The 114545-nt window shown below is 58.2% G+C and carries 106 protein-coding genes and 1 tRNA gene (2 of these 107 cut by a window edge); 61 read left to right on the top strand and 46 right to left on the bottom strand.

The features are described from left to right. Positions 1–265: the 3' end of an NAD(P)(+) transhydrogenase (Re/Si-specific) subunit beta gene (locus IG617_RS20665; protein WP_192111092.1), read on the top strand. Its footprint begins 1169 nt before the window's first position; only the last 265 of its 1434 coding nucleotides appear in the window; its start codon lies beyond the left edge, outside the window; its stop codon occupies positions 263–265. Positions 266–431: 166 nt separating this feature from the next. Here IG617_RS20665 and IG617_RS20660 read toward each other — a convergent pair whose 3' ends face one another. Genes IG617_RS20660 through IG617_RS20650 form a run of 3 tightly spaced genes read right to left on the bottom strand, consistent with a single transcriptional unit; the run spans position 432 to position 4173 of the window. Continuing rightward, positions 432–2120, bottom strand: a complete 1689-nt coding sequence (locus IG617_RS20660) for an ABC transporter permease (RefSeq protein WP_338110048.1) — start codon at positions 2118–2120, stop codon at positions 432–434. A gap of 14 nt (positions 2121–2134) precedes the next feature. Beyond that, positions 2135–3070 (bottom strand): ABC transporter substrate-binding protein, encoded by a 936-nt coding sequence (locus tag IG617_RS20655; RefSeq protein ID WP_254170640.1) that lies wholly within the window; start codon positions 3068–3070, stop codon positions 2135–2137. 11 nt (positions 3071–3081) lie between these two features. Then, positions 3082–4173 carry an ABC transporter ATP-binding protein gene (locus IG617_RS20650; RefSeq protein WP_192111089.1) on the bottom strand — a complete coding sequence of 364 codons (1092 nt, stop codon included), beginning with the start codon at positions 4171–4173 and terminating at the stop codon, positions 3082–3084. A gap of 231 nt (positions 4174–4404) precedes the next feature. Between IG617_RS20650 and IG617_RS20645 the strand changes: the two genes are divergently transcribed. Further along, entirely contained in the window at positions 4405–5190 is a 786-nt protein-coding gene (locus IG617_RS20645; protein ID WP_192111088.1) for a metallophosphoesterase, read from the top strand. 168 nt (positions 5191–5358) lie between these two features. On the opposite strand, the gene IG617_RS20640 is transcribed toward IG617_RS20645, so the two are convergent. The 5 genes from IG617_RS20640 to IG617_RS20620 form a co-directional block, all read right to left on the bottom strand. Continuing rightward, positions 5359–6036 carry a glutathione S-transferase family protein gene (locus IG617_RS20640; RefSeq protein ID WP_192111087.1) on the bottom strand — a complete coding sequence of 226 codons (678 nt, stop codon included), beginning with the start codon at positions 6034–6036 and terminating at the stop codon, positions 5359–5361. A gap of 27 nt (positions 6037–6063) precedes the next feature. Continuing rightward, a complete protein-coding gene (gene yghU / locus IG617_RS20635) occupies positions 6064–6927 on the bottom strand; it encodes a glutathione-dependent disulfide-bond oxidoreductase (RefSeq protein ID WP_192111086.1) in 864 nt (287 codons plus the stop codon). A gap of 114 nt (positions 6928–7041) precedes the next feature. Next, positions 7042–7644 carry a TetR/AcrR family transcriptional regulator gene (locus IG617_RS20630; protein ID WP_192111085.1) on the bottom strand — a complete coding sequence of 201 codons (603 nt, stop codon included), beginning with the start codon at positions 7642–7644 and terminating at the stop codon, positions 7042–7044. 63 nt (positions 7645–7707) lie between these two features. Then, positions 7708–8361: a DsbA family oxidoreductase gene (locus tag IG617_RS20625; protein WP_192111084.1), complete on the bottom strand. Its 654-nt coding sequence runs from the start codon at positions 8359–8361 to the stop codon at positions 7708–7710. A gap of 63 nt (positions 8362–8424) precedes the next feature. Beyond that, a complete protein-coding gene (locus IG617_RS20620; protein ID WP_192111083.1) occupies positions 8425–8979 on the bottom strand; it encodes a carboxymuconolactone decarboxylase family protein in 555 nt (184 codons plus the stop codon). A 443-nt stretch (positions 8980–9422) separates the two neighbouring features. Between IG617_RS20620 and IG617_RS20615 the strand changes: the two genes are divergently transcribed. Together IG617_RS20615 and IG617_RS20610 are read left to right on the top strand one after the other, a co-directional pair. Then, a complete protein-coding gene (locus tag IG617_RS20615) occupies positions 9423–10418 on the top strand; it encodes an ABC transporter substrate-binding protein (RefSeq protein ID WP_192111082.1) in 996 nt (331 codons plus the stop codon). 175 nt (positions 10419–10593) lie between these two features. Continuing rightward, on the top strand, positions 10594–12855 hold the full coding sequence (locus IG617_RS20610) for a putative bifunctional diguanylate cyclase/phosphodiesterase (RefSeq protein ID WP_192111081.1): 2262 nt from the start codon (positions 10594–10596) through the stop codon (positions 12853–12855). Positions 12856–12896: 41 nt separating this feature from the next. Here the strand turns inward: IG617_RS20610 and IG617_RS20605 are convergent, their stop codons facing one another. From IG617_RS20605 to IG617_RS20590, 4 genes are all read right to left on the bottom strand, one after another. Beyond that, positions 12897–13181 (bottom strand): hypothetical protein, encoded by a 285-nt coding sequence (locus IG617_RS20605; RefSeq protein ID WP_192111080.1) that lies wholly within the window; start codon positions 13179–13181, stop codon positions 12897–12899. 118 nt (positions 13182–13299) lie between these two features. Continuing rightward, positions 13300–14958 (bottom strand): CRTAC1 family protein, encoded by a 1659-nt coding sequence (locus IG617_RS20600; protein ID WP_192111079.1) that lies wholly within the window; start codon positions 14956–14958, stop codon positions 13300–13302. After that, positions 14955–16412: a di-heme oxidoredictase family protein gene (locus IG617_RS20595; protein ID WP_254170639.1), complete on the bottom strand. Its 1458-nt coding sequence runs from the start codon at positions 16410–16412 to the stop codon at positions 14955–14957. Before IG617_RS20595 ends, IG617_RS20600 begins: the two co-directional genes overlap by 4 nt. Next, complete coding sequence (locus IG617_RS20590) at positions 16409–17674, bottom strand: ROK family transcriptional regulator (RefSeq protein ID WP_192111078.1); 1266 nt, start codon at positions 17672–17674, stop codon at positions 16409–16411. Before IG617_RS20590 ends, IG617_RS20595 begins: the two co-directional genes overlap by 4 nt. 257 nt (positions 17675–17931) lie before the next feature. Here IG617_RS20590 and xylF point away from each other — a divergent pair, with 257 nt between their 5' ends. From xylF to IG617_RS20550, 8 genes are all read left to right on the top strand, one after another. Further along, positions 17932–18963, top strand: a complete 1032-nt coding sequence (gene xylF / locus IG617_RS20585) for a D-xylose ABC transporter substrate-binding protein (RefSeq protein WP_192111077.1) — start codon at positions 17932–17934, stop codon at positions 18961–18963. Between the two features lie 148 nt (positions 18964–19111). Continuing rightward, positions 19112–20407 (top strand): sugar ABC transporter permease, encoded by a 1296-nt coding sequence (locus tag IG617_RS20580; protein ID WP_192111076.1) that lies wholly within the window; start codon positions 19112–19114, stop codon positions 20405–20407. Positions 20408–20411: 4 nt separating this feature from the next. Next, the gene (locus tag IG617_RS20575) at positions 20412–21200 is read left to right on the top strand and encodes an ATP-binding cassette domain-containing protein (RefSeq protein ID WP_209008638.1); all 789 of its coding nucleotides are present in this window, start codon (positions 20412–20414) and stop codon (positions 21198–21200) included. A 141-nt stretch (positions 21201–21341) separates the two neighbouring features. After that, complete coding sequence (xylB, locus tag IG617_RS20570; RefSeq protein WP_192111075.1) at positions 21342–22793, top strand: xylulokinase; 1452 nt, start codon at positions 21342–21344, stop codon at positions 22791–22793. Between the two features lie 11 nt (positions 22794–22804). Beyond that, positions 22805–24115, top strand: coding sequence for a xylose isomerase (gene xylA / locus IG617_RS20565; RefSeq protein WP_192111074.1), 1311 nt, complete (start codon positions 22805–22807; stop codon positions 24113–24115). A 124-nt stretch (positions 24116–24239) separates the two neighbouring features. After that, positions 24240–24977 (top strand): trehalose-phosphatase, encoded by a 738-nt coding sequence (gene otsB, locus IG617_RS20560; protein WP_192111073.1) that lies wholly within the window; start codon positions 24240–24242, stop codon positions 24975–24977. A gap of 3 nt (positions 24978–24980) precedes the next feature. Next, complete coding sequence (locus IG617_RS20555) at positions 24981–26789, top strand: glycoside hydrolase family 15 protein (protein WP_192111072.1); 1809 nt, start codon at positions 24981–24983, stop codon at positions 26787–26789. A 64-nt stretch (positions 26790–26853) separates the two neighbouring features. Next, positions 26854–28230, top strand: a complete 1377-nt coding sequence (locus tag IG617_RS20550) for an alpha,alpha-trehalose-phosphate synthase (UDP-forming) (protein ID WP_192111071.1) — start codon at positions 26854–26856, stop codon at positions 28228–28230. Here IG617_RS20550 and IG617_RS20545 read toward each other — a convergent pair. Together IG617_RS20545 and IG617_RS20540 are read right to left on the bottom strand one after the other, a co-directional pair. Continuing rightward, the gene (locus IG617_RS20545) at positions 28227–28358 is read right to left on the bottom strand and encodes a DUF2256 domain-containing protein (protein WP_209008664.1); all 132 of its coding nucleotides are present in this window, start codon (positions 28356–28358) and stop codon (positions 28227–28229) included. The two genes, IG617_RS20550 and IG617_RS20545, sit on opposite strands and share 4 nt — an antisense overlap. A 61-nt stretch (positions 28359–28419) precedes the next feature. After that, positions 28420–28929, bottom strand: a complete 510-nt coding sequence (locus IG617_RS20540) for an MmcB family DNA repair protein (RefSeq protein ID WP_192111069.1) — start codon at positions 28927–28929, stop codon at positions 28420–28422. Between the two features lie 244 nt (positions 28930–29173). Between IG617_RS20540 and IG617_RS20535 the strand changes: the two genes are divergently transcribed. Then, positions 29174–29659 carry a hypothetical protein gene (locus IG617_RS20535; protein WP_209008637.1) on the top strand — a complete coding sequence of 162 codons (486 nt, stop codon included), beginning with the start codon at positions 29174–29176 and terminating at the stop codon, positions 29657–29659. 7 nt (positions 29660–29666) lie between these two features. On the opposite strand, the gene IG617_RS20530 is transcribed toward IG617_RS20535, so the two are convergent. From IG617_RS20530 to IG617_RS20505, 6 genes are all read right to left on the bottom strand, one after another. Further along, a complete protein-coding gene (locus tag IG617_RS20530; RefSeq protein WP_192111068.1) occupies positions 29667–30731 on the bottom strand; it encodes a hypothetical protein in 1065 nt (354 codons plus the stop codon). 53 nt (positions 30732–30784) lie between these two features. Next, entirely contained in the window at positions 30785–32569 is a 1785-nt protein-coding gene (locus IG617_RS20525; protein WP_192111067.1) for a SulP family inorganic anion transporter, read from the bottom strand. Between the two features lie 82 nt (positions 32570–32651). Continuing rightward, on the bottom strand, positions 32652–34328 hold the full coding sequence (locus IG617_RS20520; RefSeq protein ID WP_192111066.1) for a bifunctional protein tyrosine phosphatase family protein/NAD(P)/FAD-dependent oxidoreductase: 1677 nt from the start codon (positions 34326–34328) through the stop codon (positions 32652–32654). Between the two features lie 35 nt (positions 34329–34363). After that, a complete protein-coding gene (locus IG617_RS20515) occupies positions 34364–35257 on the bottom strand; it encodes an MBL fold metallo-hydrolase (protein WP_192111065.1) in 894 nt (297 codons plus the stop codon). Positions 35258–35366: 109 nt separating this feature from the next. Next, a complete protein-coding gene (locus IG617_RS20510) occupies positions 35367–35816 on the bottom strand; it encodes a DUF6691 family protein (protein ID WP_192111064.1) in 450 nt (149 codons plus the stop codon). 5 nt (positions 35817–35821) lie between these two features. Next, on the bottom strand, positions 35822–36250 hold the full coding sequence (locus IG617_RS20505; protein ID WP_192111063.1) for a YeeE/YedE family protein: 429 nt from the start codon (positions 36248–36250) through the stop codon (positions 35822–35824). A 206-nt stretch (positions 36251–36456) separates the two neighbouring features. On the opposite strand from IG617_RS20505, the gene IG617_RS20500 reads away from it, so the two are divergent. Beyond that, positions 36457–37548: a DUF1176 domain-containing protein gene (locus tag IG617_RS20500; RefSeq protein WP_192111062.1), complete on the top strand. Its 1092-nt coding sequence runs from the start codon at positions 36457–36459 to the stop codon at positions 37546–37548. Here IG617_RS20500 and IG617_RS20495 read toward each other — a convergent pair. Next, on the bottom strand, positions 37505–39562 hold the full coding sequence (locus tag IG617_RS20495; protein ID WP_192111061.1) for a bifunctional DedA family/phosphatase PAP2 family protein: 2058 nt from the start codon (positions 39560–39562) through the stop codon (positions 37505–37507). The genes IG617_RS20500 and IG617_RS20495 overlap by 44 nt on opposite strands. Positions 39563–39868: 306 nt before the next feature. On the opposite strand from IG617_RS20495, the gene pap reads away from it, so the two are divergent. Next, positions 39869–41335, top strand: a complete 1467-nt coding sequence (gene pap, locus IG617_RS20490; protein WP_192111060.1) for a polyphosphate:AMP phosphotransferase — start codon at positions 39869–39871, stop codon at positions 41333–41335. Here the strand turns inward: pap and IG617_RS20485 are convergent. After that, a complete protein-coding gene (locus IG617_RS20485; RefSeq protein ID WP_192111059.1) occupies positions 41332–42510 on the bottom strand; it encodes a pyridoxal-phosphate-dependent aminotransferase family protein in 1179 nt (392 codons plus the stop codon). The genes pap and IG617_RS20485 overlap by 4 nt on opposite strands. A 172-nt stretch (positions 42511–42682) precedes the next feature. Further along, positions 42683–43711, bottom strand: coding sequence for an L-glyceraldehyde 3-phosphate reductase (mgrA, locus tag IG617_RS20480; RefSeq protein WP_192111058.1), 1029 nt, complete (start codon positions 43709–43711; stop codon positions 42683–42685). Positions 43712–44049: 338 nt separating this feature from the next. Here mgrA and IG617_RS20475 point away from each other — a divergent pair, with 338 nt between their 5' ends. Beyond that, positions 44050–44970, top strand: coding sequence for an N-formylglutamate amidohydrolase (locus tag IG617_RS20475; RefSeq protein WP_192111057.1), 921 nt, complete (start codon positions 44050–44052; stop codon positions 44968–44970). 19 nt (positions 44971–44989) lie between these two features. Here the strand turns inward: IG617_RS20475 and IG617_RS20470 are convergent, their stop codons facing one another. Together IG617_RS20470 and IG617_RS20465 are read right to left on the bottom strand one after the other, a co-directional pair. Continuing rightward, positions 44990–46171, bottom strand: coding sequence for an NAD(P)/FAD-dependent oxidoreductase (locus tag IG617_RS20470; RefSeq protein WP_192111056.1), 1182 nt, complete (start codon positions 46169–46171; stop codon positions 44990–44992). Positions 46172–46227: 56 nt separating this feature from the next. Further along, the gene (locus IG617_RS20465; RefSeq protein ID WP_192111055.1) at positions 46228–47445 is read right to left on the bottom strand and encodes an acyl-CoA dehydrogenase; all 1218 of its coding nucleotides are present in this window, start codon (positions 47443–47445) and stop codon (positions 46228–46230) included. A 186-nt stretch (positions 47446–47631) separates the two neighbouring features. Here IG617_RS20465 and gcvA point away from each other — a divergent pair, with 186 nt between their 5' ends. The 3 genes from gcvA to IG617_RS20450 all read left to right on the top strand — a co-directional run bounded on the left by gcvA (position 47632) and on the right by IG617_RS20450 (position 50685). After that, entirely contained in the window at positions 47632–48555 is a 924-nt protein-coding gene (gene gcvA, locus IG617_RS20460) for a transcriptional regulator GcvA (protein ID WP_192111054.1), read from the top strand. A 37-nt stretch (positions 48556–48592) separates the two neighbouring features. After that, positions 48593–49507 (top strand): lipid kinase YegS, encoded by a 915-nt coding sequence (gene yegS / locus IG617_RS20455; RefSeq protein WP_192111053.1) that lies wholly within the window; start codon positions 48593–48595, stop codon positions 49505–49507. 95 nt (positions 49508–49602) lie between these two features. Then, a complete protein-coding gene (locus IG617_RS20450) occupies positions 49603–50685 on the top strand; it encodes a glycosyltransferase family 61 protein (RefSeq protein WP_192111052.1) in 1083 nt (360 codons plus the stop codon). A gap of 9 nt (positions 50686–50694) precedes the next feature. Here IG617_RS20450 and IG617_RS20445 read toward each other — a convergent pair whose 3' ends face one another. The 6 genes from IG617_RS20445 to lhpI form a co-directional block, all read right to left on the bottom strand. After that, entirely contained in the window at positions 50695–51432 is a 738-nt protein-coding gene (locus IG617_RS20445; RefSeq protein ID WP_192111051.1) for a glycosyltransferase family 32 protein, read from the bottom strand. A 29-nt stretch (positions 51433–51461) separates the two neighbouring features. Further along, a complete protein-coding gene (locus IG617_RS20440) occupies positions 51462–52400 on the bottom strand; it encodes a glycosyltransferase family 2 protein (protein ID WP_192111050.1) in 939 nt (312 codons plus the stop codon). An 86-nt stretch (positions 52401–52486) separates the two neighbouring features. Next, the gene (locus IG617_RS20435; RefSeq protein WP_192111049.1) at positions 52487–53560 is read right to left on the bottom strand and encodes a glycosyltransferase family 4 protein; all 1074 of its coding nucleotides are present in this window, start codon (positions 53558–53560) and stop codon (positions 52487–52489) included. Positions 53561–53657: 97 nt separating this feature from the next. After that, positions 53658–53843: a hypothetical protein gene (locus IG617_RS20430; protein ID WP_192111048.1), complete on the bottom strand. Its 186-nt coding sequence runs from the start codon at positions 53841–53843 to the stop codon at positions 53658–53660. A 73-nt stretch (positions 53844–53916) separates the two neighbouring features. Continuing rightward, positions 53917–54378 carry a methyltransferase family protein gene (locus tag IG617_RS20425; RefSeq protein WP_192111047.1) on the bottom strand — a complete coding sequence of 154 codons (462 nt, stop codon included), beginning with the start codon at positions 54376–54378 and terminating at the stop codon, positions 53917–53919. A 161-nt stretch (positions 54379–54539) separates the two neighbouring features. Then, the gene (gene lhpI / locus IG617_RS20420; protein ID WP_192111046.1) at positions 54540–56240 is read right to left on the bottom strand and encodes a cis-3-hydroxy-L-proline dehydratase; all 1701 of its coding nucleotides are present in this window, start codon (positions 56238–56240) and stop codon (positions 54540–54542) included. A 198-nt stretch (positions 56241–56438) separates the two neighbouring features. Here lhpI and IG617_RS20415 point away from each other — a divergent pair, with 198 nt between their 5' ends. From IG617_RS20415 to IG617_RS20395, 5 genes are read left to right on the top strand one after another with little or no spacing between them, the layout of a single operon-like run. Next, a complete protein-coding gene (locus IG617_RS20415) occupies positions 56439–57251 on the top strand; it encodes a transporter substrate-binding domain-containing protein (RefSeq protein ID WP_202981247.1) in 813 nt (270 codons plus the stop codon). Positions 57252–57310: 59 nt separating this feature from the next. Further along, entirely contained in the window at positions 57311–57973 is a 663-nt protein-coding gene (locus IG617_RS20410) for an ABC transporter permease subunit (RefSeq protein ID WP_192111045.1), read from the top strand. 10 nt (positions 57974–57983) lie between these two features. Continuing rightward, positions 57984–58646 (top strand): amino acid ABC transporter permease, encoded by a 663-nt coding sequence (locus IG617_RS20405; protein ID WP_192111044.1) that lies wholly within the window; start codon positions 57984–57986, stop codon positions 58644–58646. Further along, the gene (locus IG617_RS20400; RefSeq protein WP_192111043.1) at positions 58643–59365 is read left to right on the top strand and encodes an amino acid ABC transporter ATP-binding protein; all 723 of its coding nucleotides are present in this window, start codon (positions 58643–58645) and stop codon (positions 59363–59365) included. The genes IG617_RS20405 and IG617_RS20400 overlap by 4 nt, the downstream gene beginning before the upstream one ends. Positions 59366–59374: 9 nt before the next feature. After that, positions 59375–60406: a trans-3-hydroxy-L-proline dehydratase gene (locus tag IG617_RS20395; protein ID WP_192111042.1), complete on the top strand. Its 1032-nt coding sequence runs from the start codon at positions 59375–59377 to the stop codon at positions 60404–60406. 43 nt (positions 60407–60449) lie between these two features. On the opposite strand, the gene IG617_RS20390 is transcribed toward IG617_RS20395, so the two are convergent. Further along, on the bottom strand, positions 60450–61211 hold the full coding sequence (locus tag IG617_RS20390) for a GntR family transcriptional regulator (protein ID WP_209008636.1): 762 nt from the start codon (positions 61209–61211) through the stop codon (positions 60450–60452). 81 nt (positions 61212–61292) lie between these two features. On the opposite strand from IG617_RS20390, the gene IG617_RS20385 reads away from it, so the two are divergent. Then, the gene (locus IG617_RS20385) at positions 61293–62309 is read left to right on the top strand and encodes an Ldh family oxidoreductase (RefSeq protein ID WP_192111041.1); all 1017 of its coding nucleotides are present in this window, start codon (positions 61293–61295) and stop codon (positions 62307–62309) included. Between the two features lie 206 nt (positions 62310–62515). Here IG617_RS20385 and IG617_RS20380 read toward each other — a convergent pair whose 3' ends face one another. The 3 genes from IG617_RS20380 to IG617_RS20370 form a co-directional block, all read right to left on the bottom strand. Continuing rightward, the gene (locus IG617_RS20380; RefSeq protein ID WP_192111040.1) at positions 62516–63472 is read right to left on the bottom strand and encodes a dihydrodipicolinate synthase family protein; all 957 of its coding nucleotides are present in this window, start codon (positions 63470–63472) and stop codon (positions 62516–62518) included. A gap of 442 nt (positions 63473–63914) precedes the next feature. Further along, positions 63915–63991 (bottom strand) — tRNA-Arg (locus IG617_RS20375). Positions 63992–64528: 537 nt separating this feature from the next. Next, on the bottom strand, positions 64529–64957 hold the full coding sequence (locus IG617_RS20370) for a septal ring lytic transglycosylase RlpA family protein (RefSeq protein WP_254170638.1): 429 nt from the start codon (positions 64955–64957) through the stop codon (positions 64529–64531). Between the two features lie 576 nt (positions 64958–65533). On the opposite strand from IG617_RS20370, the gene IG617_RS20365 reads away from it, so the two are divergent. Further along, positions 65534–66976: an EAL domain-containing protein gene (locus tag IG617_RS20365; RefSeq protein ID WP_192111039.1), complete on the top strand. Its 1443-nt coding sequence runs from the start codon at positions 65534–65536 to the stop codon at positions 66974–66976. Between the two features lie 76 nt (positions 66977–67052). Here the strand turns inward: IG617_RS20365 and gyrB are convergent, their stop codons facing one another. The 8 genes from gyrB to mutM all read right to left on the bottom strand — a co-directional run bounded on the left by gyrB (position 67053) and on the right by mutM (position 77069). Beyond that, a complete protein-coding gene (gene gyrB / locus IG617_RS20360) occupies positions 67053–69506 on the bottom strand; it encodes a DNA topoisomerase (ATP-hydrolyzing) subunit B (RefSeq protein WP_192111038.1) in 2454 nt (817 codons plus the stop codon). Between the two features lie 144 nt (positions 69507–69650). Further along, positions 69651–70787, bottom strand: a complete 1137-nt coding sequence (recF, locus tag IG617_RS20355) for a DNA replication/repair protein RecF (protein ID WP_192111037.1) — start codon at positions 70785–70787, stop codon at positions 69651–69653. Between the two features lie 33 nt (positions 70788–70820). Beyond that, entirely contained in the window at positions 70821–71939 is a 1119-nt protein-coding gene (gene dnaN, locus IG617_RS20350) for a DNA polymerase III subunit beta (RefSeq protein ID WP_192111036.1), read from the bottom strand. 166 nt (positions 71940–72105) lie between these two features. Further along, entirely contained in the window at positions 72106–73587 is a 1482-nt protein-coding gene (gene dnaA, locus IG617_RS20345) for a chromosomal replication initiator protein DnaA (RefSeq protein ID WP_192111035.1), read from the bottom strand. 143 nt (positions 73588–73730) lie between these two features. Next, positions 73731–74171, bottom strand: coding sequence for a rhodanese-like domain-containing protein (locus IG617_RS20340; RefSeq protein ID WP_289035710.1), 441 nt, complete (start codon positions 74169–74171; stop codon positions 73731–73733). 646 nt (positions 74172–74817) lie between these two features. Beyond that, positions 74818–75084 (bottom strand): 30S ribosomal protein S20, encoded by a 267-nt coding sequence (gene rpsT, locus IG617_RS20335; RefSeq protein ID WP_192111034.1) that lies wholly within the window; start codon positions 75082–75084, stop codon positions 74818–74820. Positions 75085–75278: 194 nt separating this feature from the next. After that, positions 75279–76052, bottom strand: coding sequence for an enoyl-CoA hydratase (locus IG617_RS20330; RefSeq protein WP_192111033.1), 774 nt, complete (start codon positions 76050–76052; stop codon positions 75279–75281). Positions 76053–76175: 123 nt separating this feature from the next. After that, entirely contained in the window at positions 76176–77069 is an 894-nt protein-coding gene (mutM, locus tag IG617_RS20325; RefSeq protein ID WP_192111032.1) for a bifunctional DNA-formamidopyrimidine glycosylase/DNA-(apurinic or apyrimidinic site) lyase, read from the bottom strand. 270 nt (positions 77070–77339) lie between these two features. Here mutM and ubiE point away from each other — a divergent pair, with 270 nt between their 5' ends. Genes ubiE through IG617_RS21745 form a run of 3 tightly spaced genes read left to right on the top strand, consistent with a single transcriptional unit; the run spans position 77340 to position 80165 of the window. Then, entirely contained in the window at positions 77340–78089 is a 750-nt protein-coding gene (gene ubiE, locus IG617_RS20320) for a bifunctional demethylmenaquinone methyltransferase/2-methoxy-6-polyprenyl-1,4-benzoquinol methylase UbiE (RefSeq protein ID WP_209008661.1), read from the top strand. A gap of 3 nt (positions 78090–78092) precedes the next feature. Beyond that, a complete protein-coding gene (gene ubiB / locus IG617_RS20315) occupies positions 78093–79676 on the top strand; it encodes a 2-polyprenylphenol 6-hydroxylase (RefSeq protein ID WP_192111030.1) in 1584 nt (527 codons plus the stop codon). A gap of 36 nt (positions 79677–79712) precedes the next feature. Beyond that, entirely contained in the window at positions 79713–80165 is a 453-nt protein-coding gene (locus IG617_RS21745) for a hypothetical protein (protein WP_254170637.1), read from the top strand. Here the strand turns inward: IG617_RS21745 and IG617_RS20305 are convergent. Beyond that, positions 80159–80782, bottom strand: coding sequence for an alpha-ketoglutarate-dependent dioxygenase AlkB family protein (locus tag IG617_RS20305; protein WP_192111029.1), 624 nt, complete (start codon positions 80780–80782; stop codon positions 80159–80161). The genes IG617_RS21745 and IG617_RS20305 overlap by 7 nt on opposite strands. A gap of 248 nt (positions 80783–81030) precedes the next feature. Between IG617_RS20305 and dnaK the strand changes: the two genes are divergently transcribed. From dnaK to trmB, 22 genes are all read left to right on the top strand, one after another. Next, positions 81031–82956: a molecular chaperone DnaK gene (dnaK, locus tag IG617_RS20300; protein WP_192111028.1), complete on the top strand. Its 1926-nt coding sequence runs from the start codon at positions 81031–81033 to the stop codon at positions 82954–82956. 230 nt (positions 82957–83186) lie between these two features. Beyond that, positions 83187–84320, top strand: a complete 1134-nt coding sequence (gene dnaJ / locus IG617_RS20295; protein ID WP_192111027.1) for a molecular chaperone DnaJ — start codon at positions 83187–83189, stop codon at positions 84318–84320. Positions 84321–84392: 72 nt separating this feature from the next. Further along, a complete protein-coding gene (locus IG617_RS20290) occupies positions 84393–85043 on the top strand; it encodes a class I SAM-dependent methyltransferase (RefSeq protein ID WP_192111026.1) in 651 nt (216 codons plus the stop codon). 93 nt (positions 85044–85136) lie between these two features. Beyond that, entirely contained in the window at positions 85137–85565 is a 429-nt protein-coding gene (locus IG617_RS20285; protein WP_192111025.1) for a PACE efflux transporter, read from the top strand. 42 nt (positions 85566–85607) lie between these two features. Continuing rightward, complete coding sequence (locus tag IG617_RS20280; RefSeq protein ID WP_192111024.1) at positions 85608–86198, top strand: NADPH-dependent FMN reductase; 591 nt, start codon at positions 85608–85610, stop codon at positions 86196–86198. A 118-nt stretch (positions 86199–86316) separates the two neighbouring features. Further along, on the top strand, positions 86317–86877 hold the full coding sequence (gene hslV, locus IG617_RS20275) for an ATP-dependent protease subunit HslV (protein WP_192111023.1): 561 nt from the start codon (positions 86317–86319) through the stop codon (positions 86875–86877). Then, positions 86874–87992: a hypothetical protein gene (locus IG617_RS20270; RefSeq protein WP_192111022.1), complete on the top strand. Its 1119-nt coding sequence runs from the start codon at positions 86874–86876 to the stop codon at positions 87990–87992. The genes hslV and IG617_RS20270 overlap by 4 nt, the downstream gene beginning before the upstream one ends. Before the next feature lie 22 nt (positions 87993–88014). Continuing rightward, positions 88015–89319, top strand: coding sequence for an ATP-dependent protease ATPase subunit HslU (gene hslU / locus IG617_RS20265; RefSeq protein WP_192111021.1), 1305 nt, complete (start codon positions 88015–88017; stop codon positions 89317–89319). Between the two features lie 107 nt (positions 89320–89426). Then, a complete protein-coding gene (locus IG617_RS20260) occupies positions 89427–89921 on the top strand; it encodes a universal stress protein (protein WP_192111020.1) in 495 nt (164 codons plus the stop codon). Between the two features lie 171 nt (positions 89922–90092). Beyond that, positions 90093–90650: a NifU family protein gene (locus tag IG617_RS20255; RefSeq protein ID WP_192111019.1), complete on the top strand. Its 558-nt coding sequence runs from the start codon at positions 90093–90095 to the stop codon at positions 90648–90650. A 154-nt stretch (positions 90651–90804) separates the two neighbouring features. Continuing rightward, the gene (gene tsaB / locus IG617_RS20250; protein WP_192111018.1) at positions 90805–91488 is read left to right on the top strand and encodes a tRNA (adenosine(37)-N6)-threonylcarbamoyltransferase complex dimerization subunit type 1 TsaB; all 684 of its coding nucleotides are present in this window, start codon (positions 90805–90807) and stop codon (positions 91486–91488) included. Further along, on the top strand, positions 91485–91973 hold the full coding sequence (locus tag IG617_RS20245) for a GNAT family N-acetyltransferase (RefSeq protein ID WP_192111017.1): 489 nt from the start codon (positions 91485–91487) through the stop codon (positions 91971–91973). The genes tsaB and IG617_RS20245 overlap by 4 nt, the downstream gene beginning before the upstream one ends. Before the next feature lie 43 nt (positions 91974–92016). After that, on the top strand, positions 92017–92472 hold the full coding sequence (locus IG617_RS20240; RefSeq protein WP_192111134.1) for a Fur family transcriptional regulator: 456 nt from the start codon (positions 92017–92019) through the stop codon (positions 92470–92472). Then, complete coding sequence (olsA, locus tag IG617_RS20235) at positions 92459–93319, top strand: lyso-ornithine lipid O-acyltransferase (RefSeq protein ID WP_192111016.1); 861 nt, start codon at positions 92459–92461, stop codon at positions 93317–93319. Before IG617_RS20240 ends, olsA begins: the two co-directional genes overlap by 14 nt. A gap of 137 nt (positions 93320–93456) precedes the next feature. Then, the gene (gene miaB, locus IG617_RS20230) at positions 93457–94926 is read left to right on the top strand and encodes a tRNA (N6-isopentenyl adenosine(37)-C2)-methylthiotransferase MiaB (protein ID WP_192111015.1); all 1470 of its coding nucleotides are present in this window, start codon (positions 93457–93459) and stop codon (positions 94924–94926) included. Positions 94927–94981: 55 nt separating this feature from the next. Then, a complete protein-coding gene (locus IG617_RS20225; protein ID WP_153771209.1) occupies positions 94982–96022 on the top strand; it encodes a PhoH family protein in 1041 nt (346 codons plus the stop codon). Positions 96023–96024: 2 nt separating this feature from the next. Continuing rightward, a complete protein-coding gene (gene ybeY, locus IG617_RS20220) occupies positions 96025–96561 on the top strand; it encodes an rRNA maturation RNase YbeY (RefSeq protein ID WP_192111014.1) in 537 nt (178 codons plus the stop codon). A gap of 33 nt (positions 96562–96594) precedes the next feature. Next, on the top strand, positions 96595–97737 hold the full coding sequence (locus tag IG617_RS20215) for a transporter associated domain-containing protein (RefSeq protein ID WP_209008634.1): 1143 nt from the start codon (positions 96595–96597) through the stop codon (positions 97735–97737). A gap of 86 nt (positions 97738–97823) precedes the next feature. Beyond that, positions 97824–99434, top strand: coding sequence for an apolipoprotein N-acyltransferase (gene lnt, locus IG617_RS20210; RefSeq protein WP_209008633.1), 1611 nt, complete (start codon positions 97824–97826; stop codon positions 99432–99434). Between the two features lie 189 nt (positions 99435–99623). Further along, complete coding sequence (locus IG617_RS20205; protein ID WP_153770334.1) at positions 99624–100031, top strand: helix-turn-helix domain-containing protein; 408 nt, start codon at positions 99624–99626, stop codon at positions 100029–100031. A gap of 110 nt (positions 100032–100141) precedes the next feature. Next, positions 100142–101314, top strand: coding sequence for a methionine adenosyltransferase (gene metK / locus IG617_RS20200; RefSeq protein WP_153770335.1), 1173 nt, complete (start codon positions 100142–100144; stop codon positions 101312–101314). A gap of 70 nt (positions 101315–101384) precedes the next feature. After that, entirely contained in the window at positions 101385–102071 is a 687-nt protein-coding gene (gene trmB, locus IG617_RS20195) for a tRNA (guanine(46)-N(7))-methyltransferase TrmB (RefSeq protein WP_192111013.1), read from the top strand. 49 nt (positions 102072–102120) lie between these two features. Here trmB and IG617_RS20190 read toward each other — a convergent pair whose 3' ends face one another. Continuing rightward, entirely contained in the window at positions 102121–102492 is a 372-nt protein-coding gene (locus IG617_RS20190; protein WP_192111012.1) for a helix-turn-helix domain-containing protein, read from the bottom strand. Between the two features lie 286 nt (positions 102493–102778). Here IG617_RS20190 and rimP point away from each other — a divergent pair, with 286 nt between their 5' ends. The 10 genes from rimP (at position 102779) to IG617_RS20140 (ending at position 114469) form a co-directional block, all read left to right on the top strand. Continuing rightward, complete coding sequence (rimP, locus tag IG617_RS20185) at positions 102779–103369, top strand: ribosome maturation factor RimP (RefSeq protein ID WP_192111011.1); 591 nt, start codon at positions 102779–102781, stop codon at positions 103367–103369. A 74-nt stretch (positions 103370–103443) separates the two neighbouring features. Then, positions 103444–105093 (top strand): transcription termination factor NusA, encoded by a 1650-nt coding sequence (gene nusA / locus IG617_RS20180; RefSeq protein ID WP_192111010.1) that lies wholly within the window; start codon positions 103444–103446, stop codon positions 105091–105093. A 36-nt stretch (positions 105094–105129) separates the two neighbouring features. Continuing rightward, positions 105130–105783, top strand: coding sequence for an RNA-binding protein (locus IG617_RS20175; RefSeq protein ID WP_192111009.1), 654 nt, complete (start codon positions 105130–105132; stop codon positions 105781–105783). 7 nt (positions 105784–105790) lie between these two features. Next, complete coding sequence (gene infB / locus IG617_RS20170) at positions 105791–108460, top strand: translation initiation factor IF-2 (protein WP_192111008.1); 2670 nt, start codon at positions 105791–105793, stop codon at positions 108458–108460. A gap of 104 nt (positions 108461–108564) precedes the next feature. Then, positions 108565–108987, top strand: a complete 423-nt coding sequence (gene rbfA / locus IG617_RS20165; protein ID WP_153770342.1) for a 30S ribosome-binding factor RbfA — start codon at positions 108565–108567, stop codon at positions 108985–108987. Between the two features lie 84 nt (positions 108988–109071). After that, positions 109072–110019, top strand: a complete 948-nt coding sequence (gene truB / locus IG617_RS20160) for a tRNA pseudouridine(55) synthase TruB (protein ID WP_192111007.1) — start codon at positions 109072–109074, stop codon at positions 110017–110019. Positions 110020–110226: 207 nt separating this feature from the next. Next, on the top strand, positions 110227–110496 hold the full coding sequence (gene rpsO / locus IG617_RS20155; protein ID WP_153770344.1) for a 30S ribosomal protein S15: 270 nt from the start codon (positions 110227–110229) through the stop codon (positions 110494–110496). A 239-nt stretch (positions 110497–110735) separates the two neighbouring features. Continuing rightward, the gene (gene pnp / locus IG617_RS20150) at positions 110736–112862 is read left to right on the top strand and encodes a polyribonucleotide nucleotidyltransferase (protein WP_153770345.1); all 2127 of its coding nucleotides are present in this window, start codon (positions 110736–110738) and stop codon (positions 112860–112862) included. A 145-nt stretch (positions 112863–113007) separates the two neighbouring features. Further along, complete coding sequence (dapB, locus tag IG617_RS20145) at positions 113008–113820, top strand: 4-hydroxy-tetrahydrodipicolinate reductase (protein ID WP_192111006.1); 813 nt, start codon at positions 113008–113010, stop codon at positions 113818–113820. Between the two features lie 28 nt (positions 113821–113848). After that, positions 113849–114469 carry a 2,3-bisphosphoglycerate-dependent phosphoglycerate mutase gene (locus IG617_RS20140; protein WP_153770347.1) on the top strand — a complete coding sequence of 207 codons (621 nt, stop codon included), beginning with the start codon at positions 113849–113851 and terminating at the stop codon, positions 114467–114469. Between the two features lie 73 nt (positions 114470–114542). Here the strand turns inward: IG617_RS20140 and IG617_RS20135 are convergent, their stop codons facing one another. Next, positions 114543–114545, bottom strand: partial view of an adenosine kinase gene (locus IG617_RS20135; RefSeq protein ID WP_192111005.1) — the end only. 999 nt of this gene lie beyond the right edge of the window; only the last 3 of its 1002 coding nucleotides appear in the window; its start codon lies beyond the right edge, outside the window — the gene reads right to left on this strand; it ends in the stop codon at positions 114543–114545.

The raw sequence follows: 114545 nt of genomic DNA, 5'->3' as shown, positions 1-114545 counted from the left end.
TGAGGACTTTGCCTCGACAGATGTTGTGATCGTCATCGGTTCCAACGACATCGTCAATCCGGCAGCCCAGGAAGATCCGAACTCGCCAATCGCGGGGATGCCGGTTCTGGAGGTCTGGAAGGCAAAGCAGGTCTTCGTGTCAAAGCGCGGCCAGGGCACCGGCTATTCGGGCATCGAAAATCCGCTGTTCTACAAGGAAAATACCCGCATGTACTACGGCGATGCAAAAGCCAGCCTGGACAAGTTGTTGGCCCTGTTTAGCTGACTGGGTCCCATGCCCTGACTTAGAAGTGTGTCGCCAAGGCCCCGCAAGGCCTTGGCGATTTTCTTTTTTGGCAGCAGCTATCCGAGTCCAGTCGAGGCCGGCACCTTTGCCGGGAAACTCGGCATCGAAAGATTATCTCTCTTGGATGCAGCAAGGAGCGGGCATCTTACCTCAGCCCCGCAACCGTTCCCTTCGATGCCCATCTCAGGAGGGAGATCAGGGCCAGGGGGATAAGCGTTGTGATCAGGACCGCGCAGAAGGCCATCGCCATGCCAAGCCCTGCAGATCCCTGATCGAATTGCTGCCAGATAAAGACCGCTATGGTCTGGAATCCGACCGGCGCGACAAGAAGCGAGGCAACCAGTTCCCGCGAGGCGACCGCAAACACAAGGATCATGGCGGTAACCATGCTGGGCAGAATGAGCGGAAAGACGATCCTGACAAAGGCCTTCAGAGGTCCGGAGCCGCAGACCCGCGCTGAAGCCTCCAGATTGTCTCCGAGCTGATGCAAGGACGCCGTGGCATAGCGAACCGGCTGCGGCAAGAGAATGCAGATATAGGCCAGCAGCAGGATGAACGGCGTATTATAGGGCGTTATCGGCAACCAGGGCTGGTTCCAGGCCAGAATGATACCAACAGCCACAACAACGCCCGGCAGTGAATTGGGCGTGATGGACAGGGCATCAAGCACAATCCGGAAGCGCCCGCGCCCCTTCACGACCGAATAGGCCGTGATCGCTCCGAGCAGTCCAGCCAGAAGCGCTGTTGTCGTGCCCAGAACCAACGAGTTGCCGAGTGCCACCAAACCTTCGCTGCCGGCTCCCAGAAGCTCGCTGAAATGGTCAAGCCCGAGATTGGAGGGCTTAAGGCCGCCGGATATCGTGCGGGACAACGCGGTCGCGAGAATGGCGAGGATCGGCAGGCCCGTTGCGAGGAACGCGACAAACGCGAACAGCAGGGAAACCGGCAAGGTCCAAACGCCGAGCTCCTTCTTGTCGAATGCCTGTGGCTTGCCGCCGACGATACGGTAATCGCGCCGTGTAAGCAGCCATCTCTGTAGCATGAAGGCGACAAGCGCCATGCTGACCAGAACGAGAGACAGGGTTGCTGAGCCAGGCAGGTCGATCGGCCATTCGGAAATGCGGTTCTCGATGCCGGTGACCAGCACTTCAAAGCCGATGCGCCGGCCCAGTGCGGCAGGCGTTCCATATTCCTCGATGGACATCGCAAAGACGAGCAAGAGGCTTGCGGCAAGGCCTGGCATGGAAAGAGGAAGGGTGATGCGCCAGAACGAGCGCCATTGCCCGGCGCCGAACACTCGCCCGACATCGGAATACCGTGCGCCAATGGTTTCAAACGTGCGTGAAAGAACGAAATAGACCACGGAGAAGGTGTTGAGGCCCATGATCAGCATGATCCCGGTCACCGAAAAAAGCAGCGGGGCCAGGTGAATGCCGGTCAACTGTTCCAGATAACCGCGTGGCTGCAGCGTCATGATCCACCCGAGCGCTGCGATATAGGGCGGTATCATGAAAGGGATAAGCAACAAAGCATCCCAAATCAGGGCACCTGGCACCCGAAACAGCGCTCTCAGGGCGGCGAGTGGCACAGCGAGGATAGCGGCGCAGACCATCGTTCCAACCCCGAGCAACAAGGTGTTGCCGGCAAGTCCGAAAAGGTCCGGATCGATAAGAGTCTTGAAAAACACCGAAAAGGGAGCGGCAAATGAGCCGCTCCCGAATTCAGGAAAAATCGCCTGAACGACGATAAACAGGCAGGGGATCGCGACGACAAGCAGCAAGCCGATGATGGCAATCCACTTGAGAGTGGCGCTGCCTTCAGCGCCTGTCGCCACGGCCCCTCTGGCCATTAGTTGAAGATTGCCTTGAAGCCGGCCAGAACGTCGTCACGTGCAGGCGCGCCTTCGTTGGACAGAAGCTTCAGATCACCGATCAGCGGACGATCCACCTTGATGTCCGTGCGCGACGGCATCAGGTTGACCTTTGCAACGGCCTGCTGGCCTTCTTCGGACAGAACGTAGTCGATGAACTTTTTCGCATCGTCCTGGTTCTGGGAAGACTTGAGGATCATGATCGGGCGTGGAGCCACGACAGTGCCGCTTTCCGGGAAAATGGCTTCGATGGTCTCGCCCTTGGCAGCTGCGCCCATGGTGATGTAGTCGACCCCAGCAAAGACAGCAGCCTTGGCGCCCTGCAGGACAGGGTTCAGAGCAGCTTTGTTGGCGCCGGCGACAATAGCGCCATTGTCCTTGAGGCCCTGCAGAACGTCGGTCATGTCATTGGCGATGAAGGCCTCAACCAGCGTGTAGGTGCCGCCGGAAGCTGCCGGATCCGGAAGGGTTACAAGGTCCTTGTACTCAGGCTTTGCAAGGTCGGACCAGTCAGCCGGCTTAGGCGTGCCCGATTCAGTGTTCCAAGCGATGATGAGACCGGCGACGCCCTGCGCAACAGCGCCTTCCATCTTCAGGAAGTCAGGCACTGTCTCTGCATTCGGGCTTTCATAGGCAAGCAGCAGATCCTTGGCTGCAAAATCGGTTGCCGTGCCCCAGGAAGCAGACACCACAACGTCAGCAACAGGGTTGGACGCTTCAGCTTCCAGGCGCGCCATGACCTTGCCGGTGGTGGCCTGGAACACGTTGGCCTTGATGCCGGTTTTCTCGGTGAAGCCAGCAGCCAGGTTCTTGATCAGGGCGCCGGGGCCAGCCGAATAGACGGTCACATCCGCATGAGCGGCTGTGGAGGCCAGAAGGCCGAGGGCAAGAGCGGCGAAAGAAAGGCGTTTCATAACAGTCTCCATTAAGTCGGTTGGTCGGAAATCGGGAACCAACGCAAGTCTTCGGGTGAAAAGGAAAGGTCGAGCATGTCGCCCGCTTTGACGGGGCTTGAGCTTGAAAGGCGGATCAGATGGGGTGTGCCGGTGACGCGCAGGGTGAGGGCCTGACCGGTGCTGCGGGTCTGCGCCCGCACGACTGTTGTCTTCAGCGTCGAGGGACCTGATGCACCGAGCCGCAGCGCCTTTTCAGGAAGCAGAACCTGCGCTTGCGCCCCCTCGAAGGCGCCCTCAGGCAGGACCAGACCAGTTCCCTCTATGGTCCAGCCGTCAGCCACCCGAGCGACTGGCATCAGGCAACCAAGGCGGAGAAAATCGGCGACCGCTGAAGTTGCGGGATGATTGACCAGGTCATGAGGTGAAGCGGTCTGCTCGATCCTGCCACCGCGCATCACGGCGACATGGTCGGACAGCGTCAGCGCTTCAGAATGATCATGAGTCACATAAACTGCGCTGAGGTTGAGCTCGGCGACCAGGTCCGCGATCTCTTCAACCATGGTTTCGCGCAATTCACGGTCGAGATTGGACAAAGGCTCATCAAACAGAACCAGCGGCGGTTCTGCGACAATCGCCCGCGCAATCGCCACGCGCTGCTGTTGACCGCCGGACAGGTCCGAGGGGCGGCGCTCCGCCATTGCGCCCAGACCGACCCGGTCCAGAGCCTTCGCGACCCGTTCCTTGCATTCGGCCGCGCCGACACGTTTCATTTGAAGTGGGAAGGCGACATTCCTGGCCACCGACATATGGGGCCACAAGGCGTAGTCCTGAAACACCATGCCAAGGCCGCGCTTTTCCGGAGGCAGTGCAATGCCGGCCTCTGGGACGGCCACCTTGCCGCCGGCAATCTCGATCTCTCCCGCATCGGGCAGAAGCAATCCGGAGATGAGGCGCAACAATGTGGTCTTGCCGCAGCCGGAGGGGCCGAGCAGTCCGAGCACTTGTCCGGGAGCCAGATCCACGCTGATGTCATTCAGCACGTTTTCAGCGCCGTAGCTCATGGAAACAGAGCGGATTGCCAAGGCATGACTTTGGGCAGGCGCTGAAGGGCTGGAAATCATAAAAAACGTGGCCTGAAAGGAGCTTATAAATAACCAAGCGATCTCTAAGGCAGCAATATAACAGTATTGTAACAGTCGCATGTCTTTCGGAGCCGGCCCTCCAGAGCGTCGGCCTCGCACTTGAATGGACCTTGATCGAGCGTTTGAGAAAAACCTTGCCGTGCGATGGCAAAGCAGCCTTTAAAGAAGCGCCCGTTGCCGTTCTTCAAAGCCAAGCCTGCCGGAAAGCCCATGACCTCAGCCGCCGCACAGCATTTCGATGATCGCGATGCCAGGAGCGCAAGACGAAAGCGTTTGGAGAGGCAGCTTCCAAACGCGGACATCTATGCCATCGGTGATGTTCACGGCTGCTCCGGACTTCAGAAGAAGATGGAGCAGCTGATCCTGGCGGAGAGCAGCGATGAGCCCCGCAACAAGCTGATCCTTTATCTTGGTGATCTGGTGGATCGCGGGCCGGACAGCAAAGCTGTGATCGACCATTGCCTGTCACCTCTGCCAGAGGGTTGCGAGCGGCTTAGCCTTTGCGGCAATCATGACCAGCTGTTTTTCGAGTTCCTCCTCGCGCCAAGTCTGAGCGCAGATTGGCTGGACTTCGGTGGACGAGAAACGCTCATGTCTTATGGCGTTGATCTCGATCAACTACTAGGCGGGCAAGCGAGCGACGAGGAGCTCGCGCGGGTGCTGACCGAGGCCATCCCGAGAGCGCATTTTCTGTTTCTTCAAGCACTGCCTGTCGCCCTGACCGTGCCGGAGGCCCATTTTGTCCATGCGGGCATGCGGATCGGCGTGTCCATGGAAGAGCAGGACGACCATGATCTGATGTGTATCCGTGAGGAGTTCTTGGTGGATAGGCCAGCATCTGACCGCTTGGTCGTTCATGGCCATAGCCCGGCGCCGACCCCTCGTGTGGGTCCGGCGCGCATCGGGATCGACACCAAGGCGGTGGGCGGCGGTCCGCTGACAGCGCTTCACCTGCGTGGAGAGATGACCCGCTTCCTGTCCGTCTCCTCTGGCTAGGCGCGGATCTTGAGGCGACATGCCTCGATTCATACGCCAAAGTCAGCGTATCAGGCTATAGAAATGAAAACCCGCCAGCTTAAAAGCTGGCGGGTTTCTGCTTAGGGGCTGCGTCCTTGGCAAGCGAGCCAAGATGCAAGCTGAAACCGCGCAAGTCTCAGTGTTGATTTAGGCTGCGGCGTAGTTACTCGGGAAGAGCGCCCGTGCGGCTTCCTCGTCGCGTTCAGTCTTGAACGCGATGTCCTTGGCAACGGTCCGTGCCCGCGCCGCGGCTGGCAGTGCATCGATGGATTTGAACCAGCGCTCCACGTCCGGATAAGCGGCAAGTCCACCTTCGCCCAGGGTGACCATGGCCTTGTCGACCCAACCCCAGGCGGCCATGTCGACAATTGTCAGGCTGTCGCCGACGATGAAGTCGCGGCCCTTAAGGCGCTCGTTCAGGACCGAATAGTGGCGCTCGGTTTCGCGCAGATAGCGGTTCTGGGCATAGGGCAGCTGTTCGGGCGCTGCGTGGCGAAAGTGAACCGACTGGCCGGAATAAGGGCCAAGGCCTGATGCGATGAACATCAGCCAGGACAGGAGGTCACCGCGATCGGAAGCTTCACCGAGGTACTTGCCTGTTTTTTCCGCGAGATAGAGCAGAATGGCGTTGGAATCGAAGACAAGGGTGCCGTCATCGTCGATCGCCGGAAGTTTGCCGTTCGGGTTCACCTTCCGAAATTCAGGCGCGTGCTGCTCGCCCTTGAGCGTGTCGACCGGGACAATTTCGAACGGCAGGCCTGCTTCTTCCAGGAAGAGCGCGACCTTGGACGAGTTGGGAGTCGGGTGGTAGTAGAATTTCAACATGATTGGATCCGTTTTTCCGAGGTTGGTTTAGGCGCCCAGCTTGTCTTCGGTGCGAAGATCGAAGTCAGAGGCGTCATGACGTTCGTGAAGTTGATCTGAAAGCGGGCCCCAGGTCCGGTTGACCTTTCGGCCGCGCTGGACGGCTGGACGTTCCAAAATCTCGTGTGTCCAGCGCTGCAGGTTCTTGTAGCTTTCGACTTGGAGGAATTCGCCGGCCTCATAGGCCTGACCGAGCGCAAGAGTGCCGTACCAGGGCCAGGTTGCCATGTCGGCGATGCTGTATTCGTCACCGCCAAGGAAGGTGTTTTCGGCCAGGTGCCGGTCCAGCACATCCATCTGCCGCTTGACCTCCATGGTGAAGCGATCGATGGGATATTCGAATTTCGCGGGGGCGTAGTGATAGAAATGCCCGAAACCACCACCGAGGTAGGGGGCCGATCCCTGGAGCCAGAACAGCCAGTTCATGGCTTCTGTGCGCGCCGCTTTGTCTTCAGGTAGAAAGCGGCCGAACTTGTCGGCGAGGTAGAGCAGGATCGCACCTGATTCAAACACGCGGCTGCCTGTCTCGGTATCGAAGAGCGCGGGGATCTTCGAGTTCGGATTGACGTCGACAAAGCCGCTCGAAAACTGATCGCCTTCGCCGATCTTGATCAGGTGCGCGTCATACTCGGCGCCTGCCTCGCCCAGAGCGAGCAGCTCTTCAAGCAGGATGGTCACCTTCTGGCCGTTGGGCGTTCCAAGAGAATAAAGCTGCAAGGGGTGCTTGCCGCGGGGCAGTTCCTTCTCGTGGGACGCACCTGCAATCGGGCGATTGATCTTGGACCACTCGCCGCCATTGGCCGCGTCCCAGGTCCAGACCTTTGGTGGCACGTAGGTATTCGCTTCAGACATGTCGCTGATCTTTCTCGTGTCAGGGTGAACCGGAAAGGTCCGGTCAGCCGATAGGGTGATGCTTCAGGGAGAGAGGCCGCGCTGGAAAAAGGTCAGTGCGGCAAGTGAGGTCGGTCAGGTTTGTTTTTTCCGCAGGGTCTCGAGGTCATGAGCGATGTCTTCGCTCAAGGCTGTGATCTGCGATTGGGGTGCTCCCATATGGAGCTCAAAGCGAAGCGCTGTGACATTGGCCTGATACCGCTGGGCAAGACGCTCCTCATCAAGGTCTGAAGGAATTTCACCAGCCGCCTTTGCGCGAGCGAATACGGAGGCAAATTCCTTGCGCATCTCTGCCATGTAAGTGCGAGACGCCTCGGCAATGGCCGGCTCGGTTGAGCGGGTATCGACCATCGTTTTCATAAGCATGCAGGCCTGCCGAGCCGCATGATCAGGCGAAAGTCTCGCATAGGAACGGATATGCTCGATCAAGCCGGTCAGTGGTGTCGCTGCCTGCTCGATCTGCTCGCGAAACTTCTGACGTGCGGTCTCGAAGTAACGCTCCAAGGTCAGAAGGTAGAGCGCTTCCTTGCTGGAAAAAGCAGCATAGATGCTGCCCGGCTTCATGTTGAGCGTCGTTTCAAGGTCCTTGAGGGAAGTCGCATGATAGCCCTTGCCCCAAAACAGGGACATTGCCGCATCCAATGCGGCATCACGATTGTAGGGGGCTGCGCGTTTCATGTCAGTTGAGCCTCAATGGTGCCCGAGCGTCTCGCTTAATCACATCAAAGTTTGAGTGATTGCTCAAGACGACATTTCATTCAGTTGTTCAAGAATCCGTGTGTAGTTGTCGACGCCCTGGGCACCTGTGACGAGGTGCTGGCGATCAAACACCACGGCAGGAACGCCGCGCACGCCCTGTTGAAGCCAGAAGTGCTCTACGCTGCGGACCTCATCGGCGAACCTCTGATCTTCAAGAATCGCCAAAGCTTCCGACTTGTCGAGCCCAATTCCGGCGGCTTCCTCCGCGAGGATATTGTTGTCCGAGAGGTCGCGTCGATGAGTGAAATGCGCCTCGAAAAGCGCCAATTTCAGGTCATGCATTCTGCCCTGCTGTTCAGCCCAATGGAGGAGTTGGTGGACATTGAAGGTGTTGTGCATGCGCATGTCGTCGGCAAAGCTGAACTCGAACCCGAGTCCTTTGCCGACCTCGGTCATCTGCCGGCGGCTTGCCTCTGATTGCTCGGGCGTCGAGCCATATTTCTCGATGATGTGTTCGCGCATATTCTGGCCGTCGGCCGGCATCTCCGGATTGAGCTCGAAAGGATGCCAATGAATTTCATGGGCGGTGCCGGTGGCTTCCAACGCATGCGCCAGTTGGAGATAGCCGATGATGCACCAGGGACACATCACGTCCGAGGCAATGTCGATACGCAGGGGAGCATTTGGTTTGGTCATGATGTCTCCAGAGCATTGGAAAAGAGGTGGTGGCCCGGCACAGGGCCGGGCCAGTCCATCTCCTCAGGCAGCAGCATCCCATTCGAATTTCTGGAACGGCTTGTCGATCGGCGTTTGCGCCAGGTGATTGGTGTAGTTGGACATGATCTTCTGTGAGTAGCCCAGGACGACCTCAAGGATATTGCGCTTCGTGAAGCCCGCATCCAGGAAGGCTTGTACCGCTTTATCATCGACGTTGCCGCGATCACGAACCAGTTTCAGGGTGAACTCACGAAGAGCTTCCAATCGTGCATTCGGAAGCGGCGTCTGGTCGCGCAGAGCGTTGGTGATGGCGTCATCGACACCCATGCTCTTGGCAATGCCGGTGTGGGCGGGAACGCAATAGTGGCATTCGTTTTCAACATTCACCGTTTGCCAGACAACCGTCAGCTCATCGTTGTTGAAGCTTGAATTGGCGAACAGTTCGTGGACCTGCTGATAGGCCTCCAGAAGGCCTGGAGCTTCGGCCATAACGGCATGAAGGCCGGGGATCATGCCATAGGCGGCTTGCGATTTCGCAAGCAGCGGCTTGCTGTCTTCGGGCGCAGTGCTTTCATCGTGCAGGGTAAAATCGGTCATAGGTTGTCCTCGATCGTTCGATGTCGTGCCCCTGTTGGACACCTGCCAGATATTGGTGCTTTGAGTGATTGCTCAAGTATTAATTTGAGTGATCACTCAAATGTGAGCGAGGAATCCGGTTCTACGAGGGGTAGATGAGCCTTTGGTGCGCATGCACCCCGTCTATGTTGCGTATCAAATTCAGAAATTAAGGATTTGGCTAAAAAATCACCTTGACCATTCCCGCGCCAGTTCCCTACGATTTCTTGACCAATTGGTCAGGTGAGCGATTTGCCGTGAAGAAGGCGTTAAACTGCACGTTCCGGCTTCACCCGACCAGCCTGGGCGCCGTGTCCGACGGTCCTTGTTGCAAGGCGTCGGGCCGGGCGCGGACCGAAAGGTCAGGGCCATGGGTCCGAGATCACTAAGGCTGCCCAGAGGCAGCCGACCAGAGGAGTAGGGGAATGGCGTTTAAAGCATTGAAGGCACTGGCAGCATCGTCGGTATTCGCGGCATGTCTGGCAACCGGTGCCGCCGAGGCTGCCGATGAACTCACATTGCAGCTGAAATGGGTGACCCAGGGCCAGTTTGCTGGCTACTACGTTGCAAAGGACAAGGGCTTTTACGAGGAAGAAGACCTCGATGTAACCATCAAGCCGGGCGGCCCGGACATTGCTCCGCCACAGGTCATTGCTGGTGGCGGCGCGGATGTGATCATCGACTGGATGCCCTCCGCGCTCGCGTCACGCGAAAAGGGTGTGCCGCTGGTCAACATTGCACAGCCTTTCAAGAAGTCGGGCATGATGCTGACCTGCCGCAAGGACACCGGCATTACGTCGCCGGACGACTTCAAGGGCAAGACCCTCGGAGTATGGTTCTTCGGCAACGAATATCCGTTCCTGTCCTGGATGAGCCAGCTGGGCTTGCCGACTGAAGGTGGCGCGGACGGCGTAACGGTCCTCAAGCAGGGCTTCAACGTTGACCCGCTGCTGCAGAAGCAGGCCGACTGCGTCTCCACCATGACCTACAACGAGTACTGGCAGGTCATCGACGCAGGTCTTCCAGCTGAAGAGCTGATCGTGTTCAAATATGAAGACCAGGGCGTCGCAACGCTCGAAGATGGCCTTTACGTGCTTGAATCCACGCTGGATGACGCAGCAATGGTCGACAAGTACACCCGCTTTGTCCGCGCTTCCATGAAGGGCTGGGCCTACGCTGCCGAGAACCCTGAGGAAGCTGCAGAAATCGTCCTGGAAAATGATGCAACAGGCGCACAGACCGAAAAGCATCAGGTCCGCATGGTCGGTGAAATCAACAAGCTGGTTGACGGTTCAGACGGCAAGCTCGACATGGCTGCCTACGAGCGGACGGTCAAGTCACTCCTTTCCGGTGGTTCCGATCCGGTGATCACCAAGGAGCCGGAAGGCGCAATCACAACGGTCGTGACCGACGGTCTCTGATAAGTTTCAGAGAATGAAAAGCATTGAGGGCGCTCGCAAGGGCGCCCTTTTTCTTTGGAAAGCGCTTGCCGCCGCAGAGCTCTGCGACGTACCGTACCGAAGAGTTCGTGGAGACGGAATATTAAAAGTTGCAGCTTAGCGTCGACAATAACGAAATAGAGTGAGTCGGAAAGCAATGGCTTTTCAGTCAGATGAGGCCATCCAACCGGGAAGTATGTTCCGGGCAGAGAATGGCGAACGCAACGGCAGGAGGATTTTTTCCGGCCGAAAGCATCTGACTTTTGCCTTGCTCATCTTGGGCATGTTTTCCGCAATTGTGGCTGCGTTCCTGTTTGTCTTGTCTGCCGTCGTGATTTTCGAAAGAGAAGCGGAAAAGCGCGAGATCAGTTCTGTCAGCCGGGTCTTTGAAAATCACAAGAAAGGCCTTCTCCAGGAGATCGAGCGCTATGCGGTCTCCAATGCAGCCTACGTCAACATCGACACGAACTATTCAACGGCCTGGGTCGAAAGTCGTTTCGGTGGGGACATGGCTGCCGACTTCAGCCACGACCTGATCGTACTGCTCGACCGCCAGAAAAAGCCGGTTTTTACCAACAGCAGCGATTCCCGCTCCGCGCTTGCCGTGGAAGATAAAATCGTGACGGGAGAAGTCAAAACGCTGGTTGAACAAATCGCCCAGTCCTATCTCCTGGGCCTTGAAACAGACCAATCCGGAGAGATTGTCTTTGCCGGTTCGCTCAAGGATATCTCCGGCGTCGTGCATGTCGATCTCGACGGGCAAATTGCGCTGGTGGCTGCCTATGCAATTGCACCGGACCCCGGCGGCATTACCATGGTCCGGGACCGGCCTTTCGTGCTCCTGTCTGTCTATCCCCTGCATGAGGTCCATCTGCAGGAGATACTCGCCGCTCTTTCTCTGGGGAATCTCGAGGTCGAAGAAACGATCCCCGCAGACATGATCGGCATTCCGATCCAGAACGCGGACAATCACGTCCTCGCCTACCTCGCCTGGCGTCCGATGGCGCAGGCCTCCAGGATCATTCTGGCGTCTGCGCCGATCCTGAGCGCGGCTTTGATTGCAATCCTGGCGATTACCCTCTGGATCCTTTGGCAGAATTTTCAAGCAGCGCGCCAACTGGCCAGGCGCGAGCAGGAAGCCATTCATGCCGCGAAGCATGACGCTCTCACCGGCTTGGCGAGACGAGACCTGTTTTATGAGGACGCCGGCGCCGTTCTGTCGTCTCAGGCGGAAGCCGGTGGTTACGCGGCGGTTGTCTATATGGACGTCGATTATCTCAAGCAGACCAATGATGCCCATGGCCATGTCGTCGGTGACCGGTTGTTGACGATGATCGTTGCGTTCCTTCAAGAGCGAACCCGTCCGTCAGACGTAATCGGACGGATCGGAGGTGACGAATTCCTGCTGCTTTTGACCGATCGGGCTTCGCCAGAGGAGCTAGTGGCGGATGTTAGCGCGCTGAGCCAGGCAACAAACCGGCAACTCGACGTGGACGGCCACCACCTTCAGGCCTCCTGCAGCCTTGGTGTCGCGCTCTATCCTCACCATGGCGACGATCTTTCAGCGCTCATTAGAGCGGCAGATGTGGCGTTGCAAAGGTGCAAGTCCGAGGGGCGCGGCCGGTACAAGGTGTTTGACCGCGTCATGGATGATGCGCTGCGCGAACATCAGCGGATGCGCGATGAGCTCAAGACAGCACTGGAGGAGGATGAGTTTGTTCTCTTCTATCAGCCGCTCGTCGATGCAAAGACCGAAGAGGTGACCTTCTCTGAGGCACTGATCCGGTGGCAGCATCCCCAAAGAGGGTTGCTCGGCCCTGATGTGTTTCTCCCCCTGGCCCAGGAAGACGGGACCATCAACCGCATTGGTGACTGGGTCATGAGGCGCGCGATCGCGGATGCTTCCCTGTGGCAAACGGCCGGCGTCACCGTGAACGTCTGTGCGACGCAGCTGGTCGAAGAGAACTTCGTCGGCAACGTCTCGAAACTGTTGGCGGAATATGACCTGCCGCCTGAGCGGCTGGTTATGGAGATCACGGAGTCGGTCATGATGGAGCGCTCAGAAACAATTCGGGGTGTCTTTGCGGACCTCAACGAACTCGGCATCGCTGTGGCGATTGATGACTTCGGCACCGGCTTCTCGAGCCTCAGCTATCTCCATGAGTATCGGTTTCAAAAGATGAAGATCGACCGCAGCTTCGTGTCACGGATAGAGACGGACCCGGATGCGGGCCAGATCATCCACACCATGATCGGTCTGGCCAATGTGCTTGGCATGCAAGTGGTGGCGGAAGGTGTTGAAACCGAAAAGCAGCGCGACTTTCTTAGGAAGGCAAACTGCGATTATTTGCAGGGTTACCTGTTTGGCCGTCCTGCACCGCTCGATGATGCGACAAGACGATCACGGTTGATCGCTTAATTCTTCAGCAAATTGAGAGAGCTTTGGCAGGCGTCGATCTCTTAGTCGGCGCGGCGCATGGCAATCACGTTTGGCTCCTGGGCCGGCACGTGCCGCATTTTGTGGGGCTCTGTGGAAAAGTTAAGCCTGGCGGCACATTGAGCCCCGAAGACGACCGCTGTCATGACGATCAGTGTCACCGGCCACACTGCAGAAGTGACGACGGCGGACAGCAAACGAAGATTGCTGCTGTTCCCGCGATCGATCAGTTCGGCTGTGGAAAAGATCAGGAAAAACAAGGCAATCACGCCATAAAGCGTTGCAGCTAATATAAGAAACAAAAGCATGGCGACCCGATCTCCAATCCACATCTGGATAGCGTGAACTTGGTTAACAAACAATATCATGCCGGGATTGGGTCAGCAATGAAAGGGTTGTTTTGCCAGCAGCTGCACGCCGCAAACGTTATTCGGGAAGCCAGAGTCCTGCGTTTTCCGCGCCTCGATCGATCAGCACATGGGTGTTGGCAAAGACGCGGTAGCCATGACTCCAGTCGCCGTCGGGCCAGCGGATACGCACTTGCGCCCGCTCAGATACGCCGAGGCCGAAATGCAGGAAGCCAGCCTGTCCGGACGCATGTCCCGCTCCAACCTGCACATCGCGGACAATTGTCTTGTTGCCAATCTTGACGCTGACCTTCGCGCCGACAGCCATACGGTTGGGTTTTCCGGGCTGCCTGACCTCGACACTCAGCCAGTTGCCGAGTGGGCGCGGGGTCTCCGATGTGCCCGCTCCGACATTACGAAATAGGCTGACAGGCGCCGAGCGGTTGACGACCACGAGATCCAGAAGGCCGTCCATATTGAAATCGGCCAGCCCTGCGCCGCGTCCACGCCGGTCCAAGGCAATGCCTGCATGATCCCCGACTTCCGAGAACTGGCCGTCCCACTGGCCCAGAAGCAGATTGTCAGGGTCGTAGGCCGCGAAGTCCGGCATGGCCTCGACATTTCCCTTGGCTATGAACAGATCCCAGAGCGTGTCGTTGTTGACGTCCTGAAATTCCGAGTGCCAGCCCGTCGACGGACGCAGGTCGGTGCCAGTGTATGGCCTGTGGGCTGTGAGGCCCTTGTCGAAGGCAATGTCGCGATAGACCGGAACCGTTTCGTCAGCTTCGTCATCGAGCATTTGAAGCTTCGTGTCGCCCATGCTGGTCAGGGCGAATTCAGGATAGCCGTCCACATTGAGATCGATGGAGGCAATGCCCATGCCCCATATCTTGAGGTGACGCCAGCCGTCGGCTCTCCGGTAAAGGCGTGCGGGTCGCCCAGGAGGAACGGCCCATAGCTGCTCCTCTCCGCCGCGGTAATAATGCCGGTCGTTCGAGACGCGCAAGGCATGTTCCCCCGACCGGTTCCAGTCGGTAAAGAGGATCGACAAGCTGCAATAGCCGGGGCTCAGGCGCTCTGGGTTTGAATAGTCGAGGCTGTTGCCGCCTTGCGGGCGGAACAGGTAGTTGTCGTGGCAAGCTCCCCAGGGCGCGCCGGGCGCAGACCGGTCAACATAGTTGCCGAAAGCGAGGCTCGGAAACTCCGCGTCCCTTTCCCAGATCGCGGAGAAGGCGGTGGTCCACTCGCGCCCGCCGTCGAAGCCAAGTGCGCGGTTGGCGCTTTCAAACCGGCATTCGCCAAGACCCCTGAGCAACATGTTCTCGCCCAGGCGGAGCACCGCAAGGTCCATGATGCCGTCATTGTCAAAATCGAGCGGGTAGGCTCCGAGAACCTTGCTATCCTGCCGTTCGCCGAGGCCGGTTTCCGTCTTCTCGAAGGACAATACGCCACCGGTCGCGCTGTTGTTTTGAAACAGGCTCGCGCGGCCCTTGCCGCCAGCCACAAACAGGTCCGGTCGCCGGTCTCCGTTGCAATCGAAAATCGCAACACCGCCGCCGACGAAGTACTCCCAGGGACCGTCATAAGTGTGATCTAGGCCGGCAGCCGCCGCTTCTTCGACAAAGTTCGGCACCGGAGCCAGCGATGGCTTTCGCTCTGCGTCCTGGGCAAGAGCGGAAAATGCGCTGGTCGCAATCGCCGCAACGATGCAGGGCAGATGCTTGAAAAGAGCGGTCATTGCGCGATCTCCAGGCTGCGCAAAAACGCAATCATGTTCTGCCGTTCCGCTTCATCGAGCGCCGAATAGGCTTTCCGGGCGTCGGTTGCTTCGCCGCCATGCGCCTCGATGATTTCATGCAGGCTTGTAAGGTCGCCTCGATGTCCATAGGGCGCGGTGCTTCCAACGCCCCAAAGTTCGGCGGTCAGGAAGACGTCTCTTGCGACAAAACGCTGGCTGAGGAGTTCGTTGCCCAAGGTGTCGCGGGCCGCGTCCGCAATCCGGTGGCGTTTCAGGTCTCCGAAAAGCGGCACAAGTGTTCGCCCTTTGGCATCCTTGGGCAGAGCCTGAACCCAGGCGAACTGCGAGAAGTCCAATTCTATCGGAAGATCCACATCGGTCGGCCGCAGGGTCCCTGCGTTGTCATAGGGCCCAGGGTCCTGAAAGATCAGACTTTCGAGCGGCAGGGCCGGGATGTGGCACGCTGCGCAGCCAAGATCGGCAAAGAGCGTTTCACCGGCGGCGGCTGCCGATTGCCAGACCTCCGGAAGGTCGCTCTTTCGCGTCGGGGCAGGCAAGCTTGCCTGCCAGGCGACAAGAGCGGAGACTTCACCGGCACCCACTTCGTCAGGCATGTCATCGCCGTCAAAGTCATTCGTGCCCGTCCACCGTGCGCCAAAGCGCTCGCTGGCCTGAATGCCATGGTGATGGTTGAGAGCGTTCACTGTGAACTGGCGTAGGGACGCGAAAACACCCTTTTGCCCGAAGGGACGAAGTGTGAGATCTGCATCAATCCCGTCCAGGCCGGACACGTCAAGCGTTCCATCGGCCTTTGCGCTCAACTTTCCGAAGGAAACACCCTTGGTCGCAAGGGTAACCGTGACGGTTTCGCCTGAGTGGCGCGCCTTGGCCAAGGCCTCACGGCGCTGGGCGCGGAGATCACGCGTCATTTCGCGGGCGAGCATCTCGATGAGCCCGGAGCCCTGAAGGGCGTTGGTGCCGCGTTCGTTAGAAAATTGCGGATCTATCGTGTCGAAATCGGCGCTTTCAAAGCCTTCGGACACAAAGACATTGGCCGTAAAATCGCCCGCCCCGCCCGAGACAGGAACGTTGTGACAAGAGGCGCAGGAATTGGCATCGAGGCCCGCCATTCTCTGGAAAACATAGGCCGAGGGTCTGCGGCGTTTCGTTGGAACGATGGCTTGAGTGGCCTCCGGACGTCCTGCGCCATCGGCTGCGGTGAATTTGCCTTCAAACAGCCTCTCACCATGCTCGATCAGAAGCTCCAGCGAACGCTCCGGCTCTCCTGCAAACATGTCATAGTCGATTGGCTCACCGAGAACCTGCTCGCTCCAAGGAGGTGTGGCGTCCGACACCGCCTCATCGGCACGGGCTGACATGGCGAAGAGCTGCGCGATCAGCAACGATCCCGCCAACGCGGGGATCATCACTGAAAACCGGCTGGAGCTGATCATGCCAGCGCCTCAGTCTCACCGCCTTGACGCTGAACGACCGCTCGCGGAGTGCCGGTACCGTTGTAATCCTGGTCCAGCCTTTCCATCGCCTGGGCGATCAGTCCCCTGCGGATGAAGTCTTCGTTCCATGGCATCACGTCGATGGAAAAGTTCTGCCTCAGGTCTGTGACGAGCGCTTCTTCCAGTCCGGCATGCATTCCCGCCTCCATATAGTCGAAAGCACGCATGCCAGCCCCGGTCAGAACGATCCGCTTCGGGTCGATCATGGCGAGCAGCCTGGCAAGTCCGTAGCCGAGCACCTTGCCGGCATCTGCAAAGGCCTGCAGCGCGTTCTCGTCGCCGATTTTCGCCTTTTCGATCAGAGCTTCGAGCGCTCCGGCCCCGGCAGATATGTCTTTGGGGTCGGTATCGTCGGGAAGATGCGAGGCAGAGCGAACCAGGGCATAGTCGGAAAGATAGGCTTCCATGCAGCCACGCTTGCCACACCGGCACAGTGCGCCGCCAGGAATGTGGTTGGCATGTCCGAATTCTGCGGCTTTGCCGCTTGCCCCTGCAAACAGCTGATTGTCGAGGTAAAGGCCCATCCCAACCCCGTAATCCACCATCACGACCGCGAAGGTGCCGCTGTATTTGGCCGGGTCGGACCAGTGCAGCGCTTCTGTGATCATGTTTGTGTCGTTTGAAAGGATGCAGTGGGCGTCAAAGGCGCACTGAAGGGGATCAACGATCGGGATTTCCCGGCCTTTGAAGGCGGGGCTCCAGACGACCATTCCCGCGTTCAGCTCGACGACGCCCTGGGCCGCGACCCCGATCTCCTTGATCTGGTTTTGGTCGAGGCCTGCTTCCTTTGTGAAGGATTTGATGGCTTCGATCAGGAGGTCCGGAAAATTGTGACGGTCGGCGGCGGCGCTGTCGAACGATATGCGTTTCGTCAGAAAGGTCTCGCCGGCGAAATTGGCCAGCGACATGTCGATCGTGTTCACTGAAATCCGCAAACCGATCACGCAGGCGGCGTCCGGATTCAGGCGCAACAATGACCGGGGCCGCCCTCGAGACAAGGGGGCCTTTGGTTCGTCGCTTTCGAGCCCTTCAATCAGACCTTGTGCGAGCAAATCCGACGTAATCGCCGTGACGGTTGCCGGACTGAGCTTTGTAAATTTGCCAAGATCTATTCGGGCGAGGGGACCGTTTCGGCGCAAGGTCTGCAAAATGATGCTTCGATTTTGACGCCGTATCTGGTCCCTATCCGCTTTCCTCGTCATCCTTCTCGCAGCTTCCTCAAAGGTGTTTCCTCGTCTTCCGGTTTTCCGGAGTGTTTTGTTTGATCCCTGCCGATTTATGGACGCAGGTGACAGTTTTGTAAAACCATGTTGACAGGAGCCACGCTTTGGAGCAACTTTTTTTCGGACATCAAAAAAAATAATGCTAAGGATGTCGACGTGGGGGCAAACAGCCCCTTGGGATGAAAATACGAGACGTGACCCCGGAGGTGGGTAAACGTCTGCAGGAGGAAACACATATGCGTAAAATCGCTTCCGTACTGGCTGGCGCCCTTATGTCCGCCACAGCCGTAAACCTTGCCCATGCAGATGACGTTGTTGTTGGCGTAAGCTGGTCCAACTTCCAGGAAGAACGCTGGAAGACGGATGAAGCCGCCATTAAGGGCGCTCTCGAAGCTGCCGGTGCAACCTACATTTCTGCTGACGCGCAGAGCTCTTCTGCCAAGCAGCTTTCTGACGTTGAAGCGCTGATCGCGCAGGGCGCAACTGCACTGATCATCCTTGCGCAGGACGCACAGGCGATTGGCCCAGCTGTTCAGGCTGCTGCCGATGAAGGCATCCCGGTTGTTGCTTACGACCGTCTCATCGAAGACCCGCGCGCCTTCTACCTGACCTTCGACAACGTCGAAGTTGGCCGCATGCAGGCTCGCGCTGTTCTCGCAGCTGCGCCTGAAGGCAACTACGTCATGATCAAGGGCTCCCCGACCGACCCGAATGCGGATTTCCTCCGCGGTGGTCAGCAGGAAGTTCTCCAGGCCGCCATCGACGGTGGCAAGGTCAAGATCGTTGCTGAAGCCTACACAGATGGCTGGCTGCCGGCGAACGCTCAGCGCAACATGGAACAGATCCTGACAGCCCAGGACAACAAGGTTGATGCTGTTGTTGCGTCCAACGACGGTACAGCCGGTGGTGCTGTTGCAGCCCTGACCGCTCAGGGCATGGAAGGCATTCCGGTTTCCGGTCAGGACGGCGACCACGCTGCTCTGAACCGTGTTGCCAAGGGCACTCAGACTGTCTCCGTCTGGAAAGACGCTCGTGAACTCGGCAAGGCTGCCGGTGCAATCGCTGCTGCGCTTTCCGGCGGAACCGAAATGTCTGCTGTCGATGGCGCAGGTACCTGGACGTCTCCGTCCGGCACCGAGATGACGGCTCGTTTCCTCGCGCCGATGCCGATCACCAAGGACAACCTGACAGCTGTTGTCGATGCTGGCTGGATCACCAAGGACGCGCTCTGCCAGGGCGTATCCAACGGTCCGGCTCCTTGTAACTGATAGTCAGCACACTAAAACTGCTCCGGCCATCTGGCCGGGGCAGTCACATGCGCGGGTCCTGATAGCTGATTGCTTGGACAGGACGGTTATCCGGCGATAACATCCGGATTGTTGCGCGTGCGACTGGTCTCCAAGCAGGAGTTTCCCGATGTCCGATGACGCCCTGTCTGGGTCAAAAGCCCCGACAGCTCGCAATTTCTTTTCCGCCTTGCAGCTGGACACGCGCCTTTTGGGCATGATCGGCGCATTCGTTGTGCTGTGTCTTGTCTTCAACGTGTTCACAGACGGTCGGTTTCTGACGCCTCGCAACGTCTTCAACCTGACGATCCAGACCGTCTCTGTCGCCATCATGGCAACCGGCATGGTCTTTATCATCGTGACCCGCCATATCGATCTCTCGGTCGGCTCGCTTCTGGCGACGGTTGCCGCGGTCATGGCGGTGGCACAGACAGATTTTCTGCCGAATGCGCTGGGCCTTGAGCTGGGGCACCCGATGCTCTGGATCCTGTCGATCGTCGCCGGCATGGTGGTTGGTGTGATCATCGGCGCGTTCCAGGGCTGGATGGTCGGCTATCTGGGCATCCCGGCATTCATCGTGACGCTTGGCGGCCTGCTGGTTTGGCGGAACGCTGCCTGGTTCATCACGGACGGGCAGACGATTGGTCCGCTCGACGAGACGTTCACGAAAATCGGTGGCATCGGCGGCACGTTGGGCGAGACCTGGTCCTGGATCTTCGGCGTCCTTGCGGTGGCCGCAGCCTTTGCCTTGCAGTTCATGTCGCGCAAGCGCAAGAGCTCCCATGGCTTTCCCATCAAGCCGCTCTGGGCAGAGCTCACGATTTCCGGTCTGATCGCTGCGTCGATCCTCGGTTTTGTCGCAACGCTGAATGCCTATGACATTCCGGCTGCGCGGTTGAAGCGGATTTTTGCAGCTGCCGGCGAAACGATGCCCGAAGGCCTGACCATGGGATACGGCATTCCCTATTCGGTTCTGCTTCTGATTGCCGTGGCCGTGGCCATGACCATCGTTGCACAGCGGACCCGCCTCGGCCGTTATATCTTCGCAACCGGAGGCAATCCGGACGCGGCTGAGCTCTCGGGCATCAACACACGCTTCCTGACGGTCAAGGTCTTCGCACTGATGGGTGGTCTCTGTGCCCTGGCTGGTGCGGTCGCTGCCGCCCGTCTTGGCTTCTCGACCAATGACATCGGCACACTTGATGAACTGCGTGTTATCGCAGCTGCGGTGATTGGCGGAACCGCTTTGTCTGGCGGCGTTGGAACGATTTACGGCGCGATCCTCGGAGCCTTGATCATGCAGTCGCTGCAGTCAGGCATGGCCATGGTCGGTGTGGACGCACCGCTTCAGAACATTGTCGTCGGTATCGTTCTTGTCTTTGCCGTCTTCGTCGACATCCTCTACCGCAAGCGCACGGGAGACTGATCCAATGACAACTCCCCTGGTCGAAATGAAAGACATCTGCATCTCCTTCGGTGGAGTGCACGCTGTCGACCATGTGTCCGTCGATCTTTACCCAGGTGAAGTCGTCGGCCTTCTGGGCCACAATGGCGCCGGCAAGTCCACTTTGATCAAGATCCTGTCGGGAGCCTACAAGGCCGACAGCGGCGAGATCCTGATTGACGGCAAGCCGGTGACCATCAACAGCCCGCGTGATGCGCGTGCCGAGAACATCGAGACCATCTATCAGACACTCGCTCTGGCAGATAATCTGGATGCGGCCTCCAACCTCTTCCTTGGCCGGGAACTGACCTCGGCGATGGGCTTTGTCGATGACGATGCCATGGAAGCGGAAACCCGCAAGATCATGGGCAAGCTCAACCCGAACTTCAAAAAGTTCAACGCGCCTGTGAAAGCCCTTTCGGGTGGTCAACGCCAGTCTGTCGCGATTGCACGTGCCGTCTATTTCAACGCGCGCATTCTGATCATGGATGAGCCGACCGCAGCGCTGGGCGTCCATGAAACCCAGATGGTTGCGGAGCTGATCCAGGAGCTGAAAAAGCAGGGTCTGGGCATCTTCCTCATCAGTCATGACATCCACGATGTCTTCCAGCTGTGTGATCGTGTGGCGGTGATGAAAAACGGCCAGCTCGTTGGCAGCGCCAAGACAACGGATGTGACCGATGATGATGTGCTTGGCATGATCATTCTGGGCAAATGTCCGGAGGGCGCGACGCCTGGTCCCGGCGCCCTGAACGACGACACCGTACTCGGATAGCGAAAATCATGACCGCCTGGCTTTCCGGGCGGTCGTTTTCACCCTCTCTTGACTTGTTCCTGAGAGTGGCTGAAGAACCGCAAGTGCCGATAGGGCAACCTTTCGGCACTTTCTTTCGAATCTATTTGAGGGGCGTACCTCATGTTTATCGGTCTCGACATCGGGACAAGTTCGGTCAAGGCCATCTTGCTCGATGAAAACCAGAAGCTGGTCGCATCGGCGACGTCAGATCTGACTGTGCAGCGGCCACATCCGTCATGGTCTGAACAGGATCCGGACAGCTGGTGGACGGCCTGCGAAACGGCGATGGATGAGCTTGCCCGGACAGCTGCTGGTGAAATGGCCGCTGTAAAGGGCATTGGCCTGTCCGGGCACATGCACGGTGCGACCCTTCTGGGCGCGGGCGACAAGCCGCTTCGCCCCTGCATTCTGTGGAACGACGGTCGCTCTGCCAAGCAATGTGCCGAGCTTGAAGCGGCTGAACCCAAGTTCCTGTCTCTTGGCGGAAACCGCGTCATGCCCGGTTTCACTGCTCCCAAGCTTCAGTGGGTTCGCGAAAATGAACCGGAGATCTTCGACAAGACCGCCAAGGTGCTCTTGCCGAAGGATTATGTCCGTCTCAAGCTGACAGGCGAGCACGTTGGCGACATGTCTGACAGCGCCGGGACGCTCTGGCTCGATGTGGCCCGTCGCGATTGGTCCGATGACCTGCTGGCGGCAACCGGACTGACACGCGATCACATGCCCAGACTGGTCGAGGGCGCCGAGAGTTCCGGTCAGCTTCGCCCGGAACTCTGCAGGCGGTGGGGCATGGCGTCTGCGCCAGTTGTCGCCGGTGGCGGCGGTGACAATGCGGCATCGGCTTGCGGCGTCGGCGCGACGACCCCTGGATCTGCCTTTGTATCGCTGGGCACGTCCGGGGTGCTGTTTGTGACCAACGATCGCTTTTCGCCCAATGTTGAAAGTGCGGTCCATGCGTTCTGCCATGCCGTGCCTGATACCTGGCATCAGATGGGTGTGATCCTTTCGGCGACCGACAGCCTTAACTGGCTGGCAGGGACTTTGGGTGCGAAGCCGTCAGATCTGACGGAAGGAGTGGGTGTTATCTCGCGTCCCTCAGACGTTCAGTTCCTCCCGTATTTGGGCGGCGAACGCACCCCGCACAACGATGTTTCGATCCGCGCGGGTTTCTACGGCATCTCGCACGAAACCGACAACCGCGAACTGACCCACGCGGTCCTCGACGGCGTCGCATTCGCGTTGAAGGACTGCATGGAGGCCCTCGCCGTGGCGGGGACATCGGTTGAACGGGTAACCGCGGTCGGTGGTGGCTCGCGCTCCAAAGCCTGGCTCGAGATCATCGCAAGCCTTCTTGATGTGGTGGTGGATGTCCCCGCCGATGGAGATTTCGGCGCCTCTTTGGGAGCCGCACGCCTGGGTCAGGCAGCCGCAGCAGGCACCACCGAGGGCATTTTCACACCTCCGCCGATGCGGACCAGCATCGAGCCCCGCCCTGAACTGACAAGCGCCTATTCGGAAGCCTATTCCCGCTGGCGCAAATTGTACCCGGCCCTCAAGCAGGCCGGATTTTAAGGAGAACGCTCATGACCACCGGATTTTTCGGCGACATCACCAAAATCCCGTTTGAAGGGCCCGACAGCACCAATCCGCTGGCTTTTCGCTTCTACGACCCGGATGAGGTCTTCATGGGAAAACGCATGGAAGATCACATGCGTTTTGCGGTTTGCTATTGGCACAATTTCGCCTGGCCCGGCGGGGATCCGTTCGGAGGTCAGACCTTCGAACGCCCATGGTTCCCGGCAGACAGCATGGAGCTTGCCAAGCTGAAGGCGGACGTCGCCTTCGAAATGTTCACCGCGCTTGGCGTTCCCTACTACTGTTTTCATGACGCGGATGTCCGTCCGGAAGGCGCGAGTTTTGCCGAAAACACCCGTAACTTGAACGAAATCGTCGACTACTTTGAAGAAAAGCAGGCTGCGACCGGCCTGAAGCTTCTCTGGGGCACGGCGAATCTATTCTCGAACAGCCGCTTCATGTCGGGCGCTGCGACCAATCCTGATCCCGATGTCTTCGCCTTCTCCGCAGCGACGGTGAAAACCTGCATGGATGCCACCCTCAAGCTGGGCGGCGAGAACTATGTTCTTTGGGGTGGTCGTGAAGGCTATGAGACCCTTTTGAACACTGATCTGAAGCAGGAAGATCAGCAGCTCGGCCGCATGCTGAACATGGTGGTCGATTACAAGCACAAGATCGGTTTCAAGGGCGCGATCCTGATCGAGCCGAAGCCTCAGGAGCCGACCAAGCACCAGTACGATTATGATGTCGCAACGGTCTACGGATTTTTGAGGCGCCATGGTCTCGAGAACGAAGTGAAGGTCAATATCGAGCAGGGACACGCGATCCTGGCAGGCCATTCCTTCGAGCATGAGCTGGCGATGGCAAATGCTCTTGGAATCTTCGGGTCCATCGACATGAACCGGAACGACTATCAATCCGGTTGGGATACGGATCAGTTCCCCAACAATGTTCCGGAAATGGCGCTCGCCTATTACGAGATCCTGAAGGGCGGTGGCTTCATCTCTGGCGGAACGAATTTCGACGCCAAGCTGCGGCGCCAGTCCCTGGATCCTCAGGACCTTCTCATTGCCCACATTGGTGGAATGGACTGCTGCGCTCGTGGTCTCAAGGCCGCCGGGCGCATGCTTGAGGATGGCGTCCTGACGGATTTCGTCAAGGATCGTTATGCTGGCTGGCAGAGCGAGGAGGCCAAGGCGATGCTGACGACATCCTCACTCGAGGATATCGAGCAGCGCGTCCTCAAGGAGGAAATCAACCCGCAGCCGGTCTCCGGACGTCAGGAATATCTGGAAAACGTGGTCAACCGCTACGTCTAAAACAGGCCGCCGCGCGCCGATCCTGGCGCGCGGCAAACACTCTGCTGTTATTTTGTGCCCTTGCTGGCCATTAATTTCGCTGCGTCGTCTTTCATCCATCCTCGGCAAGACCTAAGAATGTGGCATGAACGATGCGCCGCAGCTTGAGCCGGACATGGCTCTTTTTCTCGATTTCGACGGAACGCTAACCGAGTTGGCTCCGCGCCCTGAAGAAGTTCAGGTCGCCGGCGAAGTCGTGTCTTCCCTGCAGCAACTTCAGACCAGACTCGAAGGAGCTGTTGCGGTCATTTCTGGCCGTCCAATAGCGCAAATTGATGATTTCCTCGCGCCGCTTCACTTGCCGGCTGCGGGTCTTCATGGCCTTGAGCACCGCATGGCTGCCGACCGGGATGTCCTGCGCGATGAGCCAAGCCCTGACATTCGTGCGTTGAAAGGCCTGCTGAAAAACGCCGATCTTTTGAAGCGAGGAGCAACGCTTGAAGACAAGGGCCCGGCCATCGCAATGCATTACCGCGCCGCGCCTGAGCTGGAGGCTGAAGTTGTCGCCCTGATGAAAGAGGCTTTGAAGGGCCTGCCGGCACTTCATCTTGTCCATGGCAAGATGGTGGTCGAGGCCAAGCCGTTTTCCAGCGACAAGGGCTATGCGGTTCGCGCTTTCCTCGAACAGCCGCCCTTTAAAGGGCGGCGTCCGGTCTTTATCGGCGATGATGTGACCGATGAGGACGGAATAGCCGCAGCTCAGGATGCTGGCGGTTTTGGAATCAAGGTGGGCGCCGGCAACACCGGCGCATTGCACCGCTTGAAGGATGTGGCCGCCGTGCATGACTGGCTGGCCGGTAGGACGACTGTATCGGAGACCTGAAGCATGGTTTGGACGCCACCTGTTGAACTGTCCCCGTCGCTGGACCTGGCGATGATCGGCAACTGCTCTTTTGCCGGGTTGATAGACAAGATGGGCTCGCTCGTCTGGTGCTGCCTGCCCCGGTTTGATGGCGACCCGGTTTTTCATTCCCTTCTGGGAACACGGGGCAACGAGGGCGATGGCGCGTTCAACATCGACCTGAACGGCGCCGTGCGCAGTGAACAGGAATATGTGCCGAACACGGCGATCGTGAAGACGCGGATCTTCGATGGTCAGGGCAACGCCATCGAGATTACCGACTTTGCACCACGGTTCACGACGAAGGGCCGCATGTTCCGGCCCAACGGGATTGTCCGGCGCGTACGCCCGCTGTCTGGCCATCCGCGCATCAAGGTTCGCTGTCGTCCACGCTTTGCCTGGGGTCAACGCGTTCCGGATGTGACGTTCGGCTCCAATCACATTCGCTGGGTGGGCAATGGAACAACCCTGCGCATGACGACGAATGGATCCGTCACTTACATCCGCGACGAGACCCCGTTCCTACTGGACGGACCCATGTCCTTCTACCTTGGACCGGACGAGTCGCTGACGGATCATCCGGACCGGATTTGCCGGGACTTTGAGGAAAACACAGAGACTTACTGGAAACACTGGACGCGCCGGCTCGGCTTGCCTCTGGAATATCAGGAAGCAGTGATCCGGGCAGCGATCACGCTCAAGCTCTGCACCTATGAGGAAACCGGTGCGATTATCGCAGCGGCCACAACATCAATCCCTGAAGCGGCTGGCACCCAGCGCAACTGGGACTATCGCTATTGCTGGATCCGGGACGCGTTCTTCGTGGTGCGCGCGCTCAACTCCCTCTCCGAAATGGAGACGATGGAGAACTATCTGCGATATCTCAACAACATCGCGGCGATTACCCAGGGCGGGCACGTACAGCCGTTGTTTGGCATCGGCATGGAAGAAAAGCTTGTCGAGACCACGGTCGACCTGCCGGGGTATCGAGGCAATGGTCCGGTTCGGGTCGGCAATCAGGCCTATGAGCATTTCCAGCACGATGTTTACGGTCAGATCGTTCTTGGTGCGTCCCAGGCCTATTTTGACAAGCGGCTTCTGCATCAGCCGGGGCTGGATGACTTCCGCCGTCTCGAGCAGATTGGCGAACGCGCCTTTGCCATGCATGATCAGCCTGATGCCGGCATCTGGGAGCTGCGGACCCGGGCAAGGGTTCACACATCCTCATCGCTGATGTGCTGGGCTGCCTGTGATCGCCTTGCCAAGATCGCCAATCAATTCGGCCTGTCGGATCGTACGGCCTTTTGGCGTGAGCGGGCCGAACAGGTCCATTCGGTCATCTGCCAGAGAGGCTGGAACGAGCAGAAAGGCGCCTTTGTCGAAAGCTTCGAAGGCAACGATCTGGATGCGAGCCTGCTCCTCATGGCGGAGGTCGGCTTCTTGCCACCGAACGATCCACGCTTTATCGCGACGGTCGACAAGATCGGCGAGACCCTCCGGCGCGGCAATCATCTGTTCCGCTATCACGCAGCCGATGACTTTGGAGCGCCTGAAAACGCGTTTAACATCTGCACCTTCTGGTACATCGACGCCCTTGCGCGGATCGGCCGGAAAGAAGAGGCGCGCGAAATCTACGAGACCATGCTGTCTTGCCGCAATCACGTCGGCTTGCTGTCGGAAGACACCACGCCGTCGACCGGCGAGCTTTGGGGCAACTTCCCCCAAACCTATTCCATGGTTGGCATCATCAACGGGGCTGTTCGCCTCAGCGCTGGATGGGAGAAAGTCATCTAAGGTTCGACTGCGGGCCGTAAAATGAAGCTTCGAGACTTCAAAAACACAAATGGGAGAGCATCAAATGGGACGGCTTGTCGTCGTATCGAATCGAGTGGGACCACTGAAGGATACGGGACGGGCTGGCGGGCTGGCAGTGGCCCTGGTCGACGCATTGACCCAGACCGGAGGCCTATGGTTCGGCTGGTCCGGAGAGATCTCCGAAGAGGGTTCTTTCGGGCAACTCAAGACCCAGAAGACGCGCAAGGTTCAGATGGTCCAGATGGACCTGACGCAGGCCGACTACGACGAGTTTTATGCTGGCTATGCCAATCGCACGCTGTGGCCGATTTTGCACTACCGGCTCGATCTCGCGGTCTTCGATCGGCGCTTCGAGCAGGGATATCGGCACGTTAATGACCGGTTTGCGACCCGCCTCCGGCCCTTGTTGCAGGACGACGATGTCGTCTGGGTGCACGACTATCACTTCCTGACGTTTGCCGCGAATCTGCGCGCGATGGAGGTGAACAATCCGCTCGCGTTCTTCCTGCATATTCCGTTTCCCGCACCTGAAATCCTTGCAGCCCTTCCGAACGCCGGCTCCATCGTCCGTGCCATGCTCGCCTATGATCTTGTGGGTTTCCAGACCCGGCGGGATGCTGACAATTTCCGCCGTTTCGTGATCGAGGAGCTGGATGCGACCGATTTGGGCGATGGCCGTATTTCCACCGGCGGGCGAGAAGTCATCGTCCGTGCCTACCCCATCGGGATCGACGCAGAGGCATTCTCGAAGTTCGGAATGACCCCGGAAGCGCGCCGGAATATGTCGCGCCTCGAAAAGTTGATGGGCGGCCGCCAACAAATCATTGGCGTTGACCGCATCGACTATTCAAAAGGCCTGCCGGAACGCTTTCGAGCCTTCGAACGATTGCTGGAGGATTATCCGGAAAACCGGGGCCGCGTGTCGCTCATGCAGGTGGCTCCGCCATCACGTGCCGAGCTTGATGCCTATATTGATATTCGCAGGGAGCTCGACGAGATGACGGGCCATGTCAATGGCCGGTTTGCTGACCTCGACTGGACGCCGATCCGTTTTCTGACCAAGTCTTTCCCACGCCGGGCGCTTGCGGGTATTTACCGGGCCAGCCGCGTTGGCCTTGTGACCCCTTTGCGCGACGGTATGAATCTGGTCGCAAAGGAATACATCGCGGCGCAACGGGCAGAGGATCCTGGTGTGTTGGTTCTGTCCCGATTTGCCGGCGCGGCAGAAGGCATGAAGGAAGCCGTGATCGTCAATCCGCATTCCGCCGAAGAGGTGGCAGCGGGTCTTCAGTCTGCTATCACGATGCCTCTGGAGGAGCGGCGGGATCGCTGGCAGATCATGTTCGACCGCCTTTGCGAGGAAGACGCCATTGCCTGGTCCAGATCGATCATGAATGATGTGGCTTCTATGAAGGCCTAGGCCATTTTCCGGCAGCGCTGGGAGCAATAAAGGACTGTGTCCCAGTCGCGGTTCCACTTTCGGCGCCAGGAGAAGGGTCGGCCGCATGTCCGGCAAATCTTCTGGGGCAAGTCGGCTTTCTTGCGCATTTTCATCGTGGTCGGCTTCCTCCGCTCCAGCTGATCTACGCGAAGAGGAAGCAACCGGATTTTACAGACCGCGGAACAGGTGCTGTCCGTCCGGGTCGGAAAGATCGTGAAGACGGTGCGCCGCCAGTCTGGCAAATCGAAGCATGACGGCCTTGCGGGTGGCTGCTGCAACCTTGTGTTCCGGCGCATCGCGCAGGACTTCAGCGCCATACCCGTCAGAGATGATCAGCCCGGCATCCTCTGGGAATATCTCATTGGGCATATCCGTGTGGGTTGCAAAGAACAGCCGGTCGCAGTGTTCCCGGTAGTCGGGCCATTTGGTGTCGGCGCGAAAGTCAGCGACAGATGATTTGACCTCGATGATCCAGAGTTCGTGTTTCGGCCCAAGGGCAATCAGGTCCGCGCGGCGACCGGACGCAAGGGTTATCTCGGGAAGACAGGCAAAATTCAGCGCCCTGAGCATGCGTGCGGTGCCACGCCAGATCTTGAGAGCGGTCTCTGACTGGCGGCCATCCGTTAACGGGTCGTCAAGCGTCACACGCTGGCCCGAAGGTGTAGTCTTGCGGCTCATTCTTGATTAGTTCTATATATGTTCGCGTTTTTCAAGAATTTTGCGTCCAAGTTTTAATGAGATAGGTTCAAATGCGAGTGTCTTCATAAGGAAATGGTCGTTTAAAGCCCTTCCGGTGCATGCTTGGCGTTCAAGGGAAATCCAGATTTGACGATACCGGCAAAGCATTAGTGTTGCGATGACAGGCCTTCCGGCCATAGGTTAGCGACAATTGGGATCAGCAGCAGCGCGGGAGAAGTTTGGCGTGAAATGGGTTTTGGCAGCTGGTGTTCTGGCGTTGGCGTTCAGTTCTGAACTTGCCGGCCAGGCTTTTGCTGGCAAAGGAGACCGCGTTGTTTCTGTGCAGCGGCGGTTTCCGCTGTTGGAGCGAAAAGTGCTGGATCTGCGCTTCGCTGATTTCGCACAAGGGATCTGGACGACCGATCAGGAAGCTTGTTCGGATCTCCGCTCCATTGATCGCAGCCAGCCGGGTTCTACGGTTGCCATCTTCAGAGGGCTGATGGAAACCCCCGACAGGATCTGTACTGTCTACGGAGCAGAGCAGGGCGCGCTGGAGGCGCAGCGCGCGGCGATGAACTGTGATCTTGTCGCCGGCGGTGATGCATTGGGTCTTTTGACTGTTCGCCGTCGCGGATCGCAGGGCCTAATGGTTCAGGATGGCGAAAGGCCGCCGGAATATTTCCGTTTCTGCCGTGGTATTGTTCCCGTCACTCAATCGGTAAGTCAGTAGCGCTCGGTTATTTGCTTGCCGTGCTGCCAAGACTAAGTTGCTTTGCAAGCGTCAGCATGGCCTCGTCGGCAGGAAAGCGCTCGAGTGTCTCAGTGAGAAGCTGCCGCGCCATTTCAGTCTGCCCGGCTTTGAAAAACCAGTTCACCCGCTGAAGCGGCAGCTGCTTGCGCCATCGCTTTGGCAGACCTTGAAGAACCGGGTCGCTCTCGACCAGGGCCTCAGCCTTTTCCATCGTTTCGAGCGCTTTATCTAGGTCGCCGGCCCTAGCGTAGGTCTCTGCAGCGAGGCGCATAAGGCCTGGATTGGCCTGAAACGCCTCAAGTTCGGTGATGTCCGCTGGATCGACCACGGCATCCGATGCCAATGCTTCGCCAAGATCTCCAAAAGCGCGAAGGTCGTTCGCGGTGATGTCACAATTCAACTGTTTGGATGCAAGCTCGCGAGCTGGGTCACGTTCGAAGGTGCGGATGAGGCGCCGGATGATGTTGAGCGAATAGAGATGGTCGTGGTTTGCGTGGGTTGAACGCAGCAGGTGGCGGCGCGCCTTTGGCAACAGCTCGTTCGCAGCAATTGCACCAGCTGCATCCACGGCATCGAAACAGCCAAAGTACAAATTCAGCTCATGGGAATACGTTTCTGCGAGGCTTTTGAAATCAACAAGTCGTTGATCGTTCGCATCAATTTCATATGCGGTGCTTTGATAGCCGGACCGGCCAAGGCGGAGCTCCGGCCCAAAAGCGTGAGTATCGCCGTCTTGACGTCTCAAACCCGTCAGTAGCGCCCCATATCCGCCCATGGATGAACCATAGTAGATCATCCGCTCCGGACTGACTTCTCCCATCGCAGCTGAGAGGGCCGCATCGATGGCGTGCTCAAGCCCGAGATACCAGTCGCTACCGGTGTCATTCAGAAACAGGCAGTTGTGACGCGTTTTGGCAAAGAGCCGCTCCAGTCCGAATTTCCCGGCGGGCACGCGCACCTGGGAAAACACAATGACGAGAAGCTTGCTCTCGCCATGCTTCAGAAGGCTGTCGAGCCGCCCATGACGTGAAGCAGATGTTGGATGGTCCATCTGCAGACAGTGCAGGCAAGATCCGTCAAACTCAACAGCGTGTCACGTTGTGCTCAGATTTCCGGGCCGGACCATATTCCAGACTGCGCATTGCGTTTGGGTGTATGCGATTCCGAGATGTGGGCCGTTAGCGGATCCAGTTCGCAGAGGGCTTCATACTGACTGAGGAACACCTTGCCTGTGAGGTGCGTGAGGAAATCCGTCTTCTGCAGACGGTCCATGACCGGGCCTTTGACCTCGGAAAGGTGAAAGGAAACGCCGCTGTCTGACAGGCGATGATTGATCTCTTCAAGGCTCTCGAGCGCGCTTGCATCGATTTCATTGACCGCAGGGCACATCAGCACCACGTGCTGGATTTCCGGCCTGTCTGCCACGAGCGCGTAGATTCGGTCTTCCAGATAGCGACTGTTTGCGAAGAACAGGCTTTCGTCGACACGCAGCGTGAGAACGCTTTCTCCCGTCGCCACGGTGTGGCGGTCAACATTTCTAAAATGCTCGGTTCCAGGAACAATACCAACCACGGCCATATGCGGACGGCTCGAGCGATAGAGGTAAAGCGCGATCGAAAGCACCACGCCCGACACAACACCCTGCTCGACGCCGAAGAACAGCGTGATCAGGATCGTAGCGGCCATGGCGGCGAAATCGCTCTTGGAGTAGGCATAGGTGCGTTTGATCGCTCCCAGATCCACCAGAGAGAGCACGGCAACAATGATGGTTGCGGCGAGGGTCGCTTGCGGCAGGTTGGTCAGAAGCGGCGTGAGAAACAAGGTTGCGACGGCAATGCCGACAGCGGTGAACGCGCCTGCGGCAGGTGTTGCAGCGCCTGCATCGAAGTTGACGACCGAGCGGGCAAAGCCGCCGGTAACCGGATAGCCGCCAGAAATGGCAGAAGCGATATTGGATGCACCGAGCCCGATCAGCTCCTGATCCGGTTCGATGCGCTGTCGTTTTTTCGCTGCGAGGGTTTGGGCCACCGAAACGGATTCAACGAACCCGATGACCGAAATCAGAAGGGCGGCAGGCGCCAACTGAAGCCAGAGCGCGCTGTCGAAACTTGGCAAGTGCGGCATCGGCAGACCGGAGGGAATATCACCAACGAGACGCACGCCTTTCGAACCCAGATCAAACGCGGCGGCGACCAAAGTGGTCGCGGCGACTGCGGCGACCGGACCGGCTTTGGTCAGGATGTCTGCGAGAAACGGCTTGATGCCGACACTGAGGAGCAGCTTTTTCAGACCCTTGCGGACCCAGAACAAGAAGACGGTTGCCGTGACTCCGATGGCAAGCGTGACAAGATTGGTTTCGCCGACCTTCGAACCGATGGACAGAAGGATGTCGTAGAGATTGTGGCCGGAGGCAGGGACGCCAAGGATATGTTTCAGCTGGCTTGAGGCGATCAGCAGCCCGGAGGCCGTGATGAAGCCCGAGATGACCGGGTGACTGAGAAGATTTGCAAGAAAGCCTAGCCGGAAAAAGCCCATGGCCATCAGCATCAGACCGGAAATGAAAGCCAGGACAATGGCGGCACCAAGGTATTCTGGTGTTCCCTGCTGAGTGAACTCACCGACGGCAGAGGCCGTCATGAGAGAGACAACGGCGACGGGCCCGACCGCCAGAGCCCGGCTGGTTCCGAAGACGGCATAGGCCACCAGAGGCAGGATTGAGGCATAAAGACCGACTTCGGGCGGGAGACCCGCGAGCAGCGCATAGGCCAGAGACTGCGGGATGAGCATGATTGTCACGATGATCGCCGCGACCAGGTCGCTTGTCGCCGCTTCCTTGTCGTAGGTCCGGCCCCAGGTCAGGATCGGAAAATAGCGCTTCAAATGGTTCATCGGACCCTGCGTGTGGCTTTTCTCATGATTGCGGGCCGGTTGTCCGGCCCGCAAGTGTTTCTTTCTGTGGCGTCGAAATCGGTCAGCCGACGGTGACTTTCTCTGGCTTTGCCATCCATTCCTTGCCGCGCAGCATGGCTTTCCAGTAGATCGGCGGCAGCAGGCGCTCCTTCAAAAGCCAGGCAGCCTTGCTTGGCTTGGTGCCGTCGATCAGCCAGCATGGGAAACTGGGTAGAAGTTTGCCGCCATACCCGAATTCCGCGAGCACGATCTTGCCGCGCTCCACGGTCAGGGGACAGGAGCCATAGCCGTCATATTGCGCAAGGGCGCTCCGGCCCTCGATGTCGGCCACCAGGTTCTCTGCGACGACCGGTGCCTGTTTGCGTGCTGCGGCAGCCGTCTTGGCGTTTGGCGCGTTCATGACATCGCCGAGCGACCAGATATTGTCATGGCTCTTGTGGCGCAGCGTGGCCTGGTCCACATCCACCCAGCCAGCGGCATCTGCCAGCGGCGAGACCCGAATGAAGTCCGGTGCGACTTGCGGCGGCGTCACATGGATCATGTCGAAACCGACGTCGATCCGGCGCACCTTCTGGTCGGGTTCCTTGACCTCGAACGTCGCCGTTCGTGCAGGACCATCTATGGCAACGAGATTATGGAAGAAGTTCAGCTTTGCATCATAGCGTTTGACGTAGTCCATCAGCGCAGGGACATAGTCCTTCACGCCGAAGAGCACTCCGCCTGCGTTCATGAACTCGATGTTGATCTTGTCGAGATCACCCGACCGCTTCCAGTGATCACCTGAAAGATAGAGTGCCTTTTGAGGCGCGCCCGCGCATTTGATCGGCATCGGTGGTTGCGTGAAGAGGGCGCGGCCGGTCTTCAGCGTTTTGACCAGGTGCCAGGTATAGGGCGCAAGGTCGTAGCGGTAGTTTGAGGTGACGCCGTTCTTGCCCAATGTGTCGACCAGTCCCTCGACCTTGTGCCAGTCAAGCTTGAGGCCCGGGCAAACGACCAGGCGCCCGTATTTGACGACGCGGCAACCGTCCAGGACCACCGCATTGTCCTTTGGCTCGAATGCGGCGACAGCCGACTTGATCCAGTGGACGCCGGACGGTATCAGCGATCCCATTGTCTTGGCGGTTTCGGCAGCCTTGAAGACGCCGCCACCCACCATGGTCCAGCCGGGTTGGTAGTAGTGAATGTCTGCCGGGTCGATGATCGCGATTTCAAGGTCTGATTTCCGCGCTTTCAAGCTGGAAGCGACCGCGATGCCGCCGGCGCCAGCGCCAACGATCACCACATCAAATCGCGCATCTTCGGCTGTTTCTGTTGGCGTTCTGCCGCCATTGGCGATGCGCCTGACGACACCTGCCATGTCATATCCGGCTGCTTTCGTTCGTTCCAGGATGTCGGCGACAGGCCGCGTTTCCGCCTGTGCAAGTGACCAGAGCGTTGCCGACCGCGTTCCGGTGCGGCAATAGGCAAAGACCGGCTTGGGCAGTTCTTCCAGAGCCGCACCGAACGCGGTGGCGTCGTCGTCGGACACCTTGCCCGAAACAACCGGCAGATAGCGGATTTCAAGGCCGGCTTTCTTCGCGGCAGCCTCGATCTCCTCAAACGTCGGCTGGTCGGCGCCTTCTCCGTCTGGCCGGTTACAGATGACAGAGCGGAAGCCCTGACTGGCAACTTCCCACAGGTCGGTGGCCGCAATCTGCGGGCTGACCGAAAGGTGCTTGGTGATCCGTTTCGCTTCCATGCGGTTCCTCCCGAAAGCCTTTTATTATTTCGCGCTTAGAGGCCGTTGACCGGGACTTTCAAAAAGCGCTTGCCGCTTTCATCTTCCTTGGGAAGTTTGCCCGCGCGCATGTTGACCTGAAGGGACGGGATGATCAGCTTCGGCATGTCGAGCTGGGCATCGCGCTCCTGGCGGAATTTGACGAACTCCTCTTTCGTCTTGCCGCCGCCAACATGAATGTTGTGCGCCTTCTCTTCACCAACCGTCGTTTCCCATTTGATGTCACGTCCATTCGGGCCGTAGTCGTGGCACATGAACAGGCGCATTCCGTCCGGCAGGCTCAACACCTTCTGAATGGAATCGTAAAGCGTTGCAGCGTCGCCGCCGGGGAAGTCGGCGCGGGCGGAGCCACCGTCCGGCATGAACAGGGTATCGCCGACAAAGGCCGCGTCGCCGATCACGTGCACCATGCAAGCTGGCGTGTGGCCAGGCGTATACATGGCGAACGCCTTGAGGCCGCCAATCTCATAGGTGTCGCCGTCCTGGAAGAGGCGGTCGAACTGGCTGCCGTCCCGCTGGAAATCGGTGCCTTCGTTGAACACCTTGCCGAAGGTGTCCTGAACGACGGTGATTTTGTCGCCAATGCCGAGTTTGCCGCCGAGCTTGCTCTGAATGTAGGGCGCTGCTGACAGGTGATCAGCATGAACATGGGTTTCGATCAGCCACTCGAGCTTCAAGCCGTTTTGCTTGATGTAGTCGATTATGGCGTCGGCGTGATCATAGGTGATCCGGCCAGCTGCATAGTCGATGTCCATGACACTGTCGACAACCGCGCAGGCCTTGGAGTCAGGGTCCTTCACCACATAGCTGATAGTATTGGTGGCCGAATCGAAGAATGCCTTGACGTTCGGCGTTACGGACATGTCGACGGGATAGGTCGCTGCAGTCATTTCGTCATCTCCCTTTTCTGACCAGCAGCGCACTTGAGAGGCGGAGTGGTCTCGGTGTTTTGGATAGTTCGAGGTCCTGGCTTTGTCGTCAGGACCTCAAGAAGCATTTTCAGGCCTGGTTCGCGGAGGCTGCCGAAGTGTCAGTGCGTAGGCGGTTGACGATCCGGAAAGCGATCATGCCGGCGACAATGGCTGTCGCGGCGATGACCGGTTCCATGCGCCCAAGGCCAAGCGCAGGGACCAGGCCGCCCGGGCAAAAGCCGCTGAGACCCCAGCCTATGCCGAAGATGGAGGATCCGCCGATCAGTTTCGCATCGAGATCTTTCCGGGTTGGCAGCGAAAAGCCGTCGGCGAGCAGTGGATGGCCCATGCGGAACACCAGCCGGTAGCCGATGGCGGTCACGACGAGCGCGCCGCCCATGACAAACATCAAGCTGGGATCCCAAGTCCCAAAGATGTCAAAGAAGTTCAGAACCTTGGCCGGGTTTGCCATGCCCGAGAGCATGATCCCGATGCCAAAGACGAGCCCGATGGCGAATGCGGAGAGTGTCTTGAGCATGGCGATCAGCCTCCGATCACATGACGTGTGAGATAAACGGTCAACAGGCCAGTTGCCATGAAGGTCAAGGTGGCGACGATTGACCGGGCTGAGAGGCGCGCCATGCCGCAAACCCCATGGCCGCTGGTACAGCCGGATCCGAGCGATGTCCCGATACCAACGAGAAACCCGCCAACGGCAAGCATGAGGGGCTCAACGGGAACGGAGATCTGAGGCAGATCACCTGTTACGGCGCTGATTGCGATCGGCGAGACGATCATTCCCAGAATGAAGGCAGCGCGCCACGACCAGTCACTGGAGGCTGGTGAGGTCAGCAGACCGCCAACGATGCCGTTGATGCCTGCAATCCGGCCATGAATTCCCATCAGGGCCACCGTCGCGATGCCGATGAGAACGCCGCCCAGAAGCGACATCACCGGAGTGAATTCGGTCATTTTTTCCAACCCGTCCATTAGTTTCAATAAATTGAATATAGTAATTGGACCAGAACGCGCAAGGCATAAAAACACGCACCCACCGTAGCGGAAAGTCGGGAGGAATGCGCAGATCGCCGGCAGCTCGATCGGCTGATGCGAGAATGGCTGGATTTTTGGCGCCAACTTGCACATTCTTCTGATGGGCCAGAGGGGGACATTATAAAATGGGTGAGTTTTGGAAGAGCGCCGCATGCGCTTTGGGTTTTGCAGGGCTGCTCTATGCCTCTGGTGCGTCATCACCAGCAGCGGCGGACGATGATGCCTACAAAATTCCACTGAAGCTGTTTGGTGAGTTTGAAATCGCGGGCGGTTTGGCCTCCTGCCACTATGCGCTTTGGCAGCACAACCGGGATCCGGGCGCCGACAAATACGCCTATCTTTTCTACATGCCTTTTGACTCTGACGGCGCCTCTCAACCCGCACGGGTCGAGGTTGGCAAGAACGTCCTTGCGCTGGATGAGCTGCTGCGCGACGGAGAGTGGATCGCCGGCATGGCGAAAAACTCACTTTACGCGACGCGGGATCGCGAGACGCGGGTGCACATCGAGGTTCTTGAAGCTGAAGATGTGGGCAACCACACCCGGATTGATCAGGCCACGGTCTATGTGGTGCAATCCGGCAAGATTCCGTTCCAGGCCCGTGCGCGCGGCACGTTTGGCTGCGCTGGTCTGAACGCAGAGGACGAGGAAAGCGCGGCAGCTCCCGCACCGTCCCCTGTTCCGGCCGGTGGATGGGCCGGTCCGGCGGGAATTCCCTTTGGTGCGCCCAGGATGCTGGCTGACATGTCGGAAGTGCCGGCGGCTCTGCGCCAAATAATGCGGGACTATGCCAGCGACGACTGCGACGTCGACGGCTCATTTGCCTGGGCAGGCGCCCGCTATGTCGTCAACGAGAACTATTTGCTTTGGGAGGTTCCCTGCACGATGGGCGCCTACCAGGGATCGAGCGTTTTTGGTGTGACCCAGAACCCGGCGCGCGATTGGGCCGAGCTTCTAACCCTGCCCAACCCGCCGGGACTGGAAGGGCAGCAGAACTATGCCGCCATGAGTGCAGACGTTCTGCCTGGACAGGGCATCATCAAGATGACCGCTTTAAGCCGCGGTGCCGGGGACTGCGGTGTCCATCAGGTTCACCGATTGACGGACGGTCCTGGAGAAGTTCTGGAGTTCGAACTTCTTGAGTATCGGGACAAATATGATTGCGACGGCAATGCTACCGCCCCCGAGAATTGGCCCTTGGCTTATCAGAGCTACTGACGGGGACAGTAGCAGGCTCGAGAGCAAGCACGACCTCTGTCCCGTCCGTTCTGGTTCTGGCAGCAGCGCCGTCTACCAGCAACGCCGGATTGTCAGCCAGGGCGGGCTCCTCACGGTCGATCTTGGGTCCTGAAAACTCGCCCATTGGGCGCAGGATTTCCTCGTGTAGGACGCTGCCGGTATAGAGCGGCAACAGCGAGCCCTGGTGCAGGACCTGATAGTGGCTTGGCCAGAGGCGCAGGATCCAGCGGCTGCTCTGAGGATCTTGCGTGTCATCGTTCTTGATCAGGATCAGCGCAGGCTGCCGGCCGTTTTGCGTGCGCGGCAGGGCTGGCAGCTTCTCGGCAGGTGTTTGCCCGACAACAAAGCCCGAAGCCGTCGTGAGTGACCATTTCGGTGCGGGCTTCCAGCCGTCCTCCGCCAGGGCCTGCGCAAACCCAGCCGTTTCGCCCGCATATTGAACCACGAGAGGTTCTTTGGTCTCTCCGTTCAGCTCAATGCGGTTTTCCGGCAGGCGTGCCCAGCCGAAGGCCAGCCACTCATTGGAAGTCAGCAGTTGGCGGTCGCTGCGCGGCTCATAGGTTGCCATGGCAGTGTCGATGTTTGTCACCGCATGCCAGCTCCCGAAGGTCGCGAGGGATCCAACGACGATCGCTGCCAGCGTCATGCGGCCGACCTTTTCGTTGTGGATCGGACCAAAGACAAATGCGAAGGCCGCGACCATGGCGGTGCCGAAGAGAAAACCCGCCAGGACGTCTGACGTCCAGTGCGCACCCAGGTAGACGCGGGAAAAGCCGATTGCGATCACATAGGTGGCTGTGATCGTGAAAATTCCGGCTTTGGCCCATCGGCTGCGATCATGGGCGATCAGAACCGCACAGATTCCGAAGAGCACGGTGTTCAGGGTTGCGTGGCCGCTGGGGAAACTGAAGGCATCCGCACCCGTATAGAGATCGATTGGACGCGAGCGCTCCAGCAGTGCCTTGAAGACCGGAACGAAAATCGCTGTCCCGCTCATCGCAATGACAAAACCCGTTGCCCTGCGCCACGCCTTGCGCGCAAACAGATACAGCGCGACGGCAATGGTGACCAGCGCGACAACGATGCCGTCTCCGAGCGTGGTGATGGCCACCATGATGTGGTCGCCGATGGACGAGCGCAGGCTCTCGAACATGTTCAGGATCGCGACATCGGCGCGAACCATGGGTTCGCCAGGCGCAACCTCGCCCATGAACCAGAAGAAGAGCGGCATGGTCACCAGCAACAGCAGGGCCGAAACCAGCATGCCCGCCGAGCGTGGGTGCTGCGGGTCAAAGGTCGTCGCGATCCATTTCGACACCCGGTCTGGTCGCCTTGCAAACCAGCCGACGATGGCCGAGTGAGCATTTGGAAACAGCGGCAGGATAATCAGGATCAGCCAGCGTCCAAGCATGATGGTGACGAAGGCGATCAGCAGCAGGCCGCCGAGAACAAGAGCAAGCCGTCCACTGACTTCGCCGATGGCACTCAAAGCGGTCCCGGCCAGGATGCCTGGCCCCAGATGAGCGATGGCCCATGCGAAGGCGGATACCACATTGATGATCGTGAAGCGCGTGGCATTCATGCCGACCATGCCGGCGATGCCTGGAACCACGGATTTGACCCCGGGCACGAAGCGGCCGATGAAAACGCTCTTGCCGCCATGTTCCTTGAAAAAGGCCTCGCCCCGATCCATCAGGCTGGAGTAGCGCGAAAGGGGCCAGAGTTTTCTGACCTGATCCTTGTAAAAGTATCCGAACCAGTAGGAGATCGCATCGCCCGCTATGGCTCCGCAGGTCGTCCAGATGAAGATCGAATAGCCGTCGAGCTTGCCGAGGCCAACGAATGTCCCGGCACCGACGAGAACAACCGTGCTGGGGACCACGAGGCCGATGATGAAAAGCGCTTCGCCCATGGCCGCTGCAAAGCAGATGACCCCGGCCAGGGAGGGATTGTTCCCGATGAAGTTGACGAGTTGTTCCAGAAGATCAGTCAACGGATTTGCGCTCGTCTCTCTTTGGAAGGCCTGGCGACACGATCTCGATCGGACAACGATTGTGAACCTTTGTTGCGCTTCATATAGGCAACCCGGGCGCCGCTCAACAGAGCAATAATCACGGCCCCGGTGTCGGAACCGGTCTCGAGCAGCTTCCCATGGCCTAAATCAATGCAGTCTTATGGTGAATGAATTGATAATCGGAACCTCCGGTGCGTAAGCTTCATTTCCGGGGATGTCCGTTTGCATTGGCGGGTGCGGCGTGATCTGAGAATAGACAGGCGCGGATAATGGAGAGTGGGTGAGATGTTTGAGTCGGCACGATTGCCTCAAAAGATGGACAAGAAGACCTTCCGAAAGCTTGAACCTGAACTCCGTGAAGCCTTGCTCTCAGCTCAGTTGGAAGTCATTGAAAAGAAGCCGTTTTCCACGATCATTGTGGTAGATGGCCTTGATGGCGCCGGTAAGGGCGAGGCCGTTGCGCGCCTATACGGCTGGATGGACGCCCGTCATCTGATCTGCAACGCCTATGGCGACCCGATGGACGAAGCGCGCATGCGCCCGAGGCTCTGGCGGTTCTGGCGTGATCTGCCGGCCAAGGGCCAGACAGCTGTGGTTTTTGGAAGCTGGTACCAAAAAGCCCTGCGTGATCGCATCTATGACAAGATTGATGATGACAGCTTCGAGCACGAGCTCGGCAAGATCCGGCGTTTCGAGGAAATGCTGGCAAATGAGGGCGTCTTGCTGCTGAAGTTCTGGTTCATGCTGCCGCGCGAGGATCAGGAACGGCGTCTGAAGAAAATCGACAAGAAACATGCAGCCCGCCACGTGCTGGCCGATTGGGCGGCCTTGAAAAACCACGAAAAGGCATCGGAAGTCGGCGAGAAGATCATTGTCGAGACAAGCCGAGGGCACGCGCCCTGGTTCGTTATCCCGTCCCAGGATCCGGAGTTTCGTGACGCAGCTCTTGCCCAGACCCTTGCAGCTGCGATGCGGCTGAAGTTGGAAGACGGCGAGGCGGCCTCCGTTGCCGCGCCTCCCGCTGTTGGAGGGTTGACGCGGCAAACTGCGGTGGACGCCATTGATCTGACCGCGAAGTTGAAAAAGTCGGACTATGAGAAGAAGCGTACGGACCTTCAGGATCGGCTGTCCTCTATTTCCGATACGAAAGCCTTCTCGAAGAAGGGGCTCATCCTCGTCTTCCAGGGCAATGATGCCGCGGGCAAAGGTGGTGCGATCCGGCGGGTGATCCGCCCTTTGGATCCGCGGATCTACAAGGTGCATCCGATTTCGGCGCCCACGGACGAAGAAAAAGCCAGACCCTACCTATGGCGCTTTTGGCGGCGTGTTCCGCGCCAGGGCCATATCGCGATCTTCGACCGATCCTGGTACGAACGCGTCTTGGTCGAACGGGTCGAGGGCTTTGCCGGCCATGATGACTGGTTGAGGGCCTACAATGAAATCAACGAGTTCGAGGAAGAACTGACAAACTCGGACTACATCGTCTGCAAATTTTGGCTGGCGATCAGTGCCGAGGAGCAGCTGCGGCGTTTCAAGGCGCGCGAGGAAATCGCCTACAAGCAGCACAAGATTACCGATGAGGATTGGCGCAACCGTCTCAAATGGGACCAATATGCCGTTGCGGCGGGCGATATGGTCGACCGGACATCAACGCATTTTGCGCCATGGACGCTCGTCTCTTCGGAAGACAAGCGCCATGCACGCGTCGAGGTGCTGCAGACGATCTGCGACAGGCTTGAGACCGAGCTCTAAAGAGCGCCGGCCAGATAGTCTATCGCGGCCTGAACGCCGCCTTTGCCATGCGGGATGTCGAGCTTTGCAAGGCCCATCTCGATTGCGGACAGGGTGCCGAGCACCATGACCGCATTCACATGTCCCATGTGGCCGATGCGGATGCCCTGACCAGCGAGGTCGCCGATGGTGCCGCCGACAGTGACCCCGCAGACCTCCTTTGTGAAAGCGCGCAAGGGAGCGGGGTCCGCGCCCTTGAAGCGCACGACGGTCACGCTGTCTGATCGGCCATTCGGATCAGTGATGTTCATGTCGAGAACGCCACCTTCCGCCCAGACCGCAATGGCTTTTCGCGTCGCCTCCGCAAGAAGCGCATGGCGATGCCATACCTGCTCGAGGCCTTCGGCCTCAATCAATTCGAGTGCGGCCCGGAAGGCGAACAGAAGGTGCTCCGGAGGGGTGCCGCAGTATTTTTCATAGTGTTCCGGACCATTGCGGAAGGTCCAGTCCATGTAGTTGGTTCGCAAATCCGCTGTTGCATGCGCCTTGATTGCCCGCTCACCGGCCAAGACGAACGACAGACCTGGCGGTGTCATCAGGCCTTTTTGCGAGCCGGTCAGAGCAATATCGACGCCCCATTCATCCATCTCGAAGGGCATGCAGCCGAGCGAGGCAATTGTGTCCACCATGAGCAGTGCATCGTGGCCGGCCGCGGTCATGGCCTGCCGAATGGCGGCAATATCGTTCCAGGCGCCGGATGCCGTGTCCACCTGAACGACAAGAACAGCCTTGATGTCGCCGTCCGTATCGGCGCGCAACCTGTCTTCTACGGCCTGAGGATTGACGGGAAGGCGCCAATCGCCTTTCAAGACTTCCATTTCCAGGCCAGTGATTTCGCCAGCTTCACCCCAGCCAAGCGCAAAGCGGCCAGACTCCAGCACAAGGACCTTGTCGCCCCCGTTCAAGGTGTTGCTGAGCGCGGCGTCCCAGGCGCCATGGCCGTTGGCCGCATAGATGTAGGGTTGCCCCTCGGAGCGAAAAAGCTTGCGCAAGCCGCTCATGCAAAGCTCGGTTGTTTCAATCAACGGACCTTCGTAGATGTCGACGGCCGGCCGGTGCATGGCGCGAAGAACTTCATCGGGCACATTGGTCGGACCCGGAATCATCAGGAATTCCTTGCCGTTTCGCAATGTCATGGGCAGCCTTTCCAAGAAACGTCAGAGATATTGTGTCTGTTGGTGGCGAGCTTATGCCAGCCATTGGGGAGGATAAAGCCACAATCCTTGATGAGTGGATGAGCGAGATTGATCGAAGCTCGCGGCAGATGTGCGACCGCGAGTTCTAAATCCACGGTCGCATGCTTGTGGTTCAGGAGTTGGAGCTGAGCGCCCAAAGGTTGACATCGAAATCAGCCGACAACCGGTCGATCTCCGCCAGTTCGTCACTGGAAAATTCAAGGTTCTCCAGCGAGCCGACACAGTCGACGATCTGGTCGGGACGGCTTGCGCCGATCAACGCCGAGGTCACGCGGCCGCCGCGCAGAACCCAGGCAATGGCCATTTGCGCAAGCGTCTGGCCGCGCGCATCGGCGATGGCCGCGAGACCCCTGAGACGCTCCACTTTCTCGTCGCTGATCATGTCTGGCTTGAGGGACTTGCCGGCTGTCAGGCGGCTGCCTTCCGGAACTCCCCTCAGGTATTTGGACGTCAGCATGCCCTGGGCCAGGGGCGTGAAGGCAATGGAACCGATGCCTTCATCGTCCAGCGTGTCGAGCAAGCCGTCGTCTTCAACCCACCGGTTGATCATCGAATAGCTCGGCTGGTGAATGATGCAGGGAGTGCCCAGTTCCTTCAAGATCCTGGCTGCTTCACGGGTGCGCGCCGAGTTGTAGGAGGAAATGCCGACGTACAGCGCCTTGCCCTGCCGGACTGCACTGTCGAGCGCACCCATCGTCTCTTCCAGTGGCGTGTCAGGGTCGACCCGGTGGGAGTAGAAAATATCGACATAGTCGATGCCCATCCGGGTGAGACTCTGGTCGAGGCTGGAGAGAAGATATTTGCGGCTGCCCCATTCACCATAGGGACCGGGCCACATGCGGTAGCCTGCCTTGGTCGAGATGACGAGTTCATCCCGAAGGCCGTGAAAATCATTGCGCAGAATATCGCCAAAGGCTTCTTCGGCGGACCCGGGGGGCGGGCCGTAGTTGTTTGCAAGGTCGAAGTGCGTGATTCCCAGGTCAAAAGCGGTCCGACAAAGGGCGCGCCCTGTTTCACGCGCCGTATCACCGCCAAAATTGTGCCAGAGCCCCAGTGAAAGGGCCGACAGCTTGAGACCGCTCCTGCCGCAGCGATTGTAGGTCATTGCGTCGTAGCGGGATGTGGCTGGACTGTAACTCATGACGTTTCCTCAAACGTTTGTCCGGCTTCTTTTGCCGCGTTGCGCGAAATCGCGGCGGCAGATCCGGTTTGATCGACAGATAATTGTGTGTATCGGAAAAGGTCGGCTTGGGGCCTGTATGCATTGTGAGATACTCACGATAGTTCGATTGACACTGGCTTGCAAAGTGTCCGGCTGGGACTAGCTGCGTCAACGCAACTTCAAATATCGGCGGTAAAGTGCCCATGCGGTACTATTGAAGGTCTTTTTGGTCGTTTGTGCGCCAAAGAGGCTTGTTTCCGCTCCGTAAAGAAAACAAACTACATGCATACTGCGATAAATTCATTGGGCCTGGGCGGATGATCATAGTCGAAAAAGGCGAAAGCCCGCTGATCCTTTGCTTGCCGCATACTGGGGTCGACGTTCCACCTGCTGTCGAGAAGCGATTCAGCGCGACCGGTCGTCTCCAGGCGGATATATCGTGGCGGCTGGAGCAGGTCCTGGATATCGCCCGCGAACTGGATGCAACGATCATCCGGTCGACGATTTCAAGATATGTGATTGATGTGGATCGGCCAGCCGATCAAGCAGAAGATCCCGACGTCTCGCCGCGCGAAAGCTTATGCCCGCTCTCGACCTTAGACCTCAAACGGATCTACCAGGCGGATGAGGAGCCCGGGCCGATTGAGATCGAGCAGCGGAAACTCCTGTTCTATCAGCCCTTTCATAAGGCGCTCGAGGAGCAGATTGGCCGGCTCAGACGCCAGCACGATGAGGTTGTCCTGTTTGATTGCCAGTCGATGCGCTCTCGCATTCGCGGTTTTCTCGAAGGCGAGCTGCCGGTCATCAACATCGGCACGGCCCACGGTCAATCCTGCTCTGAAGGCCTAAAGAGCACATTTGTCGGGTCTTTTGCCGGGTTGAGCGGGTTTTCAGTGGCCGTCGACGAGGCTTTGGGTGGCAGCTATATTACCGAGAAATACGGCGCTCCTGCCGATGGCCTGCAGTCGTTGACCCTCGTGATTGCGCAGCGCGTGTATCTGCGCCACGAGTCGCCACCGTTTGAACCGGACAAGGCGCGCATCGCACGGCTGAAGACTGCCTTGATTGATGGGTTTTCGCGGGCCATCGACTGGACGAAATCTGAAAGCCATTTGGCGAACTCGAATGAGGTGACACAGCCGACCCTTGGTGAAGCTTCTTTGGCGGATGCCGACGGTGCATCTCCGCAAGCGAGCGACACCACCAAGTGGACACCTTATCCGCTTGTCGCCGAGTAGGGCCTAAACCAGACCGGTTTCAAACCACATTGCGTTCAAGTAATGGCTTGCCTTGTTCCAGGCGGTCCAGTCCAAGTGGCGCAAGATCGAGCGTTTCGTATCCGCCTGTTGTGATCAGTTCCGCTAGCCCTCGCCCGACGGCGGGTGATTGTTGCAATCCGTGGCCGGAAAAGCCTAGGGCCAGATAGAAGTTATCAAGACCGGACACCGCGCCGACGAAAGCATTGTGATCGAAGAGATTCATGTCGTAGTGACCGGCCCAGGCGTTCCCCGGCCGGATGGCTTCGAATGCTGGTACCCTTTCGGCCAGTGTGGGCCAAATATGATCGTCGAACAGGGCATGGTCGACATTGAAGTCGTCACTGTCGACGTCGTCTTGATCAGCGGGTGAGACGCCGCAAATGTAGCCCTGTCCCTCTGGCCGGACGTAGGTACCATTCGGGTCAATCAGCAGCGGGAAGTTGGGCAGCGCTTCGCGACAATCGAAACTGAAAACACAGCGTTTCCTGGAATGTATCGGCACGTCCAGACCGGCCTGGCGGCAAAGTTCCGAGCCACCTGATGCGCCGGCCGCGTTGACGACGACACCGGCAGAGATCGTCTCGCCGGTGCCGAGTTTAATTGACCAGCCATCGCCGTCCTTGCAAAGGCGTTCCGCCTTGGCGGGCAGGTAGGTCACGCCAAGGGATCGGGCTTTCTTCCGAAATGCCTGCATCAAACCGTAGCCATCAAACCAGCCTTCGCCGGTCAGACCGTGGCAACCAGCGGCGAGGTCAGACGTCTTGAGCCACGGAAACCGACGCTGCAGCCCGGCCGTGTCGAACAACCCGATATCTGCACCGAGCTCTGACTGCAGAGCGTGGTTTTGTTGAAGCAGGTCGCGCTTGTCCGGGGTCGCGAGAAACAGATATCCGCCTTCATGAAGGTCGATGACGGGGTGTTCGCCATCCACCTCAAGGTTCTCTCCGATTGCCCGCAGGTATGCGATGCCGAAAAGCGAAATCTCGATGTTGATGGCGCTGGAGAACTGTTGGCGGATCGAGGCCGCCGAGCGAGCCGAGGCGCAGATCTGATAGGTTGGATCTGCCTCCAGAACGACAATGTGTCCGGTAAAGTCGTCGCGCTGGGCGAGCTGGCAGGCGATGGAGGAGCCCATGACGGCGCCGCCGACAATGACAACATCTGCAGATCTTGTGTTCATTCGCAACCGCCTGGAAAAAGCGCCGGAGGCGGGGGGACCTCCGGCAACGTCATGCCCTAAAAGAAGGCCTGAAGGCCGGTCTGGGCGCGGCCGAGGATCAGCGCATGAACATCATGCGTGCCCTCGTAAGTGTTAACCGTCTCCAGGTTCTGGGCATGACGCATCACGTGATATTCTTCGGAAATTCCGTTGCCGCCGTGCATGTCGCGGGCGACGCGGGCGATATCCAGTGCCTTGCCGCAATTGTTCCGCTTGATCAGCGAGATCATTTCCGGTGCGACTTTGCCGGCATCGAACAGCTGCCCGACCCGCAGGGCAGCCTGAAGGCCGAGGGTGATCTCGGTTTGCATGTCCGCGAGCTTCTTTTGGAACAACTGGGTCTGAGCCAATGGACGGCCAAACTGTTCGCGCTCGAGGCCATATTGGCGTGCACGTGTCCAGCAGTCTTCGGCAGCCCCCATGGAGCCCCAGGCAATGCCGTAGCGGGCGCGGTTGAGACAGCCGAACGGCCCCTTGAGGCCGGAAACATTCGGCAGCAGCGCATCCTCACCGACTTCCACGTTGTCCATGACGATCTCGCCGGTAATCGACGCGCGCAGGGACAGTTTGCCGCCGATCTTCGGTGCGGACAGACCCTTCATGCCTTTTTCCAGCACGAAACCCCGGATCGCACCATCATGCGCTTCGGACTTCGCCCAAACGACGAAAACGTCGGCAAGCGGCGAGTTTGAGATCCACATCTTGGAACCGGTCAGCTTGTAACCGCCGTCGATTTTCTCGGCGCGGGTGCGCATGCCGGCAGGGTCCGATCCGGCATCGGGTTCGGTCAGGCCAAAGCAGCCGACAAATTCACCGGTGGCGAGCTTCGGCAGATACTTCTTGCGCTGCACTTCGGATCCATAGGCATAGATCGGATACATCACCAGTGAGGATTGAACGCTCATCATGGACCGGTAGCCGGAATCGATGCGCTCAACTTCACGCGCTACGAGCCCATAGGCGACGTAGGAGGCACCGGCACCGCCGTATTCTTCCGGCAAGGTGACGCCAAGCAGCCCGAGTTCACCCATCTCGTTGAAGATCTCGCGGTCTGTCTTCTCTTCACGGTAGGCCTCGATGACCCGCGGCAGAAGCTTCTCCTGCGCATAGGACCGGGCGCTGTCCATGATCAGCGCTTCGTCTTCGCCCAGCTGCTCACGCAGTTGAAACGGGTCCTGCCAGTCAAAGGTTCCGCCGCCGGCTGGGGCGGATTTTGTGGTCGCTGATGCGTTCATGGGGCTCTCCCTTGCGCCGTGAGGCTGGATTCCACATCCGGGGACGATCTTCGCCGCCGCACCAGGATGGAATGAAAATAATGCTCGAGACGGATAGTGCAGAAAGATCTGCTTGCAAAAAAGAGATTTCTTCTCCTCTAATCATGCCAATATGGAATGAACTCGACAAATCTCACGGACCCTGACATGAAACGCGCCTTTGTGCCGCCAGCTGATGCATTGATTGCCTTTGAATGCGCGGCCCGCCACTCGAGCTTTACCCGTGCAGCGGAAGAGTTGCATCTCACCCAGGGCGCGGTCTCCAAACAGGTCCGCCACTTGGAGGATCGTTTGGGTGTCGAACTCTTCAGGCGCGTGCGTCAGAGAATTGTGCTGACGGATGCGGGCAGACTTTATCTGCATGATATTCGCGGTGCGCTTGATCAAATGACGGCCGCGACGCGCCAGGTCATGTCATATGCCGGCAGCGAGGATGTTCTGAATGTTGCGGTTCTGCCGACTTTCGGAACCAGGTGGCTGGCCCCGCGCCTTGTTGAATTTCAACGCAGGCACCCAAGTGCAGGTCTGAACCTGAGCGTCCGGCTACAGCCCTTCGATTTCGAGGCCGAACCCTTTGATGGGGCCATCCATCACGGCGATCCGGTCTGGGCGGGAGCGATCGCCGAGCCGTTGTTTCCAGAGGAAGTCATTCCCGTCGCCTCACGTGCGTTCAGGGATCGGCATGGCATCCGGACGCCTGGAGATCTCGCAAATGTGCCGCGCCTCCAGCTGGCGACCAGGCCGCTCGCGTGGAAACAGTGGTTTGATCAGGCGGGCGTGGAAACAGACGCGGCCTTTCAAGGCGCGCGTTTCGAACAATTTGTCATGATCTCCGAGGCGGCCGTGCACAATGCCGGGGCGGCGTTGGTGCCACGCTTTTTCGTTCAGGAGGAACTTGCGTCGGGCAGGCTCGTTCGCCTCTTTGACATGTCTCTCGCGCAGCAGTCGGCCTATTATTTCGTCTACCCTGAAAACCGCACCATGCGTCCGGTTGTGGCAAACTTCCGAAATTGGCTCATCGAAGAGGCGCGTTCTGCCCGTATGGACCGGGAAACCATGCTGCCCGGATAACGTCCGGCAAAGCAGACAAGCAAACGGAGATGCTGAAATGGCAGAAGCCACCCATATGCGCCTGATCCTTCACGGCAAAGCGGCTGCCCGTGACGACGTTCGCGCCGCCGTCGGCGCCGTGCGCGAGCGGGGGCACAAGGTGTCCGTTCGGGTCACCTGGGAAGCCGGCGACGCGCAACGACTGGTGCGCGAGGCGCTTCTTGAAGCGAAGCCGGAGAAGATCGACACGCTGGTTGCCGGCGGCGGCGACGGCACCTTGAATGAAGTGGTCTCAGAGGCATTGGCAGAGCTGTCAGAAAGCCAGGCGGCACCCTTTTCCTTTGGACTTTTGCCGTTGGGAACAGCTAATGACTTTGCGCATGGGATCGGCCTGGATCCGGGTGATTTGACCGGCTGCTTGACCATGGCAGCGCAAACCCCGGCACGGGCCATGGATGTTGGCGTCGTCAATGGCCGGGCTTTCGTGAATGTTGCGACAGGCGGTTTTGGAACCAAGGTGACTGCAGAGACGGACCCGACCTTGAAGCGTTTGCTCGGTGGCGCGGCCTATGTCTTCACCGGGCTCAATCGTTTTTCCGAACTATCCGCCTGCGAGGGGCGGATCACCGCGGACGATCACCACTGGGAAGGCCGCTTCCTGGCGTTGGCGATTGGCAACGGGCGACAGGCCGGTGGAGGGGTTCAATTGTGTCCGGAGGCGATCCTCGATGATGGCCTGCTTGATCTGACGGTCATTCCCTATCCGGAGGCGGACGAGGTCCCCGAGGTTCTCGCGCAGCTGTTCGAAAAAGGTCAGGAAGGTCTGAAGGAGAAACTGGTCTTGTGGAAGGTCCGCGGCATCCTGATCGAAACCAAAGAACCGCTCCAGATCAACCTTGATGGCGAGCCGGTTCATGACACCCGCTTGGAGGTCGCCACTTTGCCGGGACGCATTTCCTTCCGGCGGCCGTGACGGGATTAGCACTGGCCGAACTCAAGACCGCAGGGTAAGGGATCTGTTGTCAGGAACAGCGGCCTAGACTTGGTCTGCTGACAGGGTTTGGGTCGATGAGCTATCCGCTACGAGACGAATTTCATAGGGCGCGCAAGGCCGTCGGCAGAACGCTTGATGGTCTTTGGCCGAGGGCCAATTTTGCTGATGTGACAACAGCCCTCACGGATCAGCAGCACGCGCCCGTCAGAGACGCAGGGCCCGAGTTCCTGCCCGTTCAAGCAAGAGAATTTCTGGAGCACTGGTCGACTGTGTCAGATCGCGAGGCGATCCTGCGTGTTGATCGGCCTTGCACAGTTGATCCCAAGATGGGAATCCTGTTCTCGAACGGCCGCGTCATGTGGGGCTCGAGTGACATTCCGGACCGTGAGCGCAATCCGCGTTTCTTCTCTCACCTGACCAAGCCGAAGAGAAGCCTACCCGCTGCCATCCTGCTGCACCATTTTCATGGCGACAACTATTTCCATTTCTTTCTCTATGTCCTGAGCAAGGCAGCCGTGGCCGAAAGGCATGGCCTTCCTGTCGAAATCCCATTCCTGGTACCTGAGAAGACGGCCAACACGAGGTTCTTCCAACAGGCCATGGATCTTGGCGTCTTCGGTGCGCGGCCAGTCGTCATTCAGGGGCGGAAGGAAACGATTGCGGTTGAACAGGCCTATGTCATCCGGGCGTTTTTCTGCCACAAGCCCTACTTCGACTGGGTTTGCGACCGCCTTGATGTGCCTGGCCCATCCGGGAGCAACCGGCGGATTTTCGTCATGCGGGGCCAGAATGCTGCCAATGGCCGAGCCTTTCGCAATCAGGATGAGGTCAATGCCCTGGCGGAGAGTTTCGGTTTTGAGCTGGTGGATCCGTCGAATTTATCCCTTAAGGAACAGATCGACCTGTTCAGCCAGGCTTCCGTCGTTACCGGTGCTCACGGCGCTGCTCTCACCAACATCCTGTTTCGACGCCGCCTGCCCTGCCGTATTATCGAGCTCTTCAGCCCGACAATGGGATCCCCGCATTATTACATGCTGGCGAAGGAGCTTGGCTTCGCCTACGCGAGCCTGATGACGCTCAATCCGCAGGGTCGTGCCTTCACCGCATCCACTGAAGTCGATCTCGACGGGCTTAAGCGGGTTTTCCAGAACCTGTGATCAAGGACGTCAGAGGTAATTTTTGAAATTCGGCATTGGAAGGCCCTGCAGAATGCGGTCCCGGTGTCGGTAGACAAGAGGGTGGATGACATCCGCGCAAAGGAACGACCAGGGCACCGGGTAGGGGGCGCTGGCCCCGTCCGCCGTTGGATCGGCTGCTGCGCGTGGGTCTGGCGCCTGGTTCGCGCTTAACCTGGGCATCAACAAGTCCAGCCGCTTTTCGACATGCGCCAGCCAAAGTGCCGTAAAGTCTGTTTCCGGTCGGAACACATAGGCGCACATTCCGATCATTTTACGCCAGTTCGCGCGGTAAAAGCGATAGCGCAGGTAGTTCGCGAACGCGCTTGTCTGTGTGTCCAGATGATAGCTTGTCCCGTCGATCCGGTGCCGATGGATGTTAGCCACGCCCTTGGCCGATTTTTCACGGTAGCCGATGCCAAACGCGTCCGGAGCTGCCTCCAGCGCATCGAAGGCAGGAAGCCAGGAACTTTGCGTTTCCTTGATATCGGCATAACCGCCGCCATAGTGGTGCATGAAATAGGGGCGCAGATAGTCAGATCTGTGAACCGCTGACAGATGCTGATACGCCGGGTGCAGCGGTGCGTCATCCTTCATCCAGCTCGCAAGGTTTTCAGGCGTCACGAGCGTGATCTCGCATTGGCTGTTCGCCAGCGTCTTGAGACAAGCCGAGCGTGCTGGTGACATTTCATTGTCACCGGTCCAGAAAACGAAAATGTTCTTTTTCATGCTCGACCTTGTTTGATTTCGGGTCTCAATCACTGCCCATCGATGACTTCGTAGTAGCGATAGGGTTTTTGCAAGACACCCTGAAGGTTTCCAAGGCCGCGCGCCAACCGCATGCGACTTTTGAAATAGCGATAGACTGCACGCTCGCTGCCGAGTTTTGCCGGCAGATAAAACAGTGCCGATCCGAAAACACCACCGAGCAAGCGCCGCAGGCCCTTGATGCTGAACTTCACAGCTGACTTCAGATAGCCCTTGCGCAGAACGGAGACCTGCACGTGGGCTGCCGAGCTGGATCTTGACCAGCCAAGCAGTCTCTTCGGTGCGACGCGGCTTGCCGGCACATATTCTTCAACCACCGCATCCGGTGACCAGACAATCTTGAAACCCTTGGCCGTGGCAGCCTCGAAAAAATCGAGGTCCTCGTAGCCGTAAAGGAACGCAGGATTGAAGCGCAGTTCCGCTGGCGGCTGGATCAGCTTTGCCGAGAAGAGGACGTTGTTGGTTGAAGCACGCGGCAACACCATGCCAGCGGGGTTCGAACTGGGAATTTCCGGATACCACCAGTCAGGTGGCTGCTTTTCAAAGTTCTTGGTCACGGCACCGTAGCTGACATCCGCACCTTGCTCCTGGATAAAGCGCATATGCGCTTCCAGCCATCCGGGAAGCGCAATTTCATCATCATCAATCAGAGCGACCCAGTCGTATTTGCGCTCGATCGCTTCATGGAGCGTGCGGTTGCGGGCAAATGGGATCCCGCGTCTCTCTTCAAGGGCGTAGTGGATGGGAAAGCGAGTGGCCGCGGCGACGGCCTCGACACGCTCCTGGCTCCGCGGCTCCTGGTCATTTTCAACGACGCAGATCTCGACTTGCCAGCTGTCGGGGACCTCTTGAGACGTTAGAGAACGCAGGCAGTTCTCCAGCATTTGAGGCCGGCGTGCCGTGCAGATCATGATGCCGATGCGTTGCATATGACGTTTGCCTACCGCGTTTGAGTCAGCTTGGAGCAATGGCGACAAAGTAATTTTCTGTCAACCGGCGAGGAACTGGATCGCGCTCAGGGCCCGCTCAGTTCTTCGAGAAGGCTATCGTAGCGATTTGCGACCGCTTCAAGGCCGAGAGTGTTTACCACACGTTGGCGGCCGGCAGTTGCGAGCTGGTCGCGCCGTTGAGCATCCTCGATCAGTTCGGCCAAGCTGTCCTTGAGCCGCGTTTCGAAGTCATCAGCGCCAGGTTCTTCGAGCAGAAGGGCCGCATCGCCCGCAGCTTCGGGCGTCCCTCCCTGGTGGGTTGCGATGACGGCGCAGCCCGATGCCATGGCTTCAACGACGGCGCGGGGAAAACCCTCTCGAACGATGGAGGGTAGCGCGGCGATGGCCGCTTCGGAGAGGTGTTTTTGAACTGCCGCCGATGGCTCGTTCTGAAAGATGGCAATATTTGCCAAGTCTGCGCAGGTCTCACGGATCTGGTTGGCAAAAGCGGTCTCCGCCTCGGTCTGCACACCCAGGATCAACTTGAGGCTCCAGTCCTGGCGGGCAAGTGCCTGATAGGCGCCTATGAGGGGAAGGATGCCCTTGTCCTGCCGCGCGCGCCCGACGTAGACGATATCTTGTCGCTTGGATCGTGCAGGCGCCCAGACGGAGGTGTCGACGCCGTTGAAAACGACGGTCGCGCGGTCTTCAAAGGTTGGGAATTGCGCCAGAAAACGATCCCGGATGAAACCACTGACAAAGACAATCCCGGCGAGCGGCGAAAATTGACGCCGCTTCTTCCATCTCGAAATGAAGCCTCGGCTTTCTTTTAAAAGTCCGTGGCGGTGCAGCAGAACCGGGGTCTGGGGTAGGGCCTTGGAGATCCTGGCGGCCGTTTCCGGGTGCTGGTGCACCACGACAACATCAGGCAGATCCGTGCGCAGCTGCTTCAGGAATTCACGGACCAGTGAGGCCTGGTTCGTGGCATGCACGGGCCGAAAACCAACATCCTCAAAAGGGTCTGGCGCCGCGGCTCCGATCACATAGGTTGTGTCGCGAAAACGGCTTTTCAGGATGAGGTCCCGGGCAACGATGTCGATCGACGTCGCACCTTGAGGAGAAAATCGCATGCCTCTCGGCAAAATGACGGCAATCTTCATGGTGACTCGTGGCCTGTCCCTGGGACGCTGAGAACTCGCCCGATGCAATCGGACGATGATCGTCGCGTCTTAAAGGCTGCGGAACCGGACGTCCAGATCAGTCGTCATCGCCGTCAGGCACCACCACGTCGACAGCCGTTCCGGCAACGGTCGTCGTTGCGCTGACAGCCGTACCAACAACAGTGCCGGTTGCTCCGACAACGGCGCCTCCGACTGCAACGGCAGCGCAACCCGAAAGACAGAAGAGGCAAAGAACAACGGCAATCACTTTTGACAAAGGCATTCTGGAATCCATGTTTGAATGTGCATGGTCCTATAACGGGGCAATCGCAAAGGAAGTCTTGTGATCTGGGGTTTTAGATCCAGCGCCGCACCTTTTTTCGATAGGTGCGATAGACCTCTCCGAATTTGGCCTCCAGCGCCTTTTCTTCCGGTTTGATCTGAAGTTCGGTCAAGACGAACATGAAACCGGCCAGGATAACCAGACCCAGAACTGCCCCGAGGAAAATGATCCATGCAAGAAGCAGCATGCTCACCCCCAAATACATCGGGTTGCGGCTGTAGCGATAAAGGCCCTGGTTGATGAAGACCTTGGCTTTGTTCGGTGACAATGGGTTTACGGTTGTCTTGCGTTTCAGGAAGACGCCGACAGATGTCAATTCCACCGCGATGCCGACAGCGCCAAGCAAGGCCGAAAGCAGCGTTTGTCCCACGAAATGAAGGTTTTGCCCCGGAAACTGCCACGCCACGAGCCAGATCAGAAACCCGCTCGCCAAAAGCCAGACAGGTGGTGGAATGCGCGTCTTCAGCCAGCTCATGCGGTCATCTTCACTTGCCCCAGGGCACAGTCACCTTGGTCGAGGCATCAGGCGCCAAAGGGATGGGAAGGTCAAGCGCCAGGACGTTTGCGCGGCAGATTCGGTACTAGCCCCGCCCCCTCAAGCAATCAGCTTTTCTGGAGCCATTGGTCTAACTGGGATCAGGAGATGAGCCAATCCGGCAGTCGGTTTGAAGCAACACCGTTTGTTGCGGCCTCAGCGCAGTTTTTGAGGCTGCCGAACCTGATAGACCGGCCCGTTAAGCCCTTGGCGTAGTGAGAGTATTTTCCGGAATTGGTCATCAAGGTAGCGGCCGCCGTTGGGAATACTGGTTCTGTAATTGAGCACCAGCAGATATCTGGGATGACTTGTACACCAGCCTTACAGAGGCGCTCAATGATGCCCTCTTTTTTCGCAGTCGCCAAAACAGAGCGCCCAATTGTCACGATCGTTTTGGTGTTATCATGACATCTCTGCCCCTCAAGAAGGTCTGCGAGGTTTCGACATTCGGTCAAAGAGGCATGCGGGCTGCCGATCGCGACCAAGTCGACCTTGTCGCCAGCGGTGTTAAAGTCCTGCCAAAGCCGCGCCAGATCGACTTTGGTGATGCCTAACCTTGAAGCGCCCTCTTGCGGCGGCAGCGCGCCTTCAGGCGTGTGGCCGCGCACATGCAACATCGGCGCAGCGGATGTTGTGCCGAAGGCTGCGCAGAGTGCCTTGAGATCGTCAGCTGTAGGCGAAGCCGCTTCAAGTCCCGTCAGCACGGGAATGCCATTTGGAGACTTTGCTCCGGCCAACCAACCCAACATCGGCCAAAGGGCGTCATCAAACGTTTCAGGCAGTTCGACGTGCACTTCACAATCTGGTCGGCGATTTTCGTCGAGGTAGACGCCGGTTTTTGGTGCGCGGCCAGTCATGGCAATAAAAAGATCAAGGTAGTCCGGATGCTTTTGTGTTCGTGCGCCCAGGACCGAATTTGCATAGATCACTGCGTTGGATTCTGACCAGCCGATCGGTTCTTTTTCGGCAGGCGCGTCATCCAGCAGATAGGGCGCACAGGTGAAGGTCGGCTTGGCTCCCATGTTCACATACGCGTCCGCAAGGCGGCTGGCTTTGGAGCCAAACTCTTGAACAACGCCCTGCGATTGCCAATTCTCGCGGTCGACGGAGATCGCGTTGATCGTCGTGGGTATGCAGGTTTGAGCCCCCATCTGATGCATTTTTTCAGCGAAATCGAGATTGGCGTCATGGGCGAGAATACAGCCGTCAATATGCGCACGCGAGACGTCTGTCAGGCTCGTTGCACCCTGTGCGACGGCCATCAGGCATAGGACTTCCATTGCGATTTTTTGTGCCTTGCCACCTTCTCCGTCAAGCATTGATTGATCGGTTGCACTCAAGGTTAGCTCTTGGGCGTCAGGTGAACACAGATCTATCGCCCGACCATTGAACTGAAGTCTGCCATTGCTGATTTCCGCCTCGTCGGCAGATGACAAATCGTCATAGAGAGTGTTGGAAAGCCGCAGGATTGCGACAGGCCGGTCAAACAGCCGTCCAGCGATTATGGAGCCCAAGGTCAGAATTGCTTCTTCTTCACGGAAGACAAGTGCTGCGGGGGCTTGGCCGTTTCGAGCAAGCTGCAGCATGACGCCGCTGCCACTGCAGGAGCCTCGTGACGTTGGCATCAAGACAATGCGGCCAGCCAAACAGGCTTCGTGATTTGGGTGGTGAGCGTCGATAATCACGCCGGTCTCTGGATCCACACCACCCCAAAAACTCAGTCCTTCCTGGCAGGTGAGAACCTGCCCTTTTGCGTCGCTCGCGACGAATAGAGTTGCCTCATGGGGGGCGTCCGAGATCATGCTTCGCCTCTATAGGTGTGCGCTCATCTTGATGGAAACTGCCGCCGAATGGCCATGCCGTTTCGCCTTTTTCGGCGCGGCAAGGCATTTCTCGGCACTGACTTCCGCCTCTTGTCTCGAGGCTGGTTTCCGATTATTGTATATTGTATCCAATATAAAAACAAGAAATCAGCAACTCACCTTCAAGAGGCAATTGAAATGAAAAAGACCATGCTTGCCGCTCTCTCCGCAGCGGCGTTTCTGACCTCGGTTTTTGGCACCGTCGCGGTCGCTGACACGCTCGACGATGTGGTAGATCGCGGCACACTCCGCTGTGGCGTCGTTCTGGATTTTCCGCCAATTGGTTATCGTGACGAGAACAACGAACCGGCTGGGTTCGATGTTGAATATTGCGCAGATCTGGCTGCAGCGCTTGAAGTCGAGTACGAGATTTTACCTCTCACTTGGTCCGAGCGTTTGCCGGTCATCGTTACTGGACGTGCTGATGTTGTGTTCGGCGGCACTTCCGACAGCCTCTCACGCGCCAAAACTGTTGGTTTCTCAATTCCTTACGCAATCTACTATGCGCAAGGTGTGGTCGGCGCCGACAGCGGAATCTCAACTTTCGAAGATATCCGTGGCAAGCGTGTTGCCGCAGCGATTGGCACCGTTCCCGAGCAAGAATGGCTCAAGATTGCCGCCGAATGGGGTGAGGAAGCAAACTATCAGGGCTATCAGTCGGAAAACGAAGTGTTCCTCGCTGTTGCGCAGGGCAAGGCCGACATCGGTCTGACGACGAACACCGCCGTCCTGCCGATCACGAAGCAATATGACACCATCATCGCTGGCCCGCGTATGCCCTGGACCACGGATTACACGTCGGTTGTCGGCAAGCGTAAGGACGTCACTTGGCTGAATTACCTGAACTTGTTTGTAACCCATCAGGTTCGCTCCGGTCGTTATCAGGAGCTTTGGGGCAAATATGTTGGTGGAGACGCACCTGAACTGCGCATTCCTGGCGTAATGTACTAAGTCAGGTCCCCCGCCCATCAGCAGGATGGGCGGGGATTACGCAGGGCGGGGTCTCAGACGTGTTTGATTACCACTTTCATTGGCGGCCGGTTCTGAAAAACCTGCCGGATCTGCTGGCGGCTGGACTGACGACCCTTGAGGTGGCCGTCTTGGCCATGATCATCGGGATCGTTGTGGGCCTCGGCCTCGCGTTGATCCGCCTGTATTTGAAGGGCCCGGTAAGGTGGTTCGCCACTGCTTGGGTTGAGTTGGCCCGGAACACGCCAGCGTTGTTTCAGTTGTTTTTCTTCGGCTTTGGTCTGGGTGCAATGGGGATCCACATGTCGCCATACGCAATTGTTTTGGCGGCGTTGAGCTTTAACTGTGCGGGCTACCTGGCAGAAAATTTTCGTGGCGGGTTTCAGGCTATTCCAGTTACCCAAGTACGTGCGGCGCGATCACTGGGTATGACAGCATGGCAGACCTATACGCGGATCATTATCCCGCAGGTGTTTCGGATCGTTTATCATCCGCTGACCAACCAAATGGTTTGGGCTGTCTTGATATCCTCTTTGGGAATGTTGGTGGGGTTTCGGGAACTCTCGGGCGAAACGCAGGCTCTGGCGAGCCGAACTTACCGTATTTTCGAATACTTCGCCGTGACGGCCATTATCTACTACGTCATCGTCAAAATTATTCTGGGTGCCTCACGTTTGTTGGCCGCCCGCCTGTTCAGATATTGAGGGTGGGCCAATGGAACCGACGGCAAGCTTCTTCTTCGATTTCCGGATCAGCGACCTCTGGTTTCTGGCCGAGGCGGCATGGCGCACGCTGCTGATCTCTACTCTATCGATCACAATCGGGACGGCGCTGGGCGTCGTTTTCGGCTGGATGCTCTTCGAGGGGCGTTGGGCCGCAGTTCTGATTCTGGGTCCGTTGTTGGATGTCTTCCGATCCGTACCGCTGATCATTCAGCTCGTGCTGTTCTATAATTTTGCGCCCATCATTGGACTGATCCTTGATCCATTCCTCTCCGGTGTGGTCATTCTGTCGATCTATTGCGCCGCTCTCGTGGCCAATGTTGCTCGGGGCGGAATGGAGGCCGTTAGTCCATCGATGCGCCGTGCCGCCCGCTCTCTTGGGATGAGCTACTGGCAGGATCTTCGCTATGTCGTGCTGCCCATCGGTACACGAGCGGTATTCCCGTCCTGGGTGGGGGTGGCGCTTGGGGTGATGAAGGACAGCGCGCTGGTGTCTGTCCTTGGGTATGTTGAATTATTGAAGGCAAGCCAAATTCTAATCACCCGTACGCAGGAGCCTCTGTTGATCCTAACAATTGCGGGCGCGTTTTACTTCGCATTGTCCTATCCAATTTCGCGTTACGCTGCGAGCCTTGAGAAACGTTGGGCCTCATGATTGAAATTCGTGGACTAGAGAAGTTCTATGGATCGTTGCAGGTCCTTAAGGGCATAGACCTTGATGTGCCAAATGGCGAAGTGCTGTCGATTATCGGGGCATCAGGGTCGGGCAAGTCGACCCTGTTGTATTGCATCAACGCCCTTGAGGCGATCGAGGCGGGTTCGGTCGTTGTTGATGGCATTGACGTGCATGCAAAAGGCACTGATATCAACGCGTTGCGCCAGAAGCTGGGGATGGTCTTCCAGCAATGGAACAGTTTCCCGCATCTGACCACGTTGCAAAATGTTGCCTTGGCGCCTCAAATCGTCAAAGGAAAATCCAAGGCTGAATCGCGGGAAATTGCGGCCAGGCAATTGGAGCATGTCGGCTTGGGAGACAAGTTTGATGTCTATCCAAGTGCTTTGTCCGGCGGGCAGCAACAACGCCTCGCGATTGCGAGGGCTTTGGCGATGGAGCCAGAGTACATGCTGTTCGATGAAGCAACTTCGGCGCTTGACCCTGAGTTGGTGGGCGAGGTTCTGGACACCATGCGATTGTTGGCGGAAGAAGGCATGACCATGATCTGTGTCACGCATGAAATGAGCTTTGCGAGAGATGTTTCCGACCGCGTCGCGTTTTTTCATCAGGGCGTTATTGAAGAGATCGATACCCCCGCAGAAATCTTCGGTTCACCCAAGTCAGAGCATTTACAAAAATTTCTGTCCAATATCCGGTGAGACGAGACAATGCGTAGTACCAAAGTGATCCACGTCGTGTCCTGCCACGCAGAGGGTGAAGTCGGTGATGTGATTGTCGGTGGGGTTGCGCCGCCCCCCGGAGATACGATCTGGGAACAGCGAAACTGGATTGCGCAAGACGAGGTGCTACGCAACTTTGTTCTGAACGAACCGCGTGGGGGTGTTTTCCGTCATGTGAACCTGTTGGTGCCGCCGAAGCACCCGGATGCGGATGCCGCCTGGATCATTATGGAACCCGAAGACACGCCTCCGATGTCCGGGTCGAATTCCATCTGTGTGTCCACCGTGCTTCTTGATACCGGCATCGTGGCGATGCAGGAACCGGTAACCGAAATGGTCCTTGAAGCGCCCGGCGGGCTTGTGCACGTGCGGGCACATTGCGCCAATGGAAAGGCGCAAAGGATCGAGGTCGAAAACCTGCCGTCTTTTACCGGCTTTCTGAATGTGCCGCTGGAGATCGAAGGCATCGGCACGATCCATGTTGATACGGCCTTTGGCGGCGATAGCTTTGTCGTCGTCGATCCACAGACACTAGGGATCGCGCTTGTGGTCGATGAGGCACAGGCAATCGCCCAGCTTGGCGTCAAGATCACCAACGCGGCGAATGAACAGCTGGAATTCAATCATCCATTGCAGCCGGAATGGCGGCATCATTCCTTCTGTCTTTTTGCGGGCGAGCTGCAGCGTGACGCATCAGGCCTGCGCGCGAAGTCGGTTGTCTCCATCCAACCCGGCAAACTTGATCGCTCCCCAACCGGCACAGCCGTATCGGCGCGCATGGCCTTGTTGCAGGCCAGGGGCGAGATGAAGGTCGGGGACAGGATGACCGCCGTCTCGATCATCGGTTCGGAATTCGAGGGGGAGATTCTTGGGTTGACCGAGGTCGGTACCGTTCCGGCAATACGTCCACAGATCAGCGGGCGCGGCTGGATCACCGGGACACATCAGCACATGCTGGACCCAGAGGATCCATGGCCCGAGGGCTACCGCTTGTCTGATACGTGGCCGCGCTACAAATAGATCCGACTGGCGTCTTGAACGCCTCAAGAGGCGGTGCTGCCCTCTAGCTGTCTTCGTCCGCGCGCTTGTCGATCATCAACCTCAGTAGGTTTTTCTTGGTTTGCGCAATATGACGCGTGAGCACGTCACATGCCTCGTCAGCTTTCCCTGCGCGGGCAAACTCAAGCAGTTCGCGGTGTTCTTTGGCAGCAGGATCGCGTTGCTGCATCACACTGAGATGCATGCGCACATAACGGTCGGATTGAAGGTTGATCCGATGCAGCACGTCGTTTGTTAGGCTGCGGTTGGCAGCTGCATAGAGAGCAGAATGGTAGTCGTAGTTGAGCGCACCCCATTTGCCGACGTCGTCAGCATCATAGGAGCTCTCCATTGCTTCCAGAATTTCTTCACATTTCTGAAGGTGGGGGGGCGTCATGGCCGGGATAGCGCGCCGAAATAGATCCACTTCAATCAAAATGCGTAGGTCGAAGATCTCGCCTATTTCATCCAGGGAGTGTTTGGTAACGGTGGCACCCAAATTGTTGGTGAGTTGCACCAGACCTTCAGCGTCAAGCCGTTTGAGGGCTTCTCTGACAGGCATGCGCGAGACATTATATTCTTCCGCCAGCGCCTCTTGCCGTATTGTGAGGCCTTCTTCCAACTCGCCATTCAGGATACGTTCTCGAATATCACTTGCTATAGCGTCTGGGAGACTTTGGCGGACGATCGCGCGTTTGCTGGACACTTTGAAGTTCTCATTCTGTTTCGAATTTTGGATACAATTATCTCCTTCAGGCTGAAATTCCAACAGAATACCGCGTTCCATTCATGGTAGAAAACAATATGCGGCGGCGCACAAATATTGTATCCAAAATCCGCGTAAGATTAGATTGGAAAATTCAAGCAGATGCAGAAAACCGTCGAAATTGAGTTGGATGATGTATTAACGCTCGCAAACAACGTATTGACGCATGCTGGCTACGACAGTGCTCACGCCAGTTCCATTGCCCAAATGCTCTATACCTGCCAATTGGACGACTGCCAGTCGCACGGTCTTTTTCGCTTGCTGATGTGCATTGAGACCATAAAGGCCGGCAAGATTGACGGGCAGATCACACCGGTCATCTCTGACGCAGGCAAAGCAATTGTAAAGGCTGATGCAAGGGGCGGAATGTCCTTGCTGGCGATGGAAAAAGCTGTCCCGCTGTTGATTGAAAAGACGCGAGAATTCGGGATTGCCGCAGTTGCGATCAATCATTGCTTTCATTTCTCGGCGCTTTGGCCTGAAGTGGAACGCCTTTCGCAGGAAGGCTTTGCGGCGATGACCATGGTCCCCAGTCATTCATGGGTTGCTCCGGCGGGTGGGACACGGGGAACTCTGGGCACCAATCCCCTGGCCTTTAGCTGGCCGCGTCAAGGCGGTGCTCCGTTCACATTCGATTTTGCCACAAGTGCATTCGCGCGCGGTGAAATTGAACTCTACAAAAGAGCTGGAAAGCCATTGCCCGATGGTGTCGCAATCGACAAGTATGGCAAGCCAACGAATGATCCTGATGCGGCAATGGAAGGCGCTATGCTGACCTTTGGCAGCTACAAGGGATCAGCGCTGTCCATCATGATTGAACTGCTGGCCGGTCCATTGATTGATGACTTGACCAGCCTGGAAAGCATGGAATTTGCTGAAGGAAAATCCGGGGCGCCCTACCATGGGCAAATCCTGCTCGCGTTTGATCTGGGGCAGTTTTCCAATGGTGAGCTTGCAAGAAATGATGCGCGCGCTGAACGATTGTTCGCGGATATTACAGAGCAGGGCGCTCGCTTGCCTTCACAGCGCCGCTTCGCTGCCCGTGCGCGCAATCTGGAACGAGGATATGTCGAGATTTCTGTGGGTCTCTATGAGGACCTGCAAGCTTTACTGCCTTGATCTGAAAGGCTTCAGGCTGTTGGTTCTCGCCGCAAAGCCGGACTAAAAAGCACTGTGCTGCTCTACCCCAGATGATGCGAATTGGCCTCATCGGCCAAGCGCCAACGATTGAAAGAGCCTTCATGCCTAATTACAGGCCCGACCCAAGGATGTCGGGGCTCTGTTGAGGGCTGTAGGCGTCAATTTCGCGTCTCTTTGGGGACTGGTTACATACACTCGGCAATGACCCCGCCTTGCTTTGCCCAGTCAGCAAACCAGTTACGGAAAAGCGCATACTGTTGTTCGCAATAGTTGCGCTGAGCGTCCGTCAGAGCGTCTGTTTCATTGATGTGCAGACGGTATTCTTCCTCGCCGTTGAGGACCAGAAGGTGCTTGTAATAAAGAACCAGATCAGTGCCTTCATCAAAGCTGGACAGGACGTACATCGCTTCTTCCAGTTCCAAGGCGCGTTTGCGAGCCTCCGAGCTTCCGGTGGCCGCTTTTTGCGACAGCGTGGCTAGAAGCAAAGCCTCTTTCGGTAATGCCGTGCCGATTCCGGTGATCGAACCGGTTGCCCCGCAATTGACAATGCCATGGAAAACTTCAGTGTCGACGCCGACCATCAAGGTCACCTGGTCGTCCTGGGAGGTGATGTGCTCGGCGGCATAACGAAGGTCATCCTTGCCGCCAAACTCCTTGAAGCCAACAAGGTTTGGATGCTCGGCTCGCAGAGCAAAGAACAAATCGGCACGCGTCGCAAAGCCATAGACTGGGCTATTGTAGATGATAGCCGGCACATCGGGAGCTGCGTGGAGAATGGATTTGAAGTGGTTCTTCTGTGCGATGGCAGAGGTCCCGCGTGACAAGACGCGTGGGATGACCATCAGGCCAGCCGCGCCGACCTTTTGCGCGTGAGCAGCCAGCGCTGTTGCTGACTTTGAATTGACCGCTCCTGTCCCCACAACAACTGGAACACCGGCTTTCACGAGCCTCTCAACGCCGTCCATCCGCTGTTCGTCGCTCAACAACGGCCAATCGCCCATCGATCCACAATAGACAACGGCGGACATGCCTGCCGCGATCATCTCCTTGCCCTTTTTCACCAGCGCATCAAAGTCGGGACTGCGATCTTCTTTGCAGGGGGTCATCAGCGCAGGCATCGTGCCGGTGAAGATATTGGGCATCTTTGTTTCCTCGATATTTGGTCCGCTCACAACTGATCCGGATTGCTGGTTATGCAACATATAACCGGAGCCACCGTTGAGCGTGATTGGCGCGGCTAAGGTCTGCCTTGGTGGAGGAATGACCCGTACCGAAAAGACGTTGCTCAAAGAGGTTGTGTATTATGTATCCAACATCCATTCTTAATTTGCAAGGCAGCTGACTCCGCGCGTCGCCTTTTTAAACAAGCTGCCGCATCAAAGCCTAGTGCCGTTGGTCCTGGCCATTAGAACTTGTCCGAATTGTTGGAGAATTTTTAGATGTATATCAGGTCGGGCGAGGAGCATACCGACGCCAAAGAAACGATTTTCCGATCAGCGGGACACGGTCCGCAAGGCGGCGATTGACAACGCCATCTCGGGCCAGCAAAAAGCTTTGGCAGATGTTCGGCGCTTTGAACGAAATTGGTGCACCCGACAGGATTCGAACCTGTGACCTCTGCCTTCGGAGGGCAGCGCTCTATCCAGCTGAGCTACGGGTGCGGAACCGGCTTCCGGCTGAGCCGGGCGGATAGACGGTTTTGATAGCCGATTGGCCAACGGGCTTCAATTGCTTTCTTTTGATTTTGGACAGGCTGGATGGGCCTTCAGCCAGAAGCTGGGTGAAAGTTGCAGATCGCTTGGGCTGAGAAAGGGAGACGATTGATCGTTCCGGCGCCCGTCGCCGATGACGGTCCGCATACCCGGCAAGCCAGGAGTGATCTGCTGCATGGGGTAGGAAAAGCCAGGTTGAACGGCTGAGCTGTAAAACCAGAAGCTGTGGCGCTCAAGCAGCTGGCTGTGAACTCTCCAAACTTATCAATGTCTTGAGTTATTCAAAAAAAACGCGCGGTTCCCGAAGGACCGCGCGAAAAAAGTTACTGTGCACATGGCCCCATCGACCACGGCGGCAATCCTACAAAGGTCTAAATGGTTTGTCATTACCGATATGCATTTAAATAATTGATTTAGAATGTCTGGATCGATCAGTTTTGATGCTTAATTGATACTGAAACCTTATCATCAGGCCCTGGTTGGAATTTAGTCGCCGCAAACGGGTGTTTTGCTGAATTTCAAAGGCGCGGACTCCGATGCAAGACGAACCTCGACTTTGGTCACTCCGCGCGACAGAAACCCCAGCTCAACCGCTGCTGCGCGGGTGACGTCGATGATCCGCCCCTTCACAAAGGGGCCGCGATCATTGATCCGGACAACAACTGTTTTGCCGTTTTTGAGGTTTTTCACCTGAACCATGGTTCCAAAAGGCAGGCTTCGGTGCGCAGCGCTGAGAGAGGATGGATCGGCCATCTCGCCGCTGGCCGTGCGGCTTGTCAAAGCATACCAGGAGGCTTTTCCGCAATGCTCCATGGCCTTTGCTGACGCGCCGGGGCCTATGGGGGCAACGATTGGAAGAGCGATCGCACTCAAAAAGACAAGTTGGAGCATCTGAAACAAACACCGGTGTTTCATGAGGCGGTCTCCGCGCAGGTTGGGCGTCAGGCGCATTGGATCTATGCCGTCAGTGTAACTCTCGCAAATGACCAAAATGAGGTGCCCGAAGAGGCATTCATTCACGTCCAAACGCTAAAATTCAGCTGAATAGATTTACCAAGTATTAACCAATATGCTTGCTTGAGCTGTGGGTAATAATCACGGGGCCAAGATTGAAGGGTCGGTCATGTTATCTGTAAAATCAGTATCGAACAGCCGTCTATAGTATTTGGTATCGGCTTTCGAAAATATGTTTTTCGAAAGGAAGATCTCTTGCAAAATGGCTGGAGATTAATACCAGATAAATCGCGTGTTAGCGTTGATAAGGTTGAAGAGCGTTGGATAAATGCTTGCATGTCCTTGCTTGACGTTTTGCCTGAACGTTCAGCGCTTGTGAATCGGAATGGTCGGTGTCTCGCCGTAAATTCGCATTTTGCAAAACGGTTTCCGGAAACGGACGGTCGCGCGGACGGCCGGTATTTGTCGGAACTTCTTTCTCAAGAAAGCTGGAAGCGTTGGCAGAGGGCATGCCTGGCGGCGACGGCGTCTGCGCATATGGATCTCCAAGGTGTTCTGCTTGACCGCTCTGGCCACGTGATTGCTCCAGCGCTGTCAATTGCCCGCGTCGCGTTCGGGATGGCATCCGAAGACGCATTTCTGCTGAGGTTCGCTGACACTGAAGAGACCGTTCAGGATCAATCGGTGGAGATCGAAGAGATCCGCCAGCTTGCTCACGTCGATGATTTGACAGGCCTGGCCAATCGTCGTGCCCTTTTCAAAGAGCTTGAGCGCCACGTCGACTTGATGCGCGACGGCCCGCATGATGGCCTGTCGATTTTCTACCTGGATCTCGATGACTTCAAGAAGGTCAATGACCTCGCAGGTCATGCCGCGGGAGACGAGATGCTGTGCCTCGTCGCCGATTGTCTGAAGGCTGTCTTTGCGGAGAACGGATTGGCCGCGAGACTTGGCGGCGATGAATTCGTCGGCCTGATGCAGGTTCCAACCGAGGCTGAAGCGCTGGAAATTGCAAACAGACTTCAGGTGAGGATGAAGCGACTTGGTCTGAAATCCGGCAGTCGGTTTTTCACCATCAAGGGCTCGATCGGGATATGTTACCTCAAACAGGATTTCATTGCGCAGGCGCGCGTGAAACCCATCCATATCCTGCATCAGGCAGACAAGGCATGTCTGCGGGGCAAGGCAGAGGGTGGGAGCGCGGTCAATGTCCAGGCCTTTGATCTGGAAGAGGAAGCGCGTTCACTGGAGCTCCCGACCTGGCAACCGGAAGACCTTCGCATGAAGGATCTTTTCCTTCATGCGATGCCAATCATTGCGCTCGCCAGCAAGGCAATTCTGGGCTCGGAGATCCTTCTTCGTCTTAAGGGGGAAAAAGAACTTGTCTGCACACCACGCGCGCTGATCGCCTCTGCTGAACGGTCCGGATTCATGTCTCAGGTGGACCGCTGGACACTGGATCAGGTGCTGGACGCCATCTCGATCTCTCAACAGCGGCGCTGGTTTGCGGTGAACCTGTCCATGGGCGCGCTTGCCGACGACTATCTGAAAGATCTCCTGAAAAGCCGCTTGTCATCCGAGCCGCTTTTGGCGGGACGCCTGTGCCTGGAAATCTCGGAGAAAGACTACTTGCGGCAGCCGGATCTTTGCGAGGATTTCCTTCGCTTTGTCTCTGAACTTGGTTGTCAGACTGCAATCGACGACTTCGCGGGGCACTGGCCCGTGCTCGAGCGGCTGACCGAGCTGAAGGTCGACTGGATAAAGCTCGACCCGACCCTCAGCACCTTTGCTTCAGCGCATGACCGAAAACGCATGCTCCTCAAGCGAATGATTGCCGCAGCTCATGACCTTGGCATCCGCGTGATTGCGAAGAATGTGGAAGCCGAGCCAGAGCTGGCGTTTTGGCAGCAGCTAAACGTTGATGCGGCCCAGGGCTTCTACGTCGGCCGCCCGGAGCCATGGCCCGAAGGCAACCTTTGACAGCTGTAGAAACAAAAACGGAGCAGAAAGCTGCTCCGTTTAAGTGCGTTGTTAGAAGAAGATGACAGTGGCCTGGTCAGACGTCCAGATTGGCGACGTTCAGCGCGTTATCCTGAATGAATTCGCGGCGCGGCTCCACTTCATCTCCCATTAGCTTGGTGAAGATGTCGTCCGCATCGTCCGCTTCGCGGATCTTGACCTGAAGCAGTGACCGCACGTTGGGGTCGAGTGTCGTTTCCCAGAGCTGACCGGGGTTCATTTCGCCAAGGCCTTTATAGCGTTGCAGCGAGATGCCCTTCTGTCCGAATCCAAAGATCTGCTGCAGAAGGGCCCGCGGACCACGGATCTCGTGGGGGGTGTCCTTCCGGCGCAGCGTCGCCGCCTTGCCGTAGATCTCTTGCAGGTGGCCGGCATCAGCATTCAAGCGGCGGGCATCTGCTGAACCAAGCAGGGCAGCATCAATGATGGCCACTTCCTCAACACCGCGGACCATACGCTTGAAGACAAGGCTGCCATCATCCCGGGCCTCGCCCTCCCAGCCGCGTTCGAACTCATCTGCGAGAATGTCGAGCCGCCGCGCGATATAGGACGCGGCTTCGGCCGCCTTTGCGCTGTCGTTCAGCGTGTCTTCGGTGAGCGCGCCGGCGATCGCCGCTTGTTCAACGACATCGCGGTTGTACCGAGAGTGCAGGCCGTCGAAAATACCCGCAATCGCGCGGGCTTTTTCAACGACTGCGCGTAGATCTTCGCTGGTCCGGACTTCGCCATTGGCAAGGGTCAGCGAAGTATCTTCAAGCCCGGACGAGATCAGATAGTCTTCAAGGGCCTGCTGGTCCTTCAGATATTGCTCAGATTGCCCGCGCTTCACTTTGTAGAGCGGCGGTTGGGCGATGTAGATATAACCGTTCTCGATTAGCTCTGGCATCTGACGGAAGAAGAAGGTCAGAAGCAGGGTTCTGATGTGGGCACCATCGACATCAGCATCGGTCATGATGATGATCTTGTGATAGCGCAGCTTTTCCAGGTTGAATTCCTCTTTTCCGATCCCGGTGCCCAGGGCCGTGATCAGCGTACCGATTTCATTGGAAGACAGCATCTTGTCGAAACGGGCACGTTCCACATTGAGGATCTTGCCTCGCAGCGGCAGTACGGCCTGATTTTCACGATGCCGGCCCTGTTTGGCAGAGCCACCAGCTGAGTCGCCCTCCACCAGGAACAGTTCGGCTTTGGACGCATCGCGCTCCTGACAATCGGCAAGCTTGCCTGGCAGGGATGCTATGTCGAGCGCTCCCTTGCGGCGTGTCAGCTCGCGCGCCTTTCGCGCAGCTTCGCGTGCGGAGGCAGCTTCCACCACTTTGGAAACGATCGACTTGGCAGGTGTCGGGTTTTCTTCCAGCCACTCCGAGAGTGCGCCGGAAATAAGGTTCTCGACCACAGGCCGCACCTCGGAGGACACCAATTTGTCCTTGGTCTGCGAGGAGAACTTCGGATCCGGGACCTTCACGGACAGAACGCAGGTCAGGCCTTCACGGCAATCGTCGCCGGAAAGGGAGACCTTTTCCTTTTTCATCAGGCCGGTGCTTTCGGCATATCCGGTGAGCTGACGGGTCAGGGCCGCACGAAAACCTGCAAGGTGGGTGCCGCCGTCACGCTGAGGAATGTTGTTGGTGAAGCACAGAACGTGTTCATGGTAGCTGTCGTTCCACCACATGGAGGCTTCGACAGTGATGCCGTCCTTTTCGGAACTGACCGTAATTGGCTCTTCGATCAGCGGATGTTTGGCCCGGTCCAGATAGCGGACGAAAGCCTCGAGGCCACCCTCGTAGAAAAGCTCTTCCACAACGGGCTCTACGCCGCGCTTGTCGGTCAGGATGATACGGACACCGGAATTGAGGAAGGCGAGTTCGCGAAGCCGGTGCTCGAGCGTTGCGAAATCAAACTCGATCCTGGTGAAAGTTTCCGGCGAAGGAAGGAATGTGACCTCGGTGCCCTTCTTGCCGCTGGCTGGTCCAACGACTTCCAGCGGGCTCACCGCATCACCATGGGCAAAGCACATGTAATGCTCTTGGTCGTTGCGCCAGATGCGCAGTTCCAGCTTGGTGGAAAGCGCGTTCACCACAGAGACGCCGACGCCGTGAAGACCACCCGATACCTTGTAGGAGTTCTGGTCAAATTTTCCGCCCGCGTGCAGCTGGGTCATGATGACCTCGGCCGCGGATACACCCTCTTCCGAATGCATGTCGGTCGGAATGCCGCGCCCGTTGTCTGAGACGGTAACGGATCCATCGGCATTCAGCGCCACGGTCACATGATCGGCATGACCGGCCAGGGCTTCATCGATTGCGTTGTCGACGACTTCGTAGACCATGTGATGGAGGCCGGATCCGTCATCGGTGTCACCGATGTACATTCCCGGTCGCTTTCGCACAGCGTCGAGCCCCTTCAGGACCTTGATGGAATCTGCGCCGTATTCGGCAGATACCTCAGCTTCGGGCGTCGGAACAGTTTCGGGATCGGAAGTGTCGCTCATGCGAATCAGTCACCAGTCATTTTTAGATTTAATCCCCTGTTATAAGGGGTTCGGCAGGCCGTTCAACCAAAGCTAAGCCATACCACGGATGTGGCGCCCATAGCGGTGGAAAACAATGGAATTCCGGCGATTTTGGAGCAGCCTTTACCGCTCGACCAGCGCCGCGCCATCGGGCGAGATCTCAAAGACCTCACCTTCTTGAGGAAGTGCCTCGAAAAGCGATGCATCGGTGCCTGTCATGAACACCTGACCGCCCAGGTCCAGCAAGCGCGTGAACAGGGCCTTTCTGCGATTTGGGTCGAGATGAGCTGCGATCTCATCAAGCAGTAGGACCGGCGTCATTCCCGTGATCGAGGCGGTAAGTTCAGCGTGAGCAAGGACTAGGCCGATCAGGAGCGCCTTTTGTTCACCGGTCGAAGACTGAGCCGCGGGCATGTCCTTGGCGGCGTGCCGCACAATGAGGTCCGACAGATGCGGACCCATAAGCGTTCTGCCCACGGCGCGATCGCGCCCGCGCCCTTCTGACAGCAAGTCCCTGTAGTGGTCCTCCCTGTCAGACGCGCTCATGCCGCGCGTCGCCATTTCAAAGGCGCCATCGAGCGTCAGCGTTGCAAGGGGAAAAGGAAGGCCTGTCTCAGCCTGGGCCTTCACGGTCTCGCCAAGGAGAGTGACCGTTTCACTTCGTGCCAATGAGACCGCTGTGCCCAGTTCGGCAACCTGTGTCTCAATGGCCGAAAGGAAGTCTGAAGAGCCGCCGTGGTCCAGAAGTTTGTTCCGTTGCCGGAGCGCTTTCTCGAAATTGCTGACACGTCGCCCATGCGTGGGATCTATGGCCAAGGTCAATCGGTCCAGAAACCTGCGCCGGTCAGACCCAGGACCGGTGAACAGCCCGTCCATCGACGGGACGAGCCAAAGCACACGCATGTAGTCGAGCAGGGCCTCGGAGGACCGGACATCCTCGCCATCAATCCGAACGCGTCGACCAGCTTCGCCATTGGTCAATCCGGTGCCAATGCGGGTTTCGTCGTCGTTTTGGTTCAGGATCGTCGACACACTCCAGCTGCCAGGTCCGCGCATGCGGCCAACATCGGCAAAGGGCGCGCGGCGAAGCCCGCGGCCGGCCGTCAGGAAGGAGATTGCTTCCAGAATATTGGTCTTGCCGATGCCATTGTCGCCGACGAACGCGATCAAGGGCTTGGAGAAGGCAAGATCGAGGTGCTCATAGTTCCGGAAGTTGGTCAGAGTCAGGCTGCTGAGCGCCGCCGACCTTCTGTCAGCCATGGAACCTCATCCCGCAAGCTTTTCGCTTGGCACCTAGACGCGCATCGGCATCAGAACGAACAGGCAATCCTCGATCGTATTGTCCTGCACCAGCGTTGGAGATCCGCTGTCCGCCAAACGGAAGAGCGCGGTGTCGCTGTTCAGCTGATTGGCGATGTCGAGCAGGTAGCGAGAGTTGAAGCCGATTTCGAGCGGATCGTCATCATATTCAACGGCAAGTTCTTCCGTCGCACTGCCAGAATCCGGATTGTTCACCGCCAGAACCAGTCGGCCCTCGCTGAGCGACAGCTTGACCGCGCGCCCGCGCTCGGAGGAAATCGTCGACACGCGGTCGACAGCTTCCTTGAATTCATCCCGATCGACGCGCATTTCCTTGTCGTTGCCTTGCGGAATGACGCGGCCATAGTCCGGGAATGTACCATCGATCAGTTTCGATGTGAGGACAACCGAAGCCGTCGTGACGCGAATTTTCGTGTCAGACAGCTCGATCTGGACATCTGCTCCCGGCTCTTCGAGAAGCTTTTGAATCTCGCCGACGGTCTTGCGCGGTACGATGATGCCCGGCATCCCGGCAGATCCGGACGGCGCCGGAACTTCGGCCTGCGCCAGGCGGTGGCCATCGGTTGCGACAGCCCTGAATCGCGAGCCTTCCGGCGTATCGACGGCATGCATATAGATGCCGTTTAGGTAATACCGGGTCTCTTCCGTGGAGATGGCGAATTGCGTCGCATCGATCAGCTTGCGAATATCGCCCGCGCTCAATGTGAAACCATGCGTGAAATCGCCCGCTGTGAGATCCGGGAAATCTGTCTCCGGCAGCATTTGAAGCGCAAACTTCGAACGTCCTGCACGAATTTCGAGCGTTGCATTGTCGCTGGTGGTTTCCAGAACGACTTGTGAACCATCCGGCAGCTTTCGCACGATGTCATAGATCATGTGTGCCGGAACGGTCGTCGCACCGGGCATTTCGATCATTGCCGGAACCGTTTCCAGAATTTCCAGATCCAGATCGGTCGCCTTGAGCTTCAACGCGCCATCTTCGGCGCGGAGCAGGACGTTGGACAGGATCGGAATGGTGTTACGGCGCTCGACAACCCGATGAACATGGGTCAGGGACTTGAGGAGGTCGGTCCGCTCGAGGGTCGCTTTCATACGCAAGGTCCGTACTTTTAAGGCGCCGAAGAGGTGTCCTCGGCCAAGGAAATCTGACGCTCCCCATGGTGGGAGCGGGGGGAAGACACTGCCCTCAACTGCAGGTAAATGCAAGAGGGGCGCCCGCTTGGACGCCCCTGATTTTGATGATTATTTTGTAATATTGTCAGGCGTCGAGCATGCGCTTCAGCAGTTCCAGCTCCTGCGCCAGTCCGTGGTCGCCACGGGCCAGTTCTTCAATCTTGCGAACCGCATGCAAAACTGTCGTGTGGTCCCGGTTGCCAAAGCGGCGGCCGATCTCGGGAAGAGACCGCGGAGTCATGACTTTTGCAAGGTACATGGCAATCTGCCGGGGCCGGACGATTGTCCGTGTACGGCGCGCCGACAGAAGATCTGCCTTTGTCACATTGTAATGCTTCGACACGACGCGCTGAATATCTTCGATCTTGACCCGTCGCGGCTCGCTCGAGCGGATAAGATCCCGAAGGGTCAATTCCGCCATTTCCTGCGTGATCGGCTGGTTGGTCAGCTGATTGTGTGCGACCAGCCGGTTCAGGGCGCCTTCAAGGTCCCGTCCGGAAGATGCGACGTGCTTGGCGACATAGTCGAGTACAGGATCTGGAACTTCGAAGTTTGGATAGCTGCGTTGGGCCTGGCTCACGCGAGTGGTCAGGATGTTGCGACGCAGAGAGAAATCAGGTTCCTGAATGCCGACGACGAGGCCGCCCGACAGACGTGACCGAACCCGGTCGTCGAGTGTGTCGAGTTCCGATGGTGCCCGGTCGGCTGCGACAATCACCTGCCGTGCGCCGTCAATGAGAGCGTTCAGCGTGTGACAGAACTCCTGCTGCACCTGCTTGCCGTGAAGAAACTGCATGTCATCGATCAGGAGGAGATCGATGGTGCGCAGGGTCTCCTTGAACGCGAGAGCCGACTGGGCCTTCAGCGCAGAAACGAAGCGATACATGAAGTGTTCTGCCGTCAGGTACAGAACCTTTCGGCCCGAGGCGCGAACCTTCGCCGCGACAGCCTGCATCAGATGGGTCTTACCAAGGCCAACCGAAGCATGCAGATAGAGCGGGTTGAAGGTCACGGCGCCGCCGGAAGCGACCTGACGAGCAGCTGCGAGTGCCAAGCCGTTGGAGTCGCCCTCGACAAACGTCTCGAACGTGTATTTAGGGTCGAGAGCTGCGCCTTGAAGAACGTCACGGGTGACATCATTTGACGCGTCACCACGACCCAGTGCAGCTGTTACGGCCTGTGCCGCGGCAACCTGGTTGGTGTCGCAAAAGCCGTCCAGACGCTGGTCGGATGCAGGCGACGCCTTCGGACGCTTGGGACCGGCAAGGCCCGGCGCAATCGGAGCTGCGACCTGGCGCGGGCGCATGGCGCCGCGGACGGTGAGCTCGATCTTGTGCACATTATCGCACTCACCCTTCCAAAGGCCCATCAGCCGCTCATTGTAGTGAGATTGAATCCACTGCTTCAAGAACCGTGTGGGCACAGATAACCGCACCGTTCCGTCGTTATGTTCTTCAAGATCCACTCGTGCGAACCAGCTGGAGAAAACGTCATCTCCAAGCTCGGCGCGGAGCCGCTTTTTAACACGGTTCCAGTGTTCAGAGCCACTTGCCTCCTGAACCTGCATTACTTCCGCCTCCTGTTTAAGGACGATCCGCCACAGCCGTCCTGGTTGATGCTGCTCAAGCAGCTTTTTTATATCCCGATTGGGACGATTGTTAGGTTGACGGCAACGATCGCTACCGCCTTAGCCTGCTCCAGGCAGGTGAGTTAATTCTGGATCCAGGGCAGTCCGGCGGCCTTCCAGCCAGACTGAGTTCCCCGATGACCGTCTTGATCAAGAGGGCCTTCAAAACCACCAGCAATGTTATAGCAATGGGCGTAGCCTGCCTGCGTCATCGCGATGGCTGCAGATTGGCTCCTTACGCCGGAGCGGCACAGAAAGTAGATCTGGGCGCTCTGGTCAAGTCCTTTCGCAGAGATTTTTTTGGCCAAATCGCCAACAAAATCCTTGACTGGCTGCGCAGGCGGAAGGCTCTGCCATTCCACGAACAAAGGCTCGCCGCCAAGCGCACGCAAATCTGGCACGCCGACGAAAGTCCACTCTGCTTGTGTGCGCACATCGACCAGGACGGCGCCGTCTTGTTCCGCAATGGCGTCATGCGCGGTTTTCGCGTCTACGTCGCCTGCATATTGGATGGAGTTTTGCACAACAGCCCCCTTTTACAATGGCGAAGCCATTGTTGCTGCGTTTCTTCTAGCGATTTTTTGAGAGATTAGTGACTTCGAAGAGAAGGACTAGCGCAGATTAAATACTGCTGTGTATTCATTGTAAAAATGACTGAGTGGGAAAATCTTTATTTCAATGCTTCGAATTTTCATGACTTGCCCAGACCACTTTTTTGTTTCGTTTTAGTACGGATCTTCGTCCGCCTGTTGATCTAAACATATACAGCCCGTTTCGGCCCGGCAACAGCCTCTGATGAACAAATCGTAAGCAAGGCGCAAAGCTCCGCAGCGTCACTCTTTGACCGTCCCGTCCGGGCTATGAGCCAAATGCTTTTCGCCGCTTGGATTTTTCCTGATCAAGGCACCTGGTTGGGGGGTAAGTTGGGGGCATCAAAAAAATGAATCATGTTTACTCTTGACACACGTCGAATCCGGTTTGAGCAGGCTCTGTTCGGATCACGTGTCGATAAGTGCTTGGAAATAATGAGAAAAAATTGCCAAGGCGCTCTATAGCGAAAACTCCCGATGGCAAAAATTTCCTTAGCCGGCGTGTGTTGACGCATTTTTGCACGGCTAAAAAAAACCCGGCCGCGAGGACCGGGTTTTTTAACGTCAAAGTGGCGTAGATTTAGGCGCTGAGGGCCTTAACGCGTGCATTCAAGCGAGAAACCTTGCGAGATGCGGTGTTGGCGTGAAGAACGCCCTTCGTCGCAGCGCGCATGATCTCGGGCTGAGCAGCTTTCAGAGCGTCACTGGCGGCTGCCTGGTCGCCGGAAGCAATTGCTTCTTCGACTTGACGCAGGTAGGTCCGCACGCGGCTCCGACGAGCTTTATTCGTGGCCGTCCGGCGGGCAATCTTACGGGCCGCCTTCTTGGCCGAGGGTGTATTGGCCATGGGCTCAATCCTGATCCGTGGTGGAACTAAGTCCGGTTACAATCGGGAAAGCCATACGCCAGGGCGATAAGGGTACCCGATCAAAAAACGACGGCGGCGAGAGGTCCCGCCACCGGTTGCGGGCAGCTTATAATCGTGCCGCGCGGCCGCGTCAATGGTGATCGGCGCGTCCGTGCGAGATTCTTTCGCGGCTTTTATTTGTTATTGAATTGAGGTTTGCGCTTTTCGGCAAAGGCGCTCATCCCTTCCTTCTGGTCTTCCGTCGCGAACATGCTGTGAAAGACCCTGCGCTCGAAACGGATGCCTTCCGACATAGTTGTCTCGTAGGCCCGGTTGACGCTTTCCTTGGTCATCATCGCAATGGGAAGCGAGAAATCTGCAATCTTCTCTGCGGCCTTGAGAGCTTCCTCCAGAAGCTCGTCCGCCGGCACAACGCGGCTGACAAGGCCGCACCGCTCAGCCTCTTCAGCTTCCATCATGCGTCCGGTCAGGCACATGTCCATGGCTTTGGACTTGCCGACGAAGCGCGTTAGCCGCTGTGTTCCTCCGGCGCCCGGCATGACACCAAGCGTGATCTCGGGCTGGCCAAATTTCGCAGTGTCGGCCGCAATGATAAAGTCGCACATCATGGCCAGCTCGCAGCCGCCGCCGAGCGCATAGCCGGCAACCGCCGCAATGACCGGCTTGCGCGTGCGTGAAACCTGTTCCCAGGACGTGATGAAATCGCTCAGATAGGCTTCCATATAGTCGAGGCTGCCCATCTCCTTGATGTCGGCGCCAGCGGCAAATGCCTTTTCCGAGCCCGTGATCACTGTGCAGCCAATGCGCTCATCTGTTTCGAAACCGGACAGGGCGGTGTTCAGCTCGTCAATCAGGGCCGAGTTGAGCGCATTCAGGGCGCTGGGGCGATCCAGTGTGATCAGCCCGACCTTGCCGCGTGTTTCGACGCGAATGTTTTCATATCCCATCTGGTTCACTCCCAAACCAAGTTCAAATCATCTGGTTGAAAGGCGTAGCCGACCTTTACACGCGCTGGCAACCGCTGAGCTATGAAATCGGAGGTGTGCAGGTCGAGACGACCCGCGAAGAAATCACCGCTGGCAGGTGGGGCAGTAGAATGTCGACCTGTTTGATTGAACAATTCTCTCGATGGATGATGTGCAGCCCGGTGTCCGGCAAGGCTCACCTTCCCGGTCATAGACGGCGAAGCGGTGCTGGAAATAGCCGAGCGTACCGTCTGCCTGAGTGTGATCGCGCAGGCTCGATCCGCCCGCCTCAATCGCTTCAGTCAGCGTATCGCGAATATGGGCGGCAAGCGCAAACGTGCGTTTGGTTGCCCTGCCGTTCTTTCCGGCAATCGTTCCAGCGGCACGTCTGGGGTCAAGTCCGGTGCGCCAGAGGGCTTCGCAGACATAGATGTTACCCAGTCCGGCGATCAGCTTCTGGTCCAGAAGTGCTGATTTGAGGGGAGCCTTCTTGCCTGCGAACAGGGCGGAGATCCGCGCGCCGTCGAGTTCATTGCCCAGAGGCTCGATCCCGATGTTGCGAAAGAGGGCGTGTTCGCCAAGATCCGGTCGCGGAACAAGCGTCATGAAACCAAAGCGGCGAGGATCATTATAATGGATGCGCGCCGCTCCGCCGGCGCTGGTCGCCAGATGAAAAACCACGTGATCATGTTTTTCGTTCTTGGATTTTGCGTGGGTAAAGTCGCCGGGCGTTGAAACGTCCTCGTCGACTTCGATCCGGAACGACCCGGACATTCCCAGATGCATGACCAGAACGTCGCCGCTATCCAGGTCAGCAAGCAGATATTTAGAACGCCGTGAAAGCGCGATGACACGCCGACCAGTGAGCCGCGCGCGAAAATTCTCTGGAAAGGGAAACCGCAAATCCGCCCGGTTCTGGTCAAGCTTTTCGATCAAGGCACCTTCGAAGGTCGGCGCAAGGCCGCGCTTGACAGTCTCGACTTCGGGCAGTTCAGGCATGGGGTCTTCCGTTATTCGATGCCGGTGAGGGACGCGGCATATTGGTTTTGACGGGCGGGAACATAGCGCTTGCCATGGCCATGTACTATGTTCCGCTCCAAATTGGAGTGATGTGCTTGCCATTCAAGCGCATCCGTTGGAAAAGCAGCTTGATATGCGACATGACGATCAGACGGCTGTTTCAGCCGTCCGCCGTGTCGGTCAGGAGACATGACTATGGCGCAGGACGCTTCTTCATCCCAACGGGTCTCGGCCCGTACACCGGAAGACATGCCGACAAGTTTTGGCTTCACCACGGTCGGGGAAGGTCAAAAACAGGCGCTCGTCGATGACGTGTTCCACAAGGTCGCCGAGCGCTATGACGTCATGAACGACATGATGTCCGGCGGACTGCACCGTGTGTGGAAGGATGCGATGGTGTCTGTTCTTGCGCCGCCAAAGTCGTCAGCGCGCGGATGGCGCCTGCTGGATGTGGCGGGCGGAACCGGTGACATCGCAACACGCGTCGTGCGTCGATCAAATGACACGGCAAAGGCAGTGGTCTGCGACATCAACGGTTCGATGCTGTCTGTTGGCCGTGATCGCGCGGAAAAGGCCGGCCTCTCTGATCTGATCACCTTCTCGCAAGGCAACGCCGAGGAACTTCCGTTTCCCGACAGGAGTTTTGATGCCTATACGATCGCGTTTGGCATTCGGAATGTGCCCAATATTCCCAAGGCCCTTCGCGAAGCGCGCCGTATCCTGAAACGCGGCGGACGTTTTCTCTGCCTTGAATTCTCGGAGGTCGACGTTCCTGTTCTCGACAAGATCTACGATGGGTTCTCGTTCAATGCGATCCCGGCGATGGGGAAGATGGTGACCGGCGACGGCGAACCCTATCGCTATTTGGTGGAATCAATCCGCAAGTTCCCGAGCCAGGAGCGCTTCGCAGAGATGATCCGCGAGGCGGGTTTCGAGCGTGTGACCTACCGCAACTACTCCGGTGGCATCGCCGCACTGCATTCCGGCTGGAAGCTCTGATCCATGGGGTTTGCCGTCGCGCCGCTTTTCCGTCTGGCCAAGGCCGGTTTTGTCATGGCCCGCGAAGGGGTCTTTGGGCTTGCGTATCTGCCTGACTTGCCTGCTGCTCCACGCATCGCGATCGCCTGCGCGCGGTTGCTGGAAAGGCGCTCGGTCAAGAACAAGAGCGCCGAACTCCGTCTTTCTGATGCGATGAACCGGCTCGGGCCGTCTTACGTCAAACTGGGACAGTTCCTCGCGACCCGTGCTGATGTTGTGGGCAAGGAGGCAGCTCTGGAGTTGTCGGCCTTGCAGGACCGACTCCCCGCCTTTGGGCACGAGGCCGCTTGCAAGGCGGTCGCCGAGCAACTCGGCCAGTCGGTCGACGAGATATTTGTCGAGTTCGGCGAAGCCGTGGCTGCAGCTTCCATCGCACAGGTTCATCCGGCAATGCTTCGCGGCAAGGATGGCGAGGTCCGGAAGGTCGCGGTCAAGGTTCTGCGTCCCGGGGTTCAGAGGCGGTTCCAGCGCGATCTCGAAAGCTTCTATCTCGTTGCACGTCTCGCCGAGAGGTTCCATCCGCCGTCACGCCGGTTGCGTCCGGTCGCGGTGGTTGACACTCTTGCCAAGTCTGTGGCCATGGAAATGGACTTCCGTCTTGAAGCGGCAGGTCTGTCGGAGATGGCTGAAAATACATCGGAAGATCCCGGTTTCCGCGTGCCCGAGGTTGATTGGCTTCGCACGGCCAAGGGCGTTTTGACCATGGAATGGGTCGACGGCCGCAAAATGTCGGACGTCGAGGGCCTTAGAGAGGACGGTCTGGATCTCGAGGCGCTGGGCGCCAATGTCATTCAGAGCTTCCTGCGTCACACGCTGCGTGACGGTTTCTTCCATGCGGACATGCACCAGGGCAATCTCTTCGTTGAGCCTGACGGTACGCTGATTGCAGTCGATTTTGGTATCACCGGCCGTTTGAGCAAGCAGGAGCGCCGGTTCCTGGCAGAAATCCTGTTTGGCTTTATCACCCGGAACTATCGCCGCGTCGCTGAGGTTCATTTTGAGGCTGGCTATGTGCCGGCGCATCAGGATGTCGACATGTTCGCCCAGGCGATCCGCGCGATCGGGGAGCCGATCCATGGTCACGACGCTAGCGAGATTTCCATGGCGCGGCTCCTGACCCAGCTGTTCGAGGTTACCGAACTCTTTGAGATGCGCACGCAGACACAGTTGATCATGCTGCAAAAGACCATGGTCGTGGTTGAGGGCGTGGCGCGCACGCTGAATCCGCATCTGGATATGTGGCATACGGCAGAGCCAGTCGTCGGCTCCTGGATACGCGACAATCTTGGCCCGGTTGGCAAACTGCGAGATGCTGGCGAGGCGATCGGCGCCATGGGCCGCATTGCCAATGATCTGCCGCTGTTCGCAGACCGTGTCGGCAGGATGTCGGAAGAATTCGAGAAGATGACGTCCAAGGGCCTGCGTTTCGACAAGGACACGGCAGAAGCCATCGGCAAGGCGGAAGCCCGTCACACCAGGTCGGGCCGCATTGCCCTGTGGGTGATCGCAGCGGCGCTTATTGGCATTGTTGCACGCGATCTGTTCTGACGGTCCCGGCAAACACCATAAGAGAGAGATGAGGCGATGGCAGCTGAAGCGGAAATCTATCATCCTCGCGCTGTCGCTGATCTCGGACTGTGGTTGGTCAAGCCCCTTCAGCTGAAGGTCTATGGAATCGCAGCCTCTGGGAAGATCGTTTCCCAAGAGAACATAGCCGAGGCCAAGGCGATTGCCGAAGCTGAATTGCCTCCGCGGGTGTCGGCGGAAGGGCAAGACAATGGGCTTGGTTTTGCGCTCTTGCATCTGGGCGAGACCGGTATCACACATTCATTCTACTGGTGGGTTCAGGGCTGTGTCCTGTGCCAACACATCCGGCGGACACTTTATGGCGCACGAGAGCCGTTGAGTTCGACAGAGCGGCCCGTGATTGGTTGCGTTTGGGAGCTTGAGCTGATCAACGCAGAGCAAGTGTTCTGGCGTGATACCATGATGATCGCCAATCCCGATCCGGCATCCTATCTGGCCGCGCGTCACTGATCCGGCGTCACCCGTCTCAAAGTCAGATTGATCCGGCCACCATTCTTTAAAAGTGTTGAGCTGCCGGGCAAGACCCTGTCGATGCCGTGGTAGGCAAGGCGCGACTCTCCTCCGAGAACTACAACATCGCCAGATGTCAGCCGCATGGAGCTGGTCGGGGCCTTTCGCGTCGTGCCGCCAATGCGGAAAGTTGCTGTATCGCCGAGTGAGACCGAGACAACCGGCGAGCTGAACATGTCTTCATCCTTGTCCTGGTGCAGGCCCATTTTCGCAGTGGTCGCATAGTAGTTGATCAGGCAGGCCTCCGGTTCTGGCGCATCGGCGGCGACAGCTTTCCAAAGCTTGCGAAGGGCTGAGGGCATCTCCGGCCATTTTTCGCCGGTGGTCGGATGTGTTGGCTGGTAGCGATAGCCGTTGATGTCTGCGACCCAGCCAAGCGAGCCACAATTGCTCATCCGAACCGAGAAGGCCTTGCCGGTTTTCGGCATTTTGGGCTGGAACAAAGGCGCCTTCGCCAGAACAAGCCTGAGCTCATCGACCAGGGCTTCCTGGGCCTCACGGTCGAAATACTCAGGCAGCAAACGAAAGCCGGCGGGCGGCGGGTGACCTTTGGTCATGGTCTTTACCTTGGATAACCGGGTGATGCGGTGGCGGTGGTAACGAACTTGGAAGAATTATCGAGAATACAGGCCATGCCTGCAAATGCCTTGCTTCAGGTGTCTTGCAGGGGCAGTTTCATCCTCCTATATAGCGTTCGAGCGTTGCGCCAAGGTGCAACGACCGGGTGCTGTCCCGGATATTTGTGAAGAGGAACCGGAAGGATGCCGTTACGGGTCATTCCGGTTTGCTGGAAAGAGAGGCTAATATGGCAAAGGTCATCGGTATCGACCTCGGCACGACAAACTCGTGCGTCGCCGTCATGGACGGTAAAGATCCCAAAGTTATTGAAAATGCGGAAGGTGCACGCACCACGCCGTCAATGGTGGCTTTTTCTGATGATGGTGAGCGCCTTGTTGGCCAGCCTGCCAAGCGTCAGGCTGTCACCAACCCGACCAATACTCTTTTCGCCGTCAAGCGTCTGATCGGCCGCCGGTTCGACGACCCGACCGTCGCCAAGGACAAGAAGCTCGTTCCGTTCGAGATCGTCAAGGGCGACAACGGCGATGCTTGGGTTGAAGCCAACGGCGACAAGTATTCCCCGTCTCAGGTGTCTGCCTTCATTCTTCAGAAGATGAAGGAAACCGCAGAGAGTTATCTCGGCGAGACTGTGACCCAGGCGGTTATTACCGTTCCCGCATACTTCAACGATGCACAGCGTCAGGCAACCAAGGATGCAGGCAAGATCGCCGGCCTTGAAGTTCTGCGCATCATCAACGAGCCGACCGCGGCTGCCCTGGCTTATGGCCTAGACAAGAACGACGGCAAGACCATCGCTGTCTATGACCTTGGCGGCGGTACCTTCGACGTGTCGGTTCTTGAAATCGGCGACGGCGTCTTTGAAGTGAAGTCCACCAACGGTGACACGTTCCTCGGTGGTGAAGACTTCGACATGGTTCTGGTCGACTACCTTGCTTCCGAGTTCAAGAAGGAACAGGGCATTGATCTGAAGAACGACAAGCTGGCACTCCAGCGCCTCAAGGAAGGTGCTGAAAAGGCCAAGATCGAACTGTCGTCTTCTGCCCAGACCGAAATCAACCTGCCGTTCATCACGGCGGATGCGTCTGGTCCCAAGCACCTGACCTTGAAGCTCACCCGCGCCAAGTTCGAATCGCTCGTTGACGATCTCGTCAAGCGCACGATCGAGCCTATGAAGGCAGCTCTTAAGGACGCAGGCCTCGTCGCCGGTCAGATCGATGAAGTGGTTCTGGTTGGCGGCATGACCCGCATGCCCAAGATCCAGGAAACCGTGAAGACCTTCTTCGGCAAAGAGCCTCACAAGGGTGTTAACCCGGATGAAGTTGTTGCCATGGGTGCCGCCATTCAGGCCGGCGTTCTGCAGGGCGACGTCAAGGATGTTCTGCTTCTCGATGTGACCCCGCTGTCACTCGGCATCGAGACCCTTGGTGGTGTCTTCACTCGTCTGATCGACCGCAACACGACGATCCCGACGAAGAAGAGCCAGGTGTTCTCCACCGCTGAAGACAATCAGACGGCTGTGACCATCCGCGTCTTCCAGGGCGAGCGTGAAATGGCTGTCGACAACAAGGTTCTCGGCCAGTTCGACCTGGTTGGTCTGCCGCCGGCACCGCGCGGTGTTCCGCAGATCGAAGTGACCTTCGACATTGATGCCAACGGCATCGTGAATGTCTCCGCGAAGGACAAGGGCACCGGTAAGGAACAGCAGATCCGCATCCAGGCATCTGGTGGTCTTTCCGACGCCGATATTGATCAGATGATCAAGGACGCCGAATCCCACGCGGACGAGGACAAGAAGCGCAAGGAACTGGTGGAAGCCAGAAACCAGGGCGAAGCACTTGTTCACTCCACCGAGAAATCCGTCAAGGATCACGGTGACAAGGTCAGCGAAGAAGACAAGGCTGCCATCGAGGCTGCTCTTGAAGATCTGAAAACGGCTCTTGAAGGCGAAGACCTGGAAGGCATCCAGGCCAAGACCCAGGCGCTCGCGGAAGCTTCCATGAAGCTCGGCGAAGCCATCTACCAGGCGTCCCAGGCTGAAGCGGAAGCTGCAGGCGAAGAGGGTGCCGAAGGTGAAGAAGCCGCTGCCGCTGACGATGATGTCGTCGATGCAGACTTCGAAGAAGTCAAGGACGACGACAAGAAGTCTGCCTGACCGACGTAATCAGCGGCCTGCGGAAATTCCGCGGGCCGCTGTCATCAAGCCGACAGGCTTCTGCCGCACTCCTGAAGATGTCAGAGCATTTCTGGAACTGGACACGAACTGTGACCCGTCCACATTTGGCTGAATGTTGCGGAGAGAAGGCATCGTCGGCAAAAGGCCTTAAGCGAGGCGTCTGGTCAATGAACCAAGCGCCGTCGGCCAAAAGAAACGAGTGACCACGAATGGCCAAACGCGATTTCTACGAAGTTCTGGGCGTGACAGTCGAAGCGGATGAAAAGACGCTGAAGAGTGCCTACCGCAAGATGGCAATGAAGTATCATCCGGATCGCAATCCGGGAGATGCTGAAGCAGAAGCCAGCTTCAAGGAAGCGAATGAAGCCTACGACACGCTGAAAGACCCGCAGAAGCGCGCAGCCTACGACCGCTTCGGTCATGCCGCCTTTGAAAATGGCGGTTTCGGCGGAGGTGGCGGCGGTGGTCCGCATGGTGCTGACTTCTCCTCGACCATGTCCGACATATTCGAAGAGTTCTTCGGAATGGGCGGTCAGCGCCGTTCCGGCGGCCGTGAGCGCGGCGCCGACCTTCGTTACAATCTCGATATTTCCCTGGAAGACGCGTTCAACGGCAAGACCGTTGAAATCGAAGTGCCGACCAGCGTGACCTGCGACGCCTGTTCGGGGTCCGGCGCGAAGCCTGGCACCAGCCCGACCACCTGCCGCACCTGCGGTGGCGCTGGTCGGGTTCGCGCTGCACAGGGCTTCTTTACGCTCGAGCGCGCCTGCCCGACCTGTCAGGGCAAGGGCCAGGTCATTTCCGATCCTTGCGATAGCTGTGGCGGCGTTGGCCGGACAACCCAGGAGCGGACGCTATCAGTCAACATCCCGGCCGGTATCGAGGACGGGACACGCATCCGTCTCGCAGGTGAGGGGGAAGCGGGCCTGCGTGGTGGCCCGGCAGGGGATCTCTACATCTTCCTGTCGTTGAAGCCTCACGAGATCTTTCAGCGTGATGGCGCGGACCTTTACTGCCGCGTGCCGATTTCCATGTCGACAGCGACGCTTGGCGGTCAGTTCGATGTGCCGACCCTTGATGGTGCGACCAGCCGCGTAAAGGTTCCCGAAGGAACCCAGACGGGCAAGCAGTTCCGTCTGCGCGGAAAGGGCATGCCAATCATGCGGGCGACTCAGCATGGCGACATGTATGTGCAGGTCACTGTCGAGACCCCGACCAATCTGACCAAGCGCCAGCGCGAACTTCTTGCAGAATTCGAGCAGGAATCCTCCGGTGAAAATCACCCAGAATCCGCCGGTTTCTTCACTAAAGTCAAGGACTTCATCGACAACCTGAGTGCTTGAGCCAGCTATCCATCTTGAAATCATCTCGCAACGGCACCTACATTGGTATTCGTTGCAGGAGGAATGCACTCAATGATGGATCTGCCCGGCACCCATGGCGATGCCGTTCTCTCCAAGCTGCGTAAGGTCAAGGAACTGAAGACCAAGGCGCTTGATGAGGTTCGGTTTTTGCGGACCTGGGTGGAAAGCCCGCTCAAGACCGGCGCAGTGAGTCCTTCGGGCCCGCTTCTTGCCGAGAAAATGGCCTCCTTCATCACACCCGAGCCTGGCGCGCATTTCGTCGAGCTGGGTCCCGGCACAGGGGTCGTGACCAAAGCGATTCTTGACCGTGGCGTGCCGCCTCAAAACCTCGTTTCGATCGAATACAGCGATGACTTCTACCGTCTTTTGAGGAAGCGGTTTCCCGACTTGAACGTCATCCAGGGCGACGCATACGCCTTGGGCACGATCTTTTCGGAGGGCGACGGATCGGATTTCGCGAAGGATGGGCTGGATGGCATCGTGTCGAGCCTGCCGCTTTTCTCGCGGTCGGAAGAGGCGCGTGAGTGCTTTGTGCTAGACGCCTTGAAGCTCTTGAAGCCGGGTGCCCCGCTGGTTCAGTTCTCTTATGCGCTTGTGCCGCCGGTGAAACCGCGTGCGGGCATGTTCTCCTTGACCAAATCCGAATGGATCTGGAAAAACCTGCCACCAGCACGCGTCTGGGTCTACCGACGGGTGCACTGACCTGACAGCGTCAAACGGATCGGATAAGAGGACGGCCTCCCCAATCTTGGAACTTCCGCTGGGACGACCCGGCTCACGATTTGGGGAAATCAAGTGCGTACGACATCAGATCAGATACGGCACGCAATCTGCTTCGAACTCATAGGGCTGCTGATCGTCACGCCCATTGGCGCATGGGCGCTCGACAAACCTTTTGCTGACATAGGGATCATCGGGATAATCTGTGCCACCGTGGCGTCCGGATGGACCTATTTCTACAATCGCCTCTTCGACCGCGTTCTCATGAAGTGGTCGGGCAAAACGAACAAGGGACTCCTGACCCGTGTTGTGCACGCCGTGTGCTTCGAAGCGGGCTTGCTTGTCGTCTTGATGCCAATCATTGCGGTCTACCTTGAGATCACGCTTCTCGAGGCCTTGATGGTGGATCTCTCATTCACGTTTTTCTACATGGTCTATGCCTTTGTCTTCAATTGGGCCTACGATCAGTTGGTGCCTGTTGAGGGCCGTAGCCCCTCGGGTTGATATCGCCTTGTTCAACCAATTCTTTTCCCCATGGGAGTGAACATGCAGCAAAATCGAATTCTGGTTTTTTCCGGCTCGACGCGATCAGGATCTTTCAACACCAAACTGGCGGCACTGGTGACCAAGCAGCTGGCGCTGGCTGATGCCGAAGTCACCCGTATCTCGCTGGCCGACTATCCGCTGCCGCTTTACGACGGCGATCTGGAAACCAATCGGGGCGTTCCGCAGAATGCTCAAACGCTCAAGGAGCTGTTTTGCCGACAGGATGGCGTCTTCATCGCCTGTCCCGAATACAATGCCGGCGTCACGCCCATTCTCAAGAACGCAATTGATTGGATCAGCCGGCTCTCTGGTCCGGGCGAGCCGCCTTCTGCGGCGTTCAAGAACCGGGTCTTTGCGCTTGGCGCTGCGTCGCCCGGTGGTTTCGGCGGCATGCGCGGCTTGATCGGGATGCGGACAATTCTCGAGGTCGGACTGGGCGCAACCGTGTTGCCCCAGATGATCACCGTGTCTTCCGCGGCAAACGCCTTCACGGCCAAGGGCGACCTGGCGGACGAAAGGTCTGCGAATATCCTGAGCGGCGTTGTTCAGGCGCTTAACCACCAGAGCCGTCTTCAATCAATGGGGCGATAGGCGTTTGACAAGACAGCAGCTGCGCTTGGAATTCAGCCTGCGGCGGCTTACATAGGGCACAAGGATGGCGGCCTGTTTTGGCGCTGCCAGTTCATCACGACACCACTGAGAGGCATTTATGAGCGAGACCCGCGAACCGGCAATCTGGCACGGAACCACGATCTTGATGGTACGCAAGGGTGGCAAGGTTGTCATCGCCGGCGACGGTCAGGTCTCCCTCGGTCAGACCGTGATCAAGAACACGGCCCGTAAGGTGCGTCCCTTGTCCAAGGGCGAGGTCATCGCCGGATTTGCCGGGGCCACCGCCGATGCGTTCACCTTGTTCGAACGTCTTGAATCAAAGCTCGAGCAATATCCCGGTCAGTTGATGCGCGCCTGTGTCGAGCTCGCGAAGGACTGGAGAACAGACCGCTATCTGCGCAAGCTCGAGGCCATGATGCTGGTCGCGGACAAGCAAGTGTCGCTGGTGCTGACTGGAACCGGAGATGTGCTGGAGCCGGAAGGCGGCGTCATGGGCATCGGTTCGGGCGGAAACTATGCGCTTGCGGCCGGTCGTGCACTGGTCGACACGGAACATGACGCCGAAACCGTTGCCCGGAAGGCCATGGCCATTGCGGCTGATATCTGTGTCTACACCAACTCCAATGTCCTGGTTGAAAGCCTGGAGAGCGAAACGTGAGCATGCTGGGCGAGCAGGCTGACGCCACTGTGGGTCTCTCGGGCAAAAGACTGGACGCGGCCGTCGCCAGAGGGATCCTCTCAAAGGAACAGGCTGATCGTCTGGCCGAGTTCTGGGTCCGACAGGAGCGCCTGGAAGACAGTGATGCGCCCATATCGCGTGTCGACGCGGAAGAAGTCCGCTTTGTGCGCGGCTTCCACGATGTCTTCATCGCGATCGGCATCGTGATCTTCCTGTTTGGCCTGACATATGGGCTGCAGGATCTTGGTTCGATGGGAGTGATTGCTGGGATCGCTGCGGGTTCGGTCTGGATCCTTTCAGAAATCTTCGCGCGTCGCATGCGGCTCGCACTGCCGTCGTTTCTTCTTAGTCTGGCGTTCACACCACTGTTCCTCATGACCTGCATCGGCTTGATCGCCGGTGGAGACAGCATCAGTGTTTTTGAAGGTGCCCGCGCTGGAGAACCGGTCGATCTGGATGGCGCCTATCTCCTGATTTTGCCGACGCTGATCGCCATCGCGGGGGCGGTTCTGCACTATCTGCGGTTCAAGGTGCCTGTTGGTGTGACCGGCATCGCTGGAGGCGTGTTGTTGCTCGTTGCGGTGTTGATCGAAAGTGTTGTTCCGGGTTTTGTCGTCGATCATGTGACCTGGTTCACTCTGGTGGCAGGTCTCGTCTGTTTTGCACTCGCGATGATGTTCGACAGCCGTGATATTGAGCGTGTGACCGTCAACAGCGACAAGGCTTTCTGGCTGCATTTGATGGCGGCGCCCTTGATCGTTCATTCGGCCTTGATGCTGGTGATGGGAGAGGGCGAGGCCCAAAGCACCTTCTATGCTCTCATCGTGATCGGACTTTTCCTGGGCCTTGCGTTCGTTGCGATCCTGGTGGACCGGCGTGCGCTCCTCGTATCGGGCCTGGGCTACTTTGGATTTGCCATCGCAACGCTCATGACCAAAGCCGAGGTCTCGGAAGACATTACGCTGGCCATGACCCTCGTGCTGCTTGGTTGTTTCATTCTGCTTCTCGGCTCAGCCTGGCGGGCCGTCCGCCGGCTGGTCGTCAAGCCGCTCTCCGATACGGCGGTGATGAGCTTCGTTCCCGCCATAGACTGACCCTTTGTGTGAAAGAAAAGACATGACTGACTTTTCGCCTCGCGAAATCGTATCCGAACTGGACCGCTACATTGTCGGTCAGAAAGACGCCAAACGCGCGGTCGCAATCGCTCTGCGCAATCGTTGGCGCCGTCAGCAACTTCAGGGCCAGATGCGCGAAGAAGTTCTGCCGAAGAACATTCTCATGATCGGCCCGACCGGGGTCGGCAAGACCGAGATTGCCCGCCGGCTCGCCAAACTCGCCAATGCGCCCTTTGCAAAGGTCGAGGCCACCAAGTTCACGGAAGTCGGCTATGTCGGCCGTGACGTCGAACAGATCATTCGCGATCTTGTCGAAGCAGGCATAGGTCTGGTCCGCGACGCCAAACGCGAAGCCGTGAAAGCAAAGGCGCATGTCCTGGCAGAAGACCGGGTTCTTGACGCGTTGGTCGGCAAGAACGCCAGCCCTGCGACAAGGGACAGCTTTCGCAAGAAGCTGCGCGAAGGCGAGATGGACGAGAAGGAAATCGAGGTTGAGGTGCGCGCCCAGGCGCAGATGCCAAGCTTCGACATGCCCGGCATGCCAGGGGCGAGCGTCGGCGTGATGAATGTCGGCGATTTGCTCGGCAAGGCCTTCGGTGGGCAGACCAAGACGAAGCGCACCACGGTGAGCGAGTCCTATGAACTCCTGATCAACGAAGAATCCGACAAGCTTCTGGATGAGGACAAGATCGTCCTGGAGGCCATTTCCCTCGTCGAGAACTCCGGGATCGTCTTTCTGGATGAAATCGACAAGATCTGCGCCCGGGAAGGCCGAAGTGGCGGCGATGTCTCCCGCGAAGGTGTGCAGCGGGATCTTCTGCCGCTGATCGAAGGCACGGTCGTGTCGACCAAACACGGCCCGGTCAAGACCGACCATATTCTCTTCATCGCTTCTGGCGCATTCCACGTGGCCAAGCCGTCGGATCTGTTGCCGGAGTTGCAGGGGCGTCTTCCGATCCGCGTCGAGTTGCGTCCCCTGACCCGCGACGATTTCCGCGCCATCCTCACCGAGCCCGAGGCGAGCCTTATCAAGCAGTACATTGCCTTGATGAAGACCGAGGACGTCGACCTGGCGTTTTCCGAAGATGCGATTGACGAGATCGCCTCGGTTGCGGTCGATCTCAATGCTTCGGTTGAGAACATCGGTGCGCGGCGACTGCAGACGGTGATGGAGCGGATACTGGACGATGTGTCCTTCACCGCGCCTGATCGTCCCGGCGAGACCATCGAGATCACTGCGGATTACGTGCGCGAGAACATTGGTGAGCTGGCCAAGAACGTCGACCTGTCGAAGTTCATCCTCTGACGTGTTTTCGGTGGTGGAGGAGCTCAGTTGAACATGCGCTGCTCTGCCGCTGGACCTGACAAAGCCTTCCGCTTGCGGAATGGCGTAGCCGATGGCAGCATGCACCCATGGTAGCAATCAGAAAAAGCAATGAAGAGGGCCATCGCAGAAAGTTTCTGGTCGTGGTCGATGACACACCGGAGTGCGATCGCGCTATCGTCTATGCAGCCAAGCGAGCCGCGCGGACCAGCGGAGTTGTAACGCTTTTGTTCGTTGTGGCGCCCGGAGACTTTCAGCATTGGCTCGGCGTCGAGGACATCATGCGGGCGGAGGCGATGGAAAAAGCCGACCAGACGCTGGCCAAGGCCGCTGAACGGGTCCGGTCTGTCGCAAGAGCCGAGCCTGAAACAGTTGTGAAGGAAGGCAATACCTCGGAAGCGATTGTTGATCTGATCGAATCTGATGCCGATATTGCGATTCTCGTCCTGGCTGCCGGGTTGAGCAAGGAAGGGCCTGGGCCGCTTGTGGCGTCGATGGCCGGCAAGGCTGCAGGCAGTTTCCCGATCCCGGTCACGATCGTTCCGGGCAACTTGGACGATGACTCAATCGCCGCTCTGGCCTAAGGTCGGGTGCGAAGGGACTTGCCGCCAAGCCTTGAATTCACGCCAGGCGACGCCATCTACATTTTAAGAGTTCCAAACTACGGTGGTATGCAGTAATATCCCATCGTAGAAAACCGATAAGAACTGCGTGGCGGCGCTCTGACAGCGCTTCGACGCTCGTGGGATCCCAAGATGTTTATTCAGACCGAAGCAACGCCGAATCCGGCAACGCTGAAATTCCTTCCGGGCCGTGTCGTGCTGGCTGAAGGGACTTATGATTTCCGCTCCGCGGCAGACGCCGGCGCTTCGCCGCTCGCCGAGAAGCTGTTTCAGATCCCTGGTGTGAGCGCGATTTTCTTTGGCCACGACTTCATCACGGTGACGAAGGACGAAACCGACTGGCAGCACATGAAGCCGGCGATTCTCGGTGCGATTATGGAACAGTTCATGTCCGGACAGCCGGTGATGGCTTCGGGGCAGAGCGAAGATACCGAAGAAGGTGAATTCTTCGACGACGGTGACGAGGAAACGGTCACGGTTATCAAGGATTTGCTTGAAACCCGCGTTCGTCCTGCCGTTGCCCAGGATGGCGGTGACATAACCTTCAAGGGCTTCAAGGAAGGCATTGTCTACCTTTCCATGCGCGGCGCCTGTGCGGGCTGCCCGTCCTCGACGGCAACACTCCAGCATGGCATTCAGAATCTTCTGAAGCATTTCGTGCCGGAAGTTGAAGAAGTACGCCCGATCTGATCGTTCGCAGACCGACATTTGAAAGCCCGGCCGTTGCGCCGGGCTTTTGTCGTTTTGGAGGCGCTGCCAGGCAGCGGGCTGCAAGCCCAACCTTTGGGGTAAGTCCAAAGCGCAGCTCGACAGAACGCCTCGTGGCAGCTAAGCCGGAGCCATCATGCGCGTACTAGCTATCGATACCGCTCTTGCCAATTGTGCCGTTGCCGTCCTTGACGACAGCGACGAGAACCCCTGCCAGATCCAGCGTGCCGAAGAGATCGGCAGAGGCCACGCCGAGCGTCTCATGAGCATGATCGGCGAGGTCATGGCTGAATCATCCACCGCCTTCACTGACCTTGACCGTGTGATCGTGACGACGGGTCCCGGGAGTTTTACCGGCCTGCGGGTCGGGCTGTCTGTCGCCAAGGGTTTTGGGCTTGTTCTCGAAAAACCTGTCGTTGGCGTCACGACCCTTGCAGCCATCGCGCGGTCGCGCGTGCCGTGCGAAACCAAGGTGGCATCGTCACTGCTCGTGGCGCTCGATGGCAAGGGGGATGAGGTTTATTGCCAGCTTTTTGATGCGTCGGGTAACATTGCAGGCGAAGCGGGTGTCCAGACACTCACGGACCTGCAGGAAGCTCTGCCGGGCGAGCTGCGGCTGGCGGGATCGGCCGCGCGCAAGGTTGCGGAGGCCCTGCGCCGGGGAGACGACATCATCGAGAATGAGATGGCCTACCCCGATATTGCCGAGGTCGCGCGTCTTGGAATGGTGACGGATCCGAAATCGGCCACTGCTGCGCCGCTCTACCTCCGTCCGCCAGACGCCACACCTCAGAAAAAGGGCAGGATCGAGCGCAAATGAGCTACTGGTGGTCCAGACCTGAACCTCCTGTCGTGGAAGAGGTGGTGGACGAAGATCTGCCGCAGCTTGCCGAGATACACAGCGCCTCTTTTGGTCATGGCTGGGGTGAAGAGGAACTGGCGCGGCTTCTCGGTCAAAGTGGTGTTTTTGCGCTGGTGATCCGGCGTGCCAATCCCTTCGGAACACGCAAGCCAATGGGCTTCATTCTCATTCGTTCTGTTGCCGGGGAAGCCGAGATACTGACCATCGCTGTTGACCCGAAGTGCCGCGGTCGAGGTCTCGCCGGGTCTCTCTTGCACCAGGCGATGTTCCGGCTCTACGGAGACCGTTGTGAGTGCCTGTTCCTGGAAGTCGATGCCGCCAATGAGGCGGCCTTGCGGCTTTACAAGGGCCGCGGTTTCCGCAAAGTGGGGGAACGCAAAGGCTACTACCGGTCTGGTGACGGAGATGGAACCGCGCTTGTCATGCGCGTCGATCTTCTTTAATCGCTGACCTGTTCTCTAATTGGTGATCGGGTTTCGGGTGAGTATGACGGAAGAGCAGCAATCGACGCTTGCGGAACAATGCGTGGCCAAGGGCATGCGCATGACAGAGCAACGCCGCGTGATTGCCTCCGTCATTGAGGACGCCTCCAACGAGCATCCTGACGTTGAGGAATTGTATCGCCGGGCAGTCGCCATAGACTCGCGTATTTCGATTTCCACGGTCTATCGGACGGTCAAGCTCTTCGAAGATGCGGGTATGATCGAAAGGCATGATTTCCGCGACGGGCGGTCCAGATATGAAACAGTGCCGGACGAGCATCACGACCATCTGATCGATCTGAGGTCGGGCCAAGTCATCGAGTTCCGCAATGAGGACATCGAGGCCCTGCAGGAGTTCATTGCCCAAAAGCTGGGATACAAACTCGTCGATCACAGACTTGAGCTTTATGGCGTTCCGCTGAAATCAGAGGGGCCGGACAAGGGTGATGGCTCGGATTAAGGCAATCTGGGCGATTTTCGCCCTCACGGTCGTCTCCGTTGCATTGATCCCGCCGCAATGGCTGGCGGTCAGGTTGGGCCATCCCCTTCAGCGCAAGTTGCCGCATCTCTGGCACCGCGTTGCAACACGCCTGGTCGGAATAAGGGTGCAGCAGGTCGGTGCACCCGAACGCAGCCGTCCCTTGCTGGTCACCGCGAACCATGCGTCATGGGTTGATATCACCGTCGTTGGCTCACTCATGCCCCTGTCCTTCATCGCCAAGTCCGAAGTCGCTGGCTGGCCGATTTTCGGGCTTTTCGCAAAATTGCAGCGGACAGTTTTCGTCAACCGCACCCGCCGCACTGATACGGGAAAGGTCGCCGACGCCATTGCAGAACGCATGGCACAGGGCGACGCGATGGTTCTCTTCGCTGAAGGCACCTCAAATGATGGCAATGGCGTGCTGCCATTTCGTTCGGCGCTGCTGGGAGCTGCGACGCGAGCGCTGGATGAGGATGGCGAGGTCTGGGTTCAGCCCCTGTCTGTTGCCTATCATTCCCTTCACGGCCTGCCGATGGGACGGCAATTCCGGCCTCATGTCGCCTGGTATGGGGATATGGAGCTGGCTGGTCACCTCTGGGGTGTTTTCACCGAGGGCGCGCTTGATGTTGTGGTGACATGGGGAGAGCCTGTTCTTGTCACGTCCACGACGGACCGGAAGGCTCTCACGCGGCAATTGGAAGAACAAGTTCGCGCAATGACGGTCGCATCCCTGCGCCGGGGCGCGGTAGATCTTCTCAAAACGTCCGATATCTCTGACTCTGCGCTATTCTCAAGCGACCCAAAACCCGCTAAAGCTGGCGGCTGAAGACAGTGGTGCCAGTCCGGACTTGTTTCGGCACGCTTAGAGCGCATATGCCAGTTGAGACCGTTGCCGCCACTCCATTGAATTTTACCGCTGACCGCGAGCCCATGTCGGCTCGTGGAACCGGTGCTGAGGAATGAATGACCGATCGTCTGGATATTGAAGTGGCGGATGCCGCCGGCGCCGCCAACGCGAAAGCCGACCCGCCCAAGCGCAAGGTTTTTACGCGCACATATGGCTGCCAGATGAACGTCTATGACAGCGAGCGCATGAACGATGTGCTGGCGCCGCAAGGCTATTCAGTGACCGAAGACCTGGCCGACGCGGATCTGGTTATTCTCAACACCTGCCACATCCGAGAAAAGGCGGCTGAGAAGGTCTATTCCGAACTAGGCCGGATCCGGAAGGTGAAGGAAGAGCGTGCCCTGGCGGGCAAGGATATGATGGTCGGGGTCGCCGGCTGCGTTGCGCAGGCCGAAGGCGAGGAGATTTCCCGCCGCGCACCGATCGTCGACATGGTTTTCGGCCCTCAGAGCTATCATCGCCTGCCCAAACTTCTTGAAGAGGCTGCGTCGGGCAAAAAGGTTGTCGAAACCGAGTTCGACATCGATGCCAAGTTCGAGCACCTGTCCGAAAGGGCTGCTCGCCCTGTTCAAAAACGCCCACCGGCGGCCTTCCTGACGGTTCAGGAGGGTTGCGACAAGTTTTGCACCTTCTGTGTCGTGCCGTATACCCGTGGCGCGGAAGTCTCCCGGTCGGTCGCGCAGATCGTTGCCGAAGCGGAGCAGATGGCGGCTGGCGGCGTGCGCGAGATCACGCTGCTCGGCCAGAACGTCAATGGTTGGCACGGCGAAGCCCCGGATGGAAAGACCTGGGGGCTTGGCAGACTTCTCAGACGTCTGTCGGAAATCGATGGTCTGGACCGCCTGCGCTACACCACTAGCCATCCCCGCGACATGGATGACGAGCTGATTGATGCGCACCGGGACCTCAAGACGCTGATGCCCTATCTGCATCTGCCGGTTCAGTCCGGATCCGACAAGATCCTCGCTGCCATGAACCGCAAGCATACGCGGGACGAGTACTTTCGCCTGATCGACCGGATCCGCGAGGCAAGTCCGGATATCGCCATGTCCTGCGATTTCATCGTCGGCTTCCCGGGAGAGACGGATCAGGATTTCGAGGACACGATGGATCTGATCCGCCGGGTGGAATACGGCTCGGCCTTCTCGTTCAAATACAGCCAACGGCCGGGCACCCCCGGAGCAACCATGGCTGATCAGGTGCCCGAGGAAGTCAAAGGCGCGAGACTTGCAGAACTTCAGGCCCTTGTCGCCAGCCAGCAGACAGCCTTCAACGCATCGCGTCTGGGCATGACTTGTGATGTCTTGTTTGAACGCAAGGGTCGGAACCCCGGGCAGCTCGTCGGCAAGTCGCCATGGCTACAGCCCGTGCCGGTTGATGCGCCCGAGGCGCTGATCGGAACGATACAAGCGGTGGAAATCGTCGAGATCGGAAGCAATTCGCTGTTCGGGCGGCTTGTTGCAGGGCATCATGCTTCCAATGGGTCTTCCCACGACGCCATCAAGGAGGCGGCATTTGACGCGTGACAGCCAATCTTCGGCTCGCAAGGGTCCGGAACAGGCAGCGGCTACGGCCTCGGACATGACGCACATCGTTCTAGCGTTTGAAGACAACAGGCTGATCGGCGATCTCTTTGGTCAATTTGACCAGAACCTCGCACTCATCGAGCAAAAGCTGGGCGTTGACGCCATCGCCAGAGGCAATCAGGTCACCCTGAAGGGCTCGCAGGCTGGCTGTGCCCAGGCGCGCAACGCGCTGGAAGCGCTCTACCAGCGTCTGCAGCAGGGACATGACATCCATCCAGGCGATGTCGATGGTGCCTTGCGCATGGCCGCGGCTGCGGATGCTCAACTGCCACTTCCTACGCTGGAGCCCAAATCCAGATTGGCTTTTGCCCAGGTCTCGACCCGGCGCAAGACCATCGTGGCCCGCACGCCGACACAGGACGCTTATATCCGGTCGATGGACCGTGCGGATCTGGTGTTCGGGACCGGACCTGCAGGAACCGGCAAAACCTTTTTGGCGGTTGCCTATGCTGCGGCGCTGATCGAACGCGGTGATGCGACCCGGTTGATCCTCTCCCGTCCTGCGGTTGAAGCTGGCGAACGCCTCGGCTTCCTGCCCGGCGACATGAAGGAGAAGGTGGATCCCTACCTTCGCCCGCTCTATGACGCTCTCTACGAGATGATGCCGCCCGAAAAGGTCGACCGTGGCTTGCAGTCAGGCATGATCGAGGTCGCGCCGCTGGCCTTTATGCGTGGACGAACGCTCTCCAATGCGGTCGTGCTTCTCGATGAGGCTCAGAACACCACATCGATGCAGATGAAAATGTTCCTGACGCGTCTGGGTGAAGGCTCCAAGATGATCGTGACGGGCGATCCTAGCCAGGTGGATTTGCCACCGGGCCAGACGTCCGGCTTGCGTGAATCCTTGTCGCTCTTGGCCGGGGTCGAGGGCGTGGCCCATGTGCAGTTCACAGAGGCGGATGTCGTTCGCCATGAGCTGGTTGCACGGATCGTCACGGCTTATGACAACGCGTCGCGTGAAGCCGCGCAGGCGAAGGAGCGTCGCAACGACGCGCGCGAGGCCGCGAGAGCAGCCAATGATGCGGATGATAGCTGACGATGGATGACAAGCCGCAGGCGGGGCAAGGTGCGCTGCCTGATGACTTCCAGATCGACATAGCGGTTGCGGCAGGCAGCTGGCCTGATGAGAATGAACTCGCCAGCCTGTGTCATGCCGCGATCGATGCGGTCTTCAAGGTCGCGCCCGTCGAAGCACTTGCCGGCTCGGAAGTGTCGCTGGTTTTTACCGACGATGCTGCGGTTCAAGAGTTGAACAAACGCTGGCGCGGCAAGGGCAAGCCGACGAATGTTCTTTCCTTTCCTGGCAGCGAGCCCGATGGTGATCTATACGGCCCGCTGATGGGTGATATTGTGATGGCTCAGGAGACCATCAGCCGCGAGACAGATGAGTTGGGAATTGAATTTTCCCACCACCTTTCCCATCTTGTTGTTCACGGAATGCTTCATCTTTTTGATTATGATCATCAGGAAAATGACGAAGCGGAATTGATGGAAGGTCTCGAACGGCAAATTCTGGCCGGGCTCGGGATTTCTGACCCATATGCGGACAAGCCGCTGCTTGCTGATGACGATTGAGGGCCCTGTATCAAAAGGGCGATTTGGCGATTGATGACGATGACAGGCTCAGAGCCACGAAGTAGTGACGCCCCGGCTGCCGTACAGGCCGAAGGCAATGCCCCGGCGGGCGAGGACCCACAGCAGCGCGAGCCGCAGCAAGGAGCGGTCATCTGGCGGAAGCTGTCCGGCCTGTTTACCGGCCGCAGAGGTGCGGGCAGCCTGCGTGAGAACCTGCAGGACGAGCTGGCGCGCGAAACCGGTGGCGACACGGCGTTTTCCCCTGAGGAACGGCTCCTGCTCGGCAACATCCTGCGCTTGCGAGAGCTACGCGTCGACGACGTCATGATCCCGAGAGCTGACATTGAGGCGGTGGATGCGGGCATCACGCTTGGCCGCCTGATGGAACTCTTTCAGGACTCTGGTCATTCGCGCATGCCGGTCTATGAGGATACGCTCGATGATCCCCGCGGCATGGTTCACATCAAGGACCTTATGGCCTTGATGGTCGCCAACGCGAAGGATGAGGACACCGCTGATGCTTCCGGTGACGATGAGTCAGTCGAAGAGGCGGCCGAAGGTGTAGGGCACAACTCCGCTGAGGTCGATCTCTCTAAGGTGGATCTTTCCCTTGCCTTGAGGGATGCAGGCCTCGTTCGCCAGCTGCTGTTTGTTCCCCCGTCGATGCCGGCAACGGACTTGATGGCAAAGATGCAGGCTGACCGGATTCAGATGGCGCTTGTGATCGATGAATACGGCGGCACGGACGGTCTGGTCTCCCTTGAGGACCTCGTTGAAGAGGTTGTCGGGGACATCGAAGACGAACATGACGAAGATGAAGAGGCTATGCTCCAGGCGGCAGGCGAAGGCATGTGGATTGCAGATCCGCGTATGCCGCTCGAGGACCTGGGTGCCGAACTCGGGACCGACTTCGAGACAAGCGAGGCCAGCGAAGACGTGGATACGCTCGGCGGCCTTCTCTACGTTTCGATCGGGCGTGTGCCGGTGCGCGGTGAGCTCCTGCTTGTCCCGGACGTGCCTGGATATGAATTTGAAATTCTCGACGCCGATCCACGCAGGATCAAGCGACTGCGCATTCGCCGTCGTCGCCCCGAGGTCCGGATAACCGAACAGCGTCGCCGTGTGAAGCGCGAGGACGTGCAGCCGGTTGACGGTGAAGCGCAGTCCAGCGAATAGCATGGCAATGCTTGACCCCCATGCGGCCAATTGGCAAAGCTCCGGGGTGATTTTTTCAATTTGAGTCGCGGGTCGATATGCACCGGATGATGGCTGCCTTGCAGGTTCTGCCGAACACTTGCCTTCTGGCTTGGGGGTGGCGGCGCCGCGGCCTCGCACTCGGCGCCGGACTGCTGTCTGCCCTCGCGATGCCGCCCTATGGCATCTGGTTTGTTTTGGCCTTGACCTTACCGGCTCTCGTCTGGCTCCTCGATGGCGCGGTCGAGCAGGGAAACCAGGGGACCAGGCGGCGCTGGGTCGCCGGTTTCTCCATCGGCTGGTGGTTTGGCTTCGGCTATTTCCTGGCTGGCCTCTGGTGGATCGGAAGCGCGTTTCTGGTCGATGGTGACCGCTTCGCCTGGATGATGCCCTTCGCCGTGCTCGCAATGCCCGTCGGCCTTGCGCTTTTTCCAGCCTTGGCCCTCGCGATCGCAGCCCGCTTCTGGCCGGAAGGTCCTGCCCGTGTCCTGGTGCTCTCATTGGTTCTGTCGGGCGCCGACTATGTTCGCGGACATGTGCTGACGGGGTTCCCCTGGAATATCTTTGGCTACGCATTCTCGGACACGCTGATCCTCGCCCAGGTGGCGAGTGTTGTTGGAGTCTACGGACTTGGCCTGCTGGTCATCCTGATCTTGGCAGCCCCTGCCGTTGCTTTTGACACCAACGCCCGGGTTCAGAAGGTGATGATCATCGGGCTGAGCTCGTTCTGCCTGGTCGGCACCGTGCTCTTCGGTGCGATCCGTCTGATTGTGTTGGAGGACCCGCAGGACACCGCAACCGAATTGAGGATCGTGCAACCGGCAATCCCTCAAGCCGAAAAATGGCTGACCGAAAACCGGGACAGCATTTTCGAGCGCTACATTTCCTTGAGCGAGCAGGCTCTCGAAGGCGACGAACGGGATGGCGTTGAGCGCCTGCTGATCTGGCCGGAGTCGGCCGTGCCCTTTCTTTTGACGGCCTCGCCTGAGGCAATGGTGCGCATCGCCGGCGTCGTGGAAGGCAGAAGTTCCTTTGTCACCGGCGCAATCCGGGCGGAAGAGGCTGGTGGTCAAACCGACTACTTCAACAGCGTCTATCTTTTCGGCAGCGATGGCACGGTGCGCGATGCCTACGACAAGGTTCACCTTGTTCCCTTTGGCGAGTATTTGCCTCTCGAGGATCTGCTCACCAGTCTTGGCTTGCGTGCGCTCGTCACTGCGCCCGGTGCCTTTCAACCGGGCTTTCGCGGCAGGCCTTTGACCCTCGCTTCCGGAACGTCGTTTCTGCCACTTGTCTGTTACGAGGCGATCTTTCCGGCGCTGGCGTCAGCCGAGGGGCCAAGGCCGGACTTCCTCTTGAACGTGACGAATGACGCCTGGTTCGGAGACACGGCCGGTCCCTATCAACACGTGTCGCAATCGGCGATGCGCGCGATAGAGCAGGGCTTGCCTCTGGTCAGAGCCGCAAACACCGGCGTGTCGGCAATCTTCGACGCCAAGGGGCGGGCGACCGGGATACTTTCCGTTAATATTCGTGGTATTCTCTCGGGCCAGCTGCCCGGAAAACTATCGGAAACAAATTACAGCAAGTATGGAGATAAAATCTTTTTGACGATGCAATTCCTGATACTGATTTTAATCTTGTTTTTGCGATACAACCGCACTTCGCGTCAAAATTGATTTTTCGCCTTGGGTATGTGGGCAACCTGTGGTACAAACCCACGATCGCTTCCAGTAAGCGAATGAGAAGAAACGGTTTTCGAGTGAATGGGTGTGCTCGTGGGCTGACTGGACCAGGGTCTTTGTCCGCCGTTTCAGCGAATGAAACTGTGGTGTATTGCCGCAAGAACAAAGAAAGACACACGCCAGATGCCCAGTAAAAAGGCTCCCAACCCCATCGATATTCATGTCGGTAGTCGCGTGCGCCTTCGTCGCATGATGCTCGGCATGAGCCAGGAAAAGCTCGGAGAAGCTCTTGGCATCACCTTCCAGCAGATCCAGAAGTACGAAAAAGGTACCAACCGGATCGGCGCCAGCCGTCTGCAGCACATTGCAACGATCCTGAAAGTGCCAGTTGCCTTCTTCTTTGAAGATGCACCAGGCACACCGGAAGAAGCAGAAGGCTTCGGCGAGACGCAGCCGACCTCATATGTCGTCGACTTCCTCTCCTCTTCGGAAGGCCTGTCCCTGAACAAGGCTTTCGTGCGGATCGAGGACCCGAAAGTCCGCCGCCGGATCGTGGATCTGGTGCGTTCTTTGGCCGGCGACGATCAATAAACACAAATGCGTGCTTGACGTGGCGAAATTCATTTTGGATTGATGTTGTTAGGGAGCGGTGATCACGGTCACCGCTCCTGTTGTATTCATTCCCAGAAGGACGCTCGCCAATGGCTCGTCAAGATTATCTCTTTACCTCTGAATCCGTCTCGGAAGGGCACCCCGACAAGGTTTGTGACCGCATCTCGGATGCTGTCGTTGATGCCTACCTCGGTGCCATGCCCGATGCACGTGTGGCTTGCGAAACGCTCGCCACCACGAATCGCATTGTCATCGCCGGGGAAACCCGCGGTCCGGCAACCGTGACGAAGGACTACATCGCGCATTTGGCGCGGTTGGCCGTCAAAGACATCGGCTACGAGCAGGACGGCTTCCATTGGGAGAACTGCGATATCGCCGTTCACCTGCATGCCCAGTCGGCTCATATTGCCCAGGGTGTGGACGCCAGCAACAACAAGGATGAGGGCGCTGGTGACCAGGGCATCATGTTTGGTTATGCCTGCCGCGAGACGCCGGAACTGATGCCGGCGCCGATCCTTTATTCTCACCGTATTCTCAAAAACCTTGCAGAAGCACGTAAGTCCGGCGCAGAGCCGACACTTGGCCCGGATGCAAAGAGCCAGGTGACTGTTCGCTACGTTGGCGGCAAGCCGGTTGGCGTGACCTCCCTGGTGCTCTCCACCCAGCACCTGGACGAGACGCTGTCCTCCGATGATGTCCGCGCGATGGTTGAGCCCTACATTCGCTCCTCCCTGCCTGAAGGCTGGCTGAGCGACGAAACTGTCTGGCATGTGAATCCGACCGGCACCTTCGTAATTGGTGGACCTGACGGCGATGCCGGCCTGACCGGCCGCAAGATCATCGTGGATACCTATGGCGGTGCTGCACCCCACGGCGGCGGCGCCTTCTCCGGTAAGGATCCGACCAAGGTTGACCGCTCTGCAGCCTATGCGGCGCGTTACCTCGCAAAGAATGTTGTTGCGGCGGATCTTGCCGATCGATGCACCATCCAGCTGTCTTATGCCATTGGCGTGGCCGATCCTCTGTCGGTCTATGTCGATCTTCATGGCACTGGAAAATGCGACGAGGCCAAGCTGGAAAAGGGCCTGCGCGAAGTCATGGGCCTCAGCCCGCGTGGCATTCGTGAGCACCTGAAGCTGAACAACCCCATTTATGAGCGCACTGCCGCTTATGGTCACTTCGGCCGCGAGCCGGATGCTGATGGTGGCTTCACCTGGGAAAAGACGGATCTGGTTGACGCGCTGCGCACAATCGCGGAATAAGGCGCGCCTTATATCCTTGAACAACAGGACCTTGCCGCCGGCCCATGTGGCCGGCGGCTTGATTTGAAACATGACTGACCGATACGAAGGCTCCTTCTATGGACGCCGAAAGGGCAAGCCGCTCAGCCCCAGTCGAACCAAGCTGGTCGAAGACGCGATGCCGCGTCTCGCTCTGGACCTCGGCTCACCGGTGCCGGCAGATCTGACGGGGCTTTTTGACGCCGATGTTGAGGACGTCTGCCTCGAGGTGGGTTTCGGCGGCGGCGAACATCTTCTCCACCGTGCGCGTGAGAACCCGACAACCGGGTTCATCGGTGTTGAGCCTTTTGTCGGCAGCATGGCCAAGGTCGTCACAACCGTTGTGGCCGAGGACATCAAGAACATCCGTCTTTACGACGATGACGCGATCAATCTGCTCGATTGGTTGCCGGAAGCCTCAATTGATCTGGCCTATCAGCTCTATCCTGATCCCTGGCCGAAGAAGCGGCACTGGAAGCGGCGCTTTATCAATCAGCAGAACCTGGATCGCTACGCCCGGGTGCTGAAACCTGGCCACCAGTTCCGCTTTGCAAGTGACATCGACACTTATGTCGACTGGACCTTGCGTCATTGCCGCGATCACGCTGCGTTCGAGTGGACTGCACAATGCGCCTCGGACTGGAAAACCCCCTGGGACAATTGGCCGGGCACGCGCTACGAGGCGAAGGCCATTCGGGAAGGCCGTATCGGCCGGTATCTTACCTTTTTAAGGGTTTGATCTCTTCGGGTGGTTTTCGCCGAGGCAAGGTACGAACTTGCTGAAGTGGCTACCGGCCTTCCAGATCATAAAGACGTGCTGCCGCTTCGCTGATGTTCTCGGCGTTGACGGGATGACCCATGGCCTCGACCGCGGCAAAAGCACCATAGACGGCCCGCTTGATCTTTTGGCTGTTATCGATTTTGTCTGCCGTGTGTTCGGCGCCTTCTCCGAAAAGAAGCCAGTTTGGTGACACTCCCAGCCCCTTCGCGTAGCAGGTGGCGGTATCAGAGCTATACGCTCGATTGCCGTTCTCGTGGGAGGTGTATGTGCTTAGCGTAACCCCGATCGCGTCGGCAGCCGCTGCAGCGGATCGATAGCCCGCGTTTATGCGCGCTTGTCTCAGTCTGCTGTGAATATCTGAGGCGTCAGCATTACTCATGGTGGTAAGGCTAACGCCGCTGCACGTCGGTCGCAAGAAGGCCGTAAGAACGTTCTCACGCCTGGATATGGCGTAGCTGTGCAAGGAGTTTCGATCCAATCAAGGCACCGCTATTGCCTTTGGGACTGGTTTGGCGTTATACAGCCCGTGTTTCATCTCACACGGCTTATATGAGCGGTATGAGGGTGGGCCCCGCCGGGACCCGCTCCGTTCTTGCTTACACCAGCCACGAGATTTGCAGACAGGCGGCTGATCAAGAGATTTCGCCGTCGCACAGGAGTTGAGTGTGAGCGCACACGAAGATCGCATTGTTACGGAGCAAGGGCTGGACGCCCGGGTTGCTGCCATTGTCGAGCCGGTCATTGAAGACCTTGGCTATCGGCTTGTGCGCACCAAGATCAGCGCGGCCAATGGGTGCACGCTGCAGATCATGGCCGAGCGTCCCGACGGCACGATGACCGTGGAAGACTGTGAAGCGATCAGCCGCGCCGTATCGCCGGCACTTGATGTCGATGACCCGATCAACCGGGCCTATCATCTGGAGGTTTCCTCTCCAGGCATCGATCGGCCTCTGGTGCGTCCGGGCGATTTTGAGCGCTGGGCCGGCCATGAGCTGAAGGTCGAGATGGCGGTGATGCAGGAAGGCCGCAAGCGTTTCCGCGGACTTCTGACAGGTCTTAGCGGTGACGCCGCGGTGGTCCGTCTGCCGGATGCGCGCGAAGGCGAAGCTGACACGGTCGAACTGCCCCTCGCCGACATGGGCGAGGCAAAGCTCGTCTTGACCGATGATTTGATTACGGCTGCTCTCAAGGCGGAAAAGGCGGCGCTTGCCGCTCGCGCCGATGGGCAGGCGACAGAGGACAACAAGCCCAACTGAGCGGACATCCGCAGGGCATGAACGAAACGCGCCAGGAAATACCTGAAGATGAGGGCGCGAGAGGAGTGGATTGAATGGCTATCAGCGCGAACCGGCTGGAACTGCTGCAAATCGCTGACGCGGTTGCCCGGGAAAAGTCGATCGACCGCAACATCGTCATCACGGCAATGGAAGATGCGATCCAGAAGGCAGCTCGGTCCCGCTACGGCACCGAAACCGAGGTGCGTGCCGAGATCAATTCCAAGACCGGTGAAATCCGCCTTCAGCGGCTGCTTCAGGTTGTCGAGACCGTCGAAAATGTTTCGACTGAAATCTCGCTGGACGAGGCACTTGCCCGCAACCCGGAAGCAAGCCTGGGCGACTTCATCGCCGAGCCGTTGCCGCCGCTCGACTTCGGCCGTATTGCTGCACAGTCCGCCAAACAGGTGATCGTGCAGAAGGTCCGCGAAGCTGAGCGTGACCGTCAATTTGATGAATTCAAGGATCGCGTCGGCGAAGTCGTCAACGGTGTCGTCAAGCGTGCCGAATACGGCAACGTTATCGTCGACCTCGGCCGTGGCGAAGGTATCGTTCGCCGCGATGAGTTGATCCCGCGCGAAGCTTTCCGAACCGGCGACCGTATTCGCGCTTACATCTACGATGTCCGCCGCGAACAGCGTGGCCCGCAGATCTTCCTGTCGCGCACGCATCCGCAGTTCATGGCGAAACTGTTTGCTCAGGAAGTCCCGGAAATCTATGATGGTGTCATTGAGATCCGGTCGGTAGCCCGTGACCCTGGCTCACGCGCCAAGATCGCGGTCATCTCGAAGGACAGCTCGATCGATCCTGTTGGTGCCTGTGTCGGTATGCGCGGTAGCCGTGTTCAGGCGGTTGTTGGTGAACTTCAGGGTGAAAAAATCGACATCATTCCGTGGAATGATGAGCCTGCAACCTTCATCGTCAATGCCCTGCAGCCGGCGGAAGTTGCCAAGGTTGTGCTCGATGAAGACGCCGAGCGTATTGAAGTTGTCGTTCCGGATGAACAACTAAGTCTTGCGATTGGTCGTCGTGGTCAGAACGTGCGTCTGGCTTCTCAGCTCACCGGCTGGGCCATCGACATCATGACCGAGAACGAAGAGTCCGAGCGTCGTCAAAAGGAATTCCAGGAACGGTCCAACCTGTTCATGGAAGCTCTCAACGTCGACGAAATGGTCGGACAGCTTTTGGCGACAGAAGGCTTTACCTCCGTTGAGGAAGTCGCATATGTCGAGCTTGACGAGATCTCGATGATCGAGGGCTTCGACAACGACACCGCAGAAGAAATTCAGGCGCGTGCGCGTGACTATCTGGAAGAGCTGGAAACCCGGCTTGATCAGGAGCGTCGCGATCTCGGAGTTTCCGACGATCTGCGCACCATTGATGGCCTGACAACGGCGATGCTGGTTGCGCTTGGCAAGGATGACGTCAAGTCGGTCGAAGACCTGGCTGGGTGTGCCACCGACGATCTGGTTGGCTGGACCGAGCGCAAGGACGGCGAGACGAAGCGTTTCGAAGGTGCTCTGAGCGCATTTGACGTGTCCCGGACTGATGCGGAAGCGATGATCATGTCGGCCCGCGTGAGTGCTGGCTGGGTGACCGAAGAGGAACTGAACGCTCAGCAGGAAGACGGCGAAGTCGCTGACGATGCTGAAGCGGTTGAGGAAGAAGCTGAGGAAGCGGCTGCGGGCGCGATCCTGAAGGGCTGAAATCGCTGCCGGAAGGCGGTCTAACGGAGGTGGCAGGTGCCAAGAAAGAGTGAGCCGACCGAGCGGCAATGTGCCGTAACGCGGGAGGTTCAGCCGGTAGATCGCATGATCCGCTTCGTCCTGGACCCAGAGGGAAAGGTCGTTCCGGATCTCAAACGGGTTCTCCCGGGGCGCGGCGTATGGGTTACAGCAGCGGACGAAACGGTCCGGCTCGCTGAGAAAGATAGGAAACGGGTGTTCGGCCGTGGCTTCAAGTGTGAAGCCATTGTCGAGCCAGGGCTAGCGGAGCGCGTTGATGTGCTTCTGGAAAAAGCGGCCTTGTCTGCGCTTTCCATCAGCCGCAAGGCTGGGGAGCTCGTAACCGGGTTTTCGAAAGTTGAAGCTGCCCTTCGACGGGACTCTGTCGTGGGGCTGATCCACGCTTCGGATGCAGCCGAGGATGGGATTCGAAAGCTGGCGGCGGTGGCCGCAAGCCGAAGTGAGACCACAAACGGGCCGCAGATCGTCCGTTTGTTCGATTCGACTCAATTGAATTTGGCATTGGGTCGGTCAAATGTGATACATGCTGCACTGCTTGCGGGTCAGGCGAGCGAAAACTTCCTGTCGCGGGGACGCGAACTCGAGGTTTTCCGGTCGAATTCCGCCACAAAAGATATAGGCAACGCAGCTGGTGCAGTTGCGCAGGACTGAAGGCAATATGAGCGATACGAAAAACCCAGGCGACAAGACAATCAGTGTTGAGCGGAAAACGCTCGGCATCAAAAGGGGTGGTGGTGACCAGGGGACTGTTCGCCAGTCCTTCTCGCACGGCCGGTCCAAAGCCGTCGTCGTGGAAAAAAAGAAGCGTCGTGTCGTCGTGCCGGGTCAGGAGCCCAAGGCTGAACAGCCCGCGCTTCAGACGCAGCGGCTTGAAAAGCCTGCCGAGGTAGCTCCGCGCAAGCCGCAGCCGGACGCACAGCAGGCAGCACGTCGTGCTGCAGGTGCTTCTGGGCAACGGCAGCAAAAGGGCGGCAACGTTCTGCGGACGCTGACCAAGGAAGAAGCGGCAGCACGTAGTGCAGCGCTCAAGATGGCGCAGGTTCGCGAAGTCGAAGAGCGCAAGCAGGCCGAGATCGATGCCAAGCGGCGCGCCGAAGAAGAGGCGATCCGCAAGGTCGAGGAAGAAGCTCGACTGAAAGCTGAAGAAGAAGCCCGCAAGATTCGCGAAGCTGAAGAAGCCAAGCAGGCTGCGCTGAAGGCCGAGGAAGACGCAAAGGCTGCGGCCGCGGCTCCCGCCAAACCGGCTCCAGCAGCAGCCAAGCCTGCGCAAGGTGGTGCCCGCGCTGAAAAGTCGGCTGGTGCAGCTGCACGTCCGGCTGCTGGCCGCGACGAAAAGCCTGCCGAAGACGACAGCCGCAAACAGGCACTTCGTCCCGTCAAGCGTCAGAAGGCAGCTCCTGCCCCGACAACGACACGCCCGCGCACCGGCGACGATCGCCGTCGCTCGAAGCTGACGATTTCCGCTGCGACCGGTGGCAACGACGAACAGCGTTCGCGTTCACTGGCATCGCTGCGCCGCCGCCGCGAGAAGGAAAAGCGCGGCGGTCAGCAGGTTGTGCGTGAAAAGGTCCTGCGTGAGGTCATCCTGCCGGAAGCTATTACCATTCAGGAACTCGCAAACCGCATGACCGAGCGGTCCGTGGACGTGATCAAGCTTCTGATGAAGCAGGGCCAGATGCTCAAGATCAACGATGTGATCGACGCGGATACCGCTGAACTCATCGCCGTTGAAATGGGCCATACGGTCAAGCGCGTCTCCGAAGCGGATGTTGAAGAAGGCCTGTTCTCCACCGAGGACGATGGCGGCACTATGCAGCCGCGTCCGCCTGTCGTGACCATCATGGGACACGTCGACCACGGTAAGACGTCCTTGCTCGATGCCATCCGCAACTCAAAGGTTGTGACCGGCGAAGCCGGCGGCATCACCCAGCATATCGGGGCGTACCAGGTCGAACAGGATGGCAACAAGGTCACCTTCATCGATACGCCGGGCCACGCCGCCTTCTCTCAGATGCGTGCTCGTGGTGCGAAGTCGACCGATATCGTGATCCTGGTCGTTGCTGCTGATGACGGTGTCATGCCGCAGACCAAGGAAGCCATCGCGCATGCTCAGGCAGCCGATGTTCCGATCATCGTTGCAATCAACAAGATCGACAAGCCGGGCGCCGATCCGAACCGTGTGCGCACCGAGCTGCTTCAGGACTCGATTGTTGTCGAAGGCATGGGTGGTGACGTCATTGACGTTGAAGTCTCGGCCAAGGACGGCACGAATCTCGACAAGCTGCTGGAAATGATCCTGCTTCAGTCGGAAGTTCTCGAACTTCAGGCCAATCCAGATCGCACGGCAGAAGGTATTGTCGTTGAAGCTCAGCTTGACCGTGGCCGTGGTCCGGTTGCGACCGTTCTCGTCCAGAAGGGCACTCTGCGCCCGGGCGACATCATTGTCGCAGGTGCCGAGTGGGGCCGTGTTCGCGCAATGCTCGACGAGAATGGCGATCAGGTGAAAGAGGCTGGTCCTTCCAAGCCGGTCGAAGTTCTCGGTTTCCAGGGTACGCCGGCAGCCGGTGACATGGTCGCCGTTGTCGAGAACGAAGCCCGCGCTCGTGAGATCGTTGACTATCGTCAGCGTCAGATCCGCGAGAAGGCTTCCGTGGTTGCCTCTGGTGCCCGTGGCTCGCTTGAGCAGATGATGAACCGTCTGCAGGAAACCGGGAAAAAGGAATTCCCGCTGGTCCTCAAGGGCGACGTTCAGGGCTCCGTTGAAGCCATCGTTCATGCGCTGAACGAACTCGGCACGGACGAAGTCGGTGCACGCATCTTGATGTCCGGCGTTGGCGGGATCACGGAAAGTGATGTCACACTGGCATCTGCTTCCAAGGCTCCGATCATCGGCTTCAACGTGCGTGCCAACAAGCAGGCCCGCGAAGCTGCGCGCAGTGACGGCATCGAGATCCGCTACTACAACATCATCTACGATCTCGTGGATGACATCAAAGCGGCCATGTCCGGCCTGCTGTCGCCAGAGCGTCGCGAGACCTTCCTCGGCAACGCGGAGATCAAGGAAATCTTCCACATTTCCAAGGTCGGCAAGGTCGCAGGTTGTCTGGTCACCGAAGGCATGGTCGAGCGTGGCGCGGAAGTCCGCCTCATTCGCGACGACGTCGTTATCCACGAAGGCAAGCTGGGCACGCTCAAGCGCTTCAAGGACGAGGTCAAGTCTGTCGAATCCGGCCAGGAATGCGGCATGAACTTCGTCAGCTATCAGGACATGCGCGCAGGCGACATCATCGAATGTTTCCGCGTTGAGCATCTCGCTCGTTCGCTCTGATAGTCAGGGTTCTGTAAAATCAAATACGCCGGCGCCGCATTTTCAGCCGCGCCGGCGTCTTGCATTTGGCGCCGGTCTGCCAGCGCCGGAAATGGATTGAAATCATGACACGACAACACGGACAGGGCGCCAAAGGCCCTTCGCAGCGTCAGTTGCGCGTCGGTGAACTTGTGCGCAAGGAACTGTCGGACATTCTGACCCGCGGTGAAATCGCCGATCCTGAACTCGACGGCATCATCGTGACCATCCCGGAAGTTCGCATGACACCTGATTTGCGCCTTGCATCTTGCTTGTTCATGCCGCTTGGCGGTGGTGACGGCGAGAAGATCGAAAAGGCGCTGAACCGCTGCGCGAAATATCTGCGTGGCCTGGTGTCTCGGCGTATGACCATGAAGTATTCGCCAGATCTGCGCTTTGTTCTCGATACACGCTTCGACGACGATGACCGGATCGAAAGCCTGCTGCATTCGCCGGGCGTTTCCAGGGATCTGGAAACGGACACTGACGGCGACGACGGGCAGGACTGAGGCTCAGGCATTCCGGCGCGGTTACAATTGGTGCGGGGCAAAGCTCCTCGCGGCGACCGGCTCTAAGACACAATCGGACCCTTCATGGCGCGTCAAAAACAAGTCAAAAGAAAACGCAACGCGATCAACGGCTGGCTGGTGCTCGACAAGCCCTATGGCATCACGTCCAACGACGCACTCGGCAAGATCAAGCGGATACTCTCACCGCAAAAGGTCGGCCATGCCGGCACACTAGATCCGCGGGCATCAGGCTGTCTGCCCCTGGCCTTTGGCGAGGCGACCAAGACGGTCTCTTTCGTCATGGACGGGCGCAAGGTCTATCGTTTTGAAGTGACCTGGGGTGCGGAAACCACCACTGATGACACTGAAGGCGAAGTGGCCGCGACCTCGGACGTCCGGCCGCAGGCTGCTGATATCGAGGCTGTCCTGCCGGAATTCGTCGGCACGATCATGCAGGTGCCGCCGATCTTTTCCGCGATCAAGGTCGATGGCGAACGCGCCTATGATCTTGCACGCGACGGTGCTGACATCGAACTCGAAGCCCGGCCGATCGACGTTCACCGCCTTCACCTCGTCGAATGTCCGGATGAAAACCGGGCGGTGATAGAGGCTGAATGCGGCAAGGGCACCTATGTGCGCGCGCTTGCGCGCGATCTTGGCCGGCGTCTCGGCACGCGGGGCCACGTCACGGAACTGAGGCGTCTTCTTGTCGGGCCGTTTGGCGAAGAGGACATGGTCACGCTTGAAAATCTTCTGGAAGCCGCCGATGAGCGCGAAGAAGGCGAGGGTGTCGAGGCTCTGGTCGATGAGTTTATTCGTCCGGTTCGCGAAGCGATGGACAATCTTCTCGAGCTCCCGGTTTCTCTCGAGGATGCCGGGAAAATTCGCCAGGGAATGGCGATTTTACTGCGTGGCCGGGAGGCGCCTTTGAACTGCGAAACCGCCTTCGCCAGCCACGCCGGCGAGCCCGTCGCCATTGGCGCCATCGACAAGGGCCGCTTCCAGCCGGCGCGCGTCTTTAACCTTGGCTAGGCCACGCTTCGCGGTTCCCCAAGAATTCACTGGAAATGGCGAAGGTTTTCCGCCATATTCCGCCGCCATTGGGCCTATTGGCTCAATTCGTCCGTACCAACCTTTGCTGACCGACATCTCGGCTCTGGTGACGGTGCGGATCAGGCCGGGTTTCCGGCACCATCTAAAGCCGGGTTTGCCCGGCTGCATCTTCGAAAGGAAAGAGCGATGTCGATTACCACTGAGCGCAAAGCTGAGTTGATGAAAGAATACGCCATCAAGGAAGGCGACACGGGTTCTCCGGAAGTCCAGGTCGCAATCCTGACCGAGCGGATCAACAACCTCACGGGTCACTTCAAGGATCACGGCAAGGACAACCACTCCCGCCGCGGCCTCTTGAAAATGGTTGCGACGCGCCGTTCGCTGCTGGACTACGTCCGCGGCAAGAACGAAGAGCGTTACAAGACCCTGATCGAACGCCTGGGCATTCGCCGCTAACAGGTCTGGTCAAATAAACGCGGTGGGTGGATTTGCCCGCCGCGTTTTACTATAGGAAGACACGTGACGGTCATGGGGCAGGATTGCCGGCCGCTTTCGGATCAAAACGGAAGCCGCTTGTCGTCTTGCCCGTGGCTTGTCATATCGGTAACCGGCCCATACGGGGTCGACCGATAAATGTCCCGAACAGATGCGCGGTTCGAAGACCGCAGCTCGGGACGAAGCTGTAAGGAATCATGATGTTTGATGTTCATCGTGTAGAAGTCGAATGGGGCGGTCGTCCGCTCGTATTCGAAACGGGCAAAGTTGCCCGTCAGGCCGACGGCGCCGTGATGGCGACCTATGGTGATACCAAGGTCCTCGCCACTGTTGTTTCCGCGAAGTCGCCGAAGCCTGGCCAGGATTTTTTCCCGCTGACCGTGAACTACCAGGAAAAGGCATATGCTGCCGGTAAGATTCCTGGTGGCTTTTTCAAGCGTGAAGGCCGTCCGTCCGAGCATGAGACGCTCACCTCGCGTCTGATCGACCGTCCGATTCGCCCGCTGTTCGCTGACGGCTACAAGAACGACACCCAGGTGGTGATCACCGTTCTGTCGCACGACATGGAAAATGCTCCGGACATGCTGGCAATGGTTGCGGCCTCTGCAGCTCTGACGATCTCCGGCGTTCCTTTCATGGGCCCGATCGGCGGCGCACGCGTCGGCATGATCAACGGCGAGTTCGTTTTGAACCCGCTGATCGACGACATGGCCGAATCTGCGCTTGATCTCGTCGTTGCGGGCACGCAGGACGCTGTCCTGATGGTTGAGTCCGAAGCCAAGGAACTCGACGAAGACACAATGCTCAGCGCCGTGATGTTCGGTCACAAGGGCTTCCAGCCGGTGATCGATGCGATCATCAAGCTGGCTGAAACCGCTGCTAAAGAGCCGCGCGAATTCTCCATGCCTGACCATTCTGCCCTTTACGAGCAGATCAAGGGCCTGGCTGCAGACGAGCTCAAGGCCGCCTATGCAATCACCGCCAAGACCGAACGCAAGAATGCAATTGATGCCGCAAAGGCAAAGGTTGTCGAAGCGCTGATCGACAACGGCGGCGAAGACGCTCCTGAAGCAACCGTTCTTGGCGGTGAATTCAAGCATCTCGAAGCCGAGATCGTTCGCGGTGCCATTCTCGACACCGGATCGCGCATCGATGGCCGCGACCTGTCCACCGTCCGTGCGATCACGTCGGAAGTTGGTATCCTGCCGCGTGCCCATGGTTCCTCGCTCTTCACCCGTGGTGAGACCCAGGGCCTTGTCGTAGCGACGCTCGGTACCGGCGAAGATGAGCAGTTCATCGACGCCCTGGAAGGCACCTACAAGTCCCATTTCATGCTGCACTACAACTTCCCGCCCTACTCGGTCGGCGAAACAGGCCGCATGGGCTCCCCGGGACGTCGTGAGATCGGTCACGGCAAGCTCGCATGGCGCGCTGTGAACCCAATGCTTCCTGCGCATCATGAGTTCCCTTACACCCTTCGCGTGGTGTCCGAGATCACAGAATCGAACGGTTCGTCCTCCATGGCGACCGTTTGTGGTACGTCCCTGGCTCTCATGGACGCCGGTGTTCCGCTCAAGGCGCCTGTGGCAGGCATCGCAATGGGTCTGATCAAGGAAGGCGAGCGTTTCGCAGTCCTGTCCGACATCCTCGGCGATGAAGATCACCTCGGCGACATGGACTTCAAGGTTGCAGGTTCCGAAAACGGCATCACTGCGCTGCAGATGGACATCAAGATCCAGGGCATCACCGAAGAGATCATGAAGGTTGCGCTCGCGCAGGCGAAAGACGGCCGCGTCCACATCCTCGGCGAAATGGCGAATGCCATCACCGAAGGCCGCGCCGAGCTCGGCGAACATGCGCCGCGCATCGAAGTGATGAAGATCCCGGTCGACAAGATCCGTGAAGTCATCGGTTCGGGCGGCAAGGTCATCCGTGAAATTGTCGAGAAGACCGGTGCCAAGGTCAACATCGAAGACGACGGCACCGTCAAGATCGCATCTTCAGATGGCAAGGCCATCCAGGCTGCTGTGAACTGGATCAACTCCATCGCAGCTGAGCCGGAAGTTGGCGTGATCTATGAAGGTACGGTCGTGAAATGCGTTGACTTCGGCGCATTCGTGAACTTCTTCGGCGCGAAGGACGGCCTCGTTCACATTTCCCAGCTTGCTCCGCGCAAGGTGGCCAAGGTCACCGACGTGATCAAGGAAGGCGACAAGGTCTGGGTCAAGCTCATGGGCTTCGATGAGCGTGGCAAGGTTCGCCTCTCCATGAAGGTCGTTGACCAGGAGACAGGCAAGGAAATCGAAAAAGAAGCCGAAGAAGGCTAAGTTTTCGAATTGAATGATTTGAAACAGGGCGGATCCGGTTCTCGGTTCCGCCCTGTTTTCGTTTGTGGTTGGCGGTCTTTGGACGATTTGCGAAGTCCTTCGAAGCTGCTATACCGCATCCACTTGTTTCAAGATGGGGATGGGCATGAGTGAAATGCGCCTTGTAGTCGTTGGCGCGGCCGGCCGGATGGGCCGCGCACTTGTGCGCGCCGTTGCCGAAATCGAAGGTGCGCGCGTTTGTGCCGCGATCGAGCGCAGCGGCTCCGAATTCCTCGGTCAGGATATTGGTGAACTGGCGGGCGTCGGGACGCTCGGAGTTGCCGTCACCGACGATGCGCTGTCCGCATTCGCCGCTGCTGACGGTGTTCTTGATTTCACTGCGCCGGTTGCCTCGCTCGAATTTGCCGAGCTTGCCGCTCAGGCGCGCATCGTCCACGTGATTGGCACGACCGGTTGGGCGGAAGATGAGGATAAACCGCTTTTTGCGGCCGCTCGTCATGCGCGAATCGTAAAGTCGGGCAATATGAGCCTTGGCGTCAATCTCCTGGCCGCGCTGGTGAAAAAAGCCGCCCAGGCCCTTGATGCAGACTTTGATATCGAAGTTCTCGAGATGCATCACAAACATAAGGTTGATGCACCTTCGGGAACCGCACTGCTGCTTGGCGAGGCGGCAGCCGAGGGGCGTCAAATCCCTCTGGCCGAGCACTCCGTGCGCTCCCGGGACGGGATCACGGGCGCCCGCAAGAGCGGCGACATTGGTTTTGCCACGCTTCGTGGTGGCTCGGTGATTGGTGAGCACTCGGTGATTTTCGCCGGCGAGGGGGAGCGGATAGAGCTGACCCATCGTGCCGAAGATCGTCAGCTGTTTGCGAAGGGTGCAGTAAAGGCTGCGCTTTGGGCCTTCGACAAGAAGCCCGGATTTTATTCGATGGCCGACGTTCTCGGCCTGAACGACTGACATTTGTTGAGAAATTGGGAGATCGGTTATGGAACGCCTCTTGGTGCTTGTCCGCCACGGTCAAAGCGAGTGGAACCTGAAGAACCTGTTCACCGGCTGGAAGGATCCTGACCTCACGGAGCAGGGTGTCGCCGAAGCCAAGAATGCAGGCGTGCAATTGCACGACATGAAGCTGCAGTTCGATATCGCATATACGTCTGTTCTGCAGCGCGCCCAGAAGACGCTGACCCTCATCCTTGAAGAGCTCGGCCAGCAAGGCCTGGAAACGATCAAGGACCAGGCTCTGAACGAGCGTGACTACGGTGACATCACCGGCATGAACAAGGACGAGGCGCGCCAGCAGTTTGGCGAAGAGCAGGTACACATCTGGCGCCGTTCCTTCGACATTCCGCCCCCGGGCGGCGAAAGCCTCAAGATGACGGCCGAACGCGTTCTGCCTTACTACCGCACGGAGATCCTTCCCCAGGTGCTGTCAGGCAAGCGGACGATCGTCGCTGCCCACGGCAACTCCCTTCGCGCCTTGATCATGGAACTGGAAGGCCTGTCGCCTGAAGAGATCCTGAAGCGTGAACTGGGCACGGGCGCGCCAGTCATCTACCGGCTGGATGAGGATGGCAAGGTCATCAGCGTGGAAGACCTCGCTGACTGATAGTGCATTCTCTCTGAGTATGAAAAAGGCGGCCACTCGGCCGCCTTTTTTGTTTTGCTTGATTGCAAAGGGCTCA

The organism is Roseibium polysiphoniae, from assembly GCF_014842925.1.
GTDB classification, from domain to species: Bacteria; Pseudomonadota; Alphaproteobacteria; order Rhizobiales; family Stappiaceae; genus Roseibium; species Roseibium polysiphoniae.
This window is presented reverse-complemented; position numbering and strand designations above follow the sequence as displayed.

Bases quoted from the DNA above. Each gene is read 5' to 3' on its own strand.
- IG617_RS20655 (WP_254170640.1), bottom strand. From the start codon at position 3,070: ATGAAACGCCTTTCTTTCGCCGCTCTTGCCCTCGGCCTTCTGGCCTCC.
- IG617_RS20650 (WP_192111089.1), bottom strand. From the start codon at position 4,173: ATGATTTCCAGCCCTTCAGCGCCTGCCCAAAGTCATGCCTTGGCAATC.
- IG617_RS20645 (WP_192111088.1), top strand. From the start codon at position 4,405: ATGACCTCAGCCGCCGCACAGCATTTCGATGATCGCGATGCCAGGAGC.
- IG617_RS20640 (WP_192111087.1), bottom strand. From the start codon at position 6,036: ATGTTGAAATTCTACTACCACCCGACTCCCAACTCGTCCAAGGTCGCG.
- yghU (WP_192111086.1), bottom strand. From the start codon at position 6,927: ATGTCTGAAGCGAATACCTACGTGCCACCAAAGGTCTGGACCTGGGAC.
- IG617_RS20630 (WP_192111085.1), bottom strand. From the start codon at position 7,644: ATGAAACGCGCAGCCCCCTACAATCGTGATGCCGCATTGGATGCGGCA.
- IG617_RS20625 (WP_192111084.1), bottom strand. From the start codon at position 8,361: ATGACCAAACCAAATGCTCCCCTGCGTATCGACATTGCCTCGGACGTG.
- IG617_RS20620 (WP_192111083.1), bottom strand. From the start codon at position 8,979: ATGACCGATTTTACCCTGCACGATGAAAGCACTGCGCCCGAAGACAGC.
- IG617_RS20615 (WP_192111082.1), top strand. From the start codon at position 9,423: ATGGCGTTTAAAGCATTGAAGGCACTGGCAGCATCGTCGGTATTCGCG.
- IG617_RS20610 (WP_192111081.1), top strand. From the start codon at position 10,594: ATGGCTTTTCAGTCAGATGAGGCCATCCAACCGGGAAGTATGTTCCGG.
- IG617_RS20605 (WP_192111080.1), bottom strand. From the start codon at position 13,181: ATGCTTTTGTTTCTTATATTAGCTGCAACGCTTTATGGCGTGATTGCC.
- IG617_RS20600 (WP_192111079.1), bottom strand. From the start codon at position 14,958: ATGACCGCTCTTTTCAAGCATCTGCCCTGCATCGTTGCGGCGATTGCG.
- IG617_RS20595 (WP_254170639.1), bottom strand. From the start codon at position 16,412: ATGATCAGCTCCAGCCGGTTTTCAGTGATGATCCCCGCGTTGGCGGGA.
- IG617_RS20590 (WP_192111078.1), bottom strand. From the start codon at position 17,674: ATGACGAGGAAAGCGGATAGGGACCAGATACGGCGTCAAAATCGAAGC.
- xylF (WP_192111077.1), top strand. From the start codon at position 17,932: ATGCGTAAAATCGCTTCCGTACTGGCTGGCGCCCTTATGTCCGCCACA.
- IG617_RS20580 (WP_192111076.1), top strand. From the start codon at position 19,112: ATGTCCGATGACGCCCTGTCTGGGTCAAAAGCCCCGACAGCTCGCAAT.
- IG617_RS20575 (WP_209008638.1), top strand. From the start codon at position 20,412: ATGACAACTCCCCTGGTCGAAATGAAAGACATCTGCATCTCCTTCGGT.
- xylB (WP_192111075.1), top strand. From the start codon at position 21,342: ATGTTTATCGGTCTCGACATCGGGACAAGTTCGGTCAAGGCCATCTTG.
- xylA (WP_192111074.1), top strand. From the start codon at position 22,805: ATGACCACCGGATTTTTCGGCGACATCACCAAAATCCCGTTTGAAGGG.
- otsB (WP_192111073.1), top strand. From the start codon at position 24,240: ATGAACGATGCGCCGCAGCTTGAGCCGGACATGGCTCTTTTTCTCGAT.
- IG617_RS20555 (WP_192111072.1), top strand. From the start codon at position 24,981: ATGGTTTGGACGCCACCTGTTGAACTGTCCCCGTCGCTGGACCTGGCG.
- IG617_RS20550 (WP_192111071.1), top strand. From the start codon at position 26,854: ATGGGACGGCTTGTCGTCGTATCGAATCGAGTGGGACCACTGAAGGAT.
- IG617_RS20545 (WP_209008664.1), bottom strand. From the start codon at position 28,358: ATGCGCAAGAAAGCCGACTTGCCCCAGAAGATTTGCCGGACATGCGGC.
- IG617_RS20540 (WP_192111069.1), bottom strand. From the start codon at position 28,929: ATGAGCCGCAAGACTACACCTTCGGGCCAGCGTGTGACGCTTGACGAC.
- IG617_RS20530 (WP_192111068.1), bottom strand. From the start codon at position 30,731: ATGGACCATCCAACATCTGCTTCACGTCATGGGCGGCTCGACAGCCTT.
- IG617_RS20525 (WP_192111067.1), bottom strand. From the start codon at position 32,569: ATGAACCATTTGAAGCGCTATTTTCCGATCCTGACCTGGGGCCGGACC.
- IG617_RS20520 (WP_192111066.1), bottom strand. From the start codon at position 34,328: ATGGAAGCGAAACGGATCACCAAGCACCTTTCGGTCAGCCCGCAGATT.
- IG617_RS20515 (WP_192111065.1), bottom strand. From the start codon at position 35,257: ATGACTGCAGCGACCTATCCCGTCGACATGTCCGTAACGCCGAACGTC.
- IG617_RS20510 (WP_192111064.1), bottom strand. From the start codon at position 35,816: ATGCTCAAGACACTCTCCGCATTCGCCATCGGGCTCGTCTTTGGCATC.
- IG617_RS20505 (WP_192111063.1), bottom strand. From the start codon at position 36,250: ATGACCGAATTCACTCCGGTGATGTCGCTTCTGGGCGGCGTTCTCATC.
- IG617_RS20500 (WP_192111062.1), top strand. From the start codon at position 36,457: ATGGGTGAGTTTTGGAAGAGCGCCGCATGCGCTTTGGGTTTTGCAGGG.
- pap (WP_192111060.1), top strand. From the start codon at position 39,869: ATGTTTGAGTCGGCACGATTGCCTCAAAAGATGGACAAGAAGACCTTC.
- IG617_RS20485 (WP_192111059.1), bottom strand. From the start codon at position 42,510: ATGACATTGCGAAACGGCAAGGAATTCCTGATGATTCCGGGTCCGACC.
- mgrA (WP_192111058.1), bottom strand. From the start codon at position 43,711: ATGAGTTACAGTCCAGCCACATCCCGCTACGACGCAATGACCTACAAT.
- IG617_RS20475 (WP_192111057.1), top strand. From the start codon at position 44,050: ATGATCATAGTCGAAAAAGGCGAAAGCCCGCTGATCCTTTGCTTGCCG.
- IG617_RS20470 (WP_192111056.1), bottom strand. From the start codon at position 46,171: ATGAACACAAGATCTGCAGATGTTGTCATTGTCGGCGGCGCCGTCATG.
- IG617_RS20465 (WP_192111055.1), bottom strand. From the start codon at position 47,445: ATGAACGCATCAGCGACCACAAAATCCGCCCCAGCCGGCGGCGGAACC.
- gcvA (WP_192111054.1), top strand. From the start codon at position 47,632: ATGAAACGCGCCTTTGTGCCGCCAGCTGATGCATTGATTGCCTTTGAA.
- yegS (WP_192111053.1), top strand. From the start codon at position 48,593: ATGGCAGAAGCCACCCATATGCGCCTGATCCTTCACGGCAAAGCGGCT.
- IG617_RS20450 (WP_192111052.1), top strand. From the start codon at position 49,603: ATGAGCTATCCGCTACGAGACGAATTTCATAGGGCGCGCAAGGCCGTC.
- IG617_RS20445 (WP_192111051.1), bottom strand. From the start codon at position 51,432: ATGAAAAAGAACATTTTCGTTTTCTGGACCGGTGACAATGAAATGTCA.
- IG617_RS20440 (WP_192111050.1), bottom strand. From the start codon at position 52,400: ATGCAACGCATCGGCATCATGATCTGCACGGCACGCCGGCCTCAAATG.
- IG617_RS20435 (WP_192111049.1), bottom strand. From the start codon at position 53,560: ATGAAGATTGCCGTCATTTTGCCGAGAGGCATGCGATTTTCTCCTCAA.
- IG617_RS20430 (WP_192111048.1), bottom strand. From the start codon at position 53,843: ATGCCTTTGTCAAAAGTGATTGCCGTTGTTCTTTGCCTCTTCTGTCTT.
- IG617_RS20425 (WP_192111047.1), bottom strand. From the start codon at position 54,378: ATGAGCTGGCTGAAGACGCGCATTCCACCACCTGTCTGGCTTTTGGCG.
- lhpI (WP_192111046.1), bottom strand. From the start codon at position 56,240: ATGATCTCGGACGCCCCCCATGAGGCAACTCTATTCGTCGCGAGCGAC.
- IG617_RS20415 (WP_202981247.1), top strand. From the start codon at position 56,439: ATGAAAAAGACCATGCTTGCCGCTCTCTCCGCAGCGGCGTTTCTGACC.
- IG617_RS20405 (WP_192111044.1), top strand. From the start codon at position 57,984: ATGGAACCGACGGCAAGCTTCTTCTTCGATTTCCGGATCAGCGACCTC.
- IG617_RS20400 (WP_192111043.1), top strand. From the start codon at position 58,643: ATGATTGAAATTCGTGGACTAGAGAAGTTCTATGGATCGTTGCAGGTC.
- IG617_RS20395 (WP_192111042.1), top strand. From the start codon at position 59,375: ATGCGTAGTACCAAAGTGATCCACGTCGTGTCCTGCCACGCAGAGGGT.
- IG617_RS20390 (WP_209008636.1), bottom strand. From the start codon at position 61,211: ATGGAACGCGGTATTCTGTTGGAATTTCAGCCTGAAGGAGATAATTGT.
- IG617_RS20385 (WP_192111041.1), top strand. From the start codon at position 61,293: ATGCAGAAAACCGTCGAAATTGAGTTGGATGATGTATTAACGCTCGCA.
- IG617_RS20380 (WP_192111040.1), bottom strand. From the start codon at position 63,472: ATGCCCAATATCTTCACCGGCACGATGCCTGCGCTGATGACCCCCTGC.
- IG617_RS20370 (WP_254170638.1), bottom strand. From the start codon at position 64,957: ATGAAACACCGGTGTTTGTTTCAGATGCTCCAACTTGTCTTTTTGAGT.
- IG617_RS20365 (WP_192111039.1), top strand. From the start codon at position 65,534: ATGGATCTCCAAGGTGTTCTGCTTGACCGCTCTGGCCACGTGATTGCT.
- gyrB (WP_192111038.1), bottom strand. From the start codon at position 69,506: ATGAGCGACACTTCCGATCCCGAAACTGTTCCGACGCCCGAAGCTGAG.
- recF (WP_192111037.1), bottom strand. From the start codon at position 70,787: ATGGCTGACAGAAGGTCGGCGGCGCTCAGCAGCCTGACTCTGACCAAC.
- dnaN (WP_192111036.1), bottom strand. From the start codon at position 71,939: ATGAAAGCGACCCTCGAGCGGACCGACCTCCTCAAGTCCCTGACCCAT.
- dnaA (WP_192111035.1), bottom strand. From the start codon at position 73,587: ATGCAGGTTCAGGAGGCAAGTGGCTCTGAACACTGGAACCGTGTTAAA.
- rpsT (WP_192111034.1), bottom strand. From the start codon at position 75,084: ATGGCCAATACACCCTCGGCCAAGAAGGCGGCCCGTAAGATTGCCCGC.
- IG617_RS20330 (WP_192111033.1), bottom strand. From the start codon at position 76,052: ATGGGATATGAAAACATTCGCGTCGAAACACGCGGCAAGGTCGGGCTG.
- mutM (WP_192111032.1), bottom strand. From the start codon at position 77,069: ATGCCTGAACTGCCCGAAGTCGAGACTGTCAAGCGCGGCCTTGCGCCG.
- ubiE (WP_209008661.1), top strand. From the start codon at position 77,340: ATGCCGACAAGTTTTGGCTTCACCACGGTCGGGGAAGGTCAAAAACAG.
- ubiB (WP_192111030.1), top strand. From the start codon at position 78,093: ATGGGGTTTGCCGTCGCGCCGCTTTTCCGTCTGGCCAAGGCCGGTTTT.
- IG617_RS21745 (WP_254170637.1), top strand. From the start codon at position 79,713: ATGGCAGCTGAAGCGGAAATCTATCATCCTCGCGCTGTCGCTGATCTC.
- IG617_RS20305 (WP_192111029.1), bottom strand. From the start codon at position 80,782: ATGACCAAAGGTCACCCGCCGCCCGCCGGCTTTCGTTTGCTGCCTGAG.
- dnaK (WP_192111028.1), top strand. From the start codon at position 81,031: ATGGCAAAGGTCATCGGTATCGACCTCGGCACGACAAACTCGTGCGTC.
- dnaJ (WP_192111027.1), top strand. From the start codon at position 83,187: ATGGCCAAACGCGATTTCTACGAAGTTCTGGGCGTGACAGTCGAAGCG.
- IG617_RS20290 (WP_192111026.1), top strand. From the start codon at position 84,393: ATGATGGATCTGCCCGGCACCCATGGCGATGCCGTTCTCTCCAAGCTG.
- IG617_RS20280 (WP_192111024.1), top strand. From the start codon at position 85,608: ATGCAGCAAAATCGAATTCTGGTTTTTTCCGGCTCGACGCGATCAGGA.
- hslV (WP_192111023.1), top strand. From the start codon at position 86,317: ATGAGCGAGACCCGCGAACCGGCAATCTGGCACGGAACCACGATCTTG.
- hslU (WP_192111021.1), top strand. From the start codon at position 88,015: ATGACTGACTTTTCGCCTCGCGAAATCGTATCCGAACTGGACCGCTAC.
- IG617_RS20260 (WP_192111020.1), top strand. From the start codon at position 89,427: ATGGTAGCAATCAGAAAAAGCAATGAAGAGGGCCATCGCAGAAAGTTT.
- IG617_RS20255 (WP_192111019.1), top strand. From the start codon at position 90,093: ATGTTTATTCAGACCGAAGCAACGCCGAATCCGGCAACGCTGAAATTC.
- tsaB (WP_192111018.1), top strand. From the start codon at position 90,805: ATGCGCGTACTAGCTATCGATACCGCTCTTGCCAATTGTGCCGTTGCC.
- IG617_RS20245 (WP_192111017.1), top strand. From the start codon at position 91,485: ATGAGCTACTGGTGGTCCAGACCTGAACCTCCTGTCGTGGAAGAGGTG.
- IG617_RS20240 (WP_192111134.1), top strand. From the start codon at position 92,017: ATGACGGAAGAGCAGCAATCGACGCTTGCGGAACAATGCGTGGCCAAG.
- olsA (WP_192111016.1), top strand. From the start codon at position 92,459: ATGGCTCGGATTAAGGCAATCTGGGCGATTTTCGCCCTCACGGTCGTC.
- miaB (WP_192111015.1), top strand. From the start codon at position 93,457: ATGACCGATCGTCTGGATATTGAAGTGGCGGATGCCGCCGGCGCCGCC.
- IG617_RS20225 (WP_153771209.1), top strand. From the start codon at position 94,982: ATGACGCACATCGTTCTAGCGTTTGAAGACAACAGGCTGATCGGCGAT.
- ybeY (WP_192111014.1), top strand. From the start codon at position 96,025: ATGGATGACAAGCCGCAGGCGGGGCAAGGTGCGCTGCCTGATGACTTC.
- IG617_RS20215 (WP_209008634.1), top strand. From the start codon at position 96,595: ATGACGATGACAGGCTCAGAGCCACGAAGTAGTGACGCCCCGGCTGCC.
- lnt (WP_209008633.1), top strand. From the start codon at position 97,824: ATGATGGCTGCCTTGCAGGTTCTGCCGAACACTTGCCTTCTGGCTTGG.
- IG617_RS20205 (WP_153770334.1), top strand. From the start codon at position 99,624: ATGCCCAGTAAAAAGGCTCCCAACCCCATCGATATTCATGTCGGTAGT.
- metK (WP_153770335.1), top strand. From the start codon at position 100,142: ATGGCTCGTCAAGATTATCTCTTTACCTCTGAATCCGTCTCGGAAGGG.
- trmB (WP_192111013.1), top strand. From the start codon at position 101,385: ATGACTGACCGATACGAAGGCTCCTTCTATGGACGCCGAAAGGGCAAG.
- IG617_RS20190 (WP_192111012.1), bottom strand. From the start codon at position 102,492: ATGAGTAATGCTGACGCCTCAGATATTCACAGCAGACTGAGACAAGCG.
- nusA (WP_192111010.1), top strand. From the start codon at position 103,444: ATGGCTATCAGCGCGAACCGGCTGGAACTGCTGCAAATCGCTGACGCG.
- infB (WP_192111008.1), top strand. From the start codon at position 105,791: ATGAGCGATACGAAAAACCCAGGCGACAAGACAATCAGTGTTGAGCGG.
- rbfA (WP_153770342.1), top strand. From the start codon at position 108,565: ATGACACGACAACACGGACAGGGCGCCAAAGGCCCTTCGCAGCGTCAG.
- truB (WP_192111007.1), top strand. From the start codon at position 109,072: ATGGCGCGTCAAAAACAAGTCAAAAGAAAACGCAACGCGATCAACGGC.
- rpsO (WP_153770344.1), top strand. From the start codon at position 110,227: ATGTCGATTACCACTGAGCGCAAAGCTGAGTTGATGAAAGAATACGCC.
- pnp (WP_153770345.1), top strand. From the start codon at position 110,736: ATGTTTGATGTTCATCGTGTAGAAGTCGAATGGGGCGGTCGTCCGCTC.
- dapB (WP_192111006.1), top strand. From the start codon at position 113,008: ATGAGTGAAATGCGCCTTGTAGTCGTTGGCGCGGCCGGCCGGATGGGC.
- IG617_RS20140 (WP_153770347.1), top strand. From the start codon at position 113,849: ATGGAACGCCTCTTGGTGCTTGTCCGCCACGGTCAAAGCGAGTGGAAC.